Origin of the sequence: Bradyrhizobium sp. I71 (assembly GCF_022354745.1) — a bacterium.
In the GTDB taxonomy this organism is placed as follows: domain Bacteria; phylum Pseudomonadota; class Alphaproteobacteria; order Rhizobiales; family Xanthobacteraceae; genus Bradyrhizobium; species Bradyrhizobium liaoningense.
Genome location: NZ_CP059398.1, coordinates 732,118 through 839,518, shown reverse-complemented (window position 1 = coordinate 839,518; position 107,401 = coordinate 732,118). Strand labels below are relative to the sequence as shown.

The following is a 107,401-nucleotide window of genomic DNA, read 5'->3' as shown; positions in this document are numbered from 1 at the left end:
TCGGGCGGCAGCTTCGAAAAGTCGACATAGGCGATCAATTCGTTGAGCACGGTCTTGGTGCCCATCAGGCTGCCGGCGGTGATCGCCTGATCCCACGGCAATCCCATCAGCCAGCACACTGGCGCCATGACGAGGCCGAGCAGACGCTGCAGCGAGATCGCGGCGCCGCCAATGTTCGGCAGGAGGCCGAGCATGGCGTTGACGAGGTAGACCAGCGCCACCAGCACCAGCAGCATGGCGACGATGTTGAGCAACAGTTCGAGGCCGGCAGTGGTGCCCTTCACGATCGCATCCATCGTGCCGGATACATTCATTTCCGGATCCTCCAGCGCGCCGCCGGTGCGCTTGTCGGAGGTCTCGGGCACCATGATCAGGCTGACGAGGATCGCGGCCGGCGCGCCCAGCACGGAAGCGATGACGAAATGCGCGGCGGCGTCGGGAATGAGGGGAGCAAGCAGCGTCGCATAGAGCACCAGCACCGTGCCGGCGATGCCCGCCATGCCGCCGGTCATCACCAGGAACAGCTCGCTGCGGGTCATCTGTGCCAGATAGGGCCGCACGAACAGCGGTGCCTCGACCATGCCGAGGAAGACATTGGCGGCGGTCGACAGCCCGACCGCGCCGCCGACGCCGAGCGTGCGCTCGAGCAGCCAGGCCAGGCCGCGCACGATCGGTGGCAGCACGTGCCAATAGAACAGCAGCGTCGTCAGCACGCTCATCACCAGCACGATCGGCAGCGCCTGGAACGCCAGGATGAAATCGGCGCCGGGCACCTTCAGATCGAATGGCAGGGCGCCGCCGCCGATATAGCCGAACACGAAGGCGGAGCCGGCGCGGGAGGCCGCCGAGATCGCGCCGACCGCGTCGTTGATGGTGCCGAACGCATGCGCGACGACCGGCAGCTTCAGCAGCACGACCGCGGTGACGAAGGTCGCGGCGAGGCCGATCGCCGCCTGTCGCAGCGACACGGCGCGCCTGTTCTCTGCCAATGCAAAGGCCATCAACAGCAATGCGAAAATGCCGAATGCCGATTGCAAGCGCAGCATGATGTCCCCAAACCCTCAATGATTATGGCCGCGCCTGCGCTGCAAAGGCAATGCCGGGCGGTCCGGAACGCGTCCCGTTTCCGAGCCCGCGGCAGGTGGAGAGCTTGGAGTAGGCGGAGGTCTCGTGTCCCGGACAAGCCGCAACGCGTCAGCGTCGCAGCGCTGAGCCGGGACCCGGAAGGCCAGGAACGAGATTCGCGGAGGCATGGGCCCCGGCTCATGCCTCGCAGCGTCCTGGCACGAGACCGATGCCCCGGATTGCTGCCCGCAAGGAGGGGCGCGGACAGAGCACAGCGGAATCAATGAGATCCCTACTGTGCATGGGGTTGTTTTCGCGGTTTTAGGTCAGCCCCGCCCGACGAACGGCATCTTGGTCGCCATCACCGTCATCGTCAGCACGTTGGCGTCGAGCGGCAGGCTGGCCATGTAGGCGACGGCGTCGCCGACCGCCTTGGCGTCCATGCGCGGCTCGTGCTTGGTGGTGCCGTCAGGCTGCAGCACGCCGGGGCCGTTGACCATGCGGTCCGTCATCGGCGTCGCCGCATTGCCGATATCGACCTGGCCGACCGCGATGTCGTACATGCGGCCGTCGAGATTGCTGGCCTTGGTCAGGCCCGTGATGGCGTGCTTGGTCGAGGTATAGGCGGCCGAGAACGGCCGCGGCGCATGCGCCGAGATCGAGCCGTTGTTGATGATGCGGCCGCCGCGCGGGGTCTGGTCCTTCATGATGCGGAAGGCGTGCTGGGTGCACAGGAACGGGCCGGTGAGGTTGGTGTTCACCACCGCCTGCCACTGCTCGAGGCTGAGGTCCTCGAAGTTCACGGCCGGCGCGCCCATACCGGCATTGTTGAACAGCACGTCGAGGCGGCCATAGGTTGCCTTGACCTTGTCGAACAGCGCGGCGATCTGCTCCGGCTTGGTCATGTCGGCGGTGACGCAGAGGCTCTTTCCGGCGGGGCCGAGCTTCGCCGTCTCCTCGAGCATGTCGAGCCGGCGCCCTGCGAGCACCACGGTGAAGCCGGTGTTCATCAGCGCCAGCGACGCTGCGCGCCCGACACCGGTGCCGGCGCCGGTCACCAATGCGATCTTTTTCGCCTCACTCATCGTTTCCTGCCTTTTCTCTTCTGCTGTCAGGTTTTGGGTTCTTTTTCGTTCTTGTAGGGCGGGCGCGGAATGTTCTGGTGCGCGGCGCGCAATGCCGCCGACCAGCGCGAGCGCAAATCGTGGAAATAGGGTTCGCCCGCCTCGATACGGTGGTTGAGATCGGCTTCGCAGGCGTCCGTGCGCACCACCAGCACGTCGATCGGCAGGCCGACGCCGAGATTCGAGCGCATGGTCGAGTCCATCGAGATCAGGCCGGTCTTCAGCGCCTCGTAGAGCTCGACGTCGTAATGCATGGCGCGGTCGAGCACCGGCTTGCCGTATTTGTGCTCGCCGATCTGCAGGTAGGGCGTGTCGGTGGTGCACTCGATGAAATTGCCGGCGGTGTAGACCATGAACAGACGCATGCGCGCGCCCTTGATCTGGCCGCCGAACAGGAAGGAGACGTCGAAGGACACGTCCTCGGATTTCAGCGCCGGTCCTTCGGTGGCATGCACCGCCCGGATCGCCCGGCCGATGCGCTGGGCGGCCTGGAACATGGTCGGCGCGTTCATCAGCGTCTCGATCTCGCCCGTGTTGGGATCCTCCAGACCTTCGGTCAGGGTGGAGAGCACCGACTGGCTGATCGCGAGGTTGCCGGCGCTGGCGATCGCCATGATGCGCTCGCCGGGCTTGGAGAAGATGTGCAGCTTGCGGAAGGTCGAGACGTTGTCGAGGCCGGCATTGGTGCGGGTGTCGGCGATCATCACCAGACCGTCCCGAACCAGGATTCCGCAACAATAGGTCATTTCCAGTCCCCGAACGCGTTTGCGCGGAATTACTAGCCAATTTCGGCAGCCGCTCCAACCCCCGATTCCGGTCGTCATTCCGGGGCGTACGCTGCGCGCTCCCCGGAACGACAAGGAGCAAACGGCTCAGCGCTCGGCTCCCGCCTCAATCCGCGGCATCGACCAGAAACGCCTCGTCGACGGGCACGCCGAGCGCCGTGACCAGCCGGTTCGTCTCCGCGGCCATGCCGACGATGGCGAGCAGCTCGCCATATTCGGCCTCGGTCATGCCCTTGGCCCGTGCGGCGGCCGTGTGCGAATGAATGCAGTAGCTGCAGCCATGCGCGATCGAAACCGCCACATAAAGCATTTCCTTGACCTTGGGATCGAGCGCACCCGGAGCCATCACTTCCTTGATGCTCTCCCAGGTCCGCCGCAGCGTCTTCGGATCATGCGCCAGCGCCCGCCAGAAATTGTTGACGAAATCCGACTTCCGCACCATTCGGATGTCGTCGAATACGGCGCGCGCGTCGGCGGAGAGTTCCTCATCCGAAAGCAGTTTTACAGTCGCCATGGGCTACCTCGCTGGTCTGATCTGATCCCGCGATTGTAGCACGGCGCATGCGCTCGTCCGGCCGCACCTAGCTCTGCCGCTGGGACTGCGATTGCGACTGCCCGCTGCGGCTGGTCTGCTCGACCTTCACGGCCACCGCCAGCGTTTCCGTGCCGCCGCCATAGCGCGTGCCACGCACCGGGGCCGCGCCGAGATAGTCGAGCCCGATCGCCACGCGCACATGGGCGTCGGTGGCGCAGATGCTGTTGGCGGGATCGAAGCCGACCCAGCCGAGATCGGGCACGTAGGCCTCCGCCCAGGCATGGCCGGCCTCCTGATGCGCCGTGTCGTCCGATCGCAGAAAGTGCCCGGAGACGAAGCGCGCCGGCACGCCGCCGGCGCGGGCGCAGGCGATGAAGATGTGCGCGTAATCCTGGCAAACTCCGCGCTTGAGCGCGAACGCCTCCACCGCGGACGTGCCAGTGTTGGTGGGGTCTTCGTCGAACGTCATGTGATCGGCAATCTGCGTCATCAGCGCGTGCAGGAAGCCCAGCGTGTCGCTCTCGGCCTCGCTGCGCAACTGGCGCGCAACCGCCGTCATCGCCGGATTGACGGAGGTGAGGTCGGTGGAGCGCAGGAACATCCCGGCCGGGAAACGCTCGTCCGTGCCGCGCAGCACGCCGCCGGTATCGTGAGTCTCGATCAGCCCTTCTGCCGTGATCTGGATGTCGCCGACAGGTCCGCAGGACAGCACGTGGGTGACGTTGCCGAACGCGTCCTCATGCATGTCGAGCTTGGTGTCGGTGGAGACGTCGATCTGCCATTCCGCCACGTATTGCCCGTCATGACTGCCAGGCGTCATGCGCAGGATCTGGATCACGCTGGTGGCCGGCGGCTCGTAGCGATAGGTCGTGATGTGCTGGATTCGCAGGCGCATGGTGTTTTGATCCGTCATTCCGGGATGGCGCGAAGCGCCAGACCCGGAATCTCGAGATTCCGGGTTCGATGCTTCGCATCGCCCCGGAACGACGAAAGGTGAAGGTTTCAGTCTCGGCTAGATCAAATACTGCTTCGTGATGATTTCGCCCAGCCTGGAATTGTCCGTGATGAATTCCTGAATGAATTCATGCACGCCATGCTGGAAAATGTCGTTCATATTGCTGTGTTCCAGCCGGTTTCGGATGCCGCGGGCGTGGCGCTGGGCCGGGCCTTGGCGGCCATAGGCGACGCCGATCTGGTCGAGGTTGCGCACGAGGTTGCCGTAGCAGCTGGCGAGCGAGCGCGGCAGCGTGTCGTTGAGGATGAGCAGATCCGCGATCAGCCACGGCTTCAGCGTCTCGCGATAGACCCAGTGATAGGCCGTCAGCGCCGAGACCGAGCGCAGGATCGAGCTCCATTGATAGAAGTCGAGCGGGCCGCCGACATGCTCTTCCTCGGGCAACAGCACATGATATTTCACGTCGAGAATGCGCGCGGTGTTGTCGGCGCGCTCCAGATGCACGCCCATGCGCGAGAACCAGTAGGCGTCGTTGCGCAGCATGGTCCGGTAGGCCGAGCCGTCGAAGCGCAGCGAGGTCTCCTGCACGAAGCGGAGGAATTTGGCGAGGTCCTCGCGCGTCGAGGCGCCCTTGCTCCACACCGCCTGAAGCTCGATCCAGGCCGAGTTGATGGTGTCCCACATCTCGCTGGTGAGCGCGGTGCGCACCGAGCGCGAGTTGAGCCGCGCCGCTTCGATGCAGTTCCTGATCGAGGACGGATTGTTCGGCGAGAACGAGAGATACTCGACGACGTTATGCTCGTTGGCTTCCTCATAGGTCTGATAGAAGCTGGCGGCGACCCCGGCGGTGAGCAGCGCCGAATCCCATTCATTGGTCTTGCCGATATAGGCGGCGGGAAGCGCGGTGACGCGCAGCGTCGCATCGATGGTGCGCGCGAGATATTCGGCCCGTTCGACGTAGCGGGCGAGCCAGTAGAGGTTTTCGGCGGTACGCGACAGCATCTCTCTACTCGTCCAGGATCCAGGTGTCTTTGGTGCCGCCGCCCTGGCTTGAATTCACCACCAGGGAGCCTTCCTTGAGCGCGACCCGTGTAAGCCCGCCCGGCACGATCGTGGTGCTCTTGCTGCCCGTCAGCACGAAGGGGCGCAAGTCGACATGGCGCGGGGCGAGGCCGGATGCGGTGCAGGTCGGGCAGGTCGATAGCGCCAGCGTCGGCTGCGCGATGAAACCTTCCGGCTCGCGCTTGAGCTTGTCGCGGAAGGCTTCGATCGTGGCCTTCGTGGCGGCGGGGCCGATCAGCATGCCGTAGCCGCCGGAGCCGTGCACTTCCTTGACGACGAGCTCGCTCAGATTGTCCAGCACATAGGCGAGGTCCTTCGGCTCTCGGCAGCGCCAGGTCGGCACGTTCTTCAGGATCGGCTCCTCGCCGAGATAGAACTTCACGATGTCGGGCATGTAGGAGTAGATCGCCTTGTCGTCGGCGATGCCGGTGCCGACGGCGTTGGCGAGCGTGATGTTGCCGGCCGCGTAGGCCGACATCAGGCCGGGCACACCGAGCACGGAGTCGGGACGGAAGGTGAGGGGATCGAGGAAATCGTCGTCGACACGGCGGTAGATCACGTCGACCCGCTTCAGCCCTTCCGTCGTCCGCATGAACACTTCGTTGTTCTTGACGATGAGGTCACGGCCTTCGACCAGCTCGATGCCGAGCTTGTCGGCGAGGAACGAGTGCTCGTAATAGGCCGAGTTGTAGACGCCGGGCGTGAGCAGGGCGACGGTCGGCTCGCTGGAGGCGCTTAGCGGCGCGACCGAGCGCAGGGCTGAGAGCAACTCGTCCGGGTAGCGCTCGACCGGCGCGACCTTGTGGCGGGCGAACAGATCCGGAAACAGCCGCATCATGATCTCGCGGTTTTCCAGCATGTAGGATACGCCCGACGGCGTGCGGGCGTTGTCCTCCAGCACGATGAAGTCCTCGGCGTCGACCCGGACGATGTCGATGCCGGCGATGTGCACGTAGACGTCGTGCGGCACCTGCTGGCCGTTCATCTCGGGACGGAACACCGGGTTCTGGAAGATCAGATCGCCGGGCACGATCTCGGCGCGGAGGATGTCGCGGCTGTGATAGATGTCGCGCAGGAACATGTTGAGCGCGCGCACGCGCTGCTTCAGGCCCTTCTCCAGCAGTGCCCATTCCTTGCCGGACATGATCCGCGGGATCACGTCGAAGGGGATCAGGCGCTCGGTGGACTCGGAATCGCCGTAGACCGCGAAGGTGATGCCGATCCGGCGGAACAGGAGCTCAGCCTCCTGGCGCCGATATTCGAGGGCTTCGGGGGGCGTTTCCTTGAGCCAGCGCGCCAGCTCCCGATAGGCGGGGCGAAGGTCTCCGCCGGCAATATTCATTTCGTCAAACGCGACTGCCATAGAATCCGACTGTTCTCCCTGGCCATGCCGTGAGAGTGCATGACTTCCCTAGGAGGTAGCAAGGGCCGGGCCAGCGCGATAAGCATGGAGGAGGGGCATTTGCCGGGGACGGCCGGCGGCTTGCCTGAAAAAATGGCTGAGGACTGCTTATTTCAGAAGCAAAACCACGTGACTTCAACGCGTTACCTCGGCAAAGTCGGCGTCACAGGTGAGGGACTTAAGGCATGAGCGACATCGTCACGGCGGGCATCCTGGTCATTGGGGACGAAATCCTGTCCGGCCGTACCAAGGACAAGAATATCGGCTTCATCGCCGAATACCTGACCAATATCGGCATCGACCTGAAAGAGGTCCGGATCGTTTCCGACGACGAGGCCGACATCATCGCCGCCCTGGACGCGCTGCGGCATCGCTACAGCTACGTCTTCACCACGGGTGGCATCGGACCGACGCATGACGACATCACCGCCGATGCCGTCGCCAAGGCGTTCGGCGTCGGTATCGACCATCATCCGGAGGTCGTCGCCCGCTTCCGCGAGCGCTGGAGCGAGCAGGACCTCAACGAGGCCCGCCTGCGCATGGCCCGTATCCCCGACGGTGCCGAGCTGATCCAGAGCGCGACCATCCTCGCTCCCGGCTTCAAGATCGGCAACGTCATCGTCATGGCCGGCGTGCCGTCGATCATGCAGGCGATGATGGATATCGTCTCGCCCAAGCTGAAATCGGGCGTGCGCATGCTCTCCGAATCGGTCCGCGCCAACGCGCGCGAGGGCGACATCGGCAGCCCGCTGCGGGCGATCGCCGCCGCCCATCCCGACACCATCATCGGCAGCTATCCCTTCATGGACGAGGAGCAGAAGCCGAACACCAATCTGGTGGTGCGCTCGCGCGATCCGGAGAAGCTCGCCGTGGCGATGGCGGCGGTGAAGGAAATGCTGGCGGGGCTGAATATCACCCGCTAGCAGAAGACGATCGAGACGAATGGAGACGACGATGGGTGAAGCACCGGAACTGAGCGCGCAGGAGCGCGCGGGCAGGCCTTTTCCGGTTTCGTGGGACCAGTTCCACCGGGATTGCCGGGCGCTGACCTGGCGACTGAACGAAGTCGGCCCGTTCCATGCGGTGATTGCGATCACACGCGGCGGCCTGGTGCCGGCGGCGATCGTGGCACGCGAGCTCGGCGTGCGCGTCATCGATACCGTCTGCATCGCCAGCTACGACCACACCAAGCAGGGCGAGTTGAAGGTGCTCAAGGGCATCTCGGACGAGGTGATGAAGCTCGGCGGCGGCACCGGCAGGGGTCTCCTGATCGTCGACGATCTCGTCGACACCGGCAAGACCGGCAAGCTGGTGCGCGAGATGCTGCCGGAGGCCCATTTCGCCACCGTCTACGCCAAGCCGATGGGGCGCCCGCTGGTCGACACTTTCATCACGGAAGTGTCGCAGGATACCTGGATCTTCTTCCCCTGGGACACCGCGTTGTCCTATCACCCGCCGCTTCGCGACGGGGCGGCGTGACCAGAGCGAGTGGCGAGTAGCGAATGGCAAGTAGCAGCTCCTCCACTCGCAATTCGCCATTCGCTACTCGCCCCCTTCAGAACCGCGTCACACCCACTGGCGACATCATCGCCACCCCGCATCGCGGCCTGTTCACAGGCAATCGCGGCATCATCCACGATCCCGCGACGAAGACGCTTCTGAAGAAGCGCTGGTCGTCGCCGGCCTGGATCACCTGCCTGTGCGAATTCCGTGGCTGGCGGCGGCCGGTGATGGCACGGCGGAGCTGGACCGAGCTGTTCTTCCTGGACGAGGCCACCGCCTTTGCCGCGGGCCATCGTCCCTGCTTCTTCTGCCGCCGGGACGATGCCATGCGATTCCGCGCCGCGTGGGAAGCGGGCAATGGTGCAAGCGGCATCAGCGCGAAGACGATGGATGCCGCGCTGCATCGCGAGCGTCTCCATCGCGGCCGCAAGCGGTTGCATCCGCTCCCGATGCCGTGGCCGGACTTGCCGGACGGCGCGATGGTGCACCAGGGCGAAGAGAGCTTTCTGGTGGTGCAGGGCAGGGTGCTGCTGTGGTCGCCGGCAGGCTATGCCAGCGTTGAGCGTCAGCTCGATGACGCAAAGCTCCTGACGCCACCGTCAACGCTTCGGGCGCTAGACGCCGGCTACCGGCCCACGCTGCATCCGACGGCGCTCAGCTAGGCCGCGCACTCGACGCTGTCACGGACGAGGCGGCACCACTCCCCATGATCTCTTATTGCGGACCATGAGGCGTGGTCGACATTTTCTTACTCGTTCGGGCAGCCGTTTCGGCGACGACTATACTCTCTTTATATCATTGTCCCGGCGGTCCCATCGATCGGCTACACCCGGCAACTTATCTTCTCGTGCAGCATCGAGGAGAGTCAAATGCTGAACTTTCTCAGCCGTATTGACAGATACATGACGAACAACATGCACGAGCACGGCCGATATCTGCTCGGGCTGGAGTCGCTCGACGAGCATGCTTGCAAGGGTGATCACCCGCACGACGTCATCAGAACGGCCGGGCCGACGACGGGCGCCGGGTTGCTGTCGCGAAGGTAGGCTGTGGCTCCGCGCTGTTGAGTCCATGCCCTCGCGCGAAAGCATGATCCGGAAAAATGCGCAGCGGTTTTCCGAAAGGATCATGCTTAAACAACGACCTGAAGCGCGATGACGATTCATCCTGATCGCATCGCGCTTTAGGTCCGCGACGTCAGCCTGGCTTCTCACCCAAGCTTCTCGCGCGCCAGCGCGGCGCCGGCGCCGAGCGCCATCAGCTTGGCCTCGGCGATCTCCCGCCGCATCGGTGCCATGCCGCAATTGGTGGTGGCGATGATGTTGCTCTTGGGCACGAATTGCGACACCGCGTCGATCACCTTCACGACGTCCTCGGCGGTTTCCACCGTGTCGCTGGCGACGTCGATCACGCCGGCCTGCACGATCTTGGTCTTGAGCAGCGCCAGCAGGTCGAGCGGCACCTTCGAATTGCGGCACTCGATCGCGACCTGCTGGATCGGGCTCGCGTCGATTGCCGGGAAGATCTGCTCGTACTGCCGCCATTGGCTGCCGAGTGTTTCCTTCCAGTCGGTGTTCGCCTTGATGCCGTAGCCGTAGCAGATGTGAACGGCGGTGGCGCAGGTGAGGCCTTGCGCGGCGCGCTCCAGCGCCTTGATGCCCCAGTCGTTGACCTCGTCCATGTAGACGTTGAAGGCCGGCTCGTCGAACTGCACGAGATCGACGCCGTCGGCCTGCAAGCCCTTGGCCTCCTCGTTGAGCAGCTCGGCGAAGGCAAAGGCCATCTTCACGCGGTCGCCATAGTAGCGATCCGCGATGGTGTCGATGATGGTCATTGGGCCGGGCAGGGTGAACTTCAGCTTCTTCCTGGTATGTGTGCGCGCCACGCGCGCCTCGAAGGCATGGACGCGTCCCCTCAGCCGGAGCGGGGCGACCACCTGCGGCACCATCGCCTTGTAGCGGTCCTTGCGGATGCCCATCTCGATCTTGTGGGCGAAATCGATGCCCTCGATCTTCTCCAGGAAGCCGTGGACGAAATGCTGCCGGGCCTGCTCGCCCTCGGTGACGATGTCGATGCCGGCGTCCTCCTGGATCTTCAGCCAGATCAGGGTCGCGTCGCGCTTGGCCCGGAGAAGCTCGTCGCCCTGCGACTTCCAGGGCGCCCACAGCATGTTGGGCTCGGCCAGCCATTCCGGCTTCGGCAAGGAGCCGGCGATCGTGGTTGGAAACAGCATGGCGGCCCTCCCGGCAGGTTGTGTTGCGCCTCTTCCTGCCATGACTTAACGTCGAGGTACAGAACAACAAAAGTCGCTCTCTATTCCGACGGCGATGACAGGGAAGGCCCAAAGGAAAGGCCAGGGGAAAGGTCGTGATCGATCTCTATTACGCGCCGACGCCGAACGGCTGGAAAATCTCGATCATGTTGGAGGAACTCGGGCTCCCCTACAGCGTGAAGCCCGTGAACATCCGCTCCGGCGAGCAGTTCGACCCCGAATTTCTCGCGATCTCCCCGAATAACCGTATCCCGGCCATCGTCGATCACGATCCTGCCGACGGCGGGCCTCCGTTCTCGGCCTTCGAGACCGGCGCCATCCTGATCTATCTCGCGGAAAAGACCGGCCGGTTCTTGCCGACGGACTTGCGCGGGCGCTCGACCACGATCCAATGGGTGATGTGGCAGATGGCCGGGCTCGGACCGATGCTCGGCCAGCATGGACATTTTGCGCTCTACGCGGCGGAGAAGATCCCCTATGCGATCGAGCGCTATCGCGACGAGGCAGCGCGGCTCTACGGCGTGCTCGATCGCCAGCTCGGCAAGACCGGAGCCTTTGTCGCCGGCGACTATTCCATCGCCGATATCGCCTGCTTTCCCTGGACCATGACCCACAAGGCGCAAGGCTTTACGCTCGACGACTATCCGAACGTGAAACGCTGGTATGCCGAGGTTCGTGCGAGGCCGCAGGTGCAGTCCGGGCTCGCGATCGGCAAGTTCGTGAAAGAGCCTTTCGACGAGGAATCACGCAAGATCATGTTCGGCCAGCGTGCGAAGGAGCTGTTAGGAAAGACGTAGTGACCGTTCCTCATGGTGAGGAGCGCCGCAGGCGCGTCTCGAACCATGAAGGCCCGACTATCGCGGGTGGCCATCCTTCGAAACGGCCGCTCCGCGGCCTCCTCAGGATGAGGTCCGTCAGCAAAGGAAACGCCATGATCGAATTCTTCTTCGACTGTTCCAGCCCCTGGACCTATCTCGCCTTCCACAACATCCAGCCGCTGGCCAAGGGACTCGGCGCCGAGATCGTCTGGCGGCCAATCCTGGTCGGCGGCATCTTCAACACGGTCAACCCGAGCGTCTACGCCCAGCGCGAAAAGCCGGTGCCGCTGAAGGCGCGCTACATGAAGAAGGATCTTCAGGACTGGGCGCGCTCGGCCGGGCTTGCGATCAAGATGCCGCCGACGGTATTCCCCGTGAACAGCGTCAAGGCGATGCGCGGCTGCATCTGGCTGGATGCGGACATCGTGCCGTTTGCGACGGCCGTGTTCGAGGCCTATTGGGGCGAGGACAAGGATATTTCGCAGGATGCGGTGCTCGCCGAGATCTGCAGGAAAGTCGGGATCGACGAGCAGAAATTCTTTGCCGGTATTTCGGAGCAGGGGATCAAGGATCAGCTCAAGGCCAATACCGAGGAGGTCGTCGCCCGCGGCGGCTTCGGCTCGCCGACGATCTTCGTGAACAAGACCGACATGTACTTCGGCAACGATCGCCTGCCGTTGATCCGCGAGGCACTGCTGCGCAGCAAGGCGAGCGCGGCCTGATGGTACGCGCTGTCGTATGCCGCGCGCTCGGTGTGCCCGAGACGTTGCGGCTGGAGGAGTTTCCGCCCCGCGCCCTGAAGCCGGGGGAGGTGCGCGTCGCGATCCGCGCCGCCGGACTGAATTTCCCTGACGTGCTGATGGCGGCCGGCGACTATCAGCTCAAGCCTGAGCTGCCGTTCACGCCCGGGATGGAAGCTGCCGGCGATGTTACCGAGGTAGGACCGGAGGCAAGGGGCGTTTCGGTCGGCGACAAGGTCATCGTCAAGATGCGCCATGGAGCCTTCGCTGATGAGGTGGTGGTGACGCCGGCCCAACTCACGCCGATGCCGTCGACGTTCGACTATGCCGAGGCCGCGACTTATCTCGCCGGCCACGGCACGGCCTATCACGCGCTGATCGACCGCGGCCGGGTCGAGCCGGGTGAGGTGCTGCTGGTGCATGGCGCCGGCGGCGGTGTCGGTCTTGCCGCCGTCGAGATCGGCAAGATGCTGGGCGCGATCGTGATCGCGACAGCCTCGAGCGACGAGAAGCTTGCAATTGCGAAATCGCGCGGCGCCGATCATCTCGTGCGCTATGACCGCGAGCCGTTTCGCGACGCGGTCAAGCGGATCACCGACGGCCGCGGCGCGGACGTCGTGTTCGATCCGGTCGGCGGCCAGGTCTTTGAAGATTCCATGCGCTGCATCGCTTGGGGCGCCCGGCTGCTGGTGATCGGCTTCACCGGCGGCATCGGTTCGGCCAGGACCAATCTCCTGCTGATCAAGGGCGCCAGCGTCATTGGCGTGCGCGCCGGCGAAGCGGTGCGGAAAAATCCTGCGCTTGGCGAAGCGCGCCTGAAGGCGCTGCTGCAATGGGCGGAGGAGGGCAGGCTGCGCCCCAACGTCTCGCACCGCCTGCCGCTGGAGGACTACGCGCAGGCGATGCGGCTGTTGCTCGATCGCAAGGCGATCGGGCGGGTGGCGCTGGTGATGGAGTGATGTTCCTCACCGTCATTCCGGGGCGCCCGGAGGGCGAACCCGGAATCTCGAGATTCCGGGTTCTCGCTTCGCGAGCCCCGGAATGACCGTAAGCTATTTGTACTCCCGTTCCGTCCACCACGGGAAGTAATCCGGCATGTCGGTCGACACCTTGTTCTTGAACTGCGCCGGACGCTTCTCCAGGAACGACACCACGCCTTCCTTGACATCGTCGGAGCGGCCGCGGGCGTAGATGCCGCGGCTGTCGACCTTGTGGGCCTCCATCGGGTCGTCGGCGCCCATCATGCGCCACATCATCTGGCGGATCAGCGCGACCGAGACCGGCGCGGTCTTCGCGGCGAATTCCTTGGCGAGCGCGCGGGCGGTTGGCAGAAGATCATCCGGCGGCACCACCTTGCTGACGAGGCGCCCCGCAAGCGCCTCCTGCGCCGGAAAGACGCGGCCCGAATAGCACCATTCCAGCGCCTGCGAGATGCCGACGATGCGCGGCAGGAACCAGCTCGAGGCGGCCTCCGGCACGATGCCGCGCTGGGAGAACACGAAGCCGAAACGTGCGGCCTCCGAGGCAATGCGGATATCCATCGCGAGCTGCATGGTGACACCGATGCCGACCGCGGGCCCGTTCACCGCGGCGATGACCGGCTTCATGCACTTGAAGATGCGCAAGGTCACCTGGCCGCCGCCGTCGCGCACCTGCGGATCGCTGTAATCGACCCTGCCGTCGGCGAGACGCTTTACAGGTCCGCGCCGCGCGTCGCGATCGAACGTGTCGGCACCGGACGAAAGATCCGCGCCCGCGCAAAAACCGCGGCCGGCGCCGGTGACGATGATGGCGCGGACGTTGTCGTCCTTGTCGGCAGCGTCGAACGCGTCGATCAGCTCGCTCTGCATCTGCGCATTGAAGGCGTTGAGCTTGTCGGGCCGGTTCAGCGTGATGGTGAGGATCTGTTCGGCGACCTCGTATTTGATCGTCTCATACGCCATGGCGGTTTCCTTCCTTGTTTCTTTATCGGTCTCTCTAGCACGTCATTCCGGAGCGCGCGACTTGGCCGCCGAAGCTCGCAGAGCGAAGGCGGAAGGCGCGAACTACGGTGCGCAATTGCGCACCCGAGAATCCATTTCTCCGCACCACTTGTGCGGATGAATGGATTCCGGGCTTGCGCCAAGAGGGCGCAACCCGGAATGACGACGCTGCGATCAATTGGCCGGCGGCTCGGGCCAGGGCCGCTGCGGGCCACGCAGGCCCTCGAACGCCTTGGCCATGCCGAGCACGCCGATGTCGTCGAAGCGCCGGCCGACGATCTGCACGCCGATCGGAAACCCCTTGGCATCGAAGCCGCCATTGACGGAGATCGCGGGGTTCTCCGACATATTCCACGGCACGGTATAGGCGATGTGTTCGAACGGCTTCATGGGATCGTTGGTCGGCGAGGCCCATTCCGCCGGATAATTCACGTTCGGCGCGGTCGGCGAGATCACATAGTCGAGCTCGCAGAACAGCTTTGACGCCGCCGCACGGATCGCCATGGTCTGGTTGAAGCCACGGATCACGTCGACGCCGGAGAGGCTGGCGCTGGACTCGCCCCATTTGAAGATGTAAGGCAGCACCTTTGCCTGCTCGGCCGGCGTCAGCTTGGACAGATCGTCCCACATCCGCGCGCGCCAGAAATTGTCGAGGCCGTCGAGCATCTCGCGCGTGAGGATGCCGTCGACCTCGGTCACGACGGCGCCCGCGGATTCGAACGCCTTCGCCGCCTTCACCGCGACCTCGCGCACCGGTTTTTCCAGCGGCATGCCGCAGCCGGGATCGAGCATCAGACCGATGCGCAGTTTTCGCGGCGATTTCTCCAGCCCCTTCCAGTTGAGGGGTTCGGCCGGCAGGCTCATGCCGTCGCGCCGGTCGGGTTTTGCGATCGCGCTCATCATCAGGGCGCAGTCGTCGACCGTGCGCGTCATCGGGCCGGCAACGCGGCCGACATAGGTGGGATCGATCGGCACGCGGCCGAAGCTCGGCTTCAGGCCGACGAGCCCGCACCAGCCGGCTGGCAGCCGCACCGAGCCGCCGATATCGGTGCCGAGATGCAAGGGACCATAGCCGGCCGCTGCGGCCGCGCCTGCGCCAGCGCTGGAGCCGCCGGGATTCTTGGTGAGGTCCCAGGGATTACGCGCCAGCGCATGGAAGCTGGAAAGCCCGGAGGACAGCATGCCGTAATCGGGCATGGTGGTCTTGGCGAAGATGATCGCGCCGGCCTCGCGCAGCCGCGCAGCCGGCGGGGCATCCTTCTCGGCCGGCACGAGCTTGACGCTGGCCGCGCCCAGCGGCACCGGCACGCCCTTGGTCGCGATGTTGTCCTTCACCGTGACGGGCACGCCGTCGAGCGCGCCGGACGGCTCGCCGCCGGTCCAGCGCGCGGTCGAGGCCTTTGCGGCCTCGCGCGCGCCGTCGGGATCGAACGCATAGAGTGCCTTGAGGTGCGGCTCCCACGCAGCGACGTGCGCGAGCAGGTCCTCCAGCACCTCGCTCGGCGAGAACTGCTTTGCACGATAGCCTGCGATCAGATCGACCGCGGACAGATCGTGCAGCGAGGTGACCGCCTCTTCGACGCTCTTTTTATGCATGGGCCCCCACCGGCATGCGCGTCTCGATGATGCGGGCGAACATGCTGGCGCCGATCGGCAGGATCTTGTCGTCGAGCACGAAGCCGGGATTGTGCACGGGCACCGAGCCGTCATGGCCGACCCAGAAATACGCGCCGGGGACTGTCTGCAGCATGTCGGCGAAATCCTCGCTGCCCATCTTCGGCTGGGTGCGGGTGATCACGTTGGCGGGATCGACGATGGTGCGCGCAACCTCCTCGACCACCTTGGACTGCTCGACCTGGTTGACCAGCACGCCGAACGTGTCGCGGATGTCGGCCTCGATCTCGCACTGGAACGCGGCAGCCACTCCGGCGCAGATCGTGCGGATGCGCTCGCTGATCATGGCGCGGACCTCGTCCGAGAAGGTGCGGATCGTGCCGCAGAGATGCGCCTCGCCGGGAATGACGTTGTAGGCGGAACCCGCATGGATCTGGGTGATCGAGATCACGGCGGACTGCAGCGGGTCGACGTTGCGGCTGACGATGGTCTGAATCGCCTGAGCCAGCGTGGTGGCGATGATCACCGCGTCCTTGGAGCGCTCGGGCATCGCGCCATGCGCGCCGTAGCCGGTGATGCGGAGGTCGAAGAAGTCGGCACCGGCCATCGCGGGGCCGGGCAGGATCGCGATCTCGCCATGGTTGAGATCGGGCGCGTTGTGCAGGCCGTAGAGCTCGTCGCAGGGAAACTTCTCGAACAGGCCGTCCTTGATCATCGCGCGGGCGCCGCCGAGGCCTTCCTCGGCTGGCTGGAAGATCAGGTGCACGGTGCCGTCGAAATTCTTGGTCTCGGCGAGGTAGCGCGCGGTTCCGAGCAGCATGGTGGTGTGGCCGTCATGGCCGCAACCGTGGAAGCGGCCGGGGATCTTCGAGCTCCACTTCAGGTTGGTGTTCTCCTCCATCGGCAGCGCGTCCATGTCGGCGCGCAGGCCGATGCGCTTGCCGCTCGAACCCTTGCCCTTGATGACGCCGATCACGCCGGTGCCGCCGAGGCCGCGATGCACCTCGATGCCCCAGCTCTTCAGCTTGTCGGCGACGATGCCGGACGTGCGCACTTCCTCGAAGCCGATCTCGGGATGGGCGTGGAGGTCGCGCCTGATAGCGGTGAGTTCGTCGGCGTAGCCGTCGATGCGGTCGATCGTGGGCATGTGTCCTGTCCGGTTAGCGTGAGGGAGGATCGAAAACAGGGCCGTTCGGCTTGATGCGGATGCCCGGCCGCAGCCGCGTCCAGGGCAGGGAAGCCGTGTCGGCCGGCATTGCGCCGGGTGCGGCACAGATCATCAGCTTCTCCGCGATCGGCTCGAAATCGGCGCGGAAGTGTACCGAGCTCTTGTTGACCAGGATCTTCTCTCGCGTCGGCTCGATGCCGACATAGCGGTACATCGCCTGGTCGGCGAGTTGCGCCTTGTGCGAAGAAACGACCACGCGGACGTCGCCGATGCGCAGGCACGCGGAGGGACCCATCTCCATCTCGCGGCCGCCGTAATAGGGGCCGGGCGCGATGAAGCGGCCGTCGGAGAGCTTTTCGACCACGAAGGTCTCGCGATAGGGCTCATCGCCGGGGATGCCGGACTTGCCGCCGAGCGAGAGCGTCACGCTGGCGCCGATGCCGGCCGCATGCGCGGCCCTGGCCGAGTCCGGATCGTAGATCGCGCCGGTGGCGGCGCTCGCCTTGTTGCGCACCAATGCGCGCAGCATGCCCGTCGTGTCGGAATCGCCGCCGGCGCCGGGATTGTCCTGGGTGTCCGCGATGATGATCGGCTTGCTCGCATTCCGAGAAAGTTCCATGGCATGGCGCACGCCATCGTCAGGCGACCAGATCTTGCCGTCGAAATCGTCCTCGTGGCTTTCGATCAGCTTCACGATCGCATCGGCCGCGCGGTCGGCGTCCGCCTGCGTCTTGCCGTAGGCGAATACGCTCGGCCCGCAATCGCGGAAATCCGCGGCCGGGAAGCCGGGCGCGAAAGAGAGTGTCGGAATAGCATCGCCCTCCAGCGCGGCGAGGTTCTCGTAGATGCCTCTGGTCGGCTGGTCGTTGGTGCATTGCCAGCTGATCGGGATCAGGAACGGCAGTTGCCGGAACGCCTTTGCGAAGCGCTGCTTCGTCTGCAGCAGCAGCGCCAGATGTCTTGCGCAGGCGCGGCCGGTCTCGGCCATGTCGACATGCGGATAGGTGCGGTAGGCGATCAGCGCGTCGGCATGCTCGATCATCTCGGGCGTGACGTTGGCATGGAGATCGAGGCTGGTGACGAGCGGAACATCCTTGCCGATGACGCGGCGCACGCGCGCCAGGATCTCGCCTTCGCCGTCATCGAGATGCTCGGTCACCATGGCGCCGTGCAGGTCGAGATAGACCGCATCGATCGGACCGGCGGCTGCGATGCCGTCGACCATCACCTTCACGATGCGTTCGAAGGCGTCCTTGGTGACATGCGCGGAGGGGCTCGCCCCGCAGGCAATCGTCGGAACGAGTTCCCAGCCGCTGGCTTCAGCGCTGTCGACGAAGCCGGCGAGACCGACATTGATGCGCCGCATCACCTTCAGCACGTCGGCGCCTTCCGTCATCGCCGGCCAGCCGCCGCCATGCTGGAAGTCCGCGAATGTCGCCTTGGTCGGAGCGAACGTGTTGGTCTCGTGCAGGAAGCCGCCGATGGCGATACGTGTCATTCAGTTCAGTCCCGATTGAAAGTGCGCGACGTTAGCCTTGGCGCGAAGGAGAGAGCAAGGCGGGAAGCACTCTCGCCGTGCATGGCCTCAAGCTGTTTTGGGAATGCTGCGGACGCGGTGCATGTTGTGAGCCGCGACGTTTCCACATTCTCAGTGTCGTCCCCGCGAACGCGGGGACCCATAACCCCAGGGAGGAGTTTGGCGAAGATACGTCGTCCGGGATTAGCACCGCACGCGACCGGTAGATTCCGCGGTATGGGTCCCGGCGTTCGCCGGGACGACAGCGAGAATGTTGCTAGAGTGTGGCCCCCATGCCTTCCGCCACCGGCCGGAAGTTCGCAAAATCCCAGCCTCGCCCTGGTGCGGCATCGAGGAGCGCCTTGGTGTAGGCCTGCTTCGGATGCGTCAGCACTTCGGCGGCGGGACCCTGTTCGACGACGCGGCCATGCTGCATCACCACGACCTCGTCGCAGATTTGCGCAGCGACGCGCAAATCGTGGGTGATGAACAGGATGGCGATGCCGAGCCGATTCTGGATCTCGTCCAGCAGTTCCAGCACCTGTGCCTGCACGGAGACGTCGAGCGCGGAGACCGCCTCGTCCGCGACCAGCACGTCCGGATCGAGCGCGAGCGCGCGTGCGATGGCGATGCGCTGGCGCTGGCCGCCGGAGAACTGGTGCGGATAGCGCGACACGGCATCTGCCGGCAGGCCGACGAGCTCGAGCAGTTCGCGCGCCCGCTTCATCGCATCGGCCTGGGAGACGCCGTAGTTGATCGGGCCTTCCGCGATGCTGTCGCCAACGGTCACGCGCGGGTTCAACGAGCGGTAGGGATCCTGGAACACGATCTGGATCTTCTGCCGGTGCGGCTGGAGCAGACGGCGCGAGATGTCGGCGATCTCGCGACCGGCGAGGCGCACGCCACCGGAGGTCGGATCGATCAGGCGGACGATGCAGCGTGCCACCGTGGACTTGCCCGAGCCGCTTTCGCCGACGATGCCGAGGGTGCGGCCCTTGCGCAGCGTCAGCGTGACCTTGTCGGCGGCGACGACCTCGCGGCCTTTGCCGAAGAAGGAGCGCTCTTTATAGACCTTGCTGAGCTCGTTGGCTTCCAGCACCACGGGCTCGCGGCTGTCCTCGCGCGGCGCCCGCGGCACCAGGCTCGGTACCGAGGCGAGCAGGTTGCGGGTGTATTCCATGGTCGGATTGCGCAGCACGGTGTCGAGCGGGCCGGTCTCGACCAGGCGGCCCTGCCGCATCACCGCGACGCGGTCGGCGATCTCGGCGACCACCCCCATGTCGTGCGTGATGAACAGCACGGCGGTGCCGTGATCGCGCTGCAGCTCGCGGATCAGCGTCAGGATCTGTTTCTGCGTGGTGACGTCGAGCGCGGTGGTCGGCTCGTCGGCAATGAGGAGCTTCGGCTCCAGCACCAGCGCCATCGCGATCATGATGCGCTGGCGCTGGCCTCCGGAGAGGCGGTGCGGATAGGAGGCGAAGATGCGCTCGACCTGGGGCAGGTGGACCTGCTCCATCATGTCGAGGATGCGTTTCTTTCGTGCTTTCCCGTCGAGATCGGTATGCGCGCGCAGCACCTCGTCGATCTGGCGGCCGACCGGCACCACCGGATTCAGCGCGGTCATCGGCTCCTGGAAGATCATGGCCATCTTCGTCGCGCGAAGCTGGCGCAGGCGGCGGTCGGTCGCGGTGAGCAGTTCCTCGCCGACCAGCTTGATGCTGCCGCCGGTGGGAACCAGCGTGCCCTTCGGCAGGAGGCCCATCGTGGTGAGCGACGTCACCGACTTGCCCGAGCCGCTTTCGCCGACGAGGCACAGCGTCTCGCGCTCGCGCACCTGGATCGAGATGCCGTCGATGATGTTCACGCCCTTCGGCTTCTTGCCGATGGAAACGACGAGGTTGTTGATGTCGAGGATAGTGTTGGTCATCACTTGCCTTCCCGCTGCTTCATGCGCGGATCGAGTGCGTCGCGGGCGGCGTCGCCGATCAGGTTGATGCTGAGGATGGCGATCGAGAGCAAGAGGCCCGGCCAGAAGATCAGCGACGGCTTGATCTGGAAATACTGGCGGCCCTCGGCCATGATGTTGCCCCAGGTCGGCGTCTCCGGCGAGATGCCGGCGCCGAGGAAGGAGAGGATGGCCTCGGTCAGAATGGCGCTCGCGCAGACATAGGTGCCCTGGACGATCAGCGGCGCGATCGTGTTCGGCATCAGGTGGCGCCACATGATCTTCGGCAGGCTGGAGCCGACCGAGATCGCGGCCTCGACGTAAGGCTCCTCGCGCGCCGACAGCACGACCGAGCGCACCAGGCGCGCCACCCGCGGAATCTCGGGAATGGTGATCGCGATCAGCACGGTCCAGATGCTGGCGCCGGACAGCGACACCACGGCGATCGCGAGCAGGATGCTCGGCATCGCCATCAGGCCGTCCATGACGCGCATCAGCACGGAATCGACCAGCTTGAAGAAGCCGGAGACGAGGCCGATCGCGAGCCCGATGACGATCGACAGGATCGCCGAGCCGATGCCGATCAGAAGCGAGATGCGGCCGCCATAGATCACGCGCGACAACAGGTCGCGGCCGTAGGCGTCGGTGCCAAGCAGGAATTGCGAGGAGGAGGGCTTGAGCCGCTGCGACGGCGCGAGCTGGATCGGATCATGCGGCGCGATCAGCGGCGCGAGGATCGAGACCACCACGACCAGCGTGAGCAGGACCGTCGCAGTCGCAATGATGGGCGTCGAGGTGAGGAATCCGAATCGCGGCCGCAGCGGCGACGTGATCGGGATGGACGACTGGGGAAGGGTATCGACCGACATTTGTATCCTTATCCTTGCCTCAGTACCGGATCCGGGGATCGAGCAGGGTGTAGGCGACGTCGATGAGAAGATTGACGACGACATAGATCAGCGACGTCAGCAGGATCATCGCCTGGATCACCGGATAGTCGCGCGCCAGCACCGCATCAACGGTGAGGCGGCCGATGCCGGGGATGTTGAACACGCTCTCGGTGACGACGACGCCGGAGATCAGGAGCGCGAAGCCGGTGCCGATCACGGTGATCACGGGGACCGCGGCGTTGCGCAGCGCATGGCGCATCATCACCGCGACCTCGTTGATGCCTTTGGCGCGCGCGGTACGGACATAGTCCTCGCCGAGCACGTCGAGCATCGCCGCGCGCGTCATGCGCGCGATCAGGGCGATGTAGATGAAGGAGAGTGCGCAGGTCGGCAGGATGATGCGCTCGAAGAACGGCCCGAAGCCGTTCGAGATGCTGCGGAAGCCCTGCACCGGCACCCATCGCAGGTCGATGGCGAAGATCTGGATCAGGAGATAGCCGACCACGAACACCGGCACCGAGAAGCCGAGCACGGACAGGCCCATCACGAAGCGGTCGATCCAGGTGCCGTGCTTCCAGGCCGCGATCACCCCCAGGGGGACGGCGACGACGACTGCGAGGATGATGGTCGACAGCGCGATCGAGATCGACGGCTCGACGCGCTGGCCGATCATCTTCATCACCGGCAGGTTGGAGATCAGCGAGGTCCCGAGGTCGCCGTGCAGCAGCTTGTTCACCCATGTGATGAACTGCACGATCAGGGGCTCGTTCAGGCCGAGCGAGGCGCGGATGCGCTCGAGCCGTTCCGGTGTCGCGTTGTCGCCGGCGAGAATCGCGGCGGGATCCCCCGGCGTCAGCCGCAGAAGCAGGAACACGAACAGCGCGACGACGCCCATCACGGGCACCGCGGCCAGAACGCGGCGAATAAGATAACCCAGCATGCACTTATCTCCGGCTACGGAACGTGTGGAGCCCTGAGGCTCCCGTGAACTCTGTCGTGTCTATCATGCCTATCACTTGGGCTGGAAAGGCCGCTCGGAGACGCCGTCCTCTTAGGGCAAATTGTGTGCCAAGGGCTGCGCCGTAGCAAGAGGCCGGCATGTCTCCGATATCGACCACTCAGGATGCATGTCGCAGTTCACGCTCAACCCCAAGTGAAGGGACCGTCGGCGGAGCGTTGAGGCCGCGCCAGCCGTCGATGGTCTGGGCGATCATCTGCGCCGTCGCGGCCGACAGAGTCCAGCCGAGATGGCCGTGGCCGGTGTTGAAGAACACGCCCGGTATCCGCCCGGCGCGCACGACCGGCATCATGTTCGGCATCATCGGGCGCAGCCCGGCCCACGGCACGACGCGCGACGTTTCGACGGCGGGGAAGTTGTTGCGCACCCAGTCGATCAGCGGCTGCACGCGGTCGGCGCGGATGTCGCGATTGAAGTCGTTGAATTCGGCGGTGCCGGCGACGCGAAAACGATCGGCGCCGAGCCGGCTGGTGACGATCTTGGCGGCCTCGTCGAGCAGGCTCACCGTCGGGGTGGCGTTGCGGCTTTCGGCGGTGTCGAGCTGCACGGTGATCGAGTAGCCCTTCACCGGATAGACGTTGACGCGCTCGTCCAGCAGGGCGGCGAAGTGACGGCTCGCAACGCCCGCGCAGACCACGACGCCGTCCGCGTTCAGTGCGCCGCGCGCGGCCGCGACGGCATCGCTCGCGGCCAGATCGGCCCAGCCGATGACGAAGCCGCTGCCGGCACGTGCGATCGAATCGATATTGGCCTCGTGGATGAAGGTCGCGCCACGCCGCTTGCAGGCTTCCGCCAGGCCGCGGGTGAACTTGTGGATATCGCCGGTCGCATCCGACGGCGTGTAGAAGCCGCCATAATAGTCCTTGCGCAGTGTCGGCTCGATGCTGCGGATTTCCTCCGACGTCACCGGGCGGCGGTCGAGGCCGCCTTCCTGCAGCAGCGCGTTGACGCGCAGACCGGATTCGAAGCCGGCCTTGTCACGATAGATGTGGAGGATGCCGCGGCGTTCGAGATCGAAGTCGATTCCTTCGCGCGCCGCGATGTCGAACAGATACCTGCGCGCTTCGATCGCGAGCCGCGTGGTCTCGATGGTGTTGGCGCGGTAGTTGCCGATGTTGGCGACGAACTCGCTCATCCACGAATATTTGTGCCAGTTCGGCCGCGGGTTCATCAGCAGCGGCGCGTCGCGCCGAAACATCCAGCGCAAGCCCTTCAGGATCGTCGCCGTGCTGTTCCACACTTCGGCGTTCGATGCGGAGAGCTGCCCGCCATTGGCGAAGGACGTCTCCATCGCGGCGTAGCGGTGCTTGTCGAGCACCGTCACCTTGTAGCCGCGTTCGAGCAGGGCATAGGCGGTCGTGACGCCGGTGATGCCGGCGCCGATGATGGCAATATGGGTCATGGTGAAGTTCGGGGCTCCCGTGAGTTAGAGTCGGCGGACCGCCGGCCGTAAGGCCGTTGGCGGCGCCCCATCTGTCACGGTTACCTGAGAGCTTGATCCGCTGCGGATCTCGCAACGGACTATCCCCTTCGGTGGACGTCACGATTGCCTGAAATCGCGCCGCCTCTCTCCAGATCGTCCTGACGAAACGGTCCTTTTGCCTGAGAGTTTCCGGGGCGGTTGCTCCGTCGGCGCCGCGACGAAGGCCGAAAGCCTTCGCTGCGATCTCTCCCGCATCATCGCGTGGACGGCCGAGCAGTACGATACGCCTCATTTTTAGACAAGGCTAAATTTCGACCGTGACTGCCGACGTATTGTGCAGTGCAAATTCGATTCAATTACTCCAGAGTCGCCAGCAGACCTGCCATCAGCCGGCCGCGCTCGACCAGGCTATCGACCTCGATGAACTCCTCCAGCGTGTGGCCATTGCCGCCGCGGACACCGAGGCCGTCGAGCGTGGGAATTCCCATCGCGCCGGTGAAGTTGCCGTCGGAGCCGCCGCCGGAGCTGGCATGCGGTAATTCCGCGCCGAGCGATTTGGCGATGCCGCGCGCCTTCTCATAGAGCGCCATGGTACCCGCATCCGGCTCCCAAACCGGACGCGTCACGCCGCGCGTGACCTTGAACGTGACGTCGTTGGTGGTGCCCGACAGCGCCAGCATCCTCTCGACACCGCGGTCAAGATCGGCCTGACGCTTGGCCATGGAGAGCGCTTCGCCGGTTGCGGTCGTCGCAACGCAATTGACCCATTGTCCGCCGTGGACGACGCCGACCGAGAAGGTGCAGTCCTCCGTCGTCATCGCGTCGATCGCGAGGATCTGCCGCGCCATCTCGCGGATCGCCGAGCGTCCGGCCGACAACGTGGCGCCGGCGTGGCTCGGCCGTCCCGTCGCCTCGAGATTGAAGCGCGCGATGGCGTAGCGTCCGGTCGTGACGCCGTTGTCGGCGCGGCCGGGCTCCGGCACCAGCACGTATTTGTTGCGCGCCGCTTCCGCCTCGATGATGTCCCGCGTCGAAGGCGTGCCGACTTCCTCATCCGGCGTGAACAGCACGGTGATCGGCAGCGGTGTGGTGAACGAGGCGCGCGCCAGTTGCCGTATCGCTTCCAGCGAGAGGTAATTGCCGCCCTTCATATCGTAGATGCCGGGGCCATAGCACTTGTTGCCCTCGCGCCGCCATTTCAGCTTCTCGATGGTGCCGACCGGATGAACGGTATCCATGTGTCCGGCGATCAGGATGCCCGGCTCGCCCTGCTTGGGATGAGGAAAGCGCGCGCGGATGACGCCACCAAAGCCCTGGCGGCCGGCAATGCGCTCGATCGTCGCACCCATGATCGCCATATCCCGCGCCGCGATATCGAGCATGCGGTCCACGGCGCCTGCATCCCAGGTCGGACTCTCGCATTCGACCCAGCCGCGCAGGCCCTCGAGCATCGCCTCGGAATCAAAGGGAAGATTGGCAGGATTCATCTCAATGTCTCTCAAGCTTCGAAAGATGGAACGCGCATTGCATCGGCGCGGGGCAGGACAAGCGGAGGGTGTTGTAGAGCCAAACCGATCTTTGTGGAGCCCGTGCGCGCGCCGTGAGGGGCTGCGACGAAACCGGATTGACGCGCTCGGCACTGTCTGCAAGTCTCAAAAAGATAAAGGCATTGCATGAGGTTAGTTCGCCCAACGAATGAACCGCATGCTCAACCAATGACCTGCCTTTGAACAGTTTCACGTCAGGAGAACTTTCTATGTTCCACTTCATGCGCCGGGGGCGTCGCGCGTTCGCCTCCAAACTTGCGCTGTCGGTCGTCGCGCTTTCGACCGCGCTGGCCTCGCCAGTGCTTGCGGCCGGCAAGACCATCACGGCGGTGATGCATTCGGATCTGCGCATCATCGACCCGATCTTCACCACGGCCTACATCACGCGCGACCATGGCTACATGGTTTACGACACGCTGGTGGCGCCGGATTCGAGCTTCAAGATCCAGCCGCAGATGGCGGACTGGAAGATCTCCGACGACAAGCTCACCTATACCTTCACGCTGCGCGACGGCCTGAAATGGCATGACGGTGCGCCGGTGACGGCGGAAGACTGCGTTGCTTCGCTGAAGCGCTGGGCCGCGGTCGACGGCATGGGCCAGAAGCTCATGGACTTCACCGCGAGCATCGAGGCGACCGACGCCAAGACCATCACGCTGAAGCTGAAGGAGCCCTACGGCCTCGTGCTCGATTCCATCGGCAAGCCGTCCTCGCGCGTCGCCTTCATGATGCCGAAGCGCCTCGCCGAGACGCCGCCGGACAAGCAGATCCCGGAGCAGATCGGCTCGGGTCCCTTCAAGTTCGTGGCATCGGAATTCCAGCCCGGCGTGAAGGCGGTCTACGTCAAGAACACCGACTACGTGCCGCGCAAGGAGCCGGCGAGCTGGACCTCCGGCGGCAAGGTGGTGAAGGTGGATCGCGTCGAGTGGATCACCATGCCGGACTCGCAGACCGCAGTGAACGCGCTGCAGTCTGGCGACATCGACTTCATGGAGAACCTGCCGTTCGACATGCTGCCGGTGCTGGAAGCCAACAAGGAGCTCACGATCGAGGTCTCCAACAAGTTCGGTTTCCAGACGCTCGGCCGCATGAACTTCCTGCATCCGCCGTTCGACAACGTGAAGGTGCGGCGAGCTGCCCTGCTGGCGATGAACCAGAAGGACGTTCTCGATGCACTCGTCGGCAACGCCAAATATCAGAAGATCTGCGGCGCCTTCTTCGTGTGCGATACGCCGCTCGCGACCGACGTCGGCGCCGAGACTCTCATCAAGGGCAACGGCATGGCCGCAGCCAAGAAGGCGCTTGCCGAGTCCGGCTACGACGGCACACCGATCGTGATCATGGCGCCCGGCGACGTCACGACGCTCAAGGCGCAGCCGATCGTTGCAGCCCAGCTGCTGCGCGAGGCCGGCTTCAAGGTCGACCTGCAAGCGACTGACTGGCAGACGGTGGTGAGCCGCCGCGCCAGCCAGAAGCCGCCGAAGGAGGGCGGCTGGAACATGTTCTTCACCAACTGGGTCGCGGCCGACGTTGCCAACCCGATCGCCAATCTCTCGATCGGCGGCCAGGGCAAGAAGGGCTGGTTCGGCTGGGCCGAAGACCCCAAGATCGAGCAGCTCAAGGACGCTTTCGTCCGCGCATCCTCGCTCGACGAGCAGAAGAAGATCGCGGCCGAGATCCAGCAGGAGGCGTACGATCAGGTGATCTACATCCCGCTGGGGCAGTATCTCCTGCCGAGCGGCTGGCGCAAATCGCTGACCGGCCTGCTCGACGGTCCGGCGACGCCGCTGTTCTGGAACGTCAGCAAGTCGGAGTAGGCGAGGCGTTCTCGCCGCGACCTTCGTCCGGATCGCCACGCGGCGCCGCTGATATCAGCGGCGCCGCCCGCCAGGAAAGAGTCCAGGGGAGCCCGATGTTCCAACTCATGAGGGGGCGTTGCGCGTTCGCCTCCAGACTTGCGCTTTCGGTCGTCGCGCTTTCGGCTCTGGGCTCGCCAGTTCTTGCTGCGGGCAAGACCATTACCGCCGTGATGCACTCGGATCTGCGCGTCCTCGATCCGATCTACACGAGCGCCTACATCTCGCGTGATCATGGCTACATGATCTTCGACACGCTGATCGCGACGGATTCGAACTTCAAGATCCAGCCGCAGATGGCGGACTGGAAGATTTCCGACGACAAGCTCACCTATACCTTCACGCTGCGCGACGGCCTGAAGTGGCATGACGGTGCGCCGGTGACGGCGGAAGACTGCGTCGCTTCGCTGAAGCGCTGGGCCGCGGTCGACGGCATGGGCCAGAAGCTCATGGACTTCACCGCGAGCATCGAGGCGACCGACGCCAGGACCATCACGCTGAAGCTGAAGGAGCCCTACGGCCTGGTGCTCGATTCCATCGGCAAGCCGTCCTCGCGCGTTGCCTTCATGATGCCGAAGCGTCTCGCCGAGACGCCGTCCGACAAGCCGATCCCCGAGCAGATCGGCTCGGGTCCCTTCAAGTTCGTGGCGTCGGAATTCCAGCCCGGCGTGAAATCGATCTACGTCAGGAACACCGACTACGTGCCGCGCAAGGAGCCGGCGAGCTGGACTGCCGGCGGCAAGGTGGTGAAGGTGGACCGCGTCGAGTGGATCACCATGCCGGACGCCCAGACCGCGTTGAACGCGCTGCAGTCGGGCGACATCGATTTCATGGAAAATCCCGCCATTGAAATGTTGCCCGCCATCGAAGCCGACAAGGGGCTCAAAACCGAGATCCTGAACAAGTTCGGATTCCAGACGGGTGCGCGGATGAACTTCCTCCATCCGCCATTCGACAACGTCAAGGTTCGCCGCGCGGCACTCCTGGCGGTCAAGCAGAAGGACGTGCTCGATGCGCTGATCGGCGATCCCAAGTACTACAAGACCTGCGCCGCGATCTTCATCTGCGACACGCCTTTCGCGACCGACATTGGCGGTGAGACCCTCGCGAAGGGCGGTGACATTGCTGCGGCCAAGAAGGCGCTCGCCGAGTCCGGCTACGACGGGACACCCGTCGTGCTCATGGCGCCGGGCGACGTGTTGACGCTGAAGGCTCAGCCGATCGTGGTGGCCCAGCAACTGCGGGAAGCCGGCTTCAAGGTCGACCTGCAGGCCACCGACTGGCAGACGGTGGTGAGCCGGCGCGCCAGCCAGAAGTCCCCGAAGGAGGGCGGCTGGAACATGTTCATCACGAACTGGGTCAGCGCCGACGTGGTCAACCCGATCTCCAACGTCGCCGTCGGCGGGCAGGGCAAGAAGGGGGGCTGGTTCGGCTGGGCGGAGGACGTCAAGGTCGAGCAGCTCAAGGATGCCTTCGTTCGCGCGACCTCGGCGGAGGATCAGAAGAAGATCGCGGTCGAGATCCAGAAGGAAGTCTACGATCAGGTGCTCTATGTGCCGCTCGGCCAGTATCAGGGTCCGAGCGCATGGCGGAAGTCGATTAGCGGCGTGATCGACGGTCCGGCGACGCCGGTGTTCTGGAATATGGACAAGTCGGAGTAGGACAGGACCGAGTAGGCAAAGGGTGCGTCTCGCTCCCTTTCGTGCCAACGAACGCGGCGCCGCTGTCATCAGCGGCGCCGTTTTCGTTTGTCGGTTTCGCGTCGGCGCTGCGGATGATTTCGGCGCCAGCCGGCGCGAGCGACTGAGCAGGCGTCGTGCTCAGCAGTGGCTATCGCGTACCCCTTCGAGCCCCTCGCTCGCAAGCGGCGTGGTCAAGGTGGCCTGCTCAGCGCGCGGTTCGGAACGTTCCGTCTTCTGCCGTTCTACCTCGGCGTGGTCTTCGCGGTGTTCCAGTTCCATTGCAGCGCCCTTTCGAATTGCTGCAGGACAACATCGAGGCCGGCGCGTGGTTCCCTAAAGCGCCATGCGATTGGGATGAAGCGTCCGGATCATGGTTTAGGCAGGGCGATGATGCGGCTTGAACAGCCGTCCCTTCTCGACCACCAGCACGATCGCAAGCGCGGCGAGGGTCGACAGAAAGAAGCCGATCGAGAAGGGCAGCAGCGTGCCGTCGAAGCTCTGCCCGATCACCATGCCGACCACGATCCCGATCAGCGTCGTGATCGAACCGTAAAGCGATGAGGCGGTCCCCGCGATGTGTCCCTGCGGTTCCATCGCGAGCGCAGTGAAGTTGGCGACCATCATGCCGAACGAGAACATCATCAGGGCGGAGAGCACCATGAACAAGGCGAGCGGCAGCACGCCGAGACTTTCCGTCAGCAGCATCACGCCGGCCACCACCGTGTAGAGCGTCAGCGCGCCGTGCGAGATCACGCGCATGCCGAGCCGCCCGACCAGCCTTGCATTGAGGAAGCCGGCAATGGCGACGCCGACCGCGACCGCCGCGAAAGCGAGCGGGAAGTAATGGCCGAGGCGATAGATGCCGGTGAAGACCTGCTGGGCGCAGAACACGTAGGCGAACAGTGCGCCCATCACGCTGCCGGCAGCCGTGGCATAGCCGATGGTCTGGCGATTGGTCACGGTCTGCCGGAACGCCGAGAGCACGTCGGCCGGTGCCAGTGACCTGCGCTCCGACTCGGGGAGCGTCTCGGGCAGCCGCAGCACACACCATGCGAGCGCGAGGAGCCCGTAGAGCATCAGCACCACGAAGATGCCGCGCCACGCCGTCACCAGCAGCACCGCCTGTCCGAACGAGGGCGCGATCACGGGCACCGCGATGAACACCATCATCGCGAGCGACATCACGCTCGCCATGCGGCGGCCGACATAGCAGTCGCGCACGATCGAGGTCGCGATCACGCGCGTCGCCGCGGTGCCGAGCCCCTGAAGCGCGCGCGCCAGCAGCAGCGTCTCGAACGAGGGCGCCGCGACCGCCAGCACGCTCGCGACCGCATAGACTGCCATGCCGCCGAGCAGCACCGGCCGGCGGCCGAAACGGTCCGACAGCGGCCCCATGACGAACTGTCCGGCTCCGAAGCCGATCAGGAAGGTCGACAGCACCAGCTGGAGATGGTTCGCGACGGGAATCTGGAAGGCGGTGCCGATGTTGGGTAGCGCCGGCAGCATCATGTCCATCGCAAGCGGATTGAGCGCCATGATGGACGCGATCACGATGACGAATTCTGGAAATCCCATCGGGCGGTGTCCCGCGGACACCCAATCGTCGGCATTGACGTCAGACAAGAATCTCACCCCTGAAATCGAGCGGCTTTATCTCCGTTCATGCTGCGTTGCACAACCCTCGTTTCGGGATAGCTGGCAGGCGGAGCAGGGGCGGACAAGACTTTGTGAGGGCCGTCGGAGCTCACGGCAAGGAGCTCAGCGGGTGCTGCGGGCCCGCTCGATCACGTCGAGCGCCAACTGTCCGGCGGCATCGACATAGGCGAGATCGCGATGGAGCAGCATCACGGTCGTGGCGCCGTCGAGCAGGATCACGAGCTGGCGCGCGAGTGCCATTGATCTCCTTTGCGGGAGAATCTGATCGAGCAGTTTTGTCCTGCTCTCCACCGCGCTCAAATGCTTCTGGATCGGACGAATTCGCACGGCGCGAAAGCGCCTTGCAGGACGTCATGGATCCACCGCGCGGTCGTCTCCGGGCCGCGCACGGCCTGCGCCATCAGCTCCGTTGGTGCGGGCAGCCGGGGTCGAACCGGCACAGCGCTTGCGCACCGAGGGATTTTAAGTCCCTTGCGTCTACCAATTCCGCCATGCCCGCTTGATCCAACGAGATCAAACACTTAAGTCCATCTCCGGCCATCTGGAATTGGCGCGTTGGGACCCGGAGGGACGGTTCTTCCTTAAGCGAGCCGGACGCACAAGGCAAAGCCTCAATCCGGACATCTGTTGTTGCTTTAGGCATTCTCAATCCACGGGGACTATTCATCCGGCATGGCTGCTTCGTTTTCCTCTTCGCTGCGCGGCTTTGGCGCGCTCCTCATGCTGCTTGTCGCCGGCGCCGCGCTCTCCGGCTGCGCCGGCATGAGCGAGACGATCGCACCGGCCTTTGCCGATCCCGCAAGATATGAATTGTACGACTGCAAGCAGCTGCAGACCGAGCGCAAGGCGCTCGCCAAGCGCACTGCCGATCTGCAGAGGCTGATGGAGAAGGCCGAGACGGGGGCAGGTGGCGCGGTCGTATCCGAGCTTGCCTATCGCAACGACTATATTGCTGTGCGCGGGCAGTCGCAGTTGTTGGAAGAGGCTTGGCGCCGCAACAAGTGCCGGGAGATGCCTGAGGCGACGCCGCCTGCGGCGGAGCCGCCATCACCCGCTGGCAAGCCCGCTTCGACATCCGGAAAAAGGTGATCTGCCGAGGCGTCCGCGGACCGCGCTTCGCATCAGGGACGCCAGCTATAGATCCAGTCCTGCCGCGCCAGCATGCGCTCCGGGCCGAGCGCGCGGATCGCAAGGTCGCGTGCGAGCGCGAGCGGCCCGCCGAGATGATAGATCCTGCCCTGCTGCCGCGCGGTCCGCTGCACCCGAAGGACCCGCGCCTGGCGGGCACGGCCGTATTGCGTCAGCGCGGCGGCGATGTCCTTGGTGCTCTCGGTGGCCTCAGGGCTCAAATGCCGGGCGAGCACGGCGGCATCCTCGATCGCCATTCCGGCGCCCTGGGCTGCAAAGGGCAGCATCGCATGCACGGCGTCGCCGAGCAGCGCCACCGGGCCCTTGCTCCAGGGGCAGCCGTCGGGCACGCCGAACAGCGCCCATTTCCGCCAGCTCTCGACCGGGGCGAGCATCATCCGCGCAGCCGGCGGCCAGCGCGGGGCGGCAAAGGCGTCCATCACCTCGACGGGATCGCCGGGCGTGCTCCAGCCCGGCCGGTTCCAGGTGCCGGGCAGCACCGCGACCACGTTGATCTGGCGTCCGCCGGCAATCGGATAGGCGACCAGATGCGCGTTCGGCCCCATCCAGAGCTGCACCCGGCGCGCGGCATAGTCCTTCGGCAGTTGCGCGGCATCGAGCGTGCCGCGCCAGGCGATCAGCCCGGAGAAGCGCGGCTGCACCTCGGGGAACAGATGCTGGCGGACCGTCGACCAGATGCCGTCGGCGCCGATCAGGGCGCTCGCGAGATCGCTGCGGCGGATCGTGCCGCTGCGATGGACGACGGTGAGGCCCTTGGCGTGGGGCGCGACGTCCTCGAAGGTTGCACCCAGCTTCAGGTCGATGTCGGGATGATCGGCGACAGCGCCCGCCAGCGCGGATTGGAGGTCGGCGCGGTGCACCACCCAATACGGAGCGCCGGCACGCGCCGAAGCAGCCTCGCCGAGCGGCATGCGCAAGAGCTCGCCGCCGGCGCGCGCGCTCATGATCGAGACCGCTTCCGGGATTACCGCGCGCGCCTTGAGGCGTTCGGTCAGGCCGAGCTCGACCAGGACGCGGCTGGCATTGGGGGAGAGCTGCAGGCCGGCGCCGACTTCCTCGAGGCGCTCGGCCTTTTCCAGCACGACGATGCGGAAGCCGCGGGCCGCGAGCGCAAGCGCGGCCGTCAGGCCACCGATACCGGCACCGGCGATGACAATCGTTCGGGAGAGCGCCACCCCTGACCGGTGGAAGCGGTCAGGCCACCTTGTCCTTCAGGACGCATTCCGGCGGGCGGGCTTCGCCCGCCTTCAGGTCGGCCGCGAAGCGGTACAGCGTCGAGCAATAGGGGCAGATGATCTCGTTGTCGTTGCCGAGGTCGAGGAAGACGTGCGGATGGTCGAACGGAGGGTTGGCGCCCACACACATGAACTCTTGCGAGCCGATCTCGATGACGGGGACACCGGCATCGTTATGGAAGTGCGGGACGACATGGTCGGACATCGTAACTCATCCTGGAGTGGCAATGGCGGCAGACACAATCAAGAACTGACGCGGCATCTTTGAGGCGCCGCGGACCATACTTACGGGTGCAGATGATTGCTAGTCCAGTGGAACCGAAAGGTTCGCAATTGCCCCATGCTCATTTGCTCATGCAAATTCGACACAATCTTGAGGCCTGAGAGAAGCCCTTCTTTCGTCGGGGACGTTGTGTCGCAATTTTGGCAAACTATCTCTATGGACGACTGCAAGTTGCGACGAAGGACGAATCGTCAGGCGCAAGCGACCCGAAGGGACCATCCAGGCTTTCCGCATGAAGTGGCTGCGAATCAGCACAGCGTTGACCGGTATCGCGGCGTGCAGCTTCATGCTCGTGCAGGTCGCGCCGCATGCCCGTGAGGCCGGCGCGATCCTCGCTGCCCAGGATGATCCCTCCGCGCTGTCGGAGCTGAAGCTCGATGCGCTGCTGCGGCGGAACGACCGGCTGGTTCAGGACAATATCGAGGCCGCGCTCGCCGCCGGCGATGCCGATCTCGCCGACAGTTTCGTTGCGCTGGCGCGCGATCGCAACATCGCGCTCCCCGACGACCTGCTGAACCGCGTCAGCGACGCCGTCAAGGCGGAGAACTCCACCTCGCATTTCGCCAAACGCTTCGCCACCGGTCTCGTCACCGGCAACGCCGACGACGTCGCGAGCCTGTCGGGAACGGTCGCCGGCGATCTGTTCGTGTTCGGCGACATCAGGGACGTGGTGCGCGAGGGCAAGCATCTTGCCATGGGCGAGGACACCGACCGTCTCGTGCTCGGGCTTGCGGCTGCCGGCCTTGCGGTGACGGCGGCAACCTACGTGTCCGTCGGCGGTGCCGCGCCGGTGCGCGCCGGACTGACGCTGGTGAAGGATGCGCGCAAAGTCGGACGGCTCGGCGAGGGACTGGCCGCATGGGCCGGCCGGTCGGCGCGCGAGGTCGTCGACACGCCGACGCTCCGGAACGCGGTGGTATCAGGCTCGGTGCTGCGGCCGGGCCAGACCATGAGCGCGATCAAGGCCGCGTTCCGGGCCGAGAAGGCCGGTGCGCTGGTCCGGCTCGGCAAGGACGTCACGCGCGTCGCCGAAAAGACCGGCACGCGCGGTGCGATGGACACCTTGCGCATGGCCGAGGGTCCCAAGGACGTCGCGCGCGCGGCGCGGCTTGCGGAAGCGCAGGGCGGCAAGACGCGCGCGATCATGAAGCTCCTGGGCCGGGGCGCACTGCTGCTCATCGGCGGCGCGTTCGATCTGGCGCTGGCGCTGTTCGGCGCGGCACTGACGCTGTTCGGCCTTCTGTCCTCCATCAAGGCGACGACCGAGCGCCTGACCCAGGCCTGGTGCGATCGCAGGCGGGCGCGGCGGCTTCGCCGGGCGCGGATCGCGGCTGATGCCGCTTTGGCGGATGCGGCCGTCAGGGCCTAAAACCTGATGGGATCGAGGTAATTCGTCGTCGCCGCTGTGGGTCATTGTTTGAGCATGATCTTCGCGCAAATGCGGTCCGCGTTTGTCGCGCGGAAAAACCGCTGCACACAATTCCGGATCATGGCTAAGATCAACCTTCCCCCCAGAGACCCCGTGGAACTGATGATGCCGAGCTTTCACAACGGCGCCGTTGAAATTGCCTATCTCGACGAAGGCGAGGGCGATCCGATCATGCTGGTGCACGGCTTTGCCTCCAGCAAGAACGTGAACTGGGTCTATCCGACCTGGGTTTCGGAGCTGCGCAAGAACGGCCGCCGCGTGATTGCGCTCGACAATCGCGGCCACGGCGAAAGCGCGAAGCTCTACGAGCCCGAACAGTACTCGATCCCGACCATGGCCGGCGACGTGCTCGCGCTGATGGATCACCTCGCCATCCCGCAGGCCGACATCATGGGCTATTCGATGGGAGGACGGATGACGGCGTGGCTCTCGCTCAACGAGCCGCAGCGCCTGCGCTCGGCGATCCTCGGCGGCATCGGCATCGGCGGCCTGATCGAGGGCACCGGACCCGGCGAGAACGTCGCCAAGGCGCTGGAAGCGCCGGCGCTCGAGGACGTCACCGATCCCGTCGGCCGCACGTTCCGCGCGTTTGCCGATCAGACGCGCTCCGACCGCCGTGCGCTCGCCGCCTGCCTGCGCGGTACGCGCGATCTCATGACGAAGGACGAGGCTGCGCGCATCGACGTGCCCGTGCTGATCGCGGTCGGCACCACCGACGATGTCGCAGGAAGTGCGAGCGCGCTCAGCGCGATCATCCCGGGCTCGGAAGTGCTCGACATTCCAAACCGCGACCACATGCGCGCGGTCGGCGACAAGGTCTACAAGACCGGCGTGCTCGATTTCCTGTCACGCCGCGGCTGAGCCGGCAAAGGGCCAAGAGGGGTCTTCGCCCACCAATTCCTGGGACCTGGAGCCCAGTTGCTTGGCGCCTGGATTTCGGTGACGGCCGATGCTTCACACCGACTTGTCGCTGAACGCGGCGGGAAGCGTGGTGAGGAACGACATGACGCGCTGTGTGCGCAGGGGCGGGCGGCGGCCCGAGGTGCGCAGCATCCATAGAGGTTCCCCAGGCGCGCGCCAGGGCGCCAGCACTTCGACCAGTCGGCCGGTGCGAAGGTCTTCGTTGACGAGCCACGCTGGCCCCCAGCCGACCCCAAACCCATTCGCGATCAAAGCGAGCGAAGCGTGCGCGTCGTCGCAGATGTGCTTGGGCTTGGGCGTGACGCGAATGGGTGCTTTGCCGCGCGGGTCGGCGAAGCGCCAGGTCAGGATCTGACCGCTCGCGGGATTCCGGAAGCCGACATGGTCGTGCGCGGAAAGCTCGTATGGAGTGGCCGGCGCGCCGCGCGCGTTCAGATAGGCAGGCGAGGCGCAAGCGATCCAGGAGAACGTGCAAAGCCGCCGCGCCTGATGGCCCGGCGCGCGGTCGAGCGGCCCCGAGCGGATCGCGACGTCGACGCCTTCCGCCGCGAGATCGAGAATCTCGTTGCGGAATTTGACCTCGATCTCGATTTCCGGCCGTTCCCGCAGGAACGCGGGCAGTCGCGGCAGGATGCAGGCGCGCGCGAACGAGGCGGGGGCGGTCACGCGCACCCGTCCGCCATCGTCGCGCGCGACTTCGCCGAGCGCGGATTGGACATGGGCGAGACTTTCGACCAACGCGCGTCCCGCCGTCATCAGCCTGTCGCCCTCTTCGGTCAGCGCCAACGAATGGGTGGAGCGATGCAAAAGCCGCAGCCCGTGAGCCTTTTCGAAGCGGGCGACCGCCTTGGACATCGCCGAGGTGGTCGTCCCCGCCCGCCGCGCGGCTTCGGCGAAGGAGCCCGCCTCGACGACGCGGACGAAGGCGAGAAGACGCGAGAGATCGGGAGGCAAAGCCGTTGTGGACATGGAGTCCACATAGTCATGGCTGCGGGGTCACTACAAGAGCCAGGCCCGAACGGTTAACCACGAAGCGCCAGCGCGCAGTCTGCGACGCCAAAACGCGGGAAGTCCGATGAACCCTATCGAAGTCACTCTGCAAGCCCTTGACGCCGCCGAGCGGGCGATCCCATCCGGCCAGCCGGTCTTTATGCTCAATCTGCTTCGCTACCGCGCGCAGGCGCGTTACGAGGACGGGTTCGACGCCGCGCCCTGTACGGGCCGCGAAGCCTTCAATGAGCGCTACAGGCCGGCATTCCGGCGTCTCGCGGCCGGCAAGCCGCTCGCGCGGATGTTCTCCGGCCCGGTCCTGACGAGCCTCGTCGGCTCGCCAGGCGAACGCTGGGACGAAGCGGCGATCAATGAATACGGCGATTTCGCCACCTTCCGCGCGATCGTCGACACCGAGACCTACCGGCGCGAAGTCGCTCCGCATCGGCACGCGGCGCTCGAAGATTTCCGGTTGTTCGCGCTCGCCAAGGCGGTGTGAACGCATTGAGGCGAGGGCCTGCGCATTCGCCTTAAGGAGCTTCAGCTTCAGTGATCCGGGATTTGTCTTCGAGCACCTGCTGGCATGCTCCATTGCGGTGACCGTGCACAAAGTTGGCGCTGATCAGCGCTCCGGATAGCCGCGCCGTGCGGAGATTAGTGCACTGTCACCGTATTCTGAAATGTCCCATCACAAGAGGGCATCCGCTCCCTTCAGGGTAGGCCGTCCACTCCTTCATGCGCAGAGATCTGGAGCCCTCTAAGGGCGCTGATGAGACGTCGGTTCGAAGCGAGTAGGAACGTCGGCAAAGGGCCAAATGCTGGCATCTCGCCGTTCGGTTCGAGCCAACCAGTCAGTTGTTCGCAGGCGGCAGGAGTTTGTTCGTCAGTAGTCTCCGATGTCCGTTTTAGGTGCGTTGCACCGCTCGCGGTCCAATAACAGCAGCCACGAGTTGCGGCCAAAGATTGAAGAAGAAGACGTAGATGATCGCAACGGCCCACCCGTAGATCATGCTGGCGACAAGGCCGTAGATGAGGCTCCCGACCGCAATCGTTTTGAAACCGGGAAAGACAATCGGGAGGAGTTCATGGCCCTTCAAGTCTGGGAAGGCCAACCAGAGAAGCACGCATAGAACGTAGATCACCTGAAACAGCATGCAAGTTGCGAACATAGTTCGCACATAAGGGAGCTTTGCCATGCCAGTTACTCCTATAAGGAGGGCGCATCATCGGTGCGGCACGCCACCGGTTCTCATGCCGCTTACTTTTTGTCGCCCATGTGATGCGGTGTCGATGTTGCTGGTCCGCCGGTGTAGTGATGTCCGCCGGACTGGCCGGTGGTCGCCTTTCCGGTAGTTTCCTTCTTACCCATGTGATGAGGCACTTCGGTCTTCGGCCCGCCCTGATAGTGGTGACCGCTCTTTTCAGTGTCTTTCGTTGCGGTCTGAGCCATTGCGGGAGCAGGTAGGAGAGAAGCGAGCGCCAGCACAGCGAGAAAATTCTTGGCAGTCATGGACGTTCCTCCGGTTGAGACAGACCTGTTGAAATTCCATTAAACAACAGTCCTGAGATCGCGATTTGATGCACATCAACGCTGCCGTTGCCGACCGTTACGGGGAACCGCAGTTTGACGTGCATCAAGATTATTATGCGAGATCTGCGAGACTTGGCCCTGTTCGCCGATCAGGCAATGGTGCCGTCTTGAGGTGCTCCGATGACCTTGCCAGACCATGCCCACGATCAGGCCGGAGTACGCCGGGGCCTGTCGCGCAATTCTCTAACCGTTGTGGGACTTGCCGTTATCGCGGCTATCGCGGGCGCGCTGCTGTTCACCCAGCATCAGGCCCATGTGCTTGGCGCTCTGCTCTGGTTGCCTCTCCTAGCTTGTCCGCTCATGCATTTTTTCATGCACGGCAGGCATCGTGGAGGTGGGGACCACCGGCACCGTTGACATGACGGAGCCGGATGCGCAGCAGGGAATTCGGCTGGCCTTTCTCGTCGATCCTTCTGGGACTTTCCGGAATCATCCTGATCGTGGTCGGCTGCTAATTACTTTTCCTTCGGCCCGCGTTGCTGCCCGAGGACGTCCGCTACATGTCCGCTTGGGGGCACGAGCGGACGTGCAAGCGGCCCGCTCGAGAGCGACCGGAGCCGGCCAAGGGCTGTTATCGGACTCTGGTTCTTTGCCGACTCGGAGAGGCTGTTGAACGCCAAGTCAGTTCCGGGTGTTCCTTTTCGATGAAAGCGATTGCTGCTCGGACGAATCCAAGCGCGATGACGCTTCACCCCAGTCTCATCGCGCTTTGACGTCCTCGCCGATACGGCGCGTCGCGGCGATCAGCACCACAAAGGTGGCGACCCACACCATCCGCGCGCCGTAGCGGTCGTGCGGGCCGGAGATCACGCCGCAGATGAAGGCGTTGCCGAGCAAGGCCAGCGTCACCGTCGCGGCCAGCAGCGTCAGGTCGTCCAGCCGGCGCTTCGCCAGCGCATGCGCGAGCAGAAGGACCAGCCCCAGCATCGAGGCCAGCGCGACGGGCACATGCAGCCAGTTGACGTAGTCGAAATTGATGTCCCATTGCTGCTGCCGCGCCGCCCGCATCGGCGCGACTTGGGAGGGGATGTAGCGCTCGATGATGCCGTAGGTGTGCGGGATCCAGCCATTGGTGCCTTCGCCGGTCGCCACATGTAGCAATTGCTGTCCCATCGCGCGCAACGCCGCGCCGGCTTGCCAGGCCGGATAGTCCGCGAGCGAATGCACGACGATGTAGCCCATCTCCTCGTTGAGCCCATCGAAGCGGCCGAGCGTGTTGAACATGCTCTTGCCCCACAGGAATTCGTCGGCGCTCGCCGGCAGATCGTTGCGATAGGGGCAGAGCTTGTAGCGTTCGCGCGGGCAATGGTCGTTGAGATAGCGCGCAACGATGCCATCCTGCAGCATGCGGCCGAAGGCGACGCCGTAGCCGCCGGGTGTCCACGTCCATTTGCCCGACAGCGCATAATTCGCCGACACCAGCATCAGGCCGCCCGCAACGATGGTGAGGCTCGCCTGTGTCAATCCGGCAAGCGGAAGCCGCTTGCCCACGAACGGCCGCGCCATCCAGCCCGCGGCGCAGAGACCGAGCAGCACGCCGAGCGTCGCGCTGTGGGTTGCGGCGGCAAAGGCGGTGAAGGCGAACAGCGCGACCTTTTCGAGCCGTGACGTGCGCTGTCCTCCGATGACCAGCAGGAACAGCGACAGCACCGAGAGTCCTGCAAAGATGTCGGTGAGCAGCAGGCTTGCAAGCCAGGGCAGCGCGGTCGACAGGATCAGGCCAAGGCTGATCGCGACGAAGCGGAAGGTCTGCATCATCGAGAACAGACGGAGCGTGAGCTGCAGCAGCCACAGCGTCGCCAGCGACTGGACGGCGAGATTGATCCAGAAGCCAAAGCTCTCGCCATAGTGCAGATAGAGGCCGAACACCGTGGAGCGGCTTGGGACGAGATAGCCCTCGTACCAGCGCGCCAGATAGCCGCCGGTATCCCATTGCAACAGCGGATAGCCGTTCCAGAACGCCGGCGCGATCATCAGGAGGGGCAGGGCCGCCGCCGCGAGCCGAAGCCAAAACGTATCAGCGGCGCGTGCGCGCAATTGATCGGTGGTGATGGTCAAATCGGTTCCGTGCCCCTCGTTCGGACCTCGCCTGCAATAGCGGCTCGGAGAGAATTCACCAATAGTTTGATGCCGCCCCGCTTGAATTTGGCAGAACTCTGACCACTTTGAGCCGACCTTGCCGCTGGGGGGCGTCAGAAGAAATGCTTGTGTTTCAAAGCCTTGGCGTACCCCCGCGGGGCAAGGTGCTGTTCACTCTCAGGCAAGCCCGTCAGGACTTTGTCGCCTAGACTGTGCTATACAGCCGGTAAAAGAGGCCAATTCGAGAGAGCAAATCGCATGGCAGTGCATCAGGTCAATCCGGGAGGAAAGCTCGCATCGCTCGATCCGATCTGGGATCGGATCCGGGGCGAGGCGGAGGACATCGTCCACCGCGAGCCCGAGCTTGCGACCTTCATCTATTCGACGGTGCTGCACCACAGCCGCCTCGAAGACTCCGTGGTCCATCGCGTCGCCGACCGCCTCGATCACTCCGCGCTGTCGGGCGATCTGGTGCGCCAGACCTTTGACGAAGCGCTGCGCGACGATCCCGATCTCGGCAACGCCTTCCGCGCCGATCTCGTCGCCGTCTACGATCGCGATCCCGCGACCTCGCGCTTCATCGATCCCTTGCTCTACTTCAAGGGCTTCCACGCCATCCAGACCCATCGCCTCGCGCACTGGCTCTATCTGAAGGGCCGCAAGGACTTTGCGTATTATCTGCAGAGCCGCGCTTCCGCGGTGTTCCAGACCGACATCAATCCCGCCGCGCGCATCGGCCGCGGCATTTTCCTCGACCACGCCACCGGTTTCGTCTGCGGCGAGACGGCGGTGATCGAGGACGACGTCTCGATCCTGCACGGCGTCACGCTCGGCGGCACCGGCAAGGAGAATGAAGATCGTCATCCGAAGATCCGTCACGGCGTCCTGATCGGCGCCGGCGCGAAGATCCTCGGCAACATCGAGATCGGCCATTGCGCCCGCATCGCTGCCGGCTCGGTCGTGGTCAAGCCGGTGCCGCACAACGTCACGGTTGCAGGCGTGCCCGCCAAGATCGTCGGCGAAGCCGGCTGCGCCGAGCCTTCGCGCACCATGGATCAGATGATCAACGCCATGGGGCTTTGAGACCGTGGTTTGACGTTGCAAAGGGCCGGATTCTCCGGCCCTTGTCGTCCCCAAATTCTTTGGCAATTCATGCTGGCGGTTCGTCGCGTCTCGTCCTAAAACCCCGCCACGTTAGATTTCGATTGGAGACTTGCCGTGGACGTCAAGGAAGTAAGGAAGCTCGACGCGTATCTGAAGCGCGTATTCGGCAATCCCAAGATCCGCGTCGTGCCGCGGCCGAAGAAGGATGATTCCGCCGAAGTCTATATCGGCGAGGAGTTCATCGGCGTGCTCTTCGTCGACGACGAGGACGACGATCGCTCGTTCCAGTTCCAGATGGCGATCCTCGAGGACGATCTCGTCGATCAGGAGTAGCTGCTGGTACGCCGTCGTCGCGAGCGGAGCTGAGTCTTCGCCATGCGCGGCGTTCTCTCGTGTCCCGGACGTACTGCAACGCCCATAGCGCGTCGAGGACGCGCGTAAACGCGCTTACGGCGTTGCAGTACTGAGCCGGGACCCAGGAAGCCGCACGACGCATCTCCGCAACATGGGCCCCGGCTCAGCAGCGCACCGTCGAAGAGACGCTGCGCTGCGTCCGGGGCACGCAGATCGAGCTGAACTCGCTCCCCATCGTCATTGCGAGCGAAGCGAAGCAATCCAGGAATTTTTCCGCGCAGGGATTCTGGATTGCTTCGCTGCGCTCGCAATGACGCCGTTACCTTCGCGGTCCGTGCACGCTTCTCCGTCACGCGCCCACGGCGGCGAGCATGTCGGGAATCGTGACAAACTTCTCCCGGGGCTTGCCCAGCACGGCTCCCCTGCGCTTCTCGGCCGCGTCGATCGTGGCCCAATCCGGATAGCTCACGATGCGTGCGACGCGGCTGGTCAGGCGCGCAAGCAGTGCGTCAGGCGTGTCCGAGCGCGGCCGTCGATGGGTGATATCCGCCAGGACGGCCTCTGCGGTCGCAATGCCGCAGCCGCGATTGGTGCCGATCGTGCCGTTCGGCCCGCGCTTGCTCCATCCGCAGACATAGAGGCCCTCGGTCACCGAACCATCGACCGCGACACGTCCGTCGACGTTCGCATGCACGCCGCGACGCGCGTCATAGGGAACCCCAGCCACCGGCGTGGTCTTCCGGCCGACGCTGCTGAGCGAGAGGCCGCATGCGATGTCCTCGATAGCGCCCGATTCCTGCTTGAACGCGATGGCCTCCAGGCGGTCTCGTCCGCGGAGCGCCACGGGTGACAGACGAAATCGAAAAACGCAGCGCCGCGGCTTCGTCACGGCGGCCTGCGAGAACGCGCGCAGCAACGACAATTTTTCGGTCAGCTCCGGATCGCCGGAAGATCGCGGCTCGAATTCATCAGAGCTGACGTTGCGCATGTCGACGCATGTGTCGCACGTGTTGAGTTCGAGAAAGTCACGCAATTCCTTTGCGGTGAACCTGGCCTGCGCCGGTCCGCCGCGGCCGACGACGTGGATTTCGCGGATCCGGCTCTCAGCCAGCACGTCCAGCGCGTGACGCGCGATGTCGGTCCGGCGCAGCTCGTCCGCGGTCTTGGCGAGGATGCGCGCCACGTCGAGAGCGACGTTGCCATGGCCGATGACGATCGCGGTCTCATGATGAAGATCGAACCGCAGATCCGCAAACTGCGGATGTCCATTGTACCACGCGACAAAATCGCCCGCCGTGTGGCTGCCCGGGAGTGTTTCGCCGGGGATGTCGAGCGCCCGGCTCAGTTCGGCGCCCGTCGCCAGCACGACGGCGTCATAGGCCTCGCGCAGCTCGTCGATCGTGAGGTCGTTTCCGATGGTCACGCCGCCGATGAAGCGAAACCCGGGCATGGCGGCGATCCGGTCGAAGGCCGTTGTGACCTGCTTGAGCTTCGGATGGTCAGGGGCAACGCCGAACCGCACCAGCCCGTACGGCACCGGGAGCCGTTCGAACATGTCGACAGTCAAGGGCACGCCCGAGCGCAACAGGGCCTCGGTGGTGTAGAAGCCGCTCGGTCCGCTGCCGACGACGGCGATGCGGTTTTCGTTTGCAGCGGACCCCGTCATCGGCCCAGCGCCTGCCTGCGTTCATCGGCCCCCGGCAGGGCCGGCAGGCGCGCACTGATGACGGGGGTCTCGGTCGCGCGCTTGCGGTTGACGTCGATCCAGTACTTCTTGTCCGCGGCGAGGCGATAGTCGGGCTCGATCGCGCCGACCGGGCAAGCCGGCGCGCAGCCACCGCAATCGATGCAGTTTTCCGGATCGATGTAGGTCATGGTGTCATCGACGTGGAAACACTCCACGGGACAGACGGTGACGCATTCGGTGTATCGGCAGCCGCGGCAATTGTCGGTGACCACATATGTCATCGTCAGGCCCCGCTGACCTGAACGAGGATGTCCGAGAATGTCGGGGCACGGCCGAGGTCGGCGAAGGCGGGAGGCGTCAGCACGTGAACCGTCGCGCCCCTGCGATTGGACCGCTGCCAGTAGCCCGAGGGAGCCACCACCACACCCGGCATGACGTCGGCCGAAACGGTCGCGAAGGCCTCGAACGCGCCACGGTCGTTGAACACGCGAATCGGCGCGCCCGCGACGATGCCACGCTGTGCCGCATCGTCCGGATTGAGGAGCACCGCCTGTTCCTCGCCAGCCTGCGCGGTCTGCGCCGGCAGGTTGCCGTAGTTCGAATTCAGGAAGGCGTGGCTCTTCGGCGAGATCAGGCTGAGCGGATAGCGCGTTGCGAGCATGGGCGCGGTGCGCGGGTTCTCGTTCGGCGGGATGTAGTGGGGCAGAGGATCGACCGGCGTGGCGTCCTGATCGCCATTGTAGCCCTGGCGGAACAGCGGCACCACGAAGTTGCCGCCGGAGGCGATGGTCGAGCTGAACTCGCACTTCCCCGATGCGGTCGGAAAATTACCCTCGCGGTGCGGCGCCCAGTCGGCCGGTGCGGGCATGTTGAGGCGTGCATAGCCCTTGGCCTTGACGTCGTCGAGCGTGATGCCTGCGAGCACCGGGCTGCTCCAGTCGAGGGAGGCCTCGATGATCTCGTCGTCGCTCCGGAAGAAGGAGGGGTCGGTGATGCCCATCGCGCGCGCGAGCCGGCGGAACAGCTCGGTGTTGGACACGGCCTCGCCGAGCGGCGCGATCGCCTGGTTGTTGTAGGACAGATAGAGATGCCCCCAGGAGAACATGATGTCCTTCTGCTCGAGCTGCGTGGTTGCGGGCAGAACGATGTCGGCGTATTTGGCGGTGTCGGTCAGGAAGTGCTCGCTGACGACGGTGAAGAGATCCTCGCGTTCCAATCCCTTTTCGAGCTTGCCCTGTTCGGTCACCATCGCCATTGGATTGGCGTTGTAAACGAACAGCGCCTTGATCGGCGGATCGAAGCCGAGTTCGCCCGTCAGCGCCGCTCCGAGGCGCCAGGAATTGAGCACGCGCATCTTCTCCGGCTGGAGATCAGGACGCATCAGCACGTCCCATCTGACCGGGAACGCCCAGATCGGGAGCTGGAGCAGCCCGCCGCCGACGTGCTTCCAGGCGCCGATCAGTCCCGGAAGACAGGCGATCGCGCGCACGGTCTGACCGCCGCCGGCATGCCGCTCGACCGCGACGCCGATGCGGACGACGGCCGGAGGTGTCGTCGCATATTCCCGCGCCAGCTTGACGATGTCGTCGACGGGAATGCCGGTTTCCTGCGAGGCGAATTCGGGTGTGTAGCTGGACGCCCGTTCGGCCAGCTCGTCGTAACCAACGGTGTATTTGTCGATATAGTCGCGATCGACCAGATTCTCCTTGATGATGATGTGGATCATCGCGAGCGCCAGCGCAGCATCGGTGCCGGGACGGATCGGAATATGCCAGTCGGCGAGGCGCGCGGTGCGGGTGCGGACGGGATCGATGACCACGAGCTTGGCACCGGCCTTTTTCGCCTGCTCGATGAACGGCCAGTGATGCGAGTTCGTGCTCAGTGTGTTGCAGGCCCACAGGATGATGTACTTCGAGTGCACGAAGCTCTCGGGATCGACGCCCGGCGTGTGCCCGATCGTCATCATGTACGCGGTGCAAGAGCCGGAATCGCAGAAGGTGCGCTCCAGAACCGTCGCGCCGAGCTTGTTGAAGAGGGGATCGCCGACGTTCAGCCCATTGATGACGCCCTGCGTGCCCAGATAGCTGTAGGGCAGGATCGCCTGCGCACCGTGCTCGGCAATGACGGATGTCCAGCGCGAGGCAATGGTCGCGAGCGCTTCCTCCCAGGAGATCCGCTGGAATTGCCTGGTGCCTTTCGGTCCGACGCGTTTGAGCGGATACAGCACGCGCTTGTCACTGTAGACACGCTCCTCGTAGTTGTTGACCTTGACGCAAAGCCGTCCGCGCGTGAACGGATGGTCGGGATTGCCGCGGACGGCGATGGCCTTGCCGTCCTCGACCGTGGTCAGAATCGAGCAGGTGTCCGGGCAATCGTGAGGGCATGCGCCAATGACCGTGGTCCTTGCCATGGAACTCTCCGCTTCCTGATTTGAGGCAATCCGAAGGATGCGGTCGTCGGGCCCGGTCTGGCTTCTCAAAACGTGCGGTGTTGTTGTCCCAGCCTGCTCTCGGCCGGTGGACGCCCGGGCCGATCTCTGGCATGCTAATTGCTGGACCCGGCACTACCTTTACCTGCACATCGCGTTGTCTGACGGAGAGACACGATGGGTATGCTCGGCAATTCTGTCGATAAATATGTTACCGGCAGAATGCTTCAGACATCCAACGAGCGGCGTTGGTCGCACCTGCTTGCGGAGCGGTGGAGCCATGATCCGGGTGATCTGCCGGCACAATTGCCGCGCGACACCGAGATCGCGATCCTGCTGCGCGGCAACTCGGTCGTCGATCGGGAAGGTGCAGGCATGCGGCAGCGCACTTTCGGCAGAAGGGGCACCGTGTGGCTGTGTCCGGCCGGCATCCGCGAGGACTTCATCCGCGTCGAGAACCAGATGCAGGAGTGCCTGCATATCTTTCTTCCCGGACACCCGTTCGACGACACCATGCTTCGGGATCTCGACATCGACCCGTCCGGAATGTCGATCCGCTACGAGAGCATCGACCGCGACATCTTCATCGAGCACGTCGCGGACCGGATCCTCGGCGAGCTCGAACATGAGACCTCGACCGGCCGCCTCCTGGTCGAGAGCCTGGGGCGGGCCCTGTCGGCTCATCTGGTGCACAGCTATGCGGCAACGTCAGTCCGGCTGAAGCAATCCCATGCTGTCCAGAAACCGCTCGATGCCAAGCGGCTGTCGCGCGTGACGGAGTTCATCGCGGCGGCCGTCGATCGAGATTTCACGGTGAAGGATCTGGCGTCGGTGGCGTGCATGAGCCCGGCGCATTTCTCCCGCAGCTTCAAGGCGGCGACAGGTAGCGCGCCGCATGAATATGTCAGCCGTCAGCGTCTCGATCTGGCCAAGCGGCTCTTGTCCACCAGCGATCGGCCGCTGGTCGACATCGCCTATGCCGCGGGATTTTCATCGCAGCCCAATTTCAACCGCGCCTTCCGCAAGGCGGTCGGGACGACGCCGAGCCTGTATCGGGCACAGAAGGTTCGGGACTGAGGCCTCCGTCAAGGGAGGGCGGACCTCGCCGCCGCAAGAGCTATGTCTTGTCGCGCACGCGGAGCTGCGCGGTCGCCTCCGCGACCGTCACCCCATGCCCACGGGTCAAAGTTGACTTCGAAAAATACGAATAATCGCAGCGACTTGGCTACTGTGCATGGGGTTGTTTTCGCTATTTTGGTCAGGGAGGCTTCGTTCTTGCGGCGGGGCAGGAGGAGAGCGGCCGAGTTCAGCCCCTCGGCCCGCGCAATTGCTCCGTCAGCCTGTCCATCGCATCCGCCACGTCACGCCACTGCGACAGCCAGCTTCGCGGAAAGCGGAAGGTGAGGTCGGCGCCGCCGACGCGGCGCTCCGAGAGGCACATGCCCGGGGTGGCCGCATCGCGCGTGCAGCGCGCGGCCAGCGCGGGGTTTGCCGCGGAATAGAGATCCTCGCTGCCGTAAGGCGTGTCGGTGCGGAACGTCCGCATCGTCAGCCCGTCGGCGGGCATCACTGCTGCCTGATCGAGATAGCGCGGATAGATCGTCGCTGTCCGCTGCTCGGGCGAGAGCGCATCGTGATGGGCCGCGATCGACAGGAAGATACGGTCGATCGATTGCACCGCTGCTTCCACCGTCTCGGAGGTGACGTGCTTCGGCGCGCCGGGCGGCTCCAGCGAGGGATAGAGGAAGTCGAGATCGATGCGCTCCTGCGGCCCCGAGTGCCGCTGGATCTTCATGCGGATCGCAGCCGTCGGCAGGTTGAACAGTGTGCCGCCGATGCTCACCGGCAGCTTGTCCGGGGCGTTGGCGCCCCTGGGGCCCCAGGTCGGCCACAACAAATAGGCGACGAGCGCAACCGCGCATGCCGCGGCAGTGCCGGCGAGCACGATCGGGAGGACATGCGCGCGGGTGCGCGTGCGGGGGAACCTGAGGGGAGCTGCCGAAGACACCGTCATGAATTGCGCAAGTCGAGCCGGAGGTCGGCCGATGGCCGACGAATCAGCGGCGAATATGCCACGCGAGCGCGGTTTCGCGGAGCATTCCCGGCTGCGGGAGGCGGGGACGGCCCTGCGTGGACCGGCCGGCCGCATTAACCTTCTCTTAAGGATAATGTAGCGTTAACCGGCACTCTTTGTCACAGGAAAGCTCCGGCGTTGTGTAAATGCGGACTGTTCCGATGACACCCGAAGCTCTCAATACCTTCTTCTCGATCTGCATCGGTTTCGCGCTCGCTGGCGCGCTCGTGAACGGCTACCAGGCGCTCGCGCAGCGGCCCGCAGGCTTCGGGCTATTGCAGGATGGCGTGGCGCCGAAAACTTTCGCGGCGGTTCCGTTCCTGGTGTTCGCCGCGCCCTTCATCATCATGCGCAACACGCTGCGCGGCGTGCAGGTGGAAAGCCGCCGCGTCGAATTCGTGATGATGGCGACCGTCATCGCCGGCTTCTGGAGCATGATGAGCGGCACCTTCTTTCTGATGACGCTGCGCGCGGCCGGCATCCTGGTCTGACGCCCGCGCTTTGAGCGCGGCCGGCCCTTTGCGTCGGGGCCGCCGTTTCGCTATGGCTGGGTCAACCCGACAGGAGACCTTGATGGCGATCTACGAGCTCGACGGGCAGGCGCCCGATCTTCCCGCCGACGGCAACTATTTCATCGCGGAGACCGCGACCGTGATCGGCCGCGTGCGCCTGAAGCCCGGTGCGAGCGTCTGGTTCGGCGCCGTGCTGCGCGGCGACAACGAGTGGATCGAGATCGGCGAGGGCGCCAACGTGCAGGACGGCTCGACCTGCCACACCGATCTCGGCTTTCCGCTTCACGTCGGCAGGAACTGCACGGTCGGCCACAATGTCATCCTGCATGGCTGCACCATCGAGGAGGGCGCCCTTGTCGGCATGGGCTCGGTCGTGATGAACGGCGCCAGGGTCGGCCGCAACAGCATTGTCGGCGCCGGTTCCGTCATTCCCGAGGGCAAGGAATTTCCTGAACGTTCCCTCATCATCGGCTCGCCGGCGCGTGTGGTCCGCACGCTCGACGACGCCCAGGTGCAGCGAATGGGAGGCGCGGCCAAGTTCTATGTCGCCAACGGCCCGCGCTTCAAGAAGGGTCTGAAGCGGATCGGTTGACGCATCGCGGTGCGGCGCGGAGTGGACAAAATCAGCTCGGCAGCATTGCGCGGCGAACGCGACGCCGGTTGCGCCTGAGACGCCTGTTCCGGAACCTGTCTTCGGCGCGTCGGTTGACCGGCAAAGGAGAACTTCCGATGGCCAGATCGTCTGCAACCAGTTCAATCAAGACTATGATCATGATCCTCGCACTCGCGGCCTTGCCCGCCTCATCGTTCGCGCAAACGACCGGCGGCTCTGCCGGATCGAGTGGAAGCTCAGTGGGATCGACGGGAGGCTCAGTAGGATCGACCGGAGGGCTTGCCAATTCGCCAGTTCCGCCGCCCGGTACCAACAGCCTGGGTACGGCTCAATCATCCGGCCCTGGCTCCGGAGTCACTACCGGCACCGGCGGAGGTGAGGCGGCTGATGCCGCCGTCAATGCTGAGAACCGGCAGCTCGACAGGAAGATCAAGAGCATCTGCCGCGGCTGCTGACGCTCGCGCGGAAGTGAGACAGCGTGGCTGTCACGAGTTCCCAACTGACGTTAGCTTGGTCCGGCTTTGAAGCGTGGAGTGTCTCCACGCGGAGGATCGAGTGATGTTTCGCAAGATGATCGTGGCGGCGCTGACTGTGGCGGCGTTCGGACTATTGGCGCCGCAGGCGGCCGAGGCGCGCGGCGGCTTCGGACATGGTGGAGGCTTCCATGGCGGAGGCTTCCATGGCGGCGGCTTTCGTGGCGGCGGCTTCCATGGGGGAGGCTGGGGGCATCGCCACTGGCATGGCGGCGGCTTCTGGCCAGGAGTCGCAATCGGCGCGGGTTTCGTCGGTGCCGGCTACTACGGCGGCTATTACGGCTACGGTTATCCCTATTACGGCGATCCCTACTATTACGGCCCCGGCTACAACGACGGTTACGGCGGCTGCTATGTCGCGCGGAAGCGTGTCATGACGCCGTCGGGATGGCGGTACCGCCGCGTCGACGTCTGCGAGTAAGACCGAATAAACCTGTTAAAGAACAAGGCCGTTGACGCAGTATACCGTCAACGACCTTGCCAGCCCCGGATATTGAAATCGGCTCACGCCATCCGGTAGATGGCAACATCGCGCGGAATCCTACGGGCGAATGTGATCCAGTTCACAAGTGGCGAAAATAAAGTTCCCGCGGCTGTCGGCTCAGCCGCGTGACCGCTTGCGCGCGCTGGCCTGGATGCGGTGCCGCGCCGGTTTCCTGCGGGTAACCGACGGTGTTTCGACCTCGGTCGCCCGCGCACTGGCAAATGACTGCCGCAAGCCGTCGATGGATTCGTTCAGGGTGGCGACCTGCTCTGACAGACGCTTGGTATCGGCCTGTTGCGCGGCGAGCAGCCGCTTCATGGTCAGGAGCTGATCCTGCACCACCTGGAGCTGGTCGATCGACTCCTGCTGGGTCGCCTCCAGACCCTTGGTCTTCTCGACCAGCTGCTCGGACGCCTGGGCCGCGCGGGCCTGGAGCTGCCGCGATGCCACCATGCGGTCGCTCTCAGGGGCGGCGCCGGTATAGGCACGCCAGATCGCGATCGAAGTCACGCCCGCGATCAGGAGCAAGAGGGCTGCAGCGGTCAGCGCGATGGGCTGGCCGCCAAGGCGAAGGAGGGAGGTGGACGGTGTGTCCCGGGCGAGATCGATCATCGCTGACAAAACCCAAATGGAAACTTGGCGAATGGCGAAGACCGGCAACCCAGAGGGCCACCGGGGCGTCCCGAAAGCCTTAGGTTTCGGCAAGGAATAGGACCAAAAAGAGGCTGGTTGGGATTAATGGGACCGGCGGCTGCAAAAAGAGGTTCAATAACACCTTTTCCGCCGCATTTTCGCGAGATTCGCTCCATCCGGGTCGCAGGCGTCCGCCCGAGGACGCGTTGCTGATCCGGTCGTCGGGGCTGCGCGCGTCAGTGATTCCGCATCAGAATCGGCAGACGAGGCCGATCGTCGCGGTGTCGGTGCGGGCCGGGCACACGGACCCCGTGCTCATGCCGTCCATAGGTATGTGGTGCTGCGCTTACGGACGAAAGCCCGACAGCAGTCCATCATAGGGCTTCGATCGCGGCGCGGCATAGGGCCCGAGCCGGGAGGTCTTCAGCCCCAGCCGAACCAGTGATTCCGCCAGCGTCACCGCCGCGGCGACGCCGTCGACCACGGGCAGGCCGTGCGTGGCGGCAAGATCGGCGGCGAGATCGGCCATGCCGGCACAGCCGAGCACGATGGCCTCGGCGCGGTCGTCTCGGATCGCGGCAGTGATCTCCGCCGAAATTCTGCCGAGCGCATCGGTATTGCGCTCTTCCAGTGCGAGCACCGGCACTTCGGCGGCGCGGACCCGGGTGCAGCGCTCGGCGAGGCCGTATTTCCTCAGATTGTGCTCGATCGGCACGATGGACACACCGAGCGTCGTCACCACGGCGAAGCGCGCGGCGATCAGGCTCGCCATGTGGAAGCCGGCTTCGCCGATGCCGATCACCGGCGCTGTCGCGGCGGCGCGCGCGGCGTCGAGGCCGGTGTCGTCGAAGCAGGCGATGATGTGCGCGTCCGCGCCGTCGCGGTCGGCTTCACGGATGCAGCCGAGCATGCCGGGGACTGCGAAGGCTTCGTCGTAGAATCCCTCGATCGAGACCGGGCCCATCGTCGGCTGACGCGCGTCGATCACCGTGCCGGGCAGGGCGACGCTGCGCGCCGCAGCGGCGATCTTCGCCGTCATCGACGCAGTGGTGTTGGGATTGACGACGTGAAGCCGCATCGGATCAGACAAGTTCCTTGTCAGACGAGTCCCTTGCCGGCGTCCGAACCCTTGGCCGCCTGCCGCTTGTTGAGCACGTGGATGGTGCCGAGCGCAAGCGAGATCACGGTGAACGAGACGGCCGAGATCACGGTGCCGAGCGCATAGATGTCGGGGTTCGTCACTGTGGTGGTGAGGCCCTGCAGATCGAGCGGCAATGTATTCACCGCGCCGATGGCCTGGCTGGAGCGGGCCAGTTCGTCCCAGGACAGCGTGAAGCCGAACAGGCCGATGCCGATCACCGACGGCAGGATGATCGGGAGCACGACGTGACGGAAGGTCTGCCATGGTGTCGCGCCGAGATCGCGCGCGGCTTCCTCGAGGCGCGGGTCGAAGCGGTTGAAGATAGCGAACATGATGAGAAGCCCGAACGGCAGCGTCCAGGTCAGGTGCGCGCCGAGCCCGGAGGTGAGCAGGCCCATCGAGGTTTCGAAATTCTCGTTCCAATGCGCCTTGATCAGATCGTCGATGATGCGGAATTCGAGCGAGATACCGAGCGAGGTGATGATCGAGGGCACGATCAGGCTCGCGATCGCCGAATAGAACAGGATGCTTTGCGCCTTGAACTTCCTGCGGAAGGCCATTCCGGCGGCGACCGACAGCACGACGGTGAGGACCATCACGACGAGGCCAAGCAGCAGCGAGCGGCGGAAGGCCGCGCCGAGATCGACGATGCCGGTGCCCTGGAACAGTTTCGTAATCCAGAAGGTCGAGACGCCGTTCATGGGGAAGGTGAGGCCGCCCTGCGGCCCCTGGAACGATAGCACGTAGATCGCGATCATCGGGCCATAGAGGAACAGCACATAGGCCGCGAAGAAGATCGCGAGCAGGTAGAAAGAGCGCGGACGTCCTTCCCTCATGCTCAGAGCTCCTTCTTGATGTCGACGATGCGCGACATCATGGTGATGATCAGGAAAGTGATCGCGAGCAGGATCACGGCATTGGCGGCGGCGGCCGGGAATTGCAGTGCGTTGACCCGCGTCTCGATGATCTTGCCGGCGGCGGCGATCTGCTGGCCGCCCATCACGCCGATGGTGATGAAGTCGCCCATCACGATGGTGATGACGAAGATCGAACCGATCACGATGCCTGGCTTTGCGAGGGGAATGATGACGTTGACGAGGGTCTGGAAGCCGGTGGCGCCGGCGTCATAGGCCGCCTCGATCAGCGACTTGTCGATGCGCACCATGGAGTTGAAGATCGGCACCACCATGAAGAAGGTGAAGAGGTGCACCAGCGCCAGCACGACGGAGAATTCGGAGAACAGCAGCCATTCGATCGGATGGTTGATCAGGCCCGTCTTCATCAGGCCCGAGTTGACGAGGCCGTTGCGCCCGAGCAGCGGAATCCAGGCGATCATGCGGATCACGTTGGAGGTCCAGAACGGGATCGTGCACAGCAGCGACAATCCCATCTGCCAGGTCTTGGACTTGACGTGGAAGGCGAGGAAATATGCGACCCAGAAGCCGATGAACAGCGTGATGGCCCAGACCATGAAGCACAGCTTCAGCGTCATCAGATAGGTCTTGCCGATCGTGCACAGTTCGGGGAGCTGCGCGATGCAGCCCTCGAACGTATCGGTGTAGCCGCGACCCGAGAAGGCCGGCAGCAGCTGGTATTCGTTGTAATCCCAGAACGAGACGATGACGACGAAGACGAGCGGGATCAGGAAGAAGGCGAGAAACACCAGCATCATCGGCCCGGCCTGGAGCCAGGAGATCAAAGACGGTGACAGTCGCGCCGTCTTGCTGCGGCGCGCCGTCTCCGATCCCCGGACGAAGTCCGGGGATGCCTGATGCAGGATGTCCTCGGAGGTGTCCATCACGTCACGCCGCGATGAACTCGTTCCACTTGCGGACCATGTAGTCGTTCTCGTCCATCACCGCGTTCCAGCAGGCGACTGCGCCCATGCGGTCCTCGTAGGAGCCGCCATCGCGCACCGCGCCGGCCTTCTCCAGCAGCGAGCCGTCGGGCGCCTTGATGTCCTTCTCGGCCGGCTTGCCTTCCATCCAGTAGGCCCACTCGTAGGGCTCCATATGCGCCTTCGCGGTGGAGAGCACGGCCGAGTAATAGCCCTGGCGGTTGAGATAGGCGCCGGCGTAGCCGGACAGGAACCAGTTGACGAACTCATAGGCCCATTCGAGCTTCGCGCCCGAGACGCCCTTGGAGACGCAGAAGCCGGAGGCCCAGGAGCGGTAGCCTTCCTTGAGCGGCTGGAAGGTGCAGGCGATCCCCATCGAGCGCACCTTCGTCACCGCCGGCGACCACATCGATTGGATCACGGTCTCGCCCGAGGCCATCAGGTTGACGCTCTCGTTGAAATCCTTCCAGAAGGCGCGGAATTGACCGGCCTTCTTGGCTTCGGTCATGACCTTCATGGTGAGATCGATCTCTTCCTTGGTCATGTTGCCCTTGTCGGCATATTTGTGCTTGCCGGTGGCTTCCACGACCATCGCGGCGTCCATGATGCCGATCGAGGGGATGTTGAGGATCGAGGCCTTGCCCTTGAACTCGGGGTTGAGCAGTTCGGACCACGAGCTGATCGGCCGCTTGATCAGGTCGGGGCGGATGCCGAGCGTGTCGGCGTTGTAGACGGTCGGGATCAGCGTCACGAATTCGGTCGCCGACGTCGCGAACTTCTTGGAGTCCTTGCCTTCGAGGTAGAGCACCTTCCAGGGTGCCGTGCCCTGGCCGCCGATCTTCTTGCCGCCGGGCGTCTCGCCCTTGGTGAAGACGGGCGTGATGTTGTCGAACTGTTTGATCTTCCTGGCGTCGAGCGCAAGGATGTTGCCCGACGGCACGATCTTCTTCAGCGAGAAATATTCGGTGTCCAGCACGTCGAAGGAGTTCGGCTGGGTCATCACGCGCTTGGTGACGTCGTCGGTGGTCGCGGTGATGTATTCGATCTTGATGCCGGTGTCCTTCAGGCACTGCTTGGCGATGTCGTCGCCCTCGTTCACGGCGGTGCCGAGATAGCGCAGCACCTTCGCGTCGGCCGACTTCACGTAGGGAAAGCCTGTGATCGCCCCCGAGCCGGCGGCAAGGCCGGCGAGACCTGCGGTGCCCTTGAGCAGCGTGCGGCGGCTGACGCCCTTCGTCCTGGTGGTCTCGGTCATATCATCACTCCTCTGTTGCGCATTCCGGTGATCGATCGGCGCTATTGCAGGGGTTGCGCCTTGGCGGGATCCCAGGTGGCCAGCACGCGATCGCCCGGCCGGAACGGGTGGACGTCGAAGGTGGCTTCGGGAACGTGGGAGAACAGGGCCGTGCCGTCGTCGAGCGTGAGCGAGACGGCGATGTAGGAGCCCTGGTACTCGGTCTGGGTCAACAAGGCCGGTGCGCCGAACGTGCCGTCGGCGAACGGCACGATGCCGAGCTGATCGGCGCGGACGGCGATGAGCTTGCCGGAGTCGCTGAGGACATTGTGGCCGCCGATGAAGCGCGCCACGAATTCGGTGCGGGGATGGTGGAAGATGTCGCGCGCCGTGCCCTGCTGCTCGATCCGGCCCTGGTTCATCACCACGATGTGGTCGGCGAGGGCCATCGCCTCTTCCTGGCCGTGGGTGACCTGGATGAAGCTGATGCCGAGCTCGCGCTGCAGCCGCTTCAACTCGCCGCGCATCTTCACCCGCAGGAACGGATCCAGCGCGGAGAGCGGCTCGTCGAGCAGGAGGATCTGCGGCTCGGTAATCAGCGCGCGGGCGAGCGCCACGCGCTGCTGCTGGCCGCCGGAAAGCTGCGCCGGGAGACGGCCCGCATATTGGCTCATCGCGACCAGTTCGAGCAATTCGCCGGCGCGCTTGTGCCGCGTCGGCTTGTCGATGCCGCGCATCTTCAAGGCGAAGGCGACGTTGTCGAGCACGCTGAGGTGCGGAAACAGCGCGTAGGACTGAAACATCATCGCCGTGCCGCGTTTGGCCGGCTCGAGGTCGGTGACGTTCTGCGCGCCGAGGATGATGTCGCCCTCGCTGACCGCCTCGTGCCCGGCGATCATGCGCAGGGTCGACGTCTTGCCGCAGCCGGAGGGGCCGAGCAGGCAGCAATAGGTGCCGGCCGGGATCTTCAGGTTGACGTTGTCGACCGCCAGCGTGGTGTCGTAGCGCTTGGTGACGGCGACCAGTTCGAGAGCGGCGGGAGTGGCCATGGCGTGTCCGAGCAGGGGCGATGCGCCTCTCTCCGCAAGCTCCGTGCCAAGCGCCTTCAGCCAACCGATTTCAGAAAACTGTGCAGTGGAGTCAGATCGTTAGGTCAATTCCGCCCCCGGCTGGCTGGCCGACGCCGGCGCACCTTTCTGCACACAAAACAGGCGCAGATTGTATAAAGTTTCGCCTGTGATTGGATACAGCTCGTCGACTACCATTTGGCCGAACGTCGCCGATCGAGCCCTCACACCAATGGCCGCCAAGACCCGCCCGAAATCCGATGCGCCAGATGCGAGCGATCGGGTCAGCCGTATCCGGGAGGGCGTGACCGCCGCGATCCTCGAACATCGCCTGCTGCCGGGCACGAAGCTCGGCGAGGACGAGATCGGCGATATCTACGGCGCGAGCCGCACGCTGGTGCGCACCGCGCTGCAGCAGCTCGCGCATGAGGGCATCGTCAACATCGAGAAGAACCGCGGTGCCTTCGTCGCGCGGCCGACGCCTGCCGATGCTCGCGAAGTGTTCGAGGCGCGGCGCCTGATCGAGCCCGCCATCGTCGATCACGCGATCGATGCGGCGTCTCCGGCCTGGATCAATCGCCTGCAGCGCCATCTCACCGAGGAGCGCGAGGCGGAGCTGCGCGGCGATGCGCGCGCCTCGGTGCGGCTCTCCGGCGAGTTTCATCGGCTCGTCGCCGAGATGAGCGGCCACAGCATCTATCTCGGCTTCCTGAAGGAGCTGATCGCGCGCTCCTCGCTCATCATCCTGCTCTACCGCCGCCACGACACGCCGGCTTGCGGCACCGATCACCACGCCGGGATCGTCGAGGCGATCGGCCGGCGCGATGGCGAGGCCGCGCGCGCGCTGATGTTGTCGCATCTGCAGGAGATCGAGGCCGAACTGTTCCTGAAAGAGCTCGACGCCGCGGATCGGCGGCTCGCCGACGTGCTGGGCGCCTGAGCGGTTCTGATACTAAAGCGTGATCCGGAAAGGTGCGCAGCGGCTTTCCGGAAAGATCATGGTTGAACAACAACCTGAAGCGCGATCACGTTCGTCCCAATCGCATCGCGCTTCAGCGGCGCGCAGATGCCTTCGCCGGGTTTCGCCGCGTCTGCTTCACCGCCGCGGGACGTCGCTCATAGGCCGCGAGAAACACGTTGATGCCATTCTCGATCAGCGCGCGATGGCGGGCCGGACTCGGCATCTTCATCGAGAGGGTCCATTTCAGGATCTCCTTGCCTTGGATCAGGCTGAGAAACTGCGTCGCCGCCATGGCGACGTCGGGAACGTCGACAAGGCCCTGCGCCTGCGCTGTACGCAGGAAGGCGGCCACTTCGGCGTCGCAGCGGTCCGGTCCGGACTTCATGAAAACCTCCGCCACGCGCGGATAACGCGAGGCGCAGGACATCACGAGTCTGTGCACGGCAAGCCCGCGCTGGTCGAGAAAGGCTTCGAGGAACGTCGTGCCAATGGCGTGGAGTTCTGCCCTGAGATCGACCTTGCCGCCGTGGTCGCGCCATAGCGTCTTCGGCCCGAAGCGCTTGCACTCCTCATTCACGAGCGCGAGCAGCAGATCGTCCTTGTCGTCGAAATGAACGTAGAGCGTAGCCTTCGAGACCCCGGCCTCGCGCGCGATCGCGTCCATGCTGGTGGCATCGAAACCCTGATCGAGAAAAAGAACGCGAGCGCTGTCGAGAATCTGGCTGTGCTTGGCCCTGGCGCGCGGCTTCTGACTCGTATCGGCCAGTCCTTTGGTCTCTCGCATCTGCGCCTTGTGCACTGTCGTCGTCATTGACCCCTAACCCCGCGGCTTGACTTTTGGTTCCAACCTGCAACATACAGCCTCCCGGACAAAAACTAAACGGTTTAGTTCTTTGACAGCTCCTCTTCCAGGCAGGCCCAGGCACGTCCCCGTCGTCGCAGGAGGGTGGCGGCCGGCGCGGGCCTCGGCCTGGGCCGGCGTCTCGCTCTGCGGCGTTGTGCTGGCGTCCTGTGCCGTCGGACCGGACTTCGTGTCGCCGGCCGGACCGGCCGTAAACGGCTACACACGCGAGCAGCGCCCGGCCGCCACCACGAGTGCGCCGGTGACCGGCGGCAATTCGCAGGGCTTCGAAACAGGCAGGGACATTCCCGGCGCCTGGTGGGCGCTATTTCGCTCGCGGCAGCTCAACGCCTTTGTCGAGGAAGCCATCCGTAATCATCCCGACGTGCAGGCGGCGCAGTTCGCCTTGCGCTATGCGCGGGAGAATACGCTGGCGCAACAGGGCAGCCTGTTTCCGCAAGTGTCCGGCAGCGCCTCGGCGGAGCGCGACCGGACGAGCACGTCGCAGTCGGGGGTGTGGCCGGCGCAAGGTTCGACCTACACGCTCTACAACGCTTCCGTCAGCGTGTCCTACGCGCTCGACATCTGGGGCGGCACGCGCCGTCAGGTCGAGGCGCTGCAAGCCCAGGCCGACTATCAGGGCTTCAAGCTCGAGGCGACCTATCTCGCGCTGACCGCCAACGTGGTGACGGCCGCAATCACGGATGCCTCGCTCCGCGATCAAATCCTTGCGACCGAGGAGATCATCAAGGCGGAGTCGGATCAGCTGGCGCGCATCCAGCGCCAGTTCGACATCGGTGCGATCTCGAAATCCGACCTGCTGTCGCAAGAGGCGACGCTGGCGCAAGCCAAGGCGACGCTGGCTCCTCTGCAGAAGCAGCTGGCGCAACAGCGCAACCAGTTGATGGCCTATCTCGGCCGGCTGCCGAGCCAGGACCGCGGCGAGCATGTGCGGCTGGCCGATCTGCGCCTGCCCGGCCGGCTGCCATTGTCGCTGCCCTCGACGCTGGTGCGGCAGCGCCCGGACATCCGTCAGGCCGAGGCGACCTTGCATCAGGCGACCGCGACCGTCGGTGTCGGCATCGCCAACCTGCTGCCGCAGCTCACGCTCTCGGGCAGCTACGGCGCCACCAGTCCCGAGCGGCTGTTCTCGCCCGAGACGATCGTCTGGAGTGCCGCTTCCAGCGTCAGCCAGAAGATCTTCGACGGCGGAACGCTGTACCACACCAAGGAAGCCGACGTGGCGGCGTTCGAGCAGGATCTCGCGCTCTACAAGAGCACGGTGGTGACCGCGTTCCAGAATGTCGCCGATTCCCTGCGCGCAATCCAGTACGACGCCGCGACGCTGAAGGCGCAGACCGCCGCCGAGAAGGCGACGGCCGACAGCCTCGCGATGGCGGTCGAGCAGTTCAAGACCGGCGCCGTTCCGTACGCCAACATCATCAACGCCCAGCAATCCTACCTCAACGCACGGGTGTCGCGCGTGAAGGCGCAAGCGACCCGCTTTACCGACACCGCCGCGCTGTTTCAGGCGCTCGGCGGCGGCTGGTGGAATCGCGTGGATGAAACGCCGGACGCGCTGCCGCGCGCCAATGCCGGGTACTTCGCCGGCGTCGACAAGAAGACCGAGGACGCGTTGCGATGATCAAGCGGATGACAATCATGCTGTGCGGGATGGCGATCCTGTTCGGCGGCCTCTATGGATTCCAGACCTTCAAGGAGGTCATGATCAGGCGGGCCATCGGGGCGTTGGCCAATCCGCCGCAGACCGTCTCCACAGCGGTTGCCGCGAACGCGCCCTGGCAGTCCAGCCTGAGCGCGGTCGGCTCGCTGCGCGCCGTCAACGGCGCCGATCTCGCGCTCCAGGTCGCCGGCATCGTGCAGAGCATCGAGTTCTCCTCGGGTGACAGCGTCACGGCTGGACAGACCCTGCTGTCGCTGGTGGCGACCGACGACCTCGCCAAGCTGCGTTCACTGCAGGCGACGGCGGAGAACTACGCGATCGTGCTCAAGCGCGACGAGGAGCAGATCAAATTCAACGCGGTGAGCCAGGCGACGGTCGACAGCGACAGGGCCAACCTGAAGAACGCCCAGGCCTTGATGGAGCAGCAGAAGGCCCTGCTCGAGCAGAAGACGCTGAAGGCGCCGTTCTCCGGGCGCCTCGGTATCCGCGCCGTCGATCTCGGCCAGTATCTCTCCGCCGGCACCAGCATCGTCACGCTGCAGAGTCTCGATCCGATCTATGTCGACTTCTATCTGCCGCAGCAGGCGCTGGCCTCGATCCGCATCGGGCAGGACGTGTCGGTCGCAGTCGATGCGTTTCCGGCCGAGCGCTTCACCGGGCAGATCACGGCAATCAACGCCAAGGTGGATTCGAGCAGCCGCAACGTCCAGGTTCGCGCCACCTTGCGCAACGCCGAGGCCCGGCTGCTGCCGGGCATGTTCGCAAAGGTCGAGATCGCCGTCGGCAAGCCCGAGCAGGTCGTCACCCTCCCGCTCACCGCGATCGTGAACAATTCCTACGGCGACCTGGTCTACCTCGTCGACGATCTCCATGACGGGCAGGGCACCGCGCGGCAGATGTTCGTCAAGACGAGGCCCCCGAAAGGCGACCGCGTCGCGGTCAACGATGGGATCAAGCCGGGCGAGACCGTGGTCATCGCCGGCCAGCTGAAGCTGCGCAACGGCAGCCCGGTCAAGATCGACAATTCCCACGTGCCGCAGGCCGAGGCCGCGCCAAACATCGTCGACCAGTAGGCTTCGCGACGGCGCGAGGATACCGCAGCAACGAGTGGCGACAAACGAGTTCAGGACAAGATGCGTTTTACCGATATCTTCATCCGCCGGCCGGTGCTGGCGCTCGTGGTCAGCGCCCTGATCCTCGTGCTCGGCCTGCGCTCGATGGCGACGCTGTCGATCCTGCAATACCCGCGCACGCAGAACGCCATCGTCACGGTGAGCACCGCCTATGCCGGCGCGGATTCCGACATCATCGCCGGCTTCATCACGACGCCGCTCGAGAATGCCATCGCCCAGGCGAACGGCATCGACTACATGACCTCGAGCAGCGTCACCGGCTCCAGCACCATCACGGTCAATCTGCGGCTGAACTACGATTCCGGCAAGGCGATGACGGAGATCAACGCCAAGGTCAATTCGGTCCTCAACCAGTTTCCGAGCGGCACGCAACAGCCTACGCTGACGCTCAAGGTGGGTCAGACTATCGACGCCATGTACATCGGCTTTGCCAGCGACGTGCTGGCGCCGAACCAGATTACCGACTATCTGGCGCGCGTGGTGCAGCCGCGCCTTCAGGCCGTCGCCGGCGTGCAGACGGCCGAATTGCTGGGCGCCAAGAAGTTTGCGCTCCGGGCCTGGCTCGATCCCGACAAGCTGGCGGCTTACGGCCTCACCGCAAGCGAGGTATCGACCGCGCTGTCGGGCAACGACTACATCTCCGGCCTCGGCACGACCAAGGGCCGGCTCGTGCAGGTCGACCTTGCTGCCTCGACCAACCTCCATTCGCTGGAGCAGTACCGCAACCTCGTGGTCAAGACCGTCAACGGCGCCATCATCCGCCTGCGCGACGTCGCCAACGTGACGCTCGGCAACGACGATTACGACAGCGAAACGAAATTCAACGGAAAGACGGCTGTCTATATCGGCATCCAGACGGCCCCGACCGCCAATCTGCTCGACGTCATCAACGGTGTGAAGGCGGTACTGCCCGACATCAAGGCGCAGCTTCCGAACGGTCTGGTCGGCGAGGTGCTCTACGACTCCACCGACTTCGTCAATTCCTCGATCGACGAGGTCGTCCACTCGCTGGTGGAAGCGGTGCTGATCGTGATCGTGGTGGTGTTCCTGTTCCTGGGCTCGTGGCGATCGGTCCTGATTCCAGTCATCGCGATCCCGCTGTCGCTGATCGGAACATTCGGGCTGATGCTGCTGATGGGATTCTCGATCAACCTGCTGACCCTGCTTGCACTCGTGCTCGCCATTGGGCTCGTGGTGGATGACGCCATCATCGTCGTGGAGAGCGTGCACCGGCTGATCGACGAAGGTGTCGCGCCGGTCGAGGCCGCGATCCAGTCCGCACGCGCGCTGGCAAGCCCGATCATCGCCATGACCGTGGTTCTGATCGCGGTCTACGTGCCCGTGGGATTCCAGGGCGGCCTCACCGGCGCGCTGTTCACCGAGTTCGCCTTCACGCTCGCAGGCGCGGTCACGGTATCGGCGGTGATCGCGCTGACGCTGTCGCCGATGAACTGCGCCTGGCTCTTGCGCAAGACCGAGCGCGATGCGACGAACTGGGAGGCGCGCTTGGTCCGGACGATCGACCACGTGCTGGAGTGGCTCTCAGGCGCCTATCGCCGCCGGCTGGAGGCCGTCTTTGCGATGAAGCCGGTCGTGGTCGTGTTCGCGCTGCTGCTGCTGGCCGGCATTCCCTGGCTCTACGCGACCTCGACCAGCGAGCTCGCGCCCGACGAGGACCAGGGTGTCGTGCTCTCGCTGACGACGTCGGCACCCTCAGCGACACTTCAGCAGCGGCAATTCTACAGCCAGCAGGTCTACGATCTCGTGGCCAAGCGCCCGGAAACGAAGACCCTTTTCCAGATCGACACGCCCACCCAGGCGATTGGAGGCTGGGTGCTCAAGCCCTGGGACCAGCGCAGCCTGACCACGAAGACTCTCCAGCCGGATTTCCAGAACCTGCTCAACACCATCGCGGGCACGCGCTCGGTCGCCTTCCAGCCGTCGCCGCTGCCCGGCAGCAACGGCCTTCCGATCCAGTTCGTGATCGGTACGACCGGTTCCTACAACGAACTCGACCAGGTCTCGCGCAACTTCATGGTGCAGGCACTGAAGAGCGGCCAATTCATCTTCCTCGATACCGACCTGAAAATCGACAGGCCTCAGACGCTGGTCTCCTTCGACCGCGACAAGGCCGGTGATCTCGGCCTGAAGATGAGTGATCTCGGCGGTGCGCTCGCGACCATGCTCGGGGGGAACTACCTCGATTATTTCAGCCTGGACGGCCGATCTTACAAGGTAATTCCTCAGGCCAAGCAGAACGATCGGCTGACGGCAGACCAGTTGCTCGGCTACTACATCAAGGCGAGCGACAATTCGATGGTGCCGCTGTCGACCGTCGCCCATCTGGAGAACAGGACCGTTCCGCAGTCGCGCAACCATTTCCAGCAGATCAATGCGGCGACGATCTCCGGCGTTGCGATGCCGACGGTGTCGATGGGCAGCGCGCTCGCCACGCTCAAGGATCTCGCGAAAACCCTGCCGGCCGGCTACACGGTGGATTTCGGCGGCGCCTCGCGGCAGCTCGAGCAGGAGTCCGGCGGCTTCGTCACGACGTTCGCTTTCGCCGTCATCATCATCTTCCTGGCGCTCGCCGCGCTGTTCAACAGCTTCCTCGATCCCATCGTCATCCTGGTGTCGGTGCCGATGTCGCTCGCCGGCGCCCTGATCTTCATCAGCCTCGGCATCGGCGGCGCGAGCCTCAACATCTACACTCAGGTCGGGCTGCTCACCCTGATGGGCCTCGTCAGCAAGCACGGCATCCTGATGGTCGAGGTGGCCAACGAATTGCGCCTCGAGGGCAAGGCGGCAACGGACGCGATCATCGAGGCCGCGGCGATCCGGCTGCGGCCGATCCTGATGACGACAGCGGCGATGGTGCTCGGCGTCGTTCCGCTGATCACCGCGAGCGGCGCGGGCGCGGTCTCGCGCTACAACATGGGCCTCGTGATCGCGACGGGGCTGTCGATCGGCACGCTGTTCACGCTGTTCGTGGTGCCGGTTGCCTATGCCCTGATCGCGCGGCCAGCGGCGGCTCCGGCTGCCGCCGAGACAGCGCCGGCATAGGCCAAAAAGTTGCGGCCAGCCATTGGGGGAGGAAAGGCCGCATGTTGTATATACAGGGGAATTTCAGTCGTTGACGGCTTTTCCCCGGATTGTCCCCGGCGCCGGCAGATCGTCGACGCGGTCCCACTCGGCCCGCGGCACGACGTGGGCGTAGCGCGCGGCACTGCGTTCGTCGCGCCAGTTGCCGGTCGCGACAAGGCCCTTGGTATCGGCGCCGCCGTACATGCGCATCCATGTTGCCCAGGTGTGGCGGAAGGTGTGGAAGGTGACGAAGCCGAGCCGGAACTTCGGCTTCTTCCACGGCGTCGGTCGGCGCTTCGGACAGTCCAGTCCGCAGACGGCCATCGTGCAGCGGAGCAGCATGTGCTTGAAATGGCTGCCGTCGCCGTTGAAGCGGAAAAGCCGCTCCCGGCCGGGATTGGCCGCCATGTGCTGTTTTAGCCGCGCAGCGATGTCCTCACGCATTCTGAGCATGCGCGGGTCGCCATTCTTGGTGTCCGGCAGCCAGATAGTGAGATCGTCCGGGCGTGTGTCCGCCGCGAGGATCTCGAGGCCCTCGGTCTTGCGGGTGCCGTGATAGAGCAGCACCAGCAGATAGAGCTCGAACTCCGGGTCGATCTTGGCCGCTTCAGCGAGGATCGCGAAGGCATCTTCCGGCCACAGGAAGTCCTTGCGCTGCCGCCCCTTTGATCCTTTGGGGCGCCGGAAGGCGGGGGCTTTCTCGCCGAGCTGGTGCCGAATGATGGCGATCGTGGGTGCGTAGACCGCACGATTGCGATAATCCGGTGCGCCGTGTGGCAGCAGCGTCAGCGCGGCATCGTCGATCGCGGCCTGGTCGATCTCCTCGATCGGTTTCTCGCGAAAGTGCTTGAGCAGCGCCGGCACGTAGCGGCGATCGCCGCCGGCTTGCATCCAGGCATTGGCCGCGCTCAGGAAGGTCGGCCGCCCGGGATCAGGCTTAACTTCCGGGGCTGGATATTGTCCGTGCTTCTCGATGCACTGTTCGATCTCGAGGAGCTTGTCGCGAGCGACGGATCGTTTGTGAGTGCCGCTGCTAACTTCCACGCGGCAGCCGAGGTAGGTTCCTCGGATTTCGAAGTTGGGCGTTTTACCCTTCCGCGGCGGCCGGAGCTTGAGCGGCACGGCTGACCCTCCCTCAACGCGACTTCAATGCGGGCAATGTCCGATTGATGGAAAATCTTATCCCGGCCGACCGGGGTGTAGAAGAGGTTACCCCCGCTATCCCGTGGGTGGGCCCGCAGCCATTCCAACAGCCAGCGCCGGCTCTTGCAGAGCATTTCGGCGGCCTGGTCGATGGTGAGGCGCTGGGTCATCGCGGCCCCCTGCACGCCTCGCCCTGGGCCGCCCCGCAGGCCATGCAGCTGTCGTCGAGGTCGACTTCGTCGGTGGCGCAGCGCTGGGGCAGGGCGTCGTCCTCGCGGGTGCCGTGCTCGATGGTGCTGATGCAATCGAACATCCGGGCGACGATCGCCTCGCAGTCGCCGAAGTCGAGATGCCGCACGCCGCGGGCCAGAAGATCGCGCTGCAGGGCGGCGGCCATGATGACGCTGGCGCCGCTCATGATTGATTGCTCCGCTCGGCGATCGCCACGAGCACCACGGCCCGCATCGCCACCAGGTCGCCGCGCTGCGCGTAGAGCCGCTGCGCGACCAGCAAGGGGTTGATGCCGATCTCGGCCCAGAACATCCGCTCGCCGCGGCTGTGCTGGGCGTCTCGATCGAGACGGTGGCAGCCTGCGCAAAGCGGGACCGCAAAGGCGTCGTCCGGCTTCTTCTGCATTCCCGACGCCTTGCCGAAGGCGGCGCTGGCAAAGCGGACATGGGCCGCCTCGGATGGTTCGTTGCCGCACTTCAGGCACGGCAGCTGCCGTACCAGCGGAAGGTACGTTGAATCACCTCCTCTCGGTTCTGCCTCGGCGCGCCGCTGTGCGGCAGCGGTTGTGCGCTTCAGCAGTGAGCCCGGAGGCTCTGGGCGGGAAACACGTTGGGGGCGAGGAAGGGCCATCACAGCAGCCCCTTGTCGCGGCAGAAATCCGTCCATGCGCACAGGACAGTGTTGGCCAGATCGCCATCATCCGAGAGCGCATATTCTTCGCGCGAGTAGCCCTCAACGCGGTCGATCTCGCGGAAGCACCATTCGCGCTGATCGTCGGTCAACCTGATCTCGCCGCGATGGATCGCGCGCAAGACGCGCTCGCTATCGCCGCAGACGCAGCCGGTCTCTTCAATGTCTTCGGGATCGAAGCAACGGCAAGCGGCCTCCGGAAGGTCGGGCATCTCGGTGATCATGCCTCGCCCTCCGGCCCGCCTTCATAAGCAGCGAGCATCTTGAGCCTCACGTCGATGCTGTGAGGTGTCCGCGTGATGCCGAATTCCTGAGAGACGGCGGCTGCAATCTCACGGACATTCTTGCCGTCGCGGCGCATGGCCACGATCCGACGATCGTGCTCCTCCGTGTAGCGATAGACGACTTTGCCGCCTTGAATGTAAGAACCGGGGCCGTCGTACCTGATGCGGCGCTCGATCAAGCCATGGGTGATCATGAACCACGCAACGGTCCCCACGTCGCGACCGATCTTGTTCGATATCTTGCCGGGCGTCGGCTTCGTCATGGTCGAACAAAGACGTTCGATCTCCGCGCGATCGGCGTCGGAAAGGCCTTTGCGGGTGTCCGGCTGCATGTTCACTGCCCGACCTCCGACATCTCCATTGCTACCACATGCTCAGTCGCGACCTGCCGTGCATCGTCCAGGAGCGCGTGAACCTCGAAGGCCGAATAGCCGAACGACGCCAGCACCAGGACGGAATCGGAGTAGTCGACGAAGGCGCCGGTCTCGACTAGGCGCGAGGCCATCTCGGCGACCTTGGCGATGCGCTGGGCGCGGACGGCGTCGAGCGAAAGGGAGCCGTCGACCAAGGGATGGATGGTGATGGGGAGGGTGGCCATGACGCATCAGCTCCAGAAGATCCGCGCGCAATGGCAGCACACGACGTCGCCGCACGATCCGATGGCATGGTGCCGGCCATCCGGGCTGAGCGCGCAGCGATCGCCTGCGCCGAAGGGCTCCTCGATAGCGGCCATCGCAGCGGCGATCCGGCGCGGGCTGACGAAATCGGCGATCGTACCAGGATGCTCGGCGTGGCGGGCCGGCGTGCGGGCGATTTGCATGGGCAATGGTCCCTCTGGGTTGAGATCTCGCGGGGTGGGCGGCGGCGCTACGCCACATGCCGCCGCCCGGCCGCGCTGGTGACCTAAGCGAACAGGTTCTGGCTATCGTGACGGGCATGCGGTGAGCGATGCCCGCGGTAGAAATTCCGCTTCCTGGCTGCGCGCGCGACGGCGCGGTCGAGCACCTCGCGCGTGGCCTGGTTGAAGAGCTCGGGGTCGATGAAGCGCGGATGCAGGTCCTTCTGCTCCGCGAAGGCCTTCGACATGGTCGCGACGAGCACCCCGCGCTCCGAGGGCTGCTCGATCGTCACCATCGCCTTCGGCACCCACACGGCCTTGGAATAGATGCCGCAGTCGGAGACGAGGAGGGCCTTCTCTCTGCGGCCATGGACGATGAGAACCAGGGCCGTGATGCCGGGGCTGGAGGGCATCACGGCCCTGCGGTCGGCGCCACCGCGCTGGCTGCCGACGTAGACGACGTTGGAGGAGCGGAGAAGGGTACGCATACGCTACTTTCCTTGCACTGGTTGAAAACAGGCCTTTTCGAAGTCAAAAAGCTGAGCGGCATATTCGCGAGCCTCGACGCTGCCGAACGGTAGAGGGCGCGGTCCATCGATTGCTCTGGCAACGGCGACGACGATCAGATGCTTGACCCATTCTTCAGGCGAGTGGCCCGGGGTCGGCTTGGCGGTGCTGATGAGATGGAAGCGCTGCGCGAGACGCTTCGCATCGTTCAGGAGCGCGGCGAGAGCGCGGGCGCCTTCGTCGGTCTCGCAATGGGTGCCGATGATGGTGACGTCGTCGTAACGCTCGCCGGTCTTGCGCTGAACGCAGGCGCCGCAGCTGCCGTCATAGGCGGGCCGAACGACATAGTCGCCGACGGCGGGCGCGATGGCCTGGGCAACTTTCGGCTTGGACGGCATGGAAGGCCCCCGTGAAGAAGTTCACGGGAGGCAGTATGTTCGCGATTTGCGAACACGTCAACAGAAAAGTTCGCACGCCGCGAACGAGCTAAAAATAGCCGTTCTTCATCGCGTAGACGATCGTTTCGAAGCGCTCCGCCGGCTTAGTGCAGTGCTTGTTCCAAAGGGGAGCGAATCCGGCCTGGTCCGAAGTGGCAGCCTTGCCGGCGCCGAACAGCGCTTTGCCTGGGATGATGGCGTTGAACGAGTTCGCAGCGCGATACTCGAAGCAGAAGATTCCATCGTCCGTCCGCCGCGCCACCTCCAGCTTGAAGCTGTCGGGGTTTTTCATGCTCTTCTTCAGTGCGATGGCGTACATCGATCCTTGCTCAAATCGAGCTTGTCGCACTTTTTTGTCGGCTTCTTCCGCCGCCTTCGCCCGCGCCGCCGCCTCGGCCCGTTGTCGCTCTTGCTCTGGTTTGGCCTCGGTGTCGGCCTTGAGTTTTGCCCGATACGGTCCGGCTTCGCTGAACCCCGCCGCCTGGGCGCTCTGCATCTCTTCGTTGTCTGCGAAGCCAGCCTGCTGGGCCAGTGTATCCAGGCGCTTGTTCTCGGTGAGAACCTTGTCCAAGCTCAGCATGGCGAAGATCGCGGCGCCTCCCACAAACAGGATCGCCATGCCCGTCTTTACTGGGCTTTGCACAGCCTACCCCTCCCGAGAGGGCGGGGCGCGCTTGCTAAGCCGCCTGCCGGCGAGCCTCGAGCTTGACCTTGATGTGGTACGGGAGTTCGTCATCTTCGCCCCAGAAGAGCCAATCGATCGGAATCCTAAACTTGGCCCGGATCAGGCACGCGGTCTCGAACGTCAGCTCGCGGGTGCCTTTTTCAAATGGATTGTACGTATTCCGGCCGATCCCCAATTCTTTTGCGAACGCGACCTGGCTGTCGAAGCCGAGCGCTTCGCGGAGGTTTTTCAAACGCTTAGCTATGGTTTTGGGATCGTCGATCATGGCGCTGATTGCACCACGAAGCGGCGCCGATGTCGTCTCGCAGGTTGCGAACTCTTGACATGTTCGCACCGTGCGAACACATTCTGGAGGCATGAACACTGATTCGCACACATGGGGCTCCGTAATCGACGCTAGCGGCGGCACGAAGCCCGTGGCTGAAGGGCTCGGCGAATCCACGTCGACCGTGAGCGGCTGGCGGAAGCGCCCTGGCGGCATCCCGGGCAAGCACTGGTCGAGGATCGTCAAGATGGCGTCGGCCGCCGGCAGGTCGGACATCACCTTAGAGGTGCTCGCAGAACTTGCTGCGCGTCGGCTGCCGGAAGTCGAAGGAGCCCGCGCATGACGACGCCGCCGCGGAAAGCACACTACAATTCCCATTTCGCAATTTCCCCCGCACTAAGGCGGGACATCGCACAACGCACCCGCCGGTTGAGCGGCCATTCTGTGTCAACAACGCGACACAGCGCAAACGGAATCGCGTCATGCGTGGGTCCACAATTGGACCATGCGCGGGGTGCGACAAAAGTCGATCATCGTGCACTGTTGTGCCGCGATGAAACATCTTGGCGCGAAGTGCATCGCGCGCGGCAAGGTTGCACAGCCGGGTTCGTCGTTGAATCGATCGCTTTTCAGGGGAGTGTTGCGTCATGGTGCGTACGTCAAAACGGCGGGTTGTATCAGTGTCAGGTTCCCGCCGTAGGAACAACGGGTCCAGAAATGGACCCAAAAAAATTCGCTCTGTGGACAGGCGCATTCCGTTCCGCGACCTTGCCAGGTTCGCCGCTCCCCGCCGGACTGAAAAATTCCTCATCCAGCACACCGGTTGCGGGCGCTCGACAGCGAAGCGCTGGTTGTCCGGAAAGAGCCGCCCGTCCGGCGATGCGGTCTGCGTCGTGGTGGCAGACATCCTGGTGCGGCTCAGTCTCAGATAGATCGCCGCGTTGCGTAGGCGCGTTTCCAGTTCGATCGACAGTGTTGTTGCGTTGCGTAGGGGGTGTGTCGTGTCCATTTCCGAATCGTGCACGTTGCCGCCGGTGCGGCCAAGGAGAACGCGAGGAAATCAGATTCCTCGAAACTTCCGCGTGGAAAGTCTTTCTCCTTTCGGACGCGTCTGCGTCGCGCTGTGGGGCTTTGACAAGCCCGGCGTCGCGCTCTCTCAGAAGGCCGGCTGCACGTATCGCCAGGCCAACCTCTACATCGAAGGCAAGACGCCTCCGTCTTACGAGGTCCTCATGGTCGTGCTCGACGAGCTACGTCCGCGCAAGCGCTCCCTGGGTTGAGGGCGAGCCACGCGAATGCGACGGCTCGGCATGGGACCGTCTGCCGCCGCTGGTCAAGAGTTTCGAATGCCGTAGCGAAAGCAACCAGAGGCAAAGCCGGAACGGCTGGGGGCTAGGCTCCCGTAAGACGATCTACCGCCGGAACGGGGTTGCGAGTAGGCGCGACTGCCGCGCAGCAGTCTGCCCGCGGGGTGACGAACCCCGCGGTTCAATTCCCGCCGCTGGATATGCGGCACTTGGAAGAGGCCCGCGAAATCCACGGTCCCTGATCACCGGATCAGGCGCGGGCCTCGCAATTTCCGGGAGGTCAGCATGAGAACGCGCGACAATCTCGCCGCCGAGCTGCGCAAGGTCGCAGCCATGTCATCCCAGCACGCCGCGCAATACGAGGCGTTCGCCAAGCGCGCCGAGACCGGTGAGTTCGACGATTACGCCGACACCTACGTCTGCCCGGTCACGCAGCTTTACAAGGAGCTGTGCGCCGCAGGCTTCACGAAGTTCGCCGCGCGCGTTGCCGCCGGCGAATTCGACGCGACCAGGGAAGAGAGCGACGAGTGGATGCGCAGCCCATCCGGGCAGAGGGCCGCCAGGCGCCTCTCGCCGGAGATGCGCGCCGTGCTCGGCATGGTTCTGGTGAATTGAGGGGGTGGCCGCGATGGCTGACATCAAGAACGTGTTGCTGCAAGCGCAGAGTGAGATCTTGACCCTGCGCCGTCGCAACGAAGTGCTGCAGGCCAAGGTCGACACGATGGATCTCTTCGCCCTCGTGCTGCGGACCCAGCCCGCATACCAGTCGGTCGGCATGGGCGAGGACGTCGCCTGGTTGATCGAAAAGGAAGTCGCAGAAATCGATCGCCGTGAAGCGGCAAGCTAATCCCGCCTCGCGCTCCAGTTTCCAGTAGCGTCACCAGCGTATCCCGACATCACGCAGCAAACTGCACCCGTCCGGTCATTTCCGGGCGTGAGCTTCTGCGTCCCTGCAACAGGAGGTCATCTCAATGTCCGCCATGATCACGCAACACCTGATCACCCTGTGCTTCGCCTGGACCCTGATCGGCGCCCTGATCTGGATGGTGCTGTTCTCCTCCGAGCGCCTGGCGCCGATGTATGAGGAGCCTACCGGCAGCGGGGCCGTGATCGACGGCTTCGCCAACGTCCTGATCACCATCGTGCTGATCCTCGGATGGCCCGGGACGCTTGGCGCCTTCGCCGTCCAGCTGCGGAGGGCACGCCGGTGAAGGCCGTCGACATCCTCGTGGCACGCCTGCCCGTCATTCTCATCACGATCGCGCTGCTGTTGGCGTGCGCGCTACGGATCGTCTGCCGAGGGGCCGCGTCGTCTCCTTCGCTTTCCGCGGTGGCGGACGATCCGTTCTTCTTCCCATTCGGCGAGATGCCGACCATCCCGCGCGAGCGCCTCATGGTGGCGCGCGACTTCCGCGCATGGGGCATTCCTCAACTGGATTCCGCGGGTGCCCTCCGGCGGAACGAGAGCGGCGGCCGTCCTGCATGCCTGTCGGGGACGGCCGTCGTTCTCACCTTTCCGAAGCGAGGTGTGTGATGGCGAATGCTGACGATCTACGCGATCCAAATCCGTGGCATCCGATCACAGATGCGGTCGACCTGAAGCACCTCGGTAAGCTCGGCGAGGAGTGCAATGAACTCGGTGCGATCATCTCGCGCGCCATCATTCAAGGCATTGATGGCCTTGATCCTGAGACTGGCATTCCGAACAGGGTCAACATCGAAGATGAGATCGCCGACGTACTGGCGAACATCGCGCTCGTTGAAAAGCACTTCCATCTCGACACGGCGCGCATGGCCGCGCGGGCCGAACGCAAGATGGAACATCTGAGAAAGTGGCACGAGCATGCGTGAAGCCCACCTCACCCGCATCGAGCAGGCCAATCTGATCGCCGGCCATGCCGTGTCCTACGCGACCGCCTTCCTCGACGATCGGCACAACGTGCAGCAGCTCGCTGACAATGCCGATCGGCTGTTTCTGGACCTGATGGTGATCGAAGACGCCGAGACCACGTCCTTCCTGATCCCGGTCAAGCTGCTCGTTATCACCATGATGCGGACCGCCCGGGTTGCGCGGGATCTCTCGCGATGGCCGCGGGCGGAGGATCGCTGGCATGCGGTCATGGCTTCGCTCGTCGAGCTCGTGATGAACGAAAGCCGTCAGCTCACAAAGGACCGCGCATGAAGCCGCTCTCCGAGCACATGACCGTGCTGATCGCGACCGCCGAGGACATGATGCGGCGGCCGGTCCATCAGATCCCGACGCATCTGCCGGCGGGCTTCTCCGAGGTCGCTGCCGCCATCAGGCAGGCTGACAACTCGCCCTGCGATGCCGATGTTCGCACCACCCGGCCTGCGGTCGTGATGTGCACGGCGATCGAGGGCTTCTTCGCCGAGCCGCAGTCCGATTGCCACTGGCAGATGCTGATCGGCGCCACGCTGCCGCTGCTGCGCCGGGCGGCCTGGCAGACGCTGCGGAATGAGCGGGCGGTGTCGGGGGAGACGCGGCGATGAGCGCTCCGACGCCGTTCCACGAAGCCTATCCCGCGCCCTGGCGTATCGAGGGAAACGAGATCCTCGATCGCGACGGCTGCAACGTGAGCACGTTCGAGGGCGATGACGCCGAAGAGCTCGTCTTCTGGCAAGGCATCGTCGATGCGGTGAATTCGCATGCGCGCATCGAGAGCGCGTTGCGGCTTGCGAGGGCGATGTGATGGCCGATCGCTCCAACCCCCAAGCTCAAGCCTATCCCCTGCAATGGCCCTCCGGCTTCCCGCGCTGGAAGCACGGCCGCGGCTCGGGCACGTTCAAGACAAACTTCGAGACGGCCTTGCGCAACGTCAAGAAGAGCTTGGAGCTCTTCGCCAAGGACAGCGGCAAGAAGATCGAAAGCCCGGTCCTGTCCAGCAATATCGATCTCAACCCGCTGACCTCGAATTCCGGCAACCGGCCCGCTGATCCCGGCGTCGCGGTCTGGTTCTCCTGGGACGGCCTTCAGGTCTGCATCCCGGTCGACCGCTACGACACGCCGGCGGCGAACCTGCAGGCGATCCATCACATCATCGAAGCACGCCGCGTCGAGCTGCGCCACGGCACGCTCGCTTTAGTCCGCGAGACCTTCTCCGGATTCCAGGCGCTGCCGGCGCCGAAGGGCAAGCACTGGCGGGATATCCTTGACCTCGCCGACGTTGCGGTCGTGTCGCGGACGCATGTCGAGACAGCCTTCAAGGCGTTGTCGCTCACGCGCCATCCGGACAAAGGCGGCAGCACCGAGGCCATGGCCGAGCTCAATGCCGCGCGCGATGCGGCCCTGTCGGAGATCGGCTGATGCGGCAGGATCCCGACGAAGTCGCCCACATGGTCGACGTCCGGCTCGCCGAGGCGCTGCGGGCCGCCGGCAGCAGCGTGCTCGGTATGCCCGGGACGGTCGACACCTTTCGTGACTGGCTCGATCGAGCGGGCCTGGCGCTGGTGCTGAAGGCAAAGCCGGAGAGGGCAGGCTGATGGCCGATCGCAGCAAGATCGAATGGACCGATGCTTCGTGGAATCCGATCCGCGCGCGCAACCTGAAGACCGGCAAGGTCGGCTGGCACTGCGAACACGCCACGACCGGCTGCGAGCACTGCTATTCCGAAGGCTTCAACAAGCGCTTCGGCACTGGCCTTCCGTTCAAGCCCGGCCATCGCAAGGACATCGAGATTTTCCTCGACGAGCAGATGCTGACCCAGCCGCTGCGCTGGAAAAAGCCACGCAAGATCTTCGTCTGCTCAATGACGGACGCGTTTGCGGACTTCGTCACCGATCAGATGCTGGACAAGATGTTCGCTGTCATGGCGCTGGCACCGCAGCATACGTTCCAGGTGCTGACGAAGCGCGCGGGTCGGATGAAGAAGTACTTCGACCGTTACGACGGCGGGCGCGATCACAATTGTGCGGACTTCGTCGCCGATGCTGTGGCCGTCCTGCTTGGCAAGCCTGGCGCTCGCGGCGCCGATCGCTACAACGGCAAGTCACCTGCCTGGCCACTACCGAACGTCTGGCTCGGCGTCTCGGCCGAGCGGCAGCAAGAAGCAAACGAGCGGATTCCGGAGCTGCTCGCGACGCCGGCAGCGGTGCGCTTCGTGTCGATCGAGCCGATGCTCGATCGCATCTCGCTTCACGCGATCAACCTCGGGACGCGCGAGCCTCTGGATGCGTTGCGCGGCGTCCAATGCGTGCCCGACGACAGCGCCGACGGCGATCACAACAAGCCCATCGCCAAGCTCGACATGGTTATCGTCGGCGGCGAGAGCGGAGCCAAAGCGCGGCCGGTTCATCCGCTTTGGGTTCGTGACTTTCGCGACTGGTGCAAGACCACCGACGTTGCCTTCTTTTTCAAGCAATGGGGCGAATTCCTTCCCTGGTCGCAGTTCAACGGCGCGGCTATCGAGGATCACCCAGAACAGACGCGCTTTCGCACCATGGAGTGGGAGGACGGCCGCTGGAACGACGTCGGCTTTCCGATGTGGTGCGACACCGTCGACGGCAACATTGACGACGAGCAGTGCGTCGGTCGCGTCGGCAAAGCCAAGGCCGGCCGCCTCCTCGACGGCGTCGAGCATAGCGCATTCCCGAAGGTGCCGGCATGAGCACCCTGCGCCGCATCGATCCAAAGCCCTTCCTGCCGCGAATCCCGCGCGGACCAAGATCCGAGGTCGGCGAGCGGCCGGAGCTGCAATGGCTCAAGATCGATCGCCTGCGGATCGATCCCCGCTATCAGCGCGAGATCGGTCGCCGCGGCGCCGATAACATCGTCGCGATCGTGCCGAAGTTCAAATGGGCGAAGTTCACGCCCGTGGTGGTGGCGCCGATCGGCGAGGGGCTGTTCGCCATCATCGACGGCCAGCACCGCACTACGGCAGCTAGCGCGCGCGGCTTCGAGTCCGTGCCTTGCGTCATCATCCAGGTCGACCAGGCCGACCAGGCTGACGCCTTCGTCGCGATCAACGCCAACGTCACGGCGATGTCGCCGCTGCAGCTGCATGCCGCGCGCCTCGCCGCCGGCGATAAGGCCGCGGACGAGCTGGCGCAGGCCTGCGAGGAGGCCGGCGTCACCATCTGCCGCTATCCGGTACCGGCGAACAAGATGAAGTCCGGCGAGACGCTGGCCGTCGGCATGCTGCAGGCGGTATTGGCGAAATACGGCCGCGAGGTACTCGTCGCTGGGCTCTCCTGCATCACGAAGACGCGCCGGGGCAATCCCGGCATGATCCGAAAGCAAGTGGTCGAGGCGCTATGCGCCGTGCTCGAGGCGGAGCCCGACTGGCGCGCAGACCAGAAGCGCATGCTCATGGCCATGCAGACCTTCGACTTCCTGGCGCAGTTCAACGCGGCTAGGACGGCTTCGATCGAGACCGGCGCGAAGGTCGTCGATGGCCTGGTCGACGCGATCGGCCAACATCTCGAAAGCAAGCTTGCGGAGAAGCGCTCCGCATGACCCTGCTCGCCGCATACGATCGTGCCCGCGTTGCGCTTGCCGAGGCCACCCGCGTCGACCAGGTGCTTTCGATCAGGGACGAGATTGCGCACGTCAAACTCTATGCCCGGCAGATCCAGGACAAGGCCCTGCTCGAGGACGCGATTGCATTGCAGATCCGCACCGAGCATCGCCTTGGCATTCTGCTCGCCGCAGCAAAGGAATCTGGCCAGATCGCGCGCGGTCCGAAACCAAAAGGCGAGGGCGCAGCCGATGTCGTCACGCTCAAGGAAATCGGCGTCGACAAGAAGCTCTCGGCGCGTGCGCAGAAGGCCGCGGCTCTCGATGAGGACGAGCTCGAGCAGGTGATCGCGTCCGCCCGCGACAAGATCCGCAGCGGCGGTGCCATCCTGGTCGACCCGATCAAGGCCGCCGCGAAGGATGCCGAGGTCGCCGGCCGGCGCGCGGCGCACGCGGCGCGGACCGAGAAGGGCGGCTGCGTTGCGGATCTCGGCGCGCTGGCGCTGACCGGCAAGCGCTTCGGCTCGATCGGCTCTGATCCGCAGTGGAAATTCCTGACGCGCTCGGCCGCCGGCGAGGGCCGATCGGCAAACATCCATTACAAGACCGAAGAGGTCGACAAGATCAAGGATCTTCCGGTCGGCCAGCTGCTCGCCGACGACGGCGCCTTCTACATGTGGATGGTCGACTGGTGCCCGCAGGACGCGCTCGATCTCCTCGCGCATTGGGGCCTGCGTCACGTTACGACGGCGTTCACCTGGGTCAAGACCAACGGGGTTGGAGCGCTTGATCCGTTCGACAATTCGACCTGGCACATGGGGCAGGGCTACTGGACCCGCGCTAATCCCGAGCAGTGCTGGCTCGCCACCAAGGGCAACCCGAAACGCCTCTACGCCGACGTGCGCCAGCTGATCATCGCCCCGGTGATGGAACATTCCCGCAAGCCCGACGAGTGGCTCGACCGCATCGAGCGCCTCACGGAAGGCGATTACCTCGAGCTGCAGGCGCGGCGGCCGCGTAAGGGCTGGACGAGCTGGGGCGACGAACTCGAGTGGACAGGAGTGGCAGCATGAATTCAGCGGCACAGAAGTTCGTCGACGATCTCCCCGGTATCAAGCAGGACGAAATCAAGACCTGCGCGATCTGCAAACGTGGCGTTGCGCACGACGGCAATTTCCTCATCTGGCGCCTCCGCTTCGATCGCGCGGCGCTCAACCCGCGCGGAATTCAGCAGCAGTACGGTTTGGAGCAGATGCTTGGCTCACCGGCGCTGGCTCGCATCATGGGAACCAATCCTGACATTGCCAAGGTGATCGATGGTCCGTGCGACGTCTGGGTCTGCGAACAGTGTGTGCTTGAAAGGATGCCGCAGCTGTTTGCAATCGCCGAGAGCGAAGGAGCGAAGCCGTGACGTCTCGCACTAAAGAGGACAACCGCGAATATATGCGCGACTACATGCGCGATCGTCGCAAGGCCCGGAAGCGCAACCGAGAGGCCGATCGCGTCCGCAAGCGGGCCAAGCACAAGTCGGAGGCGCCGGACATCTGGAGCAAAGCCGACTTCGTCAACCGGGACGCTGCGCTCTATGACCCGATGCGCGATGGCTCGTTGAGCTACGCGAACCCGTTTGCGCTGGTGATGGGTGACCCGCCGATCGGCCGGCGCGCGATCGACCAGCACCAGGCGCAGGCCGGCATCCGGTCGGTATCGCTGGCGGGATTGCGGCCATGACCCACCGTCACCGCCTCGCCGCCCGCCGGCGCCATGAGACCATCGCCATCGAGCACGAAGGGCAGAAATACAAGGTCGGCCTCGGCCGGGAGATGGTGTGCGATGGCAGCTGCGGTGGATCGGTGCGCTTTGGCCCGATCGCCGAAGTGTTCATTAGCGCGCAGAAGGTGAACACGCAGGCGGATGTGCTTGCAAAGGACGGCGCCATCCTGATGTCGCTGGCGCTCCAGTACGGCTGCCCGCCTGACGTCATCGCTCACGCCATGAAGCGCAACCCGGACGGCTCGCCGGCATCGCCGCTGGGAAGGGCTGCGGCTTACCTGGTCGAGGAGAAAGTCTGATGTCAGATCGTGAATGGTATCCCGTCGACTGGGTCGACGAAACCTGCCCGCCGGCAAAGGCTTCACCCGCTGATTTCATCATCCAGATCGATGGTGGCTTTCAGCTCGGTTATGTCGCCGCCGGCGATGCCGCGACGGAGAATTTCTCCGCCCATTATGCCGACCTCTACAATCGTCCGCTATCGATCGGCGAGGTCGTGGAGTTCATCAGCTGCGATCGGCTCGGGGACGTGGACGTCACGCTGCGGCGGGACGGCACTTATGAACTCCATGGCATGCTGCCGCGCGTCTACAACGCCCTGATCGTCGACGGTGATATCGACACGCTGTGCGACAGCTTCGAGGAGCTGACGAGGCGCATTCAATGCCGTGAGTGGGACGAGCTCGGGACGCTCATTCTGACGGATGTCGAAGAGCGTCGCGTGACCATGACCTTTGCGAACTGGTCGGACCCTGCGCCCTACCTGTTCGAGGTCGTCGACGGCAAGCCCGCGTTCACCCCAGTGCCCGCGGCGAAGCAATGATCGACATCGAGCGCCAGATCCTGCTCAACCAGATCGCCATGATCGAAGCACTGATGGTGATCATGCCTGTCGCCAAACGAGGGCCCGAAAGCACCGTCGAGCTTCTCCGCAAGCGCTATCACGAGAGCGCAGGACTGCTGCGCGACCATTCACCCAACAGAACCTGAAGGGATTCCGCCGCCATGGATATCAAGGTCCCGCTGAAGATGCTCAAGTTCGGCCACGAAGACGGCGAGGGGATCAACGCCCGCGTCGCCGGCCGGGAAGACGGCATCGCCGCGCTCGCGGCGAACATCTTCGCCAACCGGTCCGAAAAGAATCCATCGGGCCTGATCGAAAATCTGATCGTCAAGGAAGCCGGAGACGACTTCTATTCCGTCGCCAACGGCAACCGGCGCCTGGCGGCGCTGCGCATGATCGAAGCCGAGGGCTCGGAGCTGCCGATCCCGTGCACCATGCACCAGGTCGACGAGACCAAGGCCTTCGAGTACTCGCTGACGACCGCCATCACCGCCGAGCAGCTCCACCCGGTCGACCAGTACGAGGCCTTCGCCCGCCTCGAGGAACACGGCAAGACGCAGGACGAGATCGCCCAGCAGTACGGCATGAAGGCGCGGCAGGTGCAGCAGGCGCTCGCGCTCGGCCGGCTCAGCCCCAAGATCCGCGATGCCTGGCGCAAGGGCGACATCAAGGCCGAGGTCGCGCAAGCCTTCACGCTCGCGCTCGACCACGCCACGCAGGACAAGCTGTTCGCCCAGCTCGACAAGGCCCACGCCGTCACGGTCCACAACGTCAAGCGCGAACTCGGCGCCTATGCGACCGATGAAGAGGTCGCCCAGCTGCTCAACGTCGTCGGCACTGAAGCCTATCGCGCCGCCGGCGGCCATGTCACCGAGGATCTGTTTGGCACCTCGCACATCATCAGCGACGATACACTTCTCAAGCAGCTGGCGCGGCAGCTGCTGATCGCCAAGTGCGAGGAGCTGACCGCCTTGGGCTGGGGCTGGGCCGAGATCCTGTCCGACCTGCCGCAGGGTGCGCGCTTCTGGCCGGTCTTGGAGGTCAAGACGAAGATCTTCGAGGGCGACGAGGAGCAGCGCCTGGCGCAGATCCGGGCCCGGCTCGAGGCGATCGACGAAGAGGTGGACATCACCGACGAACTCGAACAGGAGCAGGACCGGCTCGCGCTCGATGCCGACGCGATCGAGCAAGCGGTCAAGCTCCGCAGCTACCCCGACAAGAAGCGAAAGCAGCTCGGCTGCATCGTCACCATCGAGGAAGGCCGGCTGGTCGTCCTCGCCGGCATCAAGCGGCCGCAGGAAGCGACGGCGCCGGCGCGGAATGATGATGATGATGATGCGGGCGACACCGGCGCGCGCAAGACGCCGCCGGCCGCGGCGGAGGCCCCGGAGGAGCCCGCCGTCTCGAACGCGCTGCTGCATCGTCTCTCAGTCCAGCTGACCCAAGCAGCGGCCACCGCGCTGATCGAGGATACCCCGCTGGCGCTCGCAGTGCTGCTCGCCGGCTTCGACACCTACGGCGGAAACGGCGTGAAGGTCTCGGTCAGTGGCCTCGGCATGGGCGGCGCGCCGGGTAGGCTGTTCGGCCAGCCCGACGACCTGCCGCGTACGCTGGCGCTCGCCATGAAGCTGAAGCCCAATGAGAAGATGGAGCTGCTGGTCCAGGTCGCCGCCGGCGCGCTGGACTTCCAGAACAAGAGCCTCGACGGCGGGACAGATCAGCATGACTCAACTGTTGCGATCTGCAACGCGATCGAGCCCAAGGCGCTGAACGCGGCCCTGCGCGGCGCCTTCGACGCCAAGGACTATTTCGCCGGCGTGAACAAGGCGCTCTGCCTCAAGGCGATCGAGGAGGCCCTGGGCGCCGATATCGCGCGACAGCAAGCCAAGGGATCGAAAGCCGAGATCGCGGCGTTCGCCCTCGAGAACGTGCCGACGACCGGCTGGCTGCCGCCCCAGCTGCGCGCCAAGGGCTACGATGGCCCGCCGGTGAAGAAGCCATCCGGCAAGCTCGCGCCGGCGCGCGGCAAGAAGCCGGCCAAGGCGGCGGCGAAGAAGACGGCAAAGAAGGTCACGAAGAAAACCGCCACCAAGAAGCGAAAGGCCGCGTGATGCACATCGGGCGCATCAAGGACGCCACGCGCGTCATCGGCCAGCGGCAGGGCTATCTCGGCCTGCCGCTGCGCGACATCACGATCGACTGCACCGTCAACGGTCCAAACACCCCTGCGATGGAGACGGCCTGGCTGCCGACGCCTGAGGAGATCGCGGCGATCGACTGTGGCGCGCCGGTGATCCTGCGCATCCTCGGCACCGAGCATCCGCCGGTGATGATCTACACCGGCGACATTCCGGGACAAGACTAGCGATGGCGGGCGAGGTGCACGAGGGCATCGTGACGTTCGAGCCGCTGACGCTCGGCCGGGAGGCCATACTGCTCGGCAAGGTCAGGATCGGAGAGATCAGCCCGATCGAGCGCGGGCGTTACCGGGCCTGCTTTCGTATCGGCCTCCCAGAGGCATCGGCCTTTACCGGCTGGCGCCCGGCTGTCGACGTTGCTGAAGCCAAGCGCCTTGTCGCGATCGAGATCAACGATTGGCTCAATGCGGCCGGCCTGGTGCCGGCGGGAGGCGCGATGTGAAGCAGCTGATTGCCTGTCACCTGCCGAGGGACGAGTGATGAGCACTGCTTCCCGCTGCATCGATCAAATCCTCAAGGTCGTCCCGAAGTTTATCACAAATGACAGACGCGCGCTCGCACGCATCGCGAAGTTGAATCACGTTCGGCGGCAAAGGCTTGGACGTCACAAAGGATGACGAACCGAGCGTCGATCGCCAATGTTCAAAGTTGAAAATCTCTACCTTCAAGCGGCCGAGCGTGAGAGCCACCTGCCTCGGAAACTCATCGAGGTTGGACCACGCTTCGTCCATCGCCTGAACTTCGCGGATCCTAACGTCCTTTGGATCAACATCAAGTTCAACACTATCTCGCAGCGCATCAGCGAAAGCCCTAGTGTCGTGGCCGATCACATGCAGAGCGAACGATACTCTGAGCAAAAGGCCTCTGATTCTTCGACGGGAGGCATGCTCATGGATCGCTCTATCCAAATTCACCTTAGCCATGGCCGATTTGTAAACCACTGTCGCACCGCCCAGGGCGATGATCGCGGCCAGCAATGGTTGCCAATCCTTCCACGTCGTTGCGTTGGTTGGTCCAAGAAGCCCCAGCCACACAACGAGGAGAGCCGTGCATGCGAGCAGACTAAAAGCCAGCAACGAATTGTCAGGTCTCATCTCCAAGCGCTCCCCCAAGCCTGTTCAGCTTGCAAAGGTACCAGCTTGGTACGGGCAACGGAAGATTGCTGCAGGCAGCTAAACACGTCTCACCGGCCGGAGGGCGAGGGCTGATGGTCGCGTATTCCTTCAAGGGCCGCTTCGTCGCCCCGATCCGCGTAGGCCTCGGCTTGCCGGTCCTCGATCTCCACTATGAGCTCGGCGGCTACGCGCCCGGGTCGAAGATCCGGCCGAAGCACCAGACCATCAGAGCCAACGGACGGCGCCGGCATGCGCGGCCCGGTGAAACGCTTCAGCTCTATCATGCCCAGCGCTCGCCGAAGTGCTTCAAGATCGGCGAGGCCAAGTGCAGCTCGGTCTCTGCCATCAGGGTGTTCCCGCACGGCGACCGGATCATCATTCATCCGAACACCGATCACGAGGTCGTCTACAGCGCCAAGACGAACGCAAAGTATCTCGACGCCTTTGCGGTCAAGGACGGCTTCGACGATTGGGCCGGCATGCGCGCCTTCTGGCTCGAGGAGCATGGTGACGAGCTCAAGTACCTGGGACCGTTCGTTGGTGTCCTCATCGAATGGACGCCGCTATGAGTTTAGCGCTTTTCAAGTGGGGTAAGCTGCTCGGTTCGGACAACAGGCTTCGCTTCCCCGCGATCGTAGTTCTCGCTCGCTATCTTTTCGATTTTCCAACGGTAGCGATCAAACGTGCCTCTAACGTCCGTTTGACGGGTCCCATCCTTTGCGGCGCGATCGAGCAAGGCAGCCCATGTGACGAAACAAAGGACGCGGTGATTGAGGTCGAACATCGCAAACGCGATGCCTTCGAAAGGCCGGAGCTCGGAGTCGCGAGATGGATCGGTAATAAGGGGCATTCTGAAATCTCCAATAGGCAATCCTTTAATTTTGGCGGGTTCTGTTGTTTCTCACAAGGGGTGGGACTGTGAAGCCTCCCGCCAAGTCTACGCTGTTCCGCATGCAGCAGACCGCCCAGCTCGCGGCCGAGACCATCGAGATCGCCCAGGACGCGCGCGTGCGCGCCGGTGAGATCGAGAAGCCCATGCCCGACCAGATCAAGAAGCGCGACGACTTCGCCGGCATCGTCCGGCTGATCGACGCCATCCTCTCCGACAAGGTCGTCATCGATCGGCTCAAGGAACGGATGAGCGCACAGACCGTGCTTGCGACTGACACCGACGTCGAGGTGGCCGACTGATGGCTCGCATCACCGAAGACGAACTCGACGATATCCGTGCCCGCAACCCGATTGCGGACGTCGCCTCCGGCTATACCAAGCTGCGCCGCGCCGGCGGCCGCCTGGTCGGCCCGTGCCCGATCTGCGGAGGGCGCACGAGCTCGCAGCGCTTCGAGGTGTTCGAAAAGGATCAGAGCTGGGCGTGCGCCGTCTGCCCCGATGGCGGCGACGTGATCCGCCTCGTCGAAAAGGTCGAGGGCTGCGACTTCCGCGTCGCGATCGAGCGCCTCGGCGGCCGCACCGCGATTGACGCGGCCCGCGCCAGGGAGCTGTTCGAGGAACGCGAGCGCAAGCGACTGGCGCGGGAGAAGACTTCCGCTGACTATCGCGAGGCTGAACGCAAGCGCCTGCACCGCACATGGAAGCAGACGCAGCCGATCCACGGCACCATCGCCGCGCACTACCTCGAGGGCCGCGGCCTGCAGCTGCCGGAGCGCTGCCCTGGCCTCCGCTTCGCGCCGGTAATGCCCTATTGGCACGGCGAGACGGTCGACGATCACGGCCGCAAGGCCGGCCCGCGCAAGATCTACGAAGGGCCGGCCATGGTCGGCGCCTTCATCCGGCCGGACGGCAAGTTCGGCGGACTGCACCTGACCTGGCTCCGCGAATTCCCTGCACAAGTAGGTTCGGCCACACTGCAGGGCGCAGCTCCTCAGGGTCCCGGCCCTGAGGAGCGACCTGCGTATACGAAAGCCGAGATCCTCGACCCCGACACCGGTGAGGTGCTCAACGCCAAGAAGATGCGCGGCTCCAAGACCGGCGCCTATATCGCGATTCAGATGCACGACGCTCCGCGACGCCTGGTGATCGGCGAGGGGATCGAGACCGTGCTGTCGGTCTGGACCGCGATGCACCAGGGCGGCCGGCCGCTCGACGATATGGCCTTCTGGGCCGCAGGCGACCTCGGCAATCTCGCCGGCCGGGCGAACAGGACGATCAACCACCCCACCCTGAAGCGCCCGAACGGCCAGCCCCAGAAGGTGCCCGATCGCTTCCCCGATCTCGAGGATCCCGGATTGTCGATTCCGGGCTCCGTCGAAGAGCTGATCCTGCTCGGCGACGGCGACAGCGAGAAGGTGCTGACAGAGAACGCCATGGAACGCGCCGCCCGCCGCTATGCGCGAGAGAGCCGCGTGATCCGGATCGCGTTCGCACCGTCTGGGCGGGATTTCAACGATTTGCTGAGGGCGGAGGCCGCGTGAGCGCGAAGTTGACCGATGCGCAGCGCCGAATGCTGCTCGAAAGCGAGCCCGACGATCGCACGGGTGATGAGGGTTGTGGTGTCGAGCTGCGTACAGGGGCCGATTATGCAGCAGCTAAAGCGCTGCAGCGTCGCGGCCTCGGCTCTGTGACCGGGCCCGGTGGGAGCCTGCCCGGAATGTATTGGAGCAATGGCGCTGGCTTGCTGCGTCGCTCGGAGCTGATCGAGACCGTATGACCCACGAAGCCGTCCTCGACCTGGTCGACAACGCCCCCGCGTTCGTCGACGTCGACCCCGCAACCCTCGCCCAGGCCGAGCGCAAGTTCGGCAATGAGCAGATGGGCGCCGCCCTGGCGCGCCTCAAGGCCACGGAGGGCGACGACCGGCTGCCGGCGCTGTCCGCGACCGCCGAGCTGCTCGGCGCGCTTGCGGCCGCCGGCGCGATCGCCGAGCCGCTCGCCAAGGCCTCTCTCGAGGCGGCTGTGGTCGACATCGGCCTGATCCGCGACATCGGCGCAAAAGCCGTCAAGAGCGCGATCGCCGCCGGCCTGAAGCTCGGCAAAAAGACCCCGGCGGATCTGACCGAGGTGCGACGCGCCGCTTCAGCGGCGCTTGGAGCACCTCACATCAATGGGCGCCCGCCGGTGGCGGGCGACGATGCGATCTTTCCTGCAGATCAGCCGCCACCACCTGAGGCCGCGTCGTCGTCGTCCTTCCCGGCCGCCCCCGCGCCCCCCGTAGGGGGCAACGAGGACCCAACCTCCCAAATGGGAGATTGGCCGGAGGCCACTGCGTCTGCAGGGGGAGCGGGGAGCCGTGAGCCGGACGTGGACCCGACCGTGTTGCACCGGCGCCTGGCATTCTTTCCGTTGACCGATCTGGGCAACGCCGAGCGCTTCCGGGAACGGCAGCGTGGCAAGCTGCTCTTCCTCACGGCGCTCGCCACCACATCTCCGGGCCGCCAGCGCGGTTGGCTCGCGTGGGATAAGAAACGTTGGTCCAGCGAAAGCGGCGCCGAGCGCGTCATGATTGCCGAACACGAAACCGTTCGGGCCATCCAGGATGAAGCCGATTGCGTCGCCGACAGCGGCCGGCGGGATGTGGGCGATGCGGAGCCTGGCGCCTGCGACTTCGCCGTCGAAGTCAAGCGCGACGACACTGTCGTGCTCTACTCCGAAAAGATCGCCAAATGGGGACGGACGTCAGAGTCCGCGCAAAAGCTGGGTGCGCTGTCCAAGCGCGGCGCACCATATTTCTCAGTCGGCATCGGCCAGATCGATGCAGACCCGATGAAGATCAACGTCAACAACGGCACGCTGGTCGTCCGCAAGCGCGACGATGGCGACTACGTCCAGTTCCGGCCCCACGATCCCGCGGACATGATCACCAAGGTGTCGCCGGTTGACTACGATCCGTCGGCGGAGGCGCCCGAGTTTCACAAGTTCCTGCTGCGCGTCCAACCAGATCCGGACACGCGGCTGTTCCTGCAACAATGGTTTGGCTTGTCGCTCACCGGCGATACGTCTGCACACAAGCTCACCTTCCTGTACGGCAAAGGACGCAACGGAAAGTCCGTGCTGGTCAATGCGGTCTCTTATGTCGCCGGCGACTATGCGCAGAGCGTTCCGATCGAGACGTTCCTTGATGCGGGCAAATCACGCAGCGGAGGACAGGCAACCCCTGACCTGGCGAAGCTGCCGGGCGTTCGGTTGCTGCGGACGTCGGAGCCGGAGAAGAACGCGAAATTGGCCGAGGCACTGATCAAGCTCGTCACCGGCGGCGAGCCGATGGATGCGCGGCATCTGCAGGGCGACATGTTTACCTTCCTGCCCGAGTTCAAGTTGACCATCCAAGGCAACTACAAGCCGCTGCTGTCCGGGACCGACGAAGGCATCAAGAGCCGTCTGCTGCTCGTCCCTTTCAGCGTCACCATTCCAAAGGAGGAGCGCGACATGCAGCTTGCGAACAAGCTCAAGGCCGAGGCCAGCGGCATTCTCAACTGGATGCTCGACGGCTTGCGCTCATGGCTCGACAAGGGCGGCCTCACTGAACCGAAAGAGGTGACGGACGCCACGGCCAAATACTTCGCCACGTCGGACGTGCTCGGCCGCTTCCTCGAGAACTGCACCGTCAAGGAGCCGGGCCATCGTGTGCAGTCGTCCGTTCTGCATCAGGTCTATGAGGCCTGGTGCAAATCGTCCGGTGAGACGCCGTGGAAGAACCGAGGCTTCTCGCTGGCGATGGACGAGCGCGGCTATGAGCGCAAGCAGAGCGACGTCGTCTGGTGGCTCGACATCAAGCTGATCAAGTCGGTCAACGACTTCGTCGACGCGCAAGGCAACCCAATTCGGGTGTCGGGCAGCGGTGATAATGGCGAAAGCGCGGGCGATGACGAGATCTGATCCTCCCATCCTCCCGAAACGGGAAGAATCGATTCGGCTCTAACATGTTGGACTTATTGAAGATGGGAGGTTGCGGGTAAATCGGGAGCTATTTTCCGCATACACATGCGGGCGGGCGCGCGCGAGGCGGTCCAAGAGACCGTGATTTAAAGTCTCTATGTATGCGTGGAATTCCTCCCAATCCTCCCATCCTCCCAAAATGAAAGTAAAACCTCAATGACACCAATGAATTGAAAGCTGCCGGGAAGATTGAACAGGGCTTTGGGCAAGCTCCCGATCATCCTCCCGGAGAAACGACAACCGGTTCCGATCGGGTACCGGTTCTGACGGCCAGCAAATCGACAGGCAAAATCGAGATGTTGGAGCTATCGAATGAAACCGATCGCAGAGGCGCTTGCGAACCTCTCGCCAGAGGCACGCGCCGAACTTGCGAGGCCTGTTCTGACCTTCGATCCGCGAGACGCGGAAATGACGGAAGATCGCGGAGCACGATGGTATGTGGTCTCGGTCTATTCCCGAGCCGCAGAAGCTGAGCTGGCGAAGCGGCGTTTCGGGATCTTCGTTCCTGTGATTGCGGAAAGGGTCGTTCAGCGCGGTCGGTTGGGGACGCGGCATGTGCCACTCGTTCCCGGCTACGTTTTCGTATTTTTCTGGGAGACCGATGCGAATTGGATCCGGGTTGCGAACACCCCTGGTGTTGAGCGGATCCTCGGTTGGGTCACTGACGAGAAGGTTGATAGGCTGCGCTGGGAGGAAAGCTGCGAACAGTGTGAGGCGGAGGATCGCCGAAGGGCCGTCATGAGCGTGGTGCGATCAGCTCGGCGGCGGTCTGGCCCATCCAAGCGCAAGAGAGGCAAGGGCAAGCGGCGCGGGAAAACGAAGTAACAATCTTGCTGGTCCACTCACGAATCGGCTACAGGCGAGTCCTACTGAAGCCTTCGGTCATTGAGCTCCTGGCAACGGTTGTAGCTGCGGACACGGATAGGCGGGTGAAGCGCAGATTGCCGGTAAGCCGGGATCGCGCGGGAAAAGCGAAGCTATGGCATCGACCTGAAGCCCCGAGGCGGAAACGCCCGGGGCTTTGTGTTTGCATAGGGTGTGCGGTAGCGCGGTTCGTTGCCGCTGCCCTCCTTGGGCGTTTCCTCCCTAGACTTAGAACCGTCCGCCCAAGCCACTGCCATCGGCAGCAACAAGCCCTCGGGGTATAGGCGGACGGTTCGCTTTCCGGGTGAGCGATGGGATCGGGGCCGCCCTGGAAGCGCTGGTACAAGACAGCGCGCTGGCAGCAGCTGCGCATGACCATCTTCCAGCGCGACCTGTTCACATGCCAGCGCATTGAGTGCGGCAAGCTCGAAGGCAACACGGCGCTGCTGGTCTGTGACCACAAGGTTCCTCATCGTGGTGATGAGCGCCTATTCTGGGACGAGACCAACCTTCAGACCCTCTGCAAGGCCTGCCACGACACCATCAAGCAACGCGAAGAGCAGTCATCGCTGCACATGCGCGGCGTCTGGCACTGAGAGGGGGGGTGGTCGAAAGTCCACAGGTCGGTGCCGCAAGGACCGGCGGCTCCCACATTCGCGGATTTTTTTCTGATGGACGAGATTTTTGACCTGTTCGGCGATCCTGTTCCGGCCAACTGGGGCCAGCGCGGCCGGCCGGAACATATCGCGAGTCAGAAAAACCGGAATCTCGTCAGTATGTTGGTGGCGTGGGGTTGGTCGAATGCGCGGATCGCGGCGGCGCTCTACATCACGCAGCCGACGCTCCGGAAGCATTATTTTTCAGAGCTGAAATTCCGTGAGGTCGCGCGCGATCGTCACGATGCTCAGCTCGGCGCGATGCTCCTCTCGCAGGGTGCCGCCGGCAGTGTCGCCGCCACGAAACTTTATTTCCAGATGCTGGAAAAGAACGATCGCATGGAGATCGAACACAGCATGGGTGCCGCCGCAGCGGACAAGCCGGCGGCCGAACGCCTTGGCAAGAAGGTGATCGACGAGCAGCGTGCCATTGATGCCGACGCCGACTTGATGGCCGAGCTCGATCGCGAAGCGGCGGGCCAGAATGGCGACGCTGTCCACTGAGGAGCTCCCGCGATTTGCCTGTCCGGATTGGTGGGAGAAGATCCAGGCCGGCGAGACGCCGATGGCAAGCGTCCCGCTCAATGAGAAGCGGGCCGCCAAGGCGCTGGCGTTCTTCAATCGCCTCCGGCTCCCGGACGTACCCGGTAATCCGCCGCTCTCAGAAGCATGCGGCGACTGGTTTCGTGACATCCTCGTCGCATTCCTCGCCAGCGAAGATCCCGAGACGAAGAAACGGCTCGTCTGGGAAATCTTCTGCATGGTACCGAAGAAGAATTCGAAGACGACCTACATCGCAGCCCTCGGGCTGACGGCGCTGTTCATGGAGGAGGCGCCGAACCGGCAGATGATGATCGTCGCACCGAGTCAGAAGATATCGGTTCGGTGCTTCGGACAGGCTCAAGGCATGATCCGCCTTGATCAAAAACTAAAGGCGATCTTCAGGGTCCGCGATCACATCAAGTCGATCGAGCGTCGTAAGACCGGAACCAAACTCGACGTTCTGACGTTCGGCGCTGAAATTGTCACCGGCGAAATTCCGGTGCTGACAATCATCGACGAGGTCCACGAACTGGGGAAGGTGGCGGGGGCCGCCAACGTGATGCAGCAAATCCGCGGTGGCGGCATCACCATGGTGCCTGGCCAAGTGGCGATGATCACTACCCAAGCGCCGGAACAGCCGGCGGGCATCTTTCTTACTGAGCTCGAGAAGGCGCGCAAAATTCGGGACGGTCGCGGTGGCGCCAGCCCGATTCTACTGCCGGCGATATGGGAATTCCCGAAGCACCTGCAGAAAGACAAGGAATATTGGCGCAATCCGCGGCACTGGGCGCCACTACTACCGAACCTAAACCGGTCCATAGACCCGGAGCGTTTGCTGGCTGACTACACGGAAAACGGCACGGTAAACGACGAAGCCGAGCAGATTTGGGCTTCGCAACATCTCAACATTGAGATTGGCGTCGGTCTCGGTAGCACGAACTGGAACGGCGCCGAATATTGGGAATCCGGCGCGGTGAAGGCGCTCGCAGATCTCGACGAACTTCTGCGCAGGTCAGAGGTTGCGACATTCGGCGGTGACGGCGGCGGTCTCGACGACTTGCTCGGCGCGGCTGTCATCGGCCGCGAGAAGGGTACGCGGCATTGGCTGTGCTGGAACAAGGCCTTCGCACATCGCAAGGTGCTCAAGCTGCGTCAGGAGATCGCGCCGGCGCTGCTTGATTTCGAAAGGGAAGGAACGCTGAAAATCTGTGACACGCCGGCCGAACTGATCAAGGGTTTCGGCGACGTGTTTGAGAAGGTGTTCAAAAGCGGATTGCTGCCTGAAAAGGATGCGGTCGGCCTCGACCCGAATAACGTGGCCGCGATCATCGAGGACCTTTCCGCGCGCGGTATGACGGATGAGATGCTTCGCCGGCTGCTTCAGGGCAAGGCGCTCTCGCCAGCCTGGTGGGGAATCGAGTTCAAGCTCGCCGACGGCACGTTCTTTCATGGTGGCACTGCGCTGATGAACTTCTGCGTCGGGAACGCCAAGGTTGAGCGCTCCGGCAACGGCATCATCATCACGAAGCAGATCGCCGGAAGCGCCAAGATCGACCCGTTGATCGCCACGGCGTGCGCGGCGATCCTGATGAGCTGGAATCCCGTTGCAGCCGAGCGTGTCGACATCGACACGTGGCTGCGCAGCGCGGTCATGCGGTAACCACGAGAAGGTGAGAGCGAATGGGCCTTCTTTCGTGGCTCGGCAAGACGATCCGGCTTACCGATGGGCCGTTCTGGGCGGCCTATTACGGCGGGGCGAGTTGGTCTGGCAAGTCCGTCAGCATCGAGAACGCGCTGAACCTGTCGGCATGGTGGAGTTGCGTGCGGTTGCATGCCGGCGTCGCTGGCACGCTCCCGATCAAGTTCTATGAGCGCCTTCCAGACGACAATCGCCGGCAGATCACCGACCATCCGGTTGCTGATCTGCTGGGGTCGAGCCCGAACGACGATCAGACCACGCAGGAGTTCTGGGGCGGCATGGGCGCCAGCCTCTGCGGCCTCGGCAACGCTTATGCCGAGAAGCGCTTCATGGGCGATCGTCTGGTTGCGCTCGAACCGCTACCGATCAATACGGTTCCCGATCGCCAGCGCAACAGGGCCGGTGAACTGGAATACCGCTACATCGACCGCGGCAAGGAAGAGTGGCTGCCGCGCGACAAGGTGTTTCACGTCCGCCAGTTCGCCTTCGGCAAGTCCGACATGGGGATGTCGCCGCTTCAGGCGGCTCGCCAGTCGCTCGGCATCACGCTGGCGACAGAAGAGGCGGCCGGCAAGACGTTCGCTCAAGGTCTGCGGGCTTCCGGCTTTTTTACGGGGCCGCGGCTCAACGAAGAGCAACGCAAGGACTTCACGAAGACGTTTATCGATCCACTGATCGGGAACGATGCGGAGGCCCATTACGGGATCCTGGAGAACGGCTTCGAGTTCAAGCCGGTCAACATCCCGCCGAAGGACGCCGAGATGCTGCTCTCGCGCAGGTTCAACGTCGAGGAGATCTGCCGCTTCATGGGCACGCCGCCGATCCTGGTGGGCCATGCTGGCGAGGGGCAGACGATGTGGGGGTCGGGCGTCGAGGGTATCATCAACGCTTGGCTGACCCTTGGCCTCGATGCGTTCCTGTCGACGACCGAGAAGTCGATCAACCGCTGGCTGCTCAGGCCAGCCGATCGCAGGAAGTACTACGCCGAGATCGACCGCGACGCGATGCTGCGCGCGGACATCACTGCGAAGGGCGAGTTCCTCTCGAAGATGATTCAGAACGCGCAGATGACGCCGAACGAAGGCCGCAAGAAGGCCAACCGGCCCGCAATGCCCGGCGGCGACGTCCTGCTCGTGAACTCGACATTGGTGCCGCTCGCCGACGCGGGAAAGCCTCGGCTGCTACCCCAAAAGACCACGCCCGACGGAGCAACGGAGCCAGCGAGGTATATGCCATGAGGTATATGAACATCATCATGGCCTGCGCGGCCGAGCCGTGGGCCCTGGAGAAGGGCAAGCTCGTCAGCGTCGCCCAGTTCCTGAAGTTCAAGGCCGCCGGCGGGCAGTACTCCGCCGAGGAGGTCGCCCGCGTGACCCAGAAGCGGGCGCGCGAGGTCACCAAGGCCGAAGGCTCGGTGGCGGTGCTGCCGATCAACGGCGTTATCGGCGAGCGCATGAACCTGCTCGATGACATCAGCGGCGGCACATCGAGCGAGTTGATCGGCAAGCAGCTGTCCTCGCTGCTCAACGACACCTCGGTGAAGGCGATCATTGCCCGCATCAACAGCCCGGGCGGCGTCGCTCGCAGCATCCAGGAGCTGGGTGACGACATCTACAACGCCCGCGGCATCAAGCCGATGGTAGCGGTGGTCGACACCTGCGCTGCGAGCGCGGCCTATTGGCTGGCGACCCAGTTCGACGAAGTGATCGTGACGCCCTCCGGCCAGGCCGGATCCATCGGCGTCTACACCATTCACGAGGACATCTCGGAGATGCTGGCCAAGGAGGGCATCAAGGAGACTCTGATCTATTCTGGCGAGTACAAGGTGATGGGCAACAGCTTCGAGCCTCTGGGCGACGAAGCCAAGACCAAGATGCAGCAGAACGTCGACGAGCTCGCCGCCGCTTTCGTGCGCGCCGTCGCCCGGGGCCGCAATGTCAGCCTGTCCGAGGTGAACGACAGGTTCGGTCAGGGCATGATGTTCAACGCCGACGAGTTGCTCGAGCGCGGCATGGTCGACACCATCGCGACTTTCGCCGATACGCTCGAGCGGTTCGGCGTGCAGACCAATCCCGCGCTCTCGCGCGCCAAGGCGGGCGCCCAGGCGTCCGCCGTGCCCGACGACGCGAAGAACCTTTCAGGTCGATTGGAGGATTGGGCCCGCCGCGTCAATGCCGGCGAGATTCCTCCGCCGTCCGAGCTTGAGGCGATCCTGCGTGATGCAGGCGCCTCGAAGACCAAGCGCACGCTTATCGCCTCTCGCGCGCTTGCTAGTCTCCGGAGTGAGTCCGGGGATGATGAGGCCGAAGCCGCCCTTGCTGATGCGTTTGCCGAGCTGCGGCAGCGCGCCATGGGCTTCACCATCCCAAAGCTCTAGGAGAGACCAATGAAACGTTATGTGCTCGCGGGGGCGTTCGCCCTCGCGGTTTGCGCCGTCCTGGCCGTGCTGGCGACGCACGGCATCGCCGGTGATCATCACTTGATCATGGCTGCGGCCGGAACCGCGGCCGTGTCGGCCGACGACCTCAAGGCCCTCACCACGCAGCTCACGACCATCGAACAGTCGATGGCCAAGGCCGCCGACGACGTCAAGAAGAGCGGCGAGACTATGCAGACCGAGATGAAGAATCTCGGCAAGGCTACGGCCGAGACCACGGAGAAGGTCGACAAGGCCCTGAGCCAGCACGGCGAGCTCGCCGAAAAGCATGGCGAGATCGCATCGCGCGTCACCGAGATCGAGCAGAAGCTCGCCGCGCGCCGATCGGAGCAGGAGCCGGCCTCCCAGAAGTCGATGGGCGAGCGCTTCGTCGAAAGCGCCGAGTTCAAGGGCTTCAAGGGCAAGGGTGCCATCCGCGTCCAGATGAACCGGGCCGACATCACCAACGTCACCGGCACCGTCGGCAGCAATACCTCGTCGTCGAACTCGCTGGTGACCTCGATGCGCGTCCCCGGCATCGTGACGCCGCCCGAGCGCAAGCTCACCATCCGCGACCTGATCGCGCCTGGTGAAACCGCGCAAGGCATGGTCGAGTTCGTCCAGGAGACCGGCTACACCAACAATGCCGCGGTCGTCACCGAGGGTGCGACCAAGCCGAAGTCGGATCTGACCTTCGAACTGAAGAATGCGCCGGTTCGCACCATCGCGCATATCTTCAAGGCGTCGCGCCAGATCCTGGACGATGCGCCTGCGCTGCGATCCTACATCGATGCCCGTGCGCGGTACGGCCTGCGCCTCACTGAAGAGACCGAGCTGCTCAACGGCGATGGCACCGGCATCCACATCAAGGGCCTCGTGCCGAGCGCGACCGCGTTCGATGCGCAGTTCGTTCCCGCCAACCAGACCAACATCGACGTGATCCGGCTGGCGATCCTGCAGGTCTTCCTGGCCAACTTCCCGGCCAGCGGCATCGTGCTGCATCCGACCGACTGGGCGAAGATCCAGCTCACCAAGGATGGTCAGCAGCGCTATATCATCGGTGATCCGCAGAACGGCAACGCGCCGCGGCTGTGGAATCTGCCGGTGGTGGAGTCGCAGTCGATGACGGTGACCGAGTTCCTGGTCGGGGCCTTCGACCTGGGTGCGCAGATCTTCGATCGCATGGAGATCGAGGTGCTGCTGTCGACCGAGAATTCGGACGACTTCGAGAAGAACATGGTGACGCTGCGCGCTGAGGAGCGCCTGGCGCTTGCCATCTATCGGCCGGAGTCGTTCATCCACGGCGACTTCGACACTGCGACCTGATCTCGTCACGACGTTGATCCGCGCGAGGCAGCTCGCGCGGATCTCTTTGCAACCAGTTCAACGGCGTAGAGGCGAGCCCGAATGCCGATCAGAATGAAAGCGTTGAAGCCGTTCGGCGTCAACGGCGTCAACGAAGGGCACGTCAAGCGGGGCCGCGAGTTTTCGGTCGCCAGCGACCAGCGGCGCAGGGACCTCGAGGCGCATGGGCTGGCCTATCGCCTCGATTCACCGGCAGCGCCGGGCCTGGCAGTTTCGCGGGATGGGGCCGTGGCGAACGAGGCGGCCGATCTTGGCCCTTTCGATTCAGCTGGTGGCGGGACTGGCGCGGCGGGGCCTGCGCCATCATCGCCTCAGGGCCGTCGGCGGCGGTCGCGCCGATCGGAGCGCTCAGGGGACGGATTGCTGTCCTAGCGATCAAGGAAAACGTGCGGCTCTGCCCGTGGGCGGATGTCGTCTATGGGTGTGACGGGCCATGGTGGCGGGCGAGGAAAGGGCTGCCGGACTTTGCCGGCATCAAGCTTGCGCATGACAGTTCGGTGTGTGCGGCGTTCAAGGACGTGCACAAGATCGAGGTTGCCGACGACGACCGGCTTCGCTTCGACGTGCCGGGCCTTGTGGGCTCCGGCGGGAATTCCGGGTTTCAGGCACTCAACCTGGCGGTCCAGTTCGGCGCCAGGCGTGTGCTGCTGATCGGTTTCGATATGCACGTGGGTGATGGGGTGCATTGGTATGGTCGCAACACCTGGAGCGGCGCCAATAATCCCGGAATGAAGCACCTGATGCGCTGGCGGGATGCGTTCACGACGCAGGCAGCGAAGCTGCAGCGGATGGGGGTCGAAGTGATCAACGCCTCGCCGGACAGCGCGCTGCGATGCTTCGAGATCGCCAGTATCGAGACGGCAATGCAGCGGTGGAGCCTCTGATGGGCTTGGGCGACAATCTGATGGCGACGGGGCTTGCCCGCGGCACCGCCAAGCGAGGCAAAAAGATCGCCTTTGGCGATCGCCGCAAGATCATCTGGGACAAGAATAGCGAGGCGGTCTTTCGCAACAACCCGAACGTCGCCAAGCCAGGCGCTCACGATCGGCGCGACATCGAATGGATCGACTTCTATGTCGGCCATCGCCTCTACAACCGACGCGTCGGGGAACGATGGGAATGGAATTACGACTTCCAGGCCGTCCCCGGCGAGATGTTCTTCTCGCGCGCGGAGCTGGAGTTTGCCGGCAAGGAGACGGCCGGCTTCGTGCTGATCGAACCCAACGTTCCGCAGTTCAAGTCGGTCGCGCCGAATAAGACGTGGCCTCTTGAGCGCTATCAGGAAGTCGCCGACCGCTTGATGAGGGCGGGTCATGCCGTCCGCCAGTTCGACTACAAGGGTGGACGGCGGCTCGAACGGGTGAAGGGCATCGCGACGCCTAGCTTTCGGCACGCGCTGGCCGTGTTGTCGCGGGCGGCGCTCTATGTCGGGCCCGAGGGCGGGCTGCACCATGGCGCCGCCGCTGTGGACGTGCGGGGCGTGGTGCTGTTCGGGGGCTTCATTCCGCCTGAAGTGACGGGCTACGACAGCCACGTCAACCTGACCGGCGGCGCCGAAGCCTGCGGATCGTTCAACCGCTGCGCCCACTGCGAGGCGGCAATGGCGCGGATCTCGGTGGAAGAGGTCGAGAGCGCGTGCCTGAGGACGATCGCGCGCGAGAAGATCGCGAGCTGATGTCGATCGCGGTCTATCTCGAGCCCGGCATCAGCGGCACGGCGCCGAAATGGTCGCAGGCCTTCGCCGTGGGATGTGGTGGCGAGCTGATGTGCACCAGGTCGTTCGATCGCGGTCGCCCGTTCGCGTTCTGGGGGCAGCCGCGGCTTTGGCGGGAGTTTCTCACCGCAAGGCAGGCCGTGGCTGACTGGTTCTATGGCGATCACGCCTTCTTCGGCCGCGGGCGCTACTACCGCTGCGCCAGGGGCGCGTTTCAGTTTGCAGGCGATGTTGGAGACGACGACCCGGTGCGCTTTCGCCAGTTCGAAATTCCGGTTCGGGATTGGCGGACCAGCGGCTCGCACATCCTGCTGTGTCCGAACTCGGAAGCCTTCTTCGGGCTTCACGGCTTTGCGCCGGGGCAATGGCTCGCGGAGACGACCGCGGCGATCCGCCGGCACTCCGACCGGCCGATCAGGGTGAGATGGAAGGTCGACGCGCCGAAGCGGCCATTGGCTGAAGACCTGAAGGATTGCTGGGCGGTCGTGACCTTCATGTCGAACGCGGCCGTCATGGCGATCCTGGGCGGCATCCCGGCGATCTGCACGGCGGCTTGTGCCGGCAGAACGATGGGCAGCGGAGATCTCGGAGGGATCGAGCGCCCCGCGATGCCTGAGGGACGGGAGCGATGGGCGGCACGCTTGGCCAATCATCAATGGACACTGGATGAGATGCGCCGCGGCGCGCTCTGGAACGCGATCGGTGGATGATGCAGCAGCAGCTCGGTTGGTATTTTCCTGACGGCGAAACGCACCTGGTCGAGTGGATGAGCCGGGTCAACCAGAAGCGCGACGGGCGGCTGCAGTACCAGCTCACGAAGTACCGGGCCGCGCTGAAGCATGTGTATCGGAACCGGCTGGCAATCGATGTCGGGGCCCACATCGGGCAATGGTCCCGCAACATGGCCTCTGATTTCAAGGCGGTCGAGGCATTCGAGCCGGTGCCGGATTACGCCGCCTGCTGGCGTGCGAACATCACCGATCGGCCGAACGCGACGCTCCACGAGCTCGCGCTCGGCGATCGGGAGCAGACCGTCTGCCTGAGGTGTGGCACACCCGGCTCGTATGGAGATACCTTCGTCGCCCCGAAGGACCAGGCCAACGTTGCCATCGATATCCCGATGCGGACGCTCGATTCCTTCGAATTCGGCGAGGTCGACTTCATCAAGATCGACTGCGAGGGCTATGAGCTCTTCGTGCTTCGCGGCGCCGAGCAGACGATCAGGCGCTGCAGGCCGTGTATCATCGTCGAGCAGAAGCCAGGCAAGGCGCAGACCTATGGCCTGGGCGAGACCGAGGCTGTGACGCTGCTGAGATCCTGGGGCGCCAAGGTGCGTTCCGTGCTCTCCGGCGACTACATCCTGTCCTGGGATAGATCGTGACCCGTCACGGCTGGTTCGAAATTCCGGGCATGCAGACCGGTGAGAGAAAGCTGAAGGAACGAATCCGCGGGCTTGCGCCGCTGCTGGCCGCGTCACGGGGCGGCTCGGTGCTCGACCTCGGCTGTGCCGAGGGCATGATCGGCAAATGGCTCATCGAGGCGGGGGGCGCCTCGACGCTGCTCGGTCTCGACAAGCACGAGCCCTACCTGCAGACGGCGCGACAGATATTCGCCGGGGACGAGCGGGCCAGATTCGAGGCGTGCGACTTCGATCATTTCGAGACCTGGCGCGCGGAAAATCAGCTGTCGGAGACGTATGACGTGGTGCTGGCGCTGAACATCATCCACAAGCTGGCGCGCCCGGCAGCGTTCCTGGACGAGATCGCATACCTCGCCGGGAAGATGCTGGCGATCGCGCTGCCGGCCGACATCATCAACGATGTGCGCAGCGGCAACGCGCCGGTGGATCCCGTCGCGGTGCTGCGGGGCAGGTTTCAACTGGTCTCGCGTTTCGAAGGTGCCCGGCATCCCAGCAAGGGGCATCTCGGCATCCGAATGATCTTCAAGCGGGTCGGCTCATGAGCGATTGGCGGCGCAACTGCGAAGCGGAGCCGGAATCGGCGCTCTATCTCATCAGCGGCCCGACTGAGGCGGTCGTCTCCCGCGAGGAGATGAAGGCGCACCTGCGGGTGGACAGCGACGATGACAACGATCTGATCGACGCCATGACGGAAGCCGTCACGCAGCATCTCGACGGCCGCGGCGGCCAGCTCGGCCGCGCCCTGGTCGACCAGACATGGGAACAGCGCATGGCGTGGTTTCCGCGGGTCATCCGGCTGAGGTTGCCGCCGCTGATCGAGGTCGAGGCGATCGAATATCTGGATTCGAACGGCGCCCGGCAGACCTTCGATCCCGCGAAGTATCTCGTCACCGGGATCGGGGACCGCGGCAGGATCTGCCTGGCGCCGGGTGAATGCTGGCCGGCCCTTCCGTGTGATCGTCCGGAATCAGCAATCGTCCGCTTTCGGGCCGGTTATCTCGATGGGGGTGTGAGCCCGCCGGAGACGAACGTGCCGGGGCCAATCAAGGCCGCGATCAAGCTGATGACCGGAACGCTTTACCAAAACCGGGAACAGGTCATCATCGGGCAGACCGCCATCGAGATGCCATGGGCAGCAGAAGCGTTGTTGTGGCCCTACCGCATCATCGGGGCCTGAGTTACACGAGGGGAAAAATCATATGGCCACACAGATTCTCGCTGTCGGCACAAATGCCCTCAGCAGCTCGGACGTGACCGTCACGAGCGGCAGTTCTTTGACGGTCGCACTGAAGGGCGACAACGGTGCCCGCGTCAATAGCGGTGCGGTCGTCAAGATCGAGCTCAAGGCCGACGACGGGAATTATTACGAAGTTGGCGAGCTCTCCGGTTACACCGGCAAGACCGGCACCATGATCGACGCGCCGGGCACCTATCGCTTCTCGCGCATCGCGGGTGGTGCTTGCGGAGTGTTCAGTGCGTAGTGTCACGCGGCCGATCTTGCGGCCAATTGTGGCGCAGGGCGAGTTGGGTGGCCGTGGTCGAGTAAATGCCATTCTGCCGCTCGATGTTGAAGGCGGCCCGAGTGTTGCCGCGGCTTTTGGAGTGAAGCCGCTCAGAAAAGCGTGGGCTGACGGGCCACTGTTCGAGCTCCACAACTTCGACAATCCCGCGTCTCCGATCACATGGAGCGCGAAAGGTCTCGAGGCTGATATCGAAGCGCTTGCCGCGATCTTGGAGGTCGATCCCGTAACGGGTATCGGCGGTGCCCTGATCAACATCGCCTATGACCAGTCCGGGCAGAGCCGTAACTTCACGCAAAGCGGAGACATCTTGCAGAAGCCGGACCTTTGGCTCATTCGCGGCAAGGTCTATTACTTCGGCGGCGGCTTTCTCAGCGTCGTCAATGGCAACACAGGTGGCAACTATCTGAACGTCGATGCCGGCGTGTCGCTCGACATGCACAACCATGCCGTCTTTGCGCTTCATAAGCCTTACAGCTCGACCAACGCGAATGCCGCAACAGGCGGGCACCAGAGCGACATCTTCGTGCCGGGTGGCGGCTCCAATGGCTTTTGGTGGTGGAGCAGCTCGGAGAACAGTCCGGATGCCATGAGCACCGGCCTGGTCGATACGGTCGCTTTCGATACATGGGGCGCGCCAATCACGGCGCCGATCCTGAGCATCTCCAAGCAGGTGCAGGCCATCGTGGCGAAGCCGACCGACGCCGTGATGTGGTTCAATGAACATTCGGCCTCGAAGGGCACTCCACTCCCGCAGGGAGGTGCTCCCGCGACGGGTGGCACGATCGGGAAATTTCCTTACGGGGATCAGGATTTCTACGGCGGCCGCATGGAAGCGTTGATCATCTATGACGAGGCGCCGTCGGATGCTGTCGCGACGAGGATCAGGCAATCACTCTACAACCTGGGCCAAATAGCGGACCAGACGAACAACGCCTCGCGCGTCAACGTGCTTGTGACCGGTGCGAGCCTCGATCAGGGGCAGGGAGGCGACGCAACCGGCGCCTATGACTTCCAGCACAATGGCGGCGGCTATGGTTGGGTGGAGATCATCGCCGACCGTCACGCGAGAGAGCCGATCATCTGGCACAACATCGCGGCATCCGGCTCGACGACGGAGGATGACCTCGCCAACTACAATGGCAATGGCAAGTGGTGCATCGATCCCGGCGCGCGATTGAACATCGCGATCGTCGGCAACTCTGCCGTCGGCAACGATGAGTTTCAGGGGCATACGGGGGCCACTGCCTACGCAAAGTTCGTCGACACCGTGAATGCCGCGAAGGCTGACGGATGGGACCGCGTCGCGACCTACCTCTTCGACACCACTGGCGACGCTCCCGGAACGACGGCCTACGACTATAACGTGCTGGTCCAGGCAAATGCCGCGGCCCTGGGGATCACGCTTCTTTCCACGAGTGTCGAAGTGACGCCGGAAGGTAACAACGCCACGGGGCATTTCAACGTGCTCGGCTACACGCAGATGGCGGATCAGATTGAGCCGGGGCTTATGGCCTTGCTGGCATGAGGGAGACTCTCCATTGAAACAGAGCATCTGGATCGGCTGGGATCCGCGCGAAGCGGACGCCTATGCGGTGGCGCGTGGGTCGTTGCGGCGGCATATGACGCTGCCGCTGCAAACGCGCGGCGTCGTGCTGTCCGAATTGCAGCGGGCGGGGCTCTACAAGCGGCCGATCGAGATGAGGCTCAGCGCAGCCGATCGGCCGATCATGTGGGATACGATCTCGGATGCGTCGATGGCGACGCAGCATGCCTGTGCGCGCTTCCTGGTGCCGCATTTGGCCGAGACCGGCTGGGCCGTGTTCATGGACGGGGATATCCTGGTCCGCAGCAACATCTGCCGGTTGTTCGACAAGCTGGACCGCGCCAAGGCGGTCTACTGCGTCAAGCACCGGTTCGATCCGCCCGCCGGCGTCAAGATGGATGGCCAGCAGCAGACGCGTTACGCGCGCAAGAACTGGAGCTCGGTGGTCGCGTTCAACTGCGACCATCCGGCGAACCGGGCCTTGACGCTCGATCTGATCAACGGCGTACCAGGGCGAGATCTTCACGCCTTCTGCTGGCTGGACGACAGCCTGATCGGCGAACTGTCGCCGGAGTGGAATTTTCTGGTCGGGCACACCGACCCGTCGATCGAGGCCAAGATCGCCCACTTCACGGACGGCACGCCGTCCATGGCCGGTTATGAGAACGTGCCGTTCGCGGACGAGTGGCGCGCCGAGCTGGAGCGATGGGCCGCGTGATGACTGGCGCCGGCGAACTCCGTCACCGCGTTGCCTTCGATCGACGTGAGAGCGCCGACGACGGCTATGGCAACACGCAGGCCGATTACGTCCAGCAGTTCGTGGTCTGGGCCGGCGTCAAGGCCCGCTTCGGCGGCGAGGAGGTGATGGCGGCTCGACTCTCCGGCCAGCAGCCGGTGACGATCACAGTGCGGCGGAGCTCGCAGACGGCGCAGATCAAACCGGACTGGCGAGCGCGCGATGCGCGGACCGGCGAGATCTACAACATCCGCTCGATCGCGGATCCGACCGATCGCAGCGCTTTCCTCGAGCTGCTCTGCCAGAAGGGCGTTGCGACGTGAAGACCGTGCGGATGCATCGCAGTTTCGATTACCGCCCGCGCGCCGGCGTGATCATCGCCTACGCCGCCGGCCGGACCTACCAGCGCGTTCCGGAGGCCGCGGTGCGCGCGATCGTTTCAGCTCAGGCAGGAGAGATTTATGGCAACGAAGGTCGAGGGCCGCGAGCGGCTGCTCGCGAAGATGCGAGCGCTTCCGGTTGAGGTGCGATCCGCGATCAAGCAGGCGCTCGCGCAGGGCGCCGACGAGATCACGGACATGCAGAAGCGCCTGGCGCCGGTCAGCGCGACGGGATCGCACGGCAATCCGCCGGGCGCGCTGCGCGATAGCATCGTGCAGACCTGGGGCGGCGACAAGGCGCGCTATTCGTCGCTTGCCGGCAGCGCCGGCGCCGGCGATCCGGATCTGACGGTCAGGATCTCGGCCGGCAACAGCAAGGTGCGTTATGCGCACCTGGTCGAATTCGGAACGTCGCCTCATCCGAATGGCGGCAAGTTCAAGGGCACGGATCATCCCGGCACGACAGCACAGCCGTTTTTTTATCCGGCCTATCGCGCGCTTCGCAAGCGCGTCAAATCGCGGATCTCGCGGGCGACCAACAAGGCCGCGAAAAAGGTTGCAGGCAAATGACCAGCCCGTCGCTCGAGCTGCAGGGCGCCATCGTGGCGCGGCTGAAGACCTATCCGGCGCTCTCTTCCATCGTCGGCGAGCGCATCTTCGACCGCGTGCCGCCCGAGGTCGTGTTCCCCTATGTGTCGTGGGGGCCGGATCAGTCTGTGTCCGACGACGCTGATTGCATTACGGGCTTCGAGGTCTCAATCCAGATCGACGCCTGGTCACGCACGGTCGGATTGCCAGAGGTCAAGCGGATTGCCGACGCGGTTCGGGCTGCGCTGCACGATCACGACCTCGCTCTGGCCGACAATGCGCTTGTCTCCATCCGGCATCGGCAGACCCGCAATTTCCGTGATCCGGATGGACTGACAAATCACGCAGTCATCGAGTTTGTCGCCCTGATCGAGCAACCCCAGTCCTAACACAGGAGAACCAATCCATGGCCCAACCGACCACTGCAAAATTCGGCAAGTTTCGCGTGCTGCTCGGCGACGGTGCTTCGCCGATCGTCTACGCGTCGCCCTGCGGCTTTACTTCGAAGTCCCTGACGCTGACGAAGGACCTGACCGACGTCAATCTGCCGGACTGCGACGATCCGGATAAGGTGGCGTGGGTCGGTCGCGATGCGGCCAGTCTGTCGGCCGCGATTTCGGGGGAGGGTGTGCTCGCCGCGGAATCGGTCGAGACCTGGCTCGATGCCTGGGAAAGTGTCGACAGCGTCCCGGTCAAGATCGAGGTCGAGTTTCCGGCGAAGACGATTACGTGGACCGGCTTCATGCATGTCGCGACCTTTACCGCCGGCGCCGAGCAGGGCGGCCGGGTGACGGCCAACATCGAAATGCAGAGCGACGGCGAGCTCGATCGCGCGGTGACGCCTTGAGTCGTGACGCGTCAGTGACGCTCGACTGGGCGGACGGAACGTATCATTTCCGTCTCGCCTGGGGCGAGCTCGCCAAGCTGCAGGAGGCCTGCGACGCCGGGCCGTTCGTCATCCTCGACCGGCTGCACAGCAAGGCCTGCAGGCTCGAGGACATCAGCAGCGTGATCCGATGGGGCCTGGTCGGCGGCGGCAAGTCGCCGGTCGAGGCAACGAAGCTGGTGCGCCTCTACGTCGAGGATCGGCCGCCGGCGGAAAACCTGCTCTATGCGATCTCGATCCTCTCTGCCGGCTGCTACGGCGCGCCGGAGGAGGATATCGAAAAAAAATCAGGGGCTCCGGATCGGGGGGAGGGACACGCGTCGACGATCTCCCCAATGGAAAGATCCGGTTCGGAGTCATCTACGGCGCAGCCGGAAAACTGAACCTGTCGCCGCAGCAGGTCGACGCCATGTCGATGTGGCAATTCTACGCGCTGATTGCAGGGCAGATCGACGGCGGCAATGGCCTGAGCGGCGCCGAGGCCGATGAGCTCTGGGACTGGCTCAAGTCTAAGGAATAGCTTTCGTGGCAACCGATCTGGAACGCCTGGTCGTCTCGCTCGAGGCGAATATCTCCAAATATGAGAAGTCGCTGGCGAAAGCGGTCGGTCAGACCGATGCGACCGCAAAGACGATCGAGGGGCGATTCAAGCGGATCAATCCGAGCGTTGCCGACAACTTTCTCAATTCGTTTAGCCGCGGCCTGGTCGGGGCGGCCGCCGGCGCGCTGGCGCTCGAGCAGTCGATCGTCGGGATCCGCCGGGCGATCGGCGAGGTCGACGATCTCGGCGACATGGCCGAGCGGGTTGGCCTATCGACCGACGCGATCCAGGCGCTGCGGCATACGCTCGGCCAGGCCGGGGGCGACGCCGAGCTCGCCGATCGCGCGTTTGACAAGTTTTCCGACAGCATCGCCAAGGCATCGCTCGGGAGCGGATATCTCGCCGAGCTGTTCAAGGCGAACGGCGTGGCGCTGCGCGACAGCAGCGGCACCTTGCGCGAGAACACGGATCTGCTGGTCGATTTCGCCAGGCTGGTCACGAATGCCGAGACGCCGCAGGAAAAGCTGCGTCTCGCAACGGAGGCATTCGGCCGCCAGGCCGGGCCGAAGATGGTAGGCACGCTCAAGGAAATCGCAGAGCAGGGCCTGCCGGCGCTGATCGAGAACGCGCGGGCCGCCGGCGTCGTGCTCGACCAGGGACTGATCGACAAGGCCGGCGAGCTCGACAAAGCGTTTCGCAAGATCGAGGAGCGGGCCTCGACAGCATATAAAAAAATCGCCGTTGATTGGGGCGGGCCGGCGCTGCTCGAGACCTTCAAGGGTCTCGAGATTGCCGTCAAAATGTTCGCGCTCAGTTTCGACCTGCTGGCCTCTGGCCGCGTGCGCGAGGCGATCGGATTGATCGACCGCTTTGAAGCCGCCAAGCAGCGCATGACGGTCGGCGGGGAAGGCGTCCAGATGACGCAGGAGGATGCCGGCAAGTTCTATGACGCGGTCGGCATCCAGCCGGAGCGGATCCGCGTCGACGGCGGCCGTAAAACGAAACTTCCCGCCGACACGGGCGGCGTCGACAAGGCCGACGCATTCGAGCGCGAGGTCGAACAGACCAAAAAGCGCATCGCCGTGCAGGAGGCCGAGACCGCGGCGATTGATCTCGGCACCTACGCGCGCGAGCGGGCGCGCAAGACTGTCGAGCTCGAGACGGCCGCCAAGGCGGCCAACAAGCAGGCCGGCCTCGATGCGAATACAGTCACGGAAGCGCAGCGCGTGCAGATCGATGCGCTCGCCGATGCCTATGCCAAAGCCAAGGCGGCGGCCGAGGATGCAAACGGGCCGCTGCTGAGTTTTGCACGGGCGGCGCGCGATACGAATGCGCAGCTGCAGGGTGCGGGGCTGAGCGGTCTGCATTCATTCGAGGATGCGCTGCTCGGTGTCATCACGGGGACGGAGAGCGCGGCCGATGCCTTCAAGGCAATGGCGAATTCCATCATTGCCGATCTGGCGCGCATCGCGATCCGCCAGGCGATCACAGGGCCGATTGCCGGCGCGCTCGGCGGCCTGTTCGGCGGCGGGGGCGGCGGGGGCGTCGGGACCATGCAGATCGGGTCGCAGCTGTTTCCGAAAATCGGGTTCAACGCGAACGGGACCGACAATTGGCGCGGCGGTCCGACCTGGGTCGGCGAGCGCGGTCCGGAGATCGTCAACCTGCCGCGCGGCGCGCAGGTCATTCCGAACAATGTCGCGCGCCGGGCCGCGTCGGGCACCACGATTCAAAACACGTTCATGGTCTCCGGCGATGTCTCGCCCGGCACGATCGACAAGCTCGAGGCGGCTGTCGTCGCCGCGCATCGCAAGGTTGACCAGGTCAATCGCGTTCTGGTGACGACGCAACGGATGCAGACGACGGGGGTCGGTTGATGGGCGATGTCGAATTCCCGCGCGCGCTGCTGCGCGAGCGGTCGCATGCGTGGAATCTTGCCGGCGTCGCCGTTGCGGGCGGGGCGATCGCGAGTGGCGTCGGTACGCTGACGCGCTCTGATGGCGGCGGCTACTGGACCTGCCAGATGTCGGAAATCGGCCTGTCTGGCCGGTCCGGCCAGGCGGTGCCTGATCGTGGCCGCGATCGTCAGCGGATCTCGACCTTGCTCTGGCGCGCCGTCCGCCAGGTCGCCGCCGGCGGCGTGACAAATCTGATCGTGCCGCGCAATGATGCTCTGTTCCGGCCGTGGCCGGAGGGGACGGCGCAGGCGCCGGTCGAGCTGCCGCACAGCGACGGCGCCTGGTTTTCGGATGATGCCGGCTATTACCAGCCCACGATCGATATCGTCGCGGCCGGCGCGGCCGCCTTGCGGGCAACCTCGCTCGAGATCGAGATCGCCAATTCCGGCGCGCTGCTCGGCGGCGAGAGTTTCTCGATCGAACATCCGACCTGGGGCTGGCGGCTCTATGAGATCGCGACGGTCGACATGGTGTCGGACGGCGAGGCTACCATCACGTTCAATCCGCCGCTGCGCGAGGCCGTGGCATCAGGCGAAAGCCTCGAGTTCGACCGGCCGCGCTGCCTGATGCGGCTGGCGCAGCCGTCGTCGATGGATCTGCGGATCGTGCCGTGGACGTTCAACAGTGCAAGCGTCGATTTCGTCGAGGCGCCGATCACATGACATTCTCCGACGAGGAGCTGACGCTGCTGCAATCCGGCGTCGCCAATCTCGGGATATTCTTTCGCCTCGACGTCGAGCCGGAGCCGGTGCGGATCTGGCTCGGCTTTGGCGCGATCGAGCCGGGCGTCAACGTGTTTGATCCGGCCGGCGCGCGGTATCTCGGAATGCGTGTCCTGCTCGACGTGCCGCAAATCTCGCAGCTGCTCAACGGCGCGGCCGAGCGCGTCGAATTCGTCCTGTCGGGCGTCGCCGGCGCCGTCGCAACGATTGCGTCCGGTGACGACGCCGAGCAGGTCAAGGGAAGGGCGGTCGTCGTCGGCTTCGCACTCATGGGCGTCGACTTCCAATTGATTGGCCCGGTGCATTGGCTGGCCTATTACGTTGCGGATTTTCTTGGGGGCGAGCAGGTCGCGGCCGCCGGCGGCCTGATCACGCGCACGCTGACGCTGTCCTGCGGCACGCGGTTCACGGGTCGGCGCCGGCCGTCCTTTTCCTACTATTCCGATGCGGATCAGCAGGCGCGCTTTCCTGGCGATACGTTCTGCGACTTCACGGGAAAATATGCGCACGGATTCAGCAAGAAATGGCCGATCTTCTGATGCAACTCGCAATCTATCTCGAGCGCGTCGCCGGGCGCGATTGCGCCTATGGGGTTCATGACTGCGCGACGCTGATGGCCGACTGGCTGATCGCGCGCGGCTATCCCGACGCGATGCCGGACCGTCGCGGCACCTACGCGACGGAGGCCGAGTATAGGGCCGCGATCCGCAGCGAAGGCGGGATGGTGGCGGCGTGCCGGAAGCGCTTTGCGCGGGTCGGGCTCGCGGGGGTCGCGCAGCCGGCGGCCGGAGACGTCGCCCTGGTCCTGGCGCCGAACGCGCGCGGCCTGCGCGTTCCCGCCGGCGCGATCGCAATGGATCGAGGACGTGTTGCGCTGTTGTCGTGGCCGCGCGGTGTCGTGGTCGCGACGTTGCCTGTCCTGGCGGCGTGGAGTGTCGGCCGTGGCTGAGACGGTTGGCGCGCTCATTTTCGCCTCGATCGAGGCTGCCGGCGTAGCCGGCGCGGCTTCTCTCGGAACGACGGCCATCGTCGGAACACTGACGGTCAACGCTGTTGTTGGTGCGGCCGTGCTCACGGCCGCGACGATCGGGCTGCAATATGCGCTCAACAATCCGCAGGTTCCGAAGCCGGAGAACGGCGCGCAGGTTCTCCGGCAGGCTGTGCCGCCGCGGCAGCGGGGTTATTGGATCAACAGGCTCGGCGGCGCCTATATGTTCTATGAGGCCGACAGTCCACCCTCGCGCTCCTATGATGTCATTGCGTTTCACTCCGGGCCGGTCGAGACCCTGCTGTCGCTGTACCTGGGCGATGATGTCGTAACGACGACGCCGTCCGTCCTCACGGGCGGCGCGGGCAGCGTGGATGCGCTGTCGGACGGCAGCTACGGAGGCAATGTTGCGATACAGACGCGGCTCGGTGGCCTCACGCCGGCGCCGATGACCAGCATGCCTGCGAATTGGGATTCGGCGCATGTCGGCAATGGCATTGCCTATGCGTCGGTCATCTGCACCGCGCCCGGCAATCC

Annotated in this window: 127 protein-coding genes, 1 tRNA gene and 2 riboswitches (2 of these 130 running past the window's edge); of the genes, 78 read left to right on the top strand and 50 right to left on the bottom strand. The window is 64.4% G+C overall.

Going from position 1 to position 107,401, the window contains the following annotated elements; all coding sequences use genetic code 11:
- From FJV43_RS04215 to FJV43_RS04185, 7 genes are all read right to left on the bottom strand, one after another.
- On the bottom strand, positions 1-1,046 hold the 5' portion of the coding sequence (locus tag FJV43_RS04215; protein WP_239624853.1) for a nucleoside transporter C-terminal domain-containing protein. Its footprint begins 205 nt before the window's first position; the window shows 1,046 of its 1,251 coding nt (coding positions 1-1,046); it begins with the start codon at positions 1,044-1,046; its stop codon lies off the left edge, out of view.
- A gap of 345 nt (positions 1,047-1,391) precedes the next feature.
- Positions 1,392-2,150, bottom strand: coding sequence for an SDR family oxidoreductase (locus tag FJV43_RS04210; RefSeq protein ID WP_239624851.1), 759 nt, complete (start codon positions 2,148-2,150; stop codon positions 1,392-1,394).
- A gap of 26 nt (positions 2,151-2,176) precedes the next feature.
- The gene (locus FJV43_RS04205; RefSeq protein ID WP_035678903.1) at positions 2,177-2,935 is read right to left on the bottom strand and encodes a proteasome-type protease; all 759 of its coding nucleotides are present in this window, start codon (positions 2,933-2,935) and stop codon (positions 2,177-2,179) included.
- A 145-nt stretch (positions 2,936-3,080) separates the two neighbouring features.
- Positions 3,081-3,488, bottom strand: coding sequence for a carboxymuconolactone decarboxylase family protein (locus FJV43_RS04200; RefSeq protein WP_239624850.1), 408 nt, complete (start codon positions 3,486-3,488; stop codon positions 3,081-3,083).
- Positions 3,489-3,555: 67 nt separating this feature from the next.
- A complete protein-coding gene (locus FJV43_RS04195) occupies positions 3,556-4,404 on the bottom strand; it encodes a transglutaminase family protein (RefSeq protein WP_239624848.1) in 849 nt (282 codons plus the stop codon).
- Between the two features lie 117 nt (positions 4,405-4,521).
- Positions 4,522-5,466 (bottom strand): alpha-E domain-containing protein, encoded by a 945-nt coding sequence (locus FJV43_RS04190; protein WP_028177332.1) that lies wholly within the window; start codon positions 5,464-5,466, stop codon positions 4,522-4,524.
- A 4-nt stretch (positions 5,467-5,470) separates the two neighbouring features.
- A complete protein-coding gene (locus FJV43_RS04185; protein ID WP_239624846.1) occupies positions 5,471-6,889 on the bottom strand; it encodes a circularly permuted type 2 ATP-grasp protein in 1,419 nt (472 codons plus the stop codon).
- Between the two features lie 224 nt (positions 6,890-7,113).
- On the opposite strand from FJV43_RS04185, the gene FJV43_RS04180 reads away from it, so the two are divergent.
- From FJV43_RS04180 to FJV43_RS04165, 4 genes are all read left to right on the top strand, one after another.
- Positions 7,114-7,851, top strand: a complete 738-nt coding sequence (locus tag FJV43_RS04180) for a molybdopterin-binding protein (protein ID WP_239624845.1) — start codon at positions 7,114-7,116, stop codon at positions 7,849-7,851.
- Positions 7,852-7,882: 31 nt separating this feature from the next.
- Positions 7,883-8,407 carry a xanthine phosphoribosyltransferase gene (gene gpt, locus FJV43_RS04175; RefSeq protein WP_028177329.1) on the top strand — a complete coding sequence of 175 codons (525 nt, stop codon included), beginning with the start codon at positions 7,883-7,885 and terminating at the stop codon, positions 8,405-8,407.
- A gap of 23 nt (positions 8,408-8,430) precedes the next feature.
- Positions 8,431-9,093, top strand: a complete 663-nt coding sequence (locus tag FJV43_RS04170) for a hypothetical protein (protein WP_239624843.1) — start codon at positions 8,431-8,433, stop codon at positions 9,091-9,093.
- 207 nt (positions 9,094-9,300) lie between these two features.
- Positions 9,301-9,477: a hypothetical protein gene (locus FJV43_RS04165; protein WP_239624841.1), complete on the top strand. Its 177-nt coding sequence runs from the start codon at positions 9,301-9,303 to the stop codon at positions 9,475-9,477.
- Between the two features lie 164 nt (positions 9,478-9,641).
- On the opposite strand, the gene FJV43_RS04160 is transcribed toward FJV43_RS04165, so the two are convergent.
- A complete protein-coding gene (locus FJV43_RS04160; protein WP_239624839.1) occupies positions 9,642-10,664 on the bottom strand; it encodes a methionine synthase in 1,023 nt (340 codons plus the stop codon).
- A 134-nt stretch (positions 10,665-10,798) separates the two neighbouring features.
- On the opposite strand from FJV43_RS04160, the gene FJV43_RS04155 reads away from it, so the two are divergent.
- The 3 genes from FJV43_RS04155 to FJV43_RS04145 all read left to right on the top strand — a co-directional run bounded on the left by FJV43_RS04155 (position 10,799) and on the right by FJV43_RS04145 (position 13,220).
- Positions 10,799-11,500, top strand: coding sequence for a glutathione S-transferase N-terminal domain-containing protein (locus FJV43_RS04155; protein ID WP_239624838.1), 702 nt, complete (start codon positions 10,799-10,801; stop codon positions 11,498-11,500).
- A 134-nt stretch (positions 11,501-11,634) separates the two neighbouring features.
- A complete protein-coding gene (locus tag FJV43_RS04150; protein ID WP_239624836.1) occupies positions 11,635-12,243 on the top strand; it encodes a 2-hydroxychromene-2-carboxylate isomerase in 609 nt (202 codons plus the stop codon).
- Complete coding sequence (locus FJV43_RS04145) at positions 12,243-13,220, top strand: NADPH:quinone oxidoreductase family protein (protein ID WP_239624834.1); 978 nt, start codon at positions 12,243-12,245, stop codon at positions 13,218-13,220. Before FJV43_RS04150 ends, FJV43_RS04145 begins: the two co-directional genes overlap by 1 nt.
- Before the next feature lie 93 nt (positions 13,221-13,313).
- On the opposite strand, the gene FJV43_RS04140 is transcribed toward FJV43_RS04145, so the two are convergent.
- The 9 genes from FJV43_RS04140 to FJV43_RS04100 all read right to left on the bottom strand — a co-directional run bounded on the left by FJV43_RS04140 (position 13,314) and on the right by FJV43_RS04100 (position 25,304).
- Positions 13,314-14,204 (bottom strand): crotonase/enoyl-CoA hydratase family protein, encoded by an 891-nt coding sequence (locus tag FJV43_RS04140; RefSeq protein ID WP_239624833.1) that lies wholly within the window; start codon positions 14,202-14,204, stop codon positions 13,314-13,316.
- A 213-nt stretch (positions 14,205-14,417) separates the two neighbouring features.
- Positions 14,418-15,839 (bottom strand): amidase, encoded by a 1,422-nt coding sequence (locus tag FJV43_RS04135; RefSeq protein WP_239624831.1) that lies wholly within the window; start codon positions 15,837-15,839, stop codon positions 14,418-14,420.
- Complete coding sequence (locus tag FJV43_RS04130) at positions 15,832-17,004, bottom strand: M20 aminoacylase family protein (protein ID WP_239624829.1); 1,173 nt, start codon at positions 17,002-17,004, stop codon at positions 15,832-15,834. Before FJV43_RS04130 ends, FJV43_RS04135 begins: the two co-directional genes overlap by 8 nt.
- A 13-nt stretch (positions 17,005-17,017) precedes the next feature.
- A complete protein-coding gene (locus FJV43_RS04125; protein WP_239624827.1) occupies positions 17,018-18,523 on the bottom strand; it encodes a M81 family metallopeptidase in 1,506 nt (501 codons plus the stop codon).
- Positions 18,524-18,818: 295 nt separating this feature from the next.
- Positions 18,819-20,468, bottom strand: coding sequence for an ABC transporter ATP-binding protein (locus tag FJV43_RS04120; RefSeq protein ID WP_239624826.1), 1,650 nt, complete (start codon positions 20,466-20,468; stop codon positions 18,819-18,821).
- Positions 20,468-21,355, bottom strand: coding sequence for an ABC transporter permease (locus FJV43_RS04115; protein WP_239624824.1), 888 nt, complete (start codon positions 21,353-21,355; stop codon positions 20,468-20,470). Before FJV43_RS04115 ends, FJV43_RS04120 begins: the two co-directional genes overlap by 1 nt.
- Before the next feature lie 19 nt (positions 21,356-21,374).
- A complete protein-coding gene (locus tag FJV43_RS04110; protein WP_239624822.1) occupies positions 21,375-22,316 on the bottom strand; it encodes an ABC transporter permease in 942 nt (313 codons plus the stop codon).
- A gap of 178 nt (positions 22,317-22,494) precedes the next feature.
- Positions 22,495-23,796, bottom strand: a complete 1,302-nt coding sequence (locus tag FJV43_RS04105; RefSeq protein ID WP_239624821.1) for a D-amino acid dehydrogenase — start codon at positions 23,794-23,796, stop codon at positions 22,495-22,497.
- Between the two features lie 69 nt (positions 23,797-23,865).
- A riboswitch (glycine riboswitch) is annotated at positions 23,866-23,971 on the bottom strand.
- Positions 23,972-23,974: 3 nt separating this feature from the next.
- Positions 23,975-24,079, bottom strand: a riboswitch (glycine riboswitch).
- A gap of 94 nt (positions 24,080-24,173) precedes the next feature.
- On the bottom strand, positions 24,174-25,304 hold the full coding sequence (locus FJV43_RS04100; RefSeq protein ID WP_035674943.1) for a M20/M25/M40 family metallo-hydrolase: 1,131 nt from the start codon (positions 25,302-25,304) through the stop codon (positions 24,174-24,176).
- Between the two features lie 269 nt (positions 25,305-25,573).
- Here FJV43_RS04100 and FJV43_RS04095 point away from each other — a divergent pair, with 269 nt between their 5' ends.
- Both FJV43_RS04095 and FJV43_RS04090 read left to right on the top strand, forming a co-directional pair.
- Complete coding sequence (locus tag FJV43_RS04095) at positions 25,574-27,181, top strand: ABC transporter substrate-binding protein (protein ID WP_239624819.1); 1,608 nt, start codon at positions 25,574-25,576, stop codon at positions 27,179-27,181.
- 95 nt (positions 27,182-27,276) lie between these two features.
- The gene (locus FJV43_RS04090; RefSeq protein ID WP_239624817.1) at positions 27,277-28,881 is read left to right on the top strand and encodes an ABC transporter substrate-binding protein; all 1,605 of its coding nucleotides are present in this window, start codon (positions 27,277-27,279) and stop codon (positions 28,879-28,881) included.
- Between the two features lie 396 nt (positions 28,882-29,277).
- Here the strand turns inward: FJV43_RS04090 and FJV43_RS04085 are convergent, their stop codons facing one another.
- From FJV43_RS04085 to FJV43_RS04075, 3 genes are all read right to left on the bottom strand, one after another.
- Positions 29,278-30,525 (bottom strand): multidrug effflux MFS transporter, encoded by a 1,248-nt coding sequence (locus tag FJV43_RS04085; protein WP_239624816.1) that lies wholly within the window; start codon positions 30,523-30,525, stop codon positions 29,278-29,280.
- A 135-nt stretch (positions 30,526-30,660) separates the two neighbouring features.
- Positions 30,661-30,798, bottom strand: coding sequence for a hypothetical protein (locus FJV43_RS04080; RefSeq protein WP_239624814.1), 138 nt, complete (start codon positions 30,796-30,798; stop codon positions 30,661-30,663).
- 170 nt (positions 30,799-30,968) lie between these two features.
- Positions 30,969-31,057, bottom strand: a tRNA-Leu gene (locus tag FJV43_RS04075).
- A 173-nt stretch (positions 31,058-31,230) separates the two neighbouring features.
- Here FJV43_RS04075 and FJV43_RS04070 point away from each other — a divergent pair.
- A complete protein-coding gene (locus tag FJV43_RS04070; protein ID WP_239624813.1) occupies positions 31,231-31,647 on the top strand; it encodes a twin-arginine translocation pathway signal in 417 nt (138 codons plus the stop codon).
- Between the two features lie 32 nt (positions 31,648-31,679).
- Here the strand turns inward: FJV43_RS04070 and FJV43_RS04065 are convergent, their stop codons facing one another.
- Both FJV43_RS04065 and FJV43_RS04060 read right to left on the bottom strand, forming a co-directional pair.
- Positions 31,680-32,882, bottom strand: coding sequence for an FAD-dependent monooxygenase (locus tag FJV43_RS04065; protein WP_239624811.1), 1,203 nt, complete (start codon positions 32,880-32,882; stop codon positions 31,680-31,682).
- A 19-nt stretch (positions 32,883-32,901) separates the two neighbouring features.
- Positions 32,902-33,147, bottom strand: a complete 246-nt coding sequence (locus FJV43_RS04060; RefSeq protein WP_007602543.1) for a zinc-finger domain-containing protein — start codon at positions 33,145-33,147, stop codon at positions 32,902-32,904.
- 310 nt (positions 33,148-33,457) lie between these two features.
- Between FJV43_RS04060 and FJV43_RS04055 the strand changes: the two genes are divergently transcribed.
- Together FJV43_RS04055 and FJV43_RS04050 are read left to right on the top strand one after the other, a co-directional pair.
- Positions 33,458-34,594, top strand: a complete 1,137-nt coding sequence (locus FJV43_RS04055; protein WP_239624809.1) for a hypothetical protein — start codon at positions 33,458-33,460, stop codon at positions 34,592-34,594.
- A gap of 165 nt (positions 34,595-34,759) precedes the next feature.
- Complete coding sequence (locus FJV43_RS04050; protein WP_239629838.1) at positions 34,760-35,515, top strand: alpha/beta hydrolase; 756 nt, start codon at positions 34,760-34,762, stop codon at positions 35,513-35,515.
- Between the two features lie 93 nt (positions 35,516-35,608).
- Here FJV43_RS04050 and FJV43_RS04045 read toward each other — a convergent pair whose 3' ends face one another.
- A complete protein-coding gene (locus tag FJV43_RS04045) occupies positions 35,609-36,544 on the bottom strand; it encodes a LysR family transcriptional regulator (protein WP_239624807.1) in 936 nt (311 codons plus the stop codon).
- A gap of 106 nt (positions 36,545-36,650) precedes the next feature.
- Between FJV43_RS04045 and FJV43_RS04040 the strand changes: the two genes are divergently transcribed.
- Positions 36,651-37,064 (top strand): hypothetical protein, encoded by a 414-nt coding sequence (locus FJV43_RS04040; protein WP_239624806.1) that lies wholly within the window; start codon positions 36,651-36,653, stop codon positions 37,062-37,064.
- 406 nt (positions 37,065-37,470) lie between these two features.
- Here the strand turns inward: FJV43_RS04040 and FJV43_RS04035 are convergent, their stop codons facing one another.
- Positions 37,471-37,761: a hypothetical protein gene (locus tag FJV43_RS04035; protein ID WP_239624804.1), complete on the bottom strand. Its 291-nt coding sequence runs from the start codon at positions 37,759-37,761 to the stop codon at positions 37,471-37,473.
- A gap of 62 nt (positions 37,762-37,823) precedes the next feature.
- A complete protein-coding gene (locus FJV43_RS04030) occupies positions 37,824-38,075 on the bottom strand; it encodes a hypothetical protein (protein WP_239624803.1) in 252 nt (83 codons plus the stop codon).
- Positions 38,076-38,276: 201 nt separating this feature from the next.
- Between FJV43_RS04030 and FJV43_RS04025 the strand changes: the two genes are divergently transcribed.
- Positions 38,277-38,513 (top strand): DUF2933 domain-containing protein, encoded by a 237-nt coding sequence (locus FJV43_RS04025; RefSeq protein WP_239624801.1) that lies wholly within the window; start codon positions 38,277-38,279, stop codon positions 38,511-38,513.
- A gap of 342 nt (positions 38,514-38,855) precedes the next feature.
- Here the strand turns inward: FJV43_RS04025 and FJV43_RS04020 are convergent, their stop codons facing one another.
- Positions 38,856-40,214: a hypothetical protein gene (locus tag FJV43_RS04020; protein ID WP_239624800.1), complete on the bottom strand. Its 1,359-nt coding sequence runs from the start codon at positions 40,212-40,214 to the stop codon at positions 38,856-38,858.
- A gap of 279 nt (positions 40,215-40,493) precedes the next feature.
- Between FJV43_RS04020 and cysE the strand changes: the two genes are divergently transcribed.
- On the top strand, positions 40,494-41,318 hold the full coding sequence (gene cysE, locus FJV43_RS04015) for a serine O-acetyltransferase (protein ID WP_028180886.1): 825 nt from the start codon (positions 40,494-40,496) through the stop codon (positions 41,316-41,318).
- Positions 41,319-41,453: 135 nt separating this feature from the next.
- Complete coding sequence (locus FJV43_RS04010) at positions 41,454-41,672, top strand: DUF3126 family protein (RefSeq protein ID WP_007602550.1); 219 nt, start codon at positions 41,454-41,456, stop codon at positions 41,670-41,672.
- Positions 41,673-42,042: 370 nt separating this feature from the next.
- Here the strand turns inward: FJV43_RS04010 and FJV43_RS04005 are convergent, their stop codons facing one another.
- Genes FJV43_RS04005 through FJV43_RS03995 form a run of 3 tightly spaced genes read right to left on the bottom strand, consistent with a single transcriptional unit; the run spans position 42,043 to position 45,790 of the window.
- Positions 42,043-43,359, bottom strand: a complete 1,317-nt coding sequence (locus tag FJV43_RS04005) for an FAD-dependent oxidoreductase (RefSeq protein ID WP_239624799.1) — start codon at positions 43,357-43,359, stop codon at positions 42,043-42,045.
- Positions 43,356-43,661 (bottom strand): ferredoxin family protein, encoded by a 306-nt coding sequence (locus FJV43_RS04000; RefSeq protein WP_091889461.1) that lies wholly within the window; start codon positions 43,659-43,661, stop codon positions 43,356-43,358. The genes FJV43_RS04005 and FJV43_RS04000 overlap by 4 nt, the downstream gene beginning before the upstream one ends.
- A 2-nt stretch (positions 43,662-43,663) precedes the next feature.
- The gene (locus tag FJV43_RS03995; RefSeq protein ID WP_239624797.1) at positions 43,664-45,790 is read right to left on the bottom strand and encodes a molybdopterin oxidoreductase family protein; all 2,127 of its coding nucleotides are present in this window, start codon (positions 45,788-45,790) and stop codon (positions 43,664-43,666) included.
- 240 nt (positions 45,791-46,030) lie between these two features.
- Between FJV43_RS03995 and FJV43_RS03990 the strand changes: the two genes are divergently transcribed.
- Complete coding sequence (locus tag FJV43_RS03990; protein WP_239624796.1) at positions 46,031-46,885, top strand: AraC family transcriptional regulator; 855 nt, start codon at positions 46,031-46,033, stop codon at positions 46,883-46,885.
- A gap of 229 nt (positions 46,886-47,114) precedes the next feature.
- Here the strand turns inward: FJV43_RS03990 and FJV43_RS03985 are convergent, their stop codons facing one another.
- Positions 47,115-47,822: a hypothetical protein gene (locus FJV43_RS03985; RefSeq protein WP_239624794.1), complete on the bottom strand. Its 708-nt coding sequence runs from the start codon at positions 47,820-47,822 to the stop codon at positions 47,115-47,117.
- Positions 47,823-48,043: 221 nt separating this feature from the next.
- On the opposite strand from FJV43_RS03985, the gene FJV43_RS03980 reads away from it, so the two are divergent.
- The 4 genes from FJV43_RS03980 (at position 48,044) to FJV43_RS03965 (ending at position 49,961) form a co-directional block, all read left to right on the top strand.
- Entirely contained in the window at positions 48,044-48,373 is a 330-nt protein-coding gene (locus FJV43_RS03980) for a hypothetical protein (protein ID WP_028180891.1), read from the top strand.
- A gap of 82 nt (positions 48,374-48,455) precedes the next feature.
- Positions 48,456-48,986 (top strand): gamma carbonic anhydrase family protein, encoded by a 531-nt coding sequence (locus FJV43_RS03975; RefSeq protein WP_239624793.1) that lies wholly within the window; start codon positions 48,456-48,458, stop codon positions 48,984-48,986.
- Between the two features lie 137 nt (positions 48,987-49,123).
- Positions 49,124-49,462, top strand: a complete 339-nt coding sequence (locus tag FJV43_RS03970) for a hypothetical protein (RefSeq protein WP_239624791.1) — start codon at positions 49,124-49,126, stop codon at positions 49,460-49,462.
- A 103-nt stretch (positions 49,463-49,565) separates the two neighbouring features.
- Positions 49,566-49,961: a hypothetical protein gene (locus FJV43_RS03965; protein WP_239624789.1), complete on the top strand. Its 396-nt coding sequence runs from the start codon at positions 49,566-49,568 to the stop codon at positions 49,959-49,961.
- Between the two features lie 180 nt (positions 49,962-50,141).
- Here the strand turns inward: FJV43_RS03965 and FJV43_RS03960 are convergent, their stop codons facing one another.
- From FJV43_RS03960 to FJV43_RS03935, 6 genes are all read right to left on the bottom strand, one after another.
- Entirely contained in the window at positions 50,142-50,636 is a 495-nt protein-coding gene (locus FJV43_RS03960) for a hypothetical protein (RefSeq protein WP_239624788.1), read from the bottom strand.
- Between the two features lie 367 nt (positions 50,637-51,003).
- Positions 51,004-51,735 carry an aspartate/glutamate racemase family protein gene (locus tag FJV43_RS03955; protein WP_239629835.1) on the bottom strand — a complete coding sequence of 244 codons (732 nt, stop codon included), beginning with the start codon at positions 51,733-51,735 and terminating at the stop codon, positions 51,004-51,006.
- 20 nt (positions 51,736-51,755) lie between these two features.
- The gene (locus FJV43_RS03950; protein WP_239624786.1) at positions 51,756-52,634 is read right to left on the bottom strand and encodes an ABC transporter permease subunit; all 879 of its coding nucleotides are present in this window, start codon (positions 52,632-52,634) and stop codon (positions 51,756-51,758) included.
- 2 nt (positions 52,635-52,636) lie between these two features.
- Entirely contained in the window at positions 52,637-53,596 is a 960-nt protein-coding gene (locus FJV43_RS03945; RefSeq protein WP_239624785.1) for an ABC transporter permease, read from the bottom strand.
- Positions 53,597-53,600: 4 nt separating this feature from the next.
- The gene (locus FJV43_RS03940) at positions 53,601-54,890 is read right to left on the bottom strand and encodes a PotD/PotF family extracellular solute-binding protein (protein ID WP_239624783.1); all 1,290 of its coding nucleotides are present in this window, start codon (positions 54,888-54,890) and stop codon (positions 53,601-53,603) included.
- Between the two features lie 41 nt (positions 54,891-54,931).
- Positions 54,932-55,918: an ABC transporter ATP-binding protein gene (locus FJV43_RS03935; RefSeq protein ID WP_239624781.1), complete on the bottom strand. Its 987-nt coding sequence runs from the start codon at positions 55,916-55,918 to the stop codon at positions 54,932-54,934.
- A 250-nt stretch (positions 55,919-56,168) separates the two neighbouring features.
- On the opposite strand from FJV43_RS03935, the gene FJV43_RS03930 reads away from it, so the two are divergent.
- The gene (locus FJV43_RS03930) at positions 56,169-56,876 is read left to right on the top strand and encodes a GntR family transcriptional regulator (RefSeq protein ID WP_194393232.1); all 708 of its coding nucleotides are present in this window, start codon (positions 56,169-56,171) and stop codon (positions 56,874-56,876) included.
- A 112-nt stretch (positions 56,877-56,988) separates the two neighbouring features.
- Here the strand turns inward: FJV43_RS03930 and FJV43_RS03925 are convergent, their stop codons facing one another.
- Entirely contained in the window at positions 56,989-57,708 is a 720-nt protein-coding gene (locus FJV43_RS03925) for a TetR/AcrR family transcriptional regulator (RefSeq protein WP_239624779.1), read from the bottom strand.
- 187 nt (positions 57,709-57,895) lie between these two features.
- Here FJV43_RS03925 and FJV43_RS03920 point away from each other — a divergent pair, with 187 nt between their 5' ends.
- Genes FJV43_RS03920 through FJV43_RS03910 form a run of 3 tightly spaced genes read left to right on the top strand, consistent with a single transcriptional unit; the run spans position 57,896 to position 63,618 of the window.
- A complete protein-coding gene (locus FJV43_RS03920) occupies positions 57,896-59,383 on the top strand; it encodes an efflux transporter outer membrane subunit (protein WP_239629834.1) in 1,488 nt (495 codons plus the stop codon).
- Positions 59,380-60,495, top strand: a complete 1,116-nt coding sequence (locus tag FJV43_RS03915; RefSeq protein ID WP_239624778.1) for an efflux RND transporter periplasmic adaptor subunit — start codon at positions 59,380-59,382, stop codon at positions 60,493-60,495. The genes FJV43_RS03920 and FJV43_RS03915 overlap by 4 nt, the downstream gene beginning before the upstream one ends.
- A 60-nt stretch (positions 60,496-60,555) precedes the next feature.
- Positions 60,556-63,618, top strand: a complete 3,063-nt coding sequence (locus tag FJV43_RS03910) for an efflux RND transporter permease subunit (protein ID WP_239624776.1) — start codon at positions 60,556-60,558, stop codon at positions 63,616-63,618.
- Between the two features lie 63 nt (positions 63,619-63,681).
- Here FJV43_RS03910 and FJV43_RS03905 read toward each other — a convergent pair whose 3' ends face one another.
- The 11 genes from FJV43_RS03905 to FJV43_RS03855 form a co-directional block, all read right to left on the bottom strand.
- Positions 63,682-64,761 (bottom strand): tyrosine-type recombinase/integrase, encoded by a 1,080-nt coding sequence (locus tag FJV43_RS03905; RefSeq protein ID WP_239624774.1) that lies wholly within the window; start codon positions 64,759-64,761, stop codon positions 63,682-63,684.
- A gap of 187 nt (positions 64,762-64,948) precedes the next feature.
- Entirely contained in the window at positions 64,949-65,200 is a 252-nt protein-coding gene (locus FJV43_RS03900; RefSeq protein WP_239624773.1) for a hypothetical protein, read from the bottom strand.
- Positions 65,197-65,418 (bottom strand): hypothetical protein, encoded by a 222-nt coding sequence (locus tag FJV43_RS03895; protein WP_239624771.1) that lies wholly within the window; start codon positions 65,416-65,418, stop codon positions 65,197-65,199. Before FJV43_RS03895 ends, FJV43_RS03900 begins: the two co-directional genes overlap by 4 nt.
- Positions 65,419-65,642: 224 nt before the next feature.
- The gene (locus FJV43_RS03890; protein WP_239624769.1) at positions 65,643-65,927 is read right to left on the bottom strand and encodes a hypothetical protein; all 285 of its coding nucleotides are present in this window, start codon (positions 65,925-65,927) and stop codon (positions 65,643-65,645) included.
- The gene (locus FJV43_RS03885; protein ID WP_239624767.1) at positions 65,924-66,325 is read right to left on the bottom strand and encodes a hypothetical protein; all 402 of its coding nucleotides are present in this window, start codon (positions 66,323-66,325) and stop codon (positions 65,924-65,926) included. Before FJV43_RS03885 ends, FJV43_RS03890 begins: the two co-directional genes overlap by 4 nt.
- A complete protein-coding gene (locus FJV43_RS03880) occupies positions 66,322-66,585 on the bottom strand; it encodes a hypothetical protein (protein ID WP_239624766.1) in 264 nt (87 codons plus the stop codon). Before FJV43_RS03880 ends, FJV43_RS03885 begins: the two co-directional genes overlap by 4 nt.
- 6 nt (positions 66,586-66,591) lie before the next feature.
- Positions 66,592-66,807 carry a hypothetical protein gene (locus tag FJV43_RS03875; protein ID WP_239624764.1) on the bottom strand — a complete coding sequence of 72 codons (216 nt, stop codon included), beginning with the start codon at positions 66,805-66,807 and terminating at the stop codon, positions 66,592-66,594.
- 83 nt (positions 66,808-66,890) lie between these two features.
- The gene (locus FJV43_RS03870) at positions 66,891-67,313 is read right to left on the bottom strand and encodes a hypothetical protein (protein WP_239624763.1); all 423 of its coding nucleotides are present in this window, start codon (positions 67,311-67,313) and stop codon (positions 66,891-66,893) included.
- Positions 67,314-67,316: 3 nt separating this feature from the next.
- Positions 67,317-67,730 (bottom strand): hypothetical protein, encoded by a 414-nt coding sequence (locus FJV43_RS03865; RefSeq protein WP_239624761.1) that lies wholly within the window; start codon positions 67,728-67,730, stop codon positions 67,317-67,319.
- Between the two features lie 88 nt (positions 67,731-67,818).
- Positions 67,819-68,388, bottom strand: coding sequence for a hypothetical protein (locus FJV43_RS03860; protein ID WP_239624759.1), 570 nt, complete (start codon positions 68,386-68,388; stop codon positions 67,819-67,821).
- Positions 68,389-68,446: 58 nt separating this feature from the next.
- Entirely contained in the window at positions 68,447-68,995 is a 549-nt protein-coding gene (locus FJV43_RS03855) for a helix-turn-helix transcriptional regulator (RefSeq protein WP_239629832.1), read from the bottom strand.
- Between the two features lie 806 nt (positions 68,996-69,801).
- Between FJV43_RS03855 and FJV43_RS03850 the strand changes: the two genes are divergently transcribed.
- From FJV43_RS03850 to FJV43_RS03745, 22 genes are all read left to right on the top strand, one after another.
- Positions 69,802-69,999, top strand: a complete 198-nt coding sequence (locus tag FJV43_RS03850) for a hypothetical protein (protein ID WP_239624758.1) — start codon at positions 69,802-69,804, stop codon at positions 69,997-69,999.
- A 312-nt stretch (positions 70,000-70,311) separates the two neighbouring features.
- Entirely contained in the window at positions 70,312-70,641 is a 330-nt protein-coding gene (locus FJV43_RS03845; RefSeq protein WP_239624756.1) for a hypothetical protein, read from the top strand.
- Positions 70,642-70,654: 13 nt separating this feature from the next.
- Entirely contained in the window at positions 70,655-70,873 is a 219-nt protein-coding gene (locus tag FJV43_RS03840) for a hypothetical protein (protein ID WP_239624754.1), read from the top strand.
- 124 nt (positions 70,874-70,997) lie between these two features.
- Positions 70,998-71,237: a hypothetical protein gene (locus FJV43_RS03835; protein WP_239624753.1), complete on the top strand. Its 240-nt coding sequence runs from the start codon at positions 70,998-71,000 to the stop codon at positions 71,235-71,237.
- Positions 71,234-71,560 (top strand): hypothetical protein, encoded by a 327-nt coding sequence (locus FJV43_RS03830; RefSeq protein WP_239624751.1) that lies wholly within the window; start codon positions 71,234-71,236, stop codon positions 71,558-71,560. Before FJV43_RS03835 ends, FJV43_RS03830 begins: the two co-directional genes overlap by 4 nt.
- Complete coding sequence (locus tag FJV43_RS03825) at positions 71,560-71,877, top strand: hypothetical protein (RefSeq protein WP_239624749.1); 318 nt, start codon at positions 71,560-71,562, stop codon at positions 71,875-71,877. Before FJV43_RS03830 ends, FJV43_RS03825 begins: the two co-directional genes overlap by 1 nt.
- Positions 71,870-72,208: a hypothetical protein gene (locus FJV43_RS03820; RefSeq protein WP_239624748.1), complete on the top strand. Its 339-nt coding sequence runs from the start codon at positions 71,870-71,872 to the stop codon at positions 72,206-72,208. The genes FJV43_RS03825 and FJV43_RS03820 overlap by 8 nt, the downstream gene beginning before the upstream one ends.
- Positions 72,205-72,537, top strand: a complete 333-nt coding sequence (locus FJV43_RS03815; protein WP_239624746.1) for a hypothetical protein — start codon at positions 72,205-72,207, stop codon at positions 72,535-72,537. The genes FJV43_RS03820 and FJV43_RS03815 overlap by 4 nt, the downstream gene beginning before the upstream one ends.
- On the top strand, positions 72,534-72,737 hold the full coding sequence (locus FJV43_RS03810; RefSeq protein WP_239624744.1) for a hypothetical protein: 204 nt from the start codon (positions 72,534-72,536) through the stop codon (positions 72,735-72,737). Before FJV43_RS03815 ends, FJV43_RS03810 begins: the two co-directional genes overlap by 4 nt.
- The gene (locus tag FJV43_RS03805) at positions 72,737-73,351 is read left to right on the top strand and encodes a J domain-containing protein (protein ID WP_239624743.1); all 615 of its coding nucleotides are present in this window, start codon (positions 72,737-72,739) and stop codon (positions 73,349-73,351) included. Before FJV43_RS03810 ends, FJV43_RS03805 begins: the two co-directional genes overlap by 1 nt.
- Entirely contained in the window at positions 73,351-73,527 is a 177-nt protein-coding gene (locus FJV43_RS03800; RefSeq protein WP_239624741.1) for a hypothetical protein, read from the top strand. Before FJV43_RS03805 ends, FJV43_RS03800 begins: the two co-directional genes overlap by 1 nt.
- Positions 73,527-74,651 (top strand): phage Gp37/Gp68 family protein, encoded by a 1,125-nt coding sequence (locus FJV43_RS03795; protein WP_239624740.1) that lies wholly within the window; start codon positions 73,527-73,529, stop codon positions 74,649-74,651. The genes FJV43_RS03800 and FJV43_RS03795 overlap by 1 nt, the downstream gene beginning before the upstream one ends.
- Positions 74,648-75,499, top strand: a complete 852-nt coding sequence (locus FJV43_RS03790; RefSeq protein ID WP_239624738.1) for a ParB/RepB/Spo0J family partition protein — start codon at positions 74,648-74,650, stop codon at positions 75,497-75,499. The genes FJV43_RS03795 and FJV43_RS03790 overlap by 4 nt, the downstream gene beginning before the upstream one ends.
- The gene (locus FJV43_RS03785) at positions 75,496-76,572 is read left to right on the top strand and encodes an MT-A70 family methyltransferase (protein ID WP_239624737.1); all 1,077 of its coding nucleotides are present in this window, start codon (positions 75,496-75,498) and stop codon (positions 76,570-76,572) included. The genes FJV43_RS03790 and FJV43_RS03785 overlap by 4 nt, the downstream gene beginning before the upstream one ends.
- Positions 76,569-76,910: a hypothetical protein gene (locus tag FJV43_RS03780; protein ID WP_239624735.1), complete on the top strand. Its 342-nt coding sequence runs from the start codon at positions 76,569-76,571 to the stop codon at positions 76,908-76,910. Before FJV43_RS03785 ends, FJV43_RS03780 begins: the two co-directional genes overlap by 4 nt.
- Positions 76,907-77,230: a hypothetical protein gene (locus FJV43_RS03775; protein WP_239624733.1), complete on the top strand. Its 324-nt coding sequence runs from the start codon at positions 76,907-76,909 to the stop codon at positions 77,228-77,230. Before FJV43_RS03780 ends, FJV43_RS03775 begins: the two co-directional genes overlap by 4 nt.
- Positions 77,227-77,571 (top strand): hypothetical protein, encoded by a 345-nt coding sequence (locus FJV43_RS03770; protein ID WP_239624732.1) that lies wholly within the window; start codon positions 77,227-77,229, stop codon positions 77,569-77,571. Before FJV43_RS03775 ends, FJV43_RS03770 begins: the two co-directional genes overlap by 4 nt.
- Positions 77,571-78,095: a hypothetical protein gene (locus tag FJV43_RS03765; RefSeq protein ID WP_239624730.1), complete on the top strand. Its 525-nt coding sequence runs from the start codon at positions 77,571-77,573 to the stop codon at positions 78,093-78,095. The genes FJV43_RS03770 and FJV43_RS03765 overlap by 1 nt, the downstream gene beginning before the upstream one ends.
- Positions 78,092-78,262, top strand: a complete 171-nt coding sequence (locus FJV43_RS03760; protein ID WP_239624729.1) for a hypothetical protein — start codon at positions 78,092-78,094, stop codon at positions 78,260-78,262. The genes FJV43_RS03765 and FJV43_RS03760 overlap by 4 nt, the downstream gene beginning before the upstream one ends.
- A 15-nt stretch (positions 78,263-78,277) precedes the next feature.
- On the top strand, positions 78,278-80,227 hold the full coding sequence (locus tag FJV43_RS03755; RefSeq protein WP_239624727.1) for a ParB N-terminal domain-containing protein: 1,950 nt from the start codon (positions 78,278-78,280) through the stop codon (positions 80,225-80,227).
- A complete protein-coding gene (locus FJV43_RS03750; protein WP_239629831.1) occupies positions 80,227-80,481 on the top strand; it encodes a hypothetical protein in 255 nt (84 codons plus the stop codon). The genes FJV43_RS03755 and FJV43_RS03750 overlap by 1 nt, the downstream gene beginning before the upstream one ends.
- Positions 80,482-80,483: 2 nt before the next feature.
- Positions 80,484-80,756 (top strand): hypothetical protein, encoded by a 273-nt coding sequence (locus FJV43_RS03745; RefSeq protein ID WP_239624726.1) that lies wholly within the window; start codon positions 80,484-80,486, stop codon positions 80,754-80,756.
- Positions 80,757-80,772: 16 nt separating this feature from the next.
- Here FJV43_RS03745 and FJV43_RS03740 read toward each other — a convergent pair whose 3' ends face one another.
- Positions 80,773-81,408, bottom strand: a complete 636-nt coding sequence (locus FJV43_RS03740; RefSeq protein ID WP_239624724.1) for a hypothetical protein — start codon at positions 81,406-81,408, stop codon at positions 80,773-80,775.
- Positions 81,409-81,521: 113 nt separating this feature from the next.
- On the opposite strand from FJV43_RS03740, the gene FJV43_RS03735 reads away from it, so the two are divergent.
- A complete protein-coding gene (locus FJV43_RS03735; RefSeq protein WP_239624723.1) occupies positions 81,522-81,998 on the top strand; it encodes a hypothetical protein in 477 nt (158 codons plus the stop codon).
- 2 nt (positions 81,999-82,000) lie between these two features.
- Here FJV43_RS03735 and FJV43_RS03730 read toward each other — a convergent pair whose 3' ends face one another.
- Positions 82,001-82,279: a DUF1488 family protein gene (locus tag FJV43_RS03730; protein WP_239624721.1), complete on the bottom strand. Its 279-nt coding sequence runs from the start codon at positions 82,277-82,279 to the stop codon at positions 82,001-82,003.
- A 68-nt stretch (positions 82,280-82,347) separates the two neighbouring features.
- On the opposite strand from FJV43_RS03730, the gene FJV43_RS03725 reads away from it, so the two are divergent.
- From FJV43_RS03725 to FJV43_RS03580, 30 genes are all read left to right on the top strand, one after another.
- Complete coding sequence (locus FJV43_RS03725; RefSeq protein WP_239624719.1) at positions 82,348-82,620, top strand: hypothetical protein; 273 nt, start codon at positions 82,348-82,350, stop codon at positions 82,618-82,620.
- On the top strand, positions 82,620-83,861 hold the full coding sequence (locus FJV43_RS03720) for a CHC2 zinc finger domain-containing protein (RefSeq protein WP_239624717.1): 1,242 nt from the start codon (positions 82,620-82,622) through the stop codon (positions 83,859-83,861). The genes FJV43_RS03725 and FJV43_RS03720 overlap by 1 nt, the downstream gene beginning before the upstream one ends.
- Entirely contained in the window at positions 83,858-84,097 is a 240-nt protein-coding gene (locus FJV43_RS03715) for a hypothetical protein (protein WP_239624716.1), read from the top strand. Before FJV43_RS03720 ends, FJV43_RS03715 begins: the two co-directional genes overlap by 4 nt.
- The gene (locus FJV43_RS03710) at positions 84,094-86,262 is read left to right on the top strand and encodes a phage/plasmid primase, P4 family (protein ID WP_239624714.1); all 2,169 of its coding nucleotides are present in this window, start codon (positions 84,094-84,096) and stop codon (positions 86,260-86,262) included. The genes FJV43_RS03715 and FJV43_RS03710 overlap by 4 nt, the downstream gene beginning before the upstream one ends.
- A gap of 372 nt (positions 86,263-86,634) precedes the next feature.
- Entirely contained in the window at positions 86,635-87,147 is a 513-nt protein-coding gene (locus FJV43_RS03705; RefSeq protein WP_239624713.1) for a transcription termination/antitermination NusG family protein, read from the top strand.
- A 410-nt stretch (positions 87,148-87,557) separates the two neighbouring features.
- Positions 87,558-87,782, top strand: coding sequence for an HNH endonuclease (locus FJV43_RS03700; RefSeq protein WP_239624711.1), 225 nt, complete (start codon positions 87,558-87,560; stop codon positions 87,780-87,782).
- A 75-nt stretch (positions 87,783-87,857) separates the two neighbouring features.
- A complete protein-coding gene (locus FJV43_RS03695; protein WP_239624710.1) occupies positions 87,858-88,346 on the top strand; it encodes a hypothetical protein in 489 nt (162 codons plus the stop codon).
- Positions 88,327-90,045, top strand: coding sequence for a terminase large subunit (locus tag FJV43_RS03690; RefSeq protein ID WP_239624708.1), 1,719 nt, complete (start codon positions 88,327-88,329; stop codon positions 90,043-90,045). The genes FJV43_RS03695 and FJV43_RS03690 overlap by 20 nt, the downstream gene beginning before the upstream one ends.
- Positions 90,046-90,065: 20 nt before the next feature.
- Positions 90,066-91,322: a phage portal protein gene (locus tag FJV43_RS03685; RefSeq protein WP_239624707.1), complete on the top strand. Its 1,257-nt coding sequence runs from the start codon at positions 90,066-90,068 to the stop codon at positions 91,320-91,322.
- Positions 91,319-92,461, top strand: a complete 1,143-nt coding sequence (locus FJV43_RS03680; RefSeq protein WP_239624705.1) for a S49 family peptidase — start codon at positions 91,319-91,321, stop codon at positions 92,459-92,461. The genes FJV43_RS03685 and FJV43_RS03680 overlap by 4 nt, the downstream gene beginning before the upstream one ends.
- A gap of 9 nt (positions 92,462-92,470) precedes the next feature.
- Positions 92,471-93,826 (top strand): phage major capsid protein, encoded by a 1,356-nt coding sequence (locus FJV43_RS03675; protein WP_239624703.1) that lies wholly within the window; start codon positions 92,471-92,473, stop codon positions 93,824-93,826.
- 425 nt (positions 93,827-94,251) lie between these two features.
- Entirely contained in the window at positions 94,252-94,749 is a 498-nt protein-coding gene (locus tag FJV43_RS03670) for a hypothetical protein (RefSeq protein WP_239624702.1), read from the top strand.
- On the top strand, positions 94,749-95,540 hold the full coding sequence (locus FJV43_RS03665; protein ID WP_239624700.1) for a glycosyltransferase family 9 protein: 792 nt from the start codon (positions 94,749-94,751) through the stop codon (positions 95,538-95,540). Before FJV43_RS03670 ends, FJV43_RS03665 begins: the two co-directional genes overlap by 1 nt.
- Entirely contained in the window at positions 95,501-96,289 is a 789-nt protein-coding gene (locus FJV43_RS03660; protein WP_239624699.1) for a hypothetical protein, read from the top strand. Before FJV43_RS03665 ends, FJV43_RS03660 begins: the two co-directional genes overlap by 40 nt.
- On the top strand, positions 96,286-96,960 hold the full coding sequence (locus FJV43_RS03655; RefSeq protein ID WP_239624697.1) for an FkbM family methyltransferase: 675 nt from the start codon (positions 96,286-96,288) through the stop codon (positions 96,958-96,960). The genes FJV43_RS03660 and FJV43_RS03655 overlap by 4 nt, the downstream gene beginning before the upstream one ends.
- Complete coding sequence (locus FJV43_RS03650; RefSeq protein ID WP_239624695.1) at positions 96,957-97,541, top strand: class I SAM-dependent methyltransferase; 585 nt, start codon at positions 96,957-96,959, stop codon at positions 97,539-97,541. The genes FJV43_RS03655 and FJV43_RS03650 overlap by 4 nt, the downstream gene beginning before the upstream one ends.
- On the top strand, positions 97,538-98,176 hold the full coding sequence (locus FJV43_RS03645; protein ID WP_239624694.1) for a head-tail connector protein: 639 nt from the start codon (positions 97,538-97,540) through the stop codon (positions 98,174-98,176). The genes FJV43_RS03650 and FJV43_RS03645 overlap by 4 nt, the downstream gene beginning before the upstream one ends.
- A 22-nt stretch (positions 98,177-98,198) precedes the next feature.
- Positions 98,199-98,480 carry a hypothetical protein gene (locus tag FJV43_RS03640; RefSeq protein WP_239624692.1) on the top strand — a complete coding sequence of 94 codons (282 nt, stop codon included), beginning with the start codon at positions 98,199-98,201 and terminating at the stop codon, positions 98,478-98,480.
- Positions 98,473-100,047 (top strand): hypothetical protein, encoded by a 1,575-nt coding sequence (locus FJV43_RS03635; protein ID WP_239624691.1) that lies wholly within the window; start codon positions 98,473-98,475, stop codon positions 100,045-100,047. Before FJV43_RS03640 ends, FJV43_RS03635 begins: the two co-directional genes overlap by 8 nt.
- A gap of 13 nt (positions 100,048-100,060) precedes the next feature.
- A complete protein-coding gene (locus FJV43_RS03630; RefSeq protein WP_239624689.1) occupies positions 100,061-100,783 on the top strand; it encodes a hypothetical protein in 723 nt (240 codons plus the stop codon).
- Positions 100,783-101,124: a head-tail adaptor protein gene (locus FJV43_RS03625; protein ID WP_239629830.1), complete on the top strand. Its 342-nt coding sequence runs from the start codon at positions 100,783-100,785 to the stop codon at positions 101,122-101,124. Before FJV43_RS03630 ends, FJV43_RS03625 begins: the two co-directional genes overlap by 1 nt.
- A gap of 138 nt (positions 101,125-101,262) precedes the next feature.
- Positions 101,263-101,751, top strand: a complete 489-nt coding sequence (locus tag FJV43_RS03620) for an HK97-gp10 family putative phage morphogenesis protein (RefSeq protein WP_239624688.1) — start codon at positions 101,263-101,265, stop codon at positions 101,749-101,751.
- Entirely contained in the window at positions 101,748-102,158 is a 411-nt protein-coding gene (locus FJV43_RS03615) for a DUF3168 domain-containing protein (RefSeq protein WP_239624686.1), read from the top strand. The genes FJV43_RS03620 and FJV43_RS03615 overlap by 4 nt, the downstream gene beginning before the upstream one ends.
- A 17-nt stretch (positions 102,159-102,175) precedes the next feature.
- Positions 102,176-102,616, top strand: a complete 441-nt coding sequence (locus FJV43_RS03610; RefSeq protein WP_239624685.1) for a phage tail tube protein — start codon at positions 102,176-102,178, stop codon at positions 102,614-102,616.
- Between the two features lie 14 nt (positions 102,617-102,630).
- A complete protein-coding gene (locus FJV43_RS03605; RefSeq protein WP_239624683.1) occupies positions 102,631-103,038 on the top strand; it encodes a gene transfer agent family protein in 408 nt (135 codons plus the stop codon).
- 142 nt (positions 103,039-103,180) lie between these two features.
- Complete coding sequence (locus tag FJV43_RS03600; protein ID WP_239624682.1) at positions 103,181-105,073, top strand: phage tail tape measure C-terminal domain-containing protein; 1,893 nt, start codon at positions 103,181-103,183, stop codon at positions 105,071-105,073.
- Entirely contained in the window at positions 105,073-105,816 is a 744-nt protein-coding gene (locus tag FJV43_RS03595; RefSeq protein ID WP_239624680.1) for a hypothetical protein, read from the top strand. Before FJV43_RS03600 ends, FJV43_RS03595 begins: the two co-directional genes overlap by 1 nt.
- Positions 105,813-106,415: a hypothetical protein gene (locus tag FJV43_RS03590; protein WP_239624678.1), complete on the top strand. Its 603-nt coding sequence runs from the start codon at positions 105,813-105,815 to the stop codon at positions 106,413-106,415. The genes FJV43_RS03595 and FJV43_RS03590 overlap by 4 nt, the downstream gene beginning before the upstream one ends.
- Positions 106,400-106,825, top strand: a complete 426-nt coding sequence (locus FJV43_RS03585) for a hypothetical protein (RefSeq protein ID WP_239624677.1) — start codon at positions 106,400-106,402, stop codon at positions 106,823-106,825. Before FJV43_RS03590 ends, FJV43_RS03585 begins: the two co-directional genes overlap by 16 nt.
- Positions 106,818-107,401: the beginning of a phage tail protein gene (locus FJV43_RS03580; protein WP_239624675.1), read on the top strand. It continues 883 nt past the right edge of the window; 584 of the gene's 1,467 nt are visible here — the first part of the coding sequence; its start codon is at positions 106,818-106,820; its stop codon lies off the right edge, out of view. The genes FJV43_RS03585 and FJV43_RS03580 overlap by 8 nt, the downstream gene beginning before the upstream one ends.

What these genes read in the sequence shown, in the direction of transcription:
- FJV43_RS04210 (WP_239624851.1), bottom strand. Translation starts at nt 2,150, where the DNA reads ATGAGTGAGGCGAAAAAGATCGCATTGGTGACCGGCGCCGGCACCGGT.
- FJV43_RS04205 (WP_035678903.1), bottom strand. Translation starts at nt 2,935, where the DNA reads ATGACCTATTGTTGCGGAATCCTGGTTCGGGACGGTCTGGTGATGATC.
- FJV43_RS04200 (WP_239624850.1), bottom strand. Translation starts at nt 3,488, where the DNA reads ATGGCGACTGTAAAACTGCTTTCGGATGAGGAACTCTCCGCCGACGCG.
- FJV43_RS04195 (WP_239624848.1), bottom strand. Translation starts at nt 4,404, where the DNA reads ATGCGCCTGCGAATCCAGCACATCACGACCTATCGCTACGAGCCGCCG.
- FJV43_RS04190 (WP_028177332.1), bottom strand. Translation starts at nt 5,466, where the DNA reads ATGCTGTCGCGTACCGCCGAAAACCTCTACTGGCTCGCCCGCTACGTC.
- FJV43_RS04185 (WP_239624846.1), bottom strand. Translation starts at nt 6,889, where the DNA reads ATGGCAGTCGCGTTTGACGAAATGAATATTGCCGGCGGAGACCTTCGC.
- FJV43_RS04180 (WP_239624845.1), top strand. Translation starts at nt 7,114, where the DNA reads ATGAGCGACATCGTCACGGCGGGCATCCTGGTCATTGGGGACGAAATC.
- gpt (WP_028177329.1), top strand. Translation starts at nt 7,883, where the DNA reads ATGGGTGAAGCACCGGAACTGAGCGCGCAGGAGCGCGCGGGCAGGCCT.
- FJV43_RS04170 (WP_239624843.1), top strand. Translation starts at nt 8,431, where the DNA reads ATGGCAAGTAGCAGCTCCTCCACTCGCAATTCGCCATTCGCTACTCGC.
- FJV43_RS04165 (WP_239624841.1), top strand. Translation starts at nt 9,301, where the DNA reads ATGCTGAACTTTCTCAGCCGTATTGACAGATACATGACGAACAACATG.
- FJV43_RS04160 (WP_239624839.1), bottom strand. Translation starts at nt 10,664, where the DNA reads ATGCTGTTTCCAACCACGATCGCCGGCTCCTTGCCGAAGCCGGAATGG.
- FJV43_RS04150 (WP_239624836.1), top strand. Translation starts at nt 11,635, where the DNA reads ATGATCGAATTCTTCTTCGACTGTTCCAGCCCCTGGACCTATCTCGCC.
- FJV43_RS04145 (WP_239624834.1), top strand. Translation starts at nt 12,243, where the DNA reads ATGGTACGCGCTGTCGTATGCCGCGCGCTCGGTGTGCCCGAGACGTTG.
- FJV43_RS04140 (WP_239624833.1), bottom strand. Translation starts at nt 14,204, where the DNA reads ATGGCGTATGAGACGATCAAATACGAGGTCGCCGAACAGATCCTCACC.
- FJV43_RS04135 (WP_239624831.1), bottom strand. Translation starts at nt 15,839, where the DNA reads ATGCATAAAAAGAGCGTCGAAGAGGCGGTCACCTCGCTGCACGATCTG.
- FJV43_RS04130 (WP_239624829.1), bottom strand. Translation starts at nt 17,004, where the DNA reads ATGCCCACGATCGACCGCATCGACGGCTACGCCGACGAACTCACCGCT.
- FJV43_RS04125 (WP_239624827.1), bottom strand. Translation starts at nt 18,523, where the DNA reads ATGACACGTATCGCCATCGGCGGCTTCCTGCACGAGACCAACACGTTC.
- FJV43_RS04120 (WP_239624826.1), bottom strand. Translation starts at nt 20,468, where the DNA reads ATGACCAACACTATCCTCGACATCAACAACCTCGTCGTTTCCATCGGC.
- FJV43_RS04115 (WP_239624824.1), bottom strand. Translation starts at nt 21,355, where the DNA reads ATGTCGGTCGATACCCTTCCCCAGTCGTCCATCCCGATCACGTCGCCG.
- FJV43_RS04110 (WP_239624822.1), bottom strand. Translation starts at nt 22,316, where the DNA reads ATGCTGGGTTATCTTATTCGCCGCGTTCTGGCCGCGGTGCCCGTGATG.
- FJV43_RS04105 (WP_239624821.1), bottom strand. Translation starts at nt 23,796, where the DNA reads ATGACCCATATTGCCATCATCGGCGCCGGCATCACCGGCGTCACGACC.
- FJV43_RS04100 (WP_035674943.1), bottom strand. Translation starts at nt 25,304, where the DNA reads ATGAATCCTGCCAATCTTCCCTTTGATTCCGAGGCGATGCTCGAGGGC.
- FJV43_RS04095 (WP_239624819.1), top strand. Translation starts at nt 25,574, where the DNA reads ATGTTCCACTTCATGCGCCGGGGGCGTCGCGCGTTCGCCTCCAAACTT.
- FJV43_RS04090 (WP_239624817.1), top strand. Translation starts at nt 27,277, where the DNA reads ATGTTCCAACTCATGAGGGGGCGTTGCGCGTTCGCCTCCAGACTTGCG.
- FJV43_RS04080 (WP_239624814.1), bottom strand. Translation starts at nt 30,798, where the DNA reads ATGGCACTCGCGCGCCAGCTCGTGATCCTGCTCGACGGCGCCACGACC.
- FJV43_RS04070 (WP_239624813.1), top strand. Translation starts at nt 31,231, where the DNA reads ATGGCTGCTTCGTTTTCCTCTTCGCTGCGCGGCTTTGGCGCGCTCCTC.
- FJV43_RS04060 (WP_007602543.1), bottom strand. Translation starts at nt 33,147, where the DNA reads ATGTCCGACCATGTCGTCCCGCACTTCCATAACGATGCCGGTGTCCCC.
- FJV43_RS04055 (WP_239624809.1), top strand. Translation starts at nt 33,458, where the DNA reads ATGAAGTGGCTGCGAATCAGCACAGCGTTGACCGGTATCGCGGCGTGC.
- FJV43_RS04050 (WP_239629838.1), top strand. Translation starts at nt 34,760, where the DNA reads ATGCCGAGCTTTCACAACGGCGCCGTTGAAATTGCCTATCTCGACGAA.
- FJV43_RS04045 (WP_239624807.1), bottom strand. Translation starts at nt 36,544, where the DNA reads ATGTCCACAACGGCTTTGCCTCCCGATCTCTCGCGTCTTCTCGCCTTC.
- FJV43_RS04040 (WP_239624806.1), top strand. Translation starts at nt 36,651, where the DNA reads ATGAACCCTATCGAAGTCACTCTGCAAGCCCTTGACGCCGCCGAGCGG.
- FJV43_RS04035 (WP_239624804.1), bottom strand. Translation starts at nt 37,761, where the DNA reads ATGGCAAAGCTCCCTTATGTGCGAACTATGTTCGCAACTTGCATGCTG.
- FJV43_RS04030 (WP_239624803.1), bottom strand. Translation starts at nt 38,075, where the DNA reads ATGACTGCCAAGAATTTTCTCGCTGTGCTGGCGCTCGCTTCTCTCCTA.
- FJV43_RS04025 (WP_239624801.1), top strand. Translation starts at nt 38,277, where the DNA reads ATGACCTTGCCAGACCATGCCCACGATCAGGCCGGAGTACGCCGGGGC.
- cysE (WP_028180886.1), top strand. Translation starts at nt 40,494, where the DNA reads ATGGCAGTGCATCAGGTCAATCCGGGAGGAAAGCTCGCATCGCTCGAT.
- FJV43_RS04005 (WP_239624799.1), bottom strand. Translation starts at nt 43,359, where the DNA reads ATGACGGGGTCCGCTGCAAACGAAAACCGCATCGCCGTCGTCGGCAGC.
- FJV43_RS04000 (WP_091889461.1), bottom strand. Translation starts at nt 43,661, where the DNA reads ATGACATATGTGGTCACCGACAATTGCCGCGGCTGCCGATACACCGAA.
- FJV43_RS03995 (WP_239624797.1), bottom strand. Translation starts at nt 45,790, where the DNA reads ATGGCAAGGACCACGGTCATTGGCGCATGCCCTCACGATTGCCCGGAC.
- FJV43_RS03990 (WP_239624796.1), top strand. Translation starts at nt 46,031, where the DNA reads ATGCTTCAGACATCCAACGAGCGGCGTTGGTCGCACCTGCTTGCGGAG.
- FJV43_RS03985 (WP_239624794.1), bottom strand. Translation starts at nt 47,822, where the DNA reads ATGACGGTGTCTTCGGCAGCTCCCCTCAGGTTCCCCCGCACGCGCACC.
- FJV43_RS03980 (WP_028180891.1), top strand. Translation starts at nt 48,044, where the DNA reads ATGACACCCGAAGCTCTCAATACCTTCTTCTCGATCTGCATCGGTTTC.
- FJV43_RS03975 (WP_239624793.1), top strand. Translation starts at nt 48,456, where the DNA reads ATGGCGATCTACGAGCTCGACGGGCAGGCGCCCGATCTTCCCGCCGAC.
- FJV43_RS03970 (WP_239624791.1), top strand. Translation starts at nt 49,124, where the DNA reads ATGGCCAGATCGTCTGCAACCAGTTCAATCAAGACTATGATCATGATC.
- FJV43_RS03965 (WP_239624789.1), top strand. Translation starts at nt 49,566, where the DNA reads ATGTTTCGCAAGATGATCGTGGCGGCGCTGACTGTGGCGGCGTTCGGA.
- FJV43_RS03960 (WP_239624788.1), bottom strand. Translation starts at nt 50,636, where the DNA reads ATGATCGATCTCGCCCGGGACACACCGTCCACCTCCCTCCTTCGCCTT.
- FJV43_RS03955 (WP_239629835.1), bottom strand. Translation starts at nt 51,735, where the DNA reads ATGCGGCTTCACGTCGTCAATCCCAACACCACTGCGTCGATGACGGCG.
- FJV43_RS03950 (WP_239624786.1), bottom strand. Translation starts at nt 52,634, where the DNA reads ATGAGGGAAGGACGTCCGCGCTCTTTCTACCTGCTCGCGATCTTCTTC.
- FJV43_RS03945 (WP_239624785.1), bottom strand. Translation starts at nt 53,596, where the DNA reads ATGGACACCTCCGAGGACATCCTGCATCAGGCATCCCCGGACTTCGTC.
- FJV43_RS03940 (WP_239624783.1), bottom strand. Translation starts at nt 54,890, where the DNA reads ATGACCGAGACCACCAGGACGAAGGGCGTCAGCCGCCGCACGCTGCTC.
- FJV43_RS03935 (WP_239624781.1), bottom strand. Translation starts at nt 55,918, where the DNA reads ATGGCCACTCCCGCCGCTCTCGAACTGGTCGCCGTCACCAAGCGCTAC.
- FJV43_RS03930 (WP_194393232.1), top strand. Translation starts at nt 56,169, where the DNA reads ATGGCCGCCAAGACCCGCCCGAAATCCGATGCGCCAGATGCGAGCGAT.
- FJV43_RS03925 (WP_239624779.1), bottom strand. Translation starts at nt 57,708, where the DNA reads ATGACGACGACAGTGCACAAGGCGCAGATGCGAGAGACCAAAGGACTG.
- FJV43_RS03915 (WP_239624778.1), top strand. Translation starts at nt 59,380, where the DNA reads ATGATCAAGCGGATGACAATCATGCTGTGCGGGATGGCGATCCTGTTC.
- FJV43_RS03910 (WP_239624776.1), top strand. Translation starts at nt 60,556, where the DNA reads ATGCGTTTTACCGATATCTTCATCCGCCGGCCGGTGCTGGCGCTCGTG.
- FJV43_RS03900 (WP_239624773.1), bottom strand. Translation starts at nt 65,200, where the DNA reads ATGAGCGGCGCCAGCGTCATCATGGCCGCCGCCCTGCAGCGCGATCTT.
- FJV43_RS03895 (WP_239624771.1), bottom strand. Translation starts at nt 65,418, where the DNA reads ATGCAGAAGAAGCCGGACGACGCCTTTGCGGTCCCGCTTTGCGCAGGC.
- FJV43_RS03890 (WP_239624769.1), bottom strand. Translation starts at nt 65,927, where the DNA reads ATGATCACCGAGATGCCCGACCTTCCGGAGGCCGCTTGCCGTTGCTTC.
- FJV43_RS03880 (WP_239624766.1), bottom strand. Translation starts at nt 66,585, where the DNA reads ATGGCCACCCTCCCCATCACCATCCATCCCTTGGTCGACGGCTCCCTT.
- FJV43_RS03875 (WP_239624764.1), bottom strand. Translation starts at nt 66,807, where the DNA reads ATGCAAATCGCCCGCACGCCGGCCCGCCACGCCGAGCATCCTGGTACG.
- FJV43_RS03870 (WP_239624763.1), bottom strand. Translation starts at nt 67,313, where the DNA reads ATGCGTACCCTTCTCCGCTCCTCCAACGTCGTCTACGTCGGCAGCCAG.
- FJV43_RS03865 (WP_239624761.1), bottom strand. Translation starts at nt 67,730, where the DNA reads ATGCCGTCCAAGCCGAAAGTTGCCCAGGCCATCGCGCCCGCCGTCGGC.
- FJV43_RS03860 (WP_239624759.1), bottom strand. Translation starts at nt 68,388, where the DNA reads ATGGCGATCCTGTTTGTGGGAGGCGCCGCGATCTTCGCCATGCTGAGC.
- FJV43_RS03855 (WP_239629832.1), bottom strand. Translation starts at nt 68,995, where the DNA reads ATGTCCGACCTGCCGGCGGCCGACGCCATCTTGACGATCCTCGACCAG.
- FJV43_RS03845 (WP_239624756.1), top strand. Translation starts at nt 70,312, where the DNA reads ATGAGAACGCGCGACAATCTCGCCGCCGAGCTGCGCAAGGTCGCAGCC.
- FJV43_RS03840 (WP_239624754.1), top strand. Translation starts at nt 70,655, where the DNA reads ATGGCTGACATCAAGAACGTGTTGCTGCAAGCGCAGAGTGAGATCTTG.
- FJV43_RS03835 (WP_239624753.1), top strand. Translation starts at nt 70,998, where the DNA reads ATGTCCGCCATGATCACGCAACACCTGATCACCCTGTGCTTCGCCTGG.
- FJV43_RS03825 (WP_239624749.1), top strand. Translation starts at nt 71,560, where the DNA reads ATGGCGAATGCTGACGATCTACGCGATCCAAATCCGTGGCATCCGATC.
- FJV43_RS03820 (WP_239624748.1), top strand. Translation starts at nt 71,870, where the DNA reads ATGCGTGAAGCCCACCTCACCCGCATCGAGCAGGCCAATCTGATCGCC.
- FJV43_RS03815 (WP_239624746.1), top strand. Translation starts at nt 72,205, where the DNA reads ATGAAGCCGCTCTCCGAGCACATGACCGTGCTGATCGCGACCGCCGAG.
- FJV43_RS03810 (WP_239624744.1), top strand. Translation starts at nt 72,534, where the DNA reads ATGAGCGCTCCGACGCCGTTCCACGAAGCCTATCCCGCGCCCTGGCGT.
- FJV43_RS03805 (WP_239624743.1), top strand. Translation starts at nt 72,737, where the DNA reads ATGGCCGATCGCTCCAACCCCCAAGCTCAAGCCTATCCCCTGCAATGG.
- FJV43_RS03800 (WP_239624741.1), top strand. Translation starts at nt 73,351, where the DNA reads ATGCGGCAGGATCCCGACGAAGTCGCCCACATGGTCGACGTCCGGCTC.
- FJV43_RS03795 (WP_239624740.1), top strand. Translation starts at nt 73,527, where the DNA reads ATGGCCGATCGCAGCAAGATCGAATGGACCGATGCTTCGTGGAATCCG.
- FJV43_RS03790 (WP_239624738.1), top strand. Translation starts at nt 74,648, where the DNA reads ATGAGCACCCTGCGCCGCATCGATCCAAAGCCCTTCCTGCCGCGAATC.
- FJV43_RS03785 (WP_239624737.1), top strand. Translation starts at nt 75,496, where the DNA reads ATGACCCTGCTCGCCGCATACGATCGTGCCCGCGTTGCGCTTGCCGAG.
- FJV43_RS03780 (WP_239624735.1), top strand. Translation starts at nt 76,569, where the DNA reads ATGAATTCAGCGGCACAGAAGTTCGTCGACGATCTCCCCGGTATCAAG.
- FJV43_RS03770 (WP_239624732.1), top strand. Translation starts at nt 77,227, where the DNA reads ATGACCCACCGTCACCGCCTCGCCGCCCGCCGGCGCCATGAGACCATC.
- FJV43_RS03765 (WP_239624730.1), top strand. Translation starts at nt 77,571, where the DNA reads ATGTCAGATCGTGAATGGTATCCCGTCGACTGGGTCGACGAAACCTGC.
- FJV43_RS03760 (WP_239624729.1), top strand. Translation starts at nt 78,092, where the DNA reads ATGATCGACATCGAGCGCCAGATCCTGCTCAACCAGATCGCCATGATC.
- FJV43_RS03755 (WP_239624727.1), top strand. Translation starts at nt 78,278, where the DNA reads ATGGATATCAAGGTCCCGCTGAAGATGCTCAAGTTCGGCCACGAAGAC.
- FJV43_RS03750 (WP_239629831.1), top strand. Translation starts at nt 80,227, where the DNA reads ATGCACATCGGGCGCATCAAGGACGCCACGCGCGTCATCGGCCAGCGG.
- FJV43_RS03745 (WP_239624726.1), top strand. Translation starts at nt 80,484, where the DNA reads ATGGCGGGCGAGGTGCACGAGGGCATCGTGACGTTCGAGCCGCTGACG.
- FJV43_RS03740 (WP_239624724.1), bottom strand. Translation starts at nt 81,408, where the DNA reads ATGAGACCTGACAATTCGTTGCTGGCTTTTAGTCTGCTCGCATGCACG.
- FJV43_RS03735 (WP_239624723.1), top strand. Translation starts at nt 81,522, where the DNA reads ATGGTCGCGTATTCCTTCAAGGGCCGCTTCGTCGCCCCGATCCGCGTA.
- FJV43_RS03730 (WP_239624721.1), bottom strand. Translation starts at nt 82,279, where the DNA reads ATGCCCCTTATTACCGATCCATCTCGCGACTCCGAGCTCCGGCCTTTC.
- FJV43_RS03720 (WP_239624717.1), top strand. Translation starts at nt 82,620, where the DNA reads ATGGCTCGCATCACCGAAGACGAACTCGACGATATCCGTGCCCGCAAC.
- FJV43_RS03710 (WP_239624714.1), top strand. Translation starts at nt 84,094, where the DNA reads ATGACCCACGAAGCCGTCCTCGACCTGGTCGACAACGCCCCCGCGTTC.
- FJV43_RS03705 (WP_239624713.1), top strand. Translation starts at nt 86,635, where the DNA reads ATGAAACCGATCGCAGAGGCGCTTGCGAACCTCTCGCCAGAGGCACGC.
- FJV43_RS03700 (WP_239624711.1), top strand. Translation starts at nt 87,558, where the DNA reads ATGACCATCTTCCAGCGCGACCTGTTCACATGCCAGCGCATTGAGTGC.
- FJV43_RS03695 (WP_239624710.1), top strand. Translation starts at nt 87,858, where the DNA reads ATGGACGAGATTTTTGACCTGTTCGGCGATCCTGTTCCGGCCAACTGG.
- FJV43_RS03690 (WP_239624708.1), top strand. Translation starts at nt 88,327, where the DNA reads ATGGCGACGCTGTCCACTGAGGAGCTCCCGCGATTTGCCTGTCCGGAT.
- FJV43_RS03685 (WP_239624707.1), top strand. Translation starts at nt 90,066, where the DNA reads ATGGGCCTTCTTTCGTGGCTCGGCAAGACGATCCGGCTTACCGATGGG.
- FJV43_RS03680 (WP_239624705.1), top strand. Translation starts at nt 91,319, where the DNA reads ATGAGGTATATGAACATCATCATGGCCTGCGCGGCCGAGCCGTGGGCC.
- FJV43_RS03675 (WP_239624703.1), top strand. Translation starts at nt 92,471, where the DNA reads ATGAAACGTTATGTGCTCGCGGGGGCGTTCGCCCTCGCGGTTTGCGCC.
- FJV43_RS03665 (WP_239624700.1), top strand. Translation starts at nt 94,749, where the DNA reads ATGGGCTTGGGCGACAATCTGATGGCGACGGGGCTTGCCCGCGGCACC.
- FJV43_RS03655 (WP_239624697.1), top strand. Translation starts at nt 96,286, where the DNA reads ATGATGCAGCAGCAGCTCGGTTGGTATTTTCCTGACGGCGAAACGCAC.
- FJV43_RS03645 (WP_239624694.1), top strand. Translation starts at nt 97,538, where the DNA reads ATGAGCGATTGGCGGCGCAACTGCGAAGCGGAGCCGGAATCGGCGCTC.
- FJV43_RS03640 (WP_239624692.1), top strand. Translation starts at nt 98,199, where the DNA reads ATGGCCACACAGATTCTCGCTGTCGGCACAAATGCCCTCAGCAGCTCG.
- FJV43_RS03625 (WP_239629830.1), top strand. Translation starts at nt 100,783, where the DNA reads ATGACTGGCGCCGGCGAACTCCGTCACCGCGTTGCCTTCGATCGACGT.
- FJV43_RS03620 (WP_239624688.1), top strand. Translation starts at nt 101,263, where the DNA reads ATGGCAACGAAGGTCGAGGGCCGCGAGCGGCTGCTCGCGAAGATGCGA.
- FJV43_RS03615 (WP_239624686.1), top strand. Translation starts at nt 101,748, where the DNA reads ATGACCAGCCCGTCGCTCGAGCTGCAGGGCGCCATCGTGGCGCGGCTG.
- FJV43_RS03610 (WP_239624685.1), top strand. Translation starts at nt 102,176, where the DNA reads ATGGCCCAACCGACCACTGCAAAATTCGGCAAGTTTCGCGTGCTGCTC.
- FJV43_RS03595 (WP_239624680.1), top strand. Translation starts at nt 105,073, where the DNA reads ATGGGCGATGTCGAATTCCCGCGCGCGCTGCTGCGCGAGCGGTCGCAT.
- FJV43_RS03590 (WP_239624678.1), top strand. Translation starts at nt 105,813, where the DNA reads ATGACATTCTCCGACGAGGAGCTGACGCTGCTGCAATCCGGCGTCGCC.
- FJV43_RS03585 (WP_239624677.1), top strand. Translation starts at nt 106,400, where the DNA reads ATGGCCGATCTTCTGATGCAACTCGCAATCTATCTCGAGCGCGTCGCC.